The following is a 112,926-nucleotide window of genomic DNA, read 5'->3' as shown; positions in this document are numbered from 1 at the left end:
CGGCTGGCCGGCCAGGTCCGGCGCCAACGAACCGTAATGGCCGTGCGGCCCGGGCCGCGCTTCGCGCAACGTCTCGCGGCACGCATACAGCAGCACTGTCCCCATGCCCAGCGCCAGCGCGATTTTCAGGTAACCCTGGCCGGCGCTGCGCAGCCACGGCACGCCGGCGCCGACGCAGTAGGCAGCCGCCAGCGCGACGCACAGGAAGGCCGGCGCCACGAAACGGTTCGGCTGCGCCTGGTCCAGCCCGGGAATGGCGGCGCCGAATGCGGCGAACGCCAGCAGGAGCAAGCCGCTCAGCAGCAAGGGCAGCATGCACCGCCGCTGCGCGGCGGGCAGGAAGCAAGCGCCGGCGGCGCAGGCCAGCAACAGCAGCGGATTGAGCGGCATGCCCTGGGAATCGGCGCCCCATATGCCGAGCGCGGGCTTCAGCGCGAACAACAGGCCCACCACTTTCTGGTAGGGGTGCAGCGCCAGCACGTTGGCCGAGATGTCGTGCCGGCCGTGCAGCACCGCCAGCCAGGGTAAGTTGACCAGCAATGCGACAACGGCCACGGCCACACCGCGCACCAGCAGGCGGGGCAGCGCGGGGCGCTCGCCCGAGCCTAGCGCGTAGCCGATGAAAACCAGGCCCGCGATTACCGGGAACAGCGGATGCAGCCAGATGCCCACCCCGCCCAGCAGGCCTGCCGCCGCCAGGCCGACAGTGAGGCGCCTGCGCACCATCGGCGCGCTGCACAGCTGCCATACCCAGGCCGCGTACGGCACACCCGCATAGCAGCAGAACACGAAGCTCGCCATGCCCGCCGAGTGATACCAGCGCAGCGCGCCCACCCACCAGTACACCAGCCCCAGCATCGAGGCCAGCGCGGCGATGCGCGCGGGCCAGCGCAGCAGGCCGGCCAGCAACACCACCGCCAGCGGCCCGCACAGTGAGCAGACCAGCACGTATAGCGTATAGACCAATCCGGCCGGCAGCGAGGAAGGCAGCACTGCCGCCAGCATCACGGCGCCGCGCGCGCTGAGGTTTTCATTGGCGCCACCCAGATGGCCCGCGCCCAGCGAGGTGTCGTAGCCGGTCAGCCGCCCCTGCTTGAGCAGTTCGCGGCCCATCTCCAACTGGTACACATGGTACGGATGATCGATGTAATAGCTGTGCTCGCCGCTCAGCACTTTGCTGAGCGGCATGCTCAACGCCAGCAAGGCAAGCTGTGCCGCCAGTACGCAGGCGGCGATCAAGATGAGCGCGGAGCGGCGCGCGGGCACGTCGTTTTGCAAGATCATGGAAAGAATGGCGAAGGCGCCTTGCTGGCAAAATGACAATGCTACAGGATGCGGGCTCAGCTACCGTAGAATTTTTTGCCCGATGCCGCCATGGAGCGCAACAAAGCCGGCGGCGCAAAGCGCTCGCCATGCGCAGCAGCCAGCCGTTCGCAGCGCGCCAGGAAAACGGCCACGCCGTCCCGGTCCACCACGCTCAGCGGCCCGCCCCGGAAAGCCGGGAAGCCCCAGCCGAGGATGGCGCCTACGTCCGCGTCGCGCGCCGTGGTCAGCACGCCCTCCTCCATGCAGCGCACGGTTTCCACCGCCTGCACCGCAATCAGGCGTTCCACCAATGCCGCCACGTCCGGCTGCGCGGCCGCGCGCGGGAAGTGCCCGGCCAGGCCCGGCCACAGGCGCTTCCTGCCGCCCTCCGGATAATCGTAATAACCCTGCCCGGCCTTCTTGCCGATGCGGCCCAGCTCCACCATGCGCGCCGCCACCTGGTGGCCCGGACGGCCCCGGTAAGCCTGGCCCAGGTCGAGCCGGGTCTGGCGGTCGATCTTGACGATCAGCTCGCTGGACACTTCATCCGTCAGCGCCAGCGGCCCCACCGGCATGCCGGCCTGCAAGCCCGCGTTCTCGATCAGCGCCGGCGCCACGCCTTCGGCCAGCATGGCCAGCCCTTCCAGCACATAGGTGGAGAACACGCGGCTCGTGTAGAAGCCGCGCGCGTCGTTGACGACGATGGGCGTCATGCCCAGCGCTTTGACCAGGTCCAGCGCGCGCGCCAGCGTGGCGTCGCTGGTCTGCTTGCCGACGATGACCTCCACCAGCGGCATCTTGTCCACCGGCGAGAAGAAATGCAGGCCGATGAAATTGGCCGGGCGCGCGCTCGCCTCGGCCAGGCCGCTGATCGGCAGGGTGGACGTGTTGGACGCGAAGATGGCGTCCGGCGCCAGCAGCGCTTCCGCCTGCGCCGTCACCGAGGCCTTCAGCGCGCGGTCCTCGAACACCGCCTCGATGACGATGTCGCAGCCGGCCAGCTGCGCGTAGCCGGTGGTGGCGCTGATGCGCGCCAGCAGCGTCTCCGCCTGCTCCGGCGTAGCCTGCCCGCGCGCCGCCTGCTTCTCCAGCAACGCCCGCGAATACGCCTTGCCCTTGTCGGCGTCGGCCTGCGAGCGGTCGACCAGCACCACCTGCAAGCCCGCCTTCGCGGCCACATAGGCGATGCCGGCGCCCATCATGCCCGCGCCCAGCACGCCGACCCTGGCGTACTTCTGCTGCGGTACGCCGGCCGGCCGCGCGGCCAGCTTGTTCGCCTCGCCCATGCTGAAGAACAGGGTGCGTATCATGGCTTTCGCTTCGGGCGACAGCACGGTCTGCGCGAAGTAGCGCGCCTCGGTCATCAGGCCGGTGTCGATGTCGGTGATCAGCCCTTCGTAGACGCAGGACAGGATGTTGCGCGGCGCCGGGTAATTGCCCCAGGTTTTGGCGTGCACCATGGCGTTGGCCGCCATGATGGCCTGCTGCACCGCCGGCGAGGCCACCGCGCCGCCCGGCACCTTGTAGCCCTTGACGTCCCACGGCTGCTGCGCGCGCCCGGACGGCGCGGCCAGCACGGCCTCCTGCAGCCACGCGCGCGCGGCCTGCTGCTCGCTGCCCGGCGCCACCACCGCGTGCAGGATGCCGGCCTTCAGCGCGTCCGCCGCCTTCAGGCGCTTGCCCTCCAGCAGCAGCGGCAGCGCCTTCTGGATGCCGATCAGGCGCGGCAGGCGCTGCGTGCCGCCGCCGCCCGGCAGCAGTCCCAGCGTCACTTCCGGCAGGCCGAAGCGCGCCTTCGGATGGTCCGCCGCCACGCGGTAGTGGCCGGCCAGCGCCACTTCCAGCCCGCCGCCCAGCGCGGAACCCGGCAGCGCCATGGCCACCGGCTTGCCGCAGGTCTCCAGCTTGCGCAGCGCGCGGTGCAAGCGCATCACGCGCTCGAACAGCACGCCCGCGTCGTCCGTGTCCAGCAGCCATTCCAGGTCGCCGCCGGCGATGAAGTCCTGCTTGGCGGACGTCATCAGCACCGCTTTCACGGCCGCGTCTTCCACTGCCTCGTCGATCAGGTCGCACAGCATCTGGCAGCTGGCCGCGTCCAGCACGTTCTGGCTGCGGCCGGCCATGTCCCAGCTCAGCGTGGCGATGCCGGCCGCGTCGATATTCACGTTAATCATGCGCTGCTCCTCAAATGCGTTCAATGACGGTGGCCGTGCCCATGCCCGCGCCCACGCACAGCGTGGCCAGGCCGGTGGACACGCCACGGCGTTCCATTTCGTCCAGCAGCGTGCCCAGGATCATGGCGCCGGTGGCGCCCAGCGGATGGCCCATGGCGATGGCGCCGCCGTTCACGTTGATCCTGTCATGCGGCACGGACAGCACGTCCATGAAGCGCAGCACCACCGAGGCGAAGGCTTCGTTCAGTTCCCACAGGTCGATGTCGGCCGCGCTCATGCCGGCGCGCCTGAGCGCCTTCTCGGCTGCGTAGCTGGGGCCGGTGAGCATGATGGACGGCTCGGAGCCGATGGAGGCGAACGAACGGATGCGCGCGCGCGGCTTCAGGCCGGCGCGCTCGCCCGCCGCGCGGTTGCCGATCAACACCGCCGCCGCGCCATCCACGATGCCGGAACTGTTGCCGGCGTGGTGGATGTGCTGCATCTGCTCGATTTCCGGGTAGCGCATGCGGATCACCGCGTCGAAGCCGAACTGCTCGCCCATGTCGGCGAAGGCCGGCTTGAGCGCGGCCAGCGAGGCCGCCGTGGTGGACGGCTTGATGAATTCGTCGCGCGCCAGGATGGTCAGGCCGTTGCGGTCCAGCACCGGCACCACGCTGCCGTCGAACCAGCCCTGCTGCTGCGCGTGGTGCGCGCGGCGCTGGCTCTCGGCCGCGTAGGCGTCCGCGTCGGCGCGGCTGTAGCCGTGCAGCGTGGCGATGGCGTCGGCCGATATCCCTTGCGGCACGAAGTGGGTCTTGAACGCCACCTGCGGGTCCACCGGCCACGCCCAGCCGCTGGCGCCCATGGGCACGCGCGACATGGCTTCCACGCCGCCGCCGATGGCCATGTCGGACTGCCCGGCCATCACCTGCGCGGCCGCCATGTTCACCGCTTCCAGGCCGGAGGCGCAGAAGCGGTTGATCTGCACGCCGGCCACGCTCTCGGCGTAGTCCGCCGCCAGCACGGCGATGCGGCCGATGCAGGCGCCCTGCTCGCCCACCGGTTCCACGCAGCCCAGCACCACGTCGTCCACCTGCGCGGTGTCGAGCGCGTTGCGCGCGGCGATGGCGCGCAGCGCCGTTTCGGCCAGGCGGATCGGCGTTACGCCGTGCAGCGAGCCGTCCTTCTTGCCCTTGCCGCGCGGGGTGCGCACGGCGTCGTAGATGTATGCTTCCATGTGTTGGCTCCGGTTTAAAGGCTGCGGCTGATAAGTTCTTTCATGATCTCGCTGGTGCCGCCGTAGACGCGCTGCACGCGGGCGTCGGCCCAGGCGCGCGTGATCGGGTATTCCCACATATAGCCGTAGCCGCCGTGCAGCTGCACGCAGCGGTCCAGCACCTTGAACTGCATCTCGGTGGCGGCCAGCTTGGCCATGGACGCGGTGGCCGCGTCCAGTTTCTTCTCCAGCAGCAGCTCGATGCAGCGGTCCACGAACACGCGCATGCAGGTGATCTCGGTCTTGATCTCGGCCAGCGTGTGCGCCACGGTCTGGAACTCCGCCAGTGCGCGCTTGAAGGCCTTGCGTTCGCGCGTGTATTCCAGGGTCCAGTCCAGGCCCGCCTGGGCCGACGTCACCGCCATGATGGCGATCTGCAGGCGCTCCCACGGCAGCTCCTGCATCAGGTAGGAAAAGCCGCGCCCTTCCTCGCCCAGCAGGTTGGCGGCCGGCACGCGCACGTTGTCGAAGAACAGTTCGGAGGTGTCCTGCGCCTTCATGCCGGCCTTCTTCAGGCGCTTGCCTTTCGAGAAGCCGGCCATGGCGGTATCGACCACGAACAGGCTGATGCCCTTGGCGCCGGCCGCCGGGTCGGTCTTGGCCACCACGATCACGACGTCGGCATGCCAGCCGTTGGTGATGAAGGTCTTGGAGCCGTTCAGCAGGTAATGCTCGCCATCCCGGATCGCCGTGGCCTGCACGCCCTGCAGATCCGAGCCGGTGCCCGGCTCCGTCATGGCGATGGCGCCCACCATCTCGCCGGTGGCCAGCCTGGGCAGGTAGTGCGACTTCAGGTACGCGCTGCCGTAGTGCAGGATGTAGGGCGCCACGATTTCCGAATGCAGGCCGAAGCCCAGGCCGGTGGCGTTGACGCGCGCCTGTTCCTCGATCAGCACCACGCTGTACAGCTGGTCCGCGCCGGCGCCGCCGTACTGCTCCGGCATGCTGGCGCACAGGAAGCCGGCCGCGCCGGCCTTGCGCCAGACCTCGCGGTCCACATAGCCCTGCTCTTCCCAGCGCTCGTGGTGCGGCAGCACTTCGGTCTCCATGAAGCGGCGCGCCGATGCGCGCAGCATGTCGTGTTCTTCCGTGAACAAAGTGCGGGGAATCATCTCAGTCTCCTTGTGTTTTTCGGTCACATGACCTATATTTTCTAGGTATGTTGACCTATTTTGAGGATGAAAGCAATCTCCATGACGACGCAGCGCAAGGAATCCCACACCACATCCAAGGGCCAGGAACGGGCCGGCGCCATCCTGGCGATCGCCCGCGAACTGCTCGGCACCGAGGGCTACGCGGCGCTGTCCATGCGCAGCGTGGCGCAGCGGCTGGGCAGCAGCCTGTCCACCGTGCAGCACTACTACCCCAGCCGCGAAGCATTGCTGGAGGCGCTGCTGAACCAGACGTTTGACGGCTACCAGGCCGCCGTGGACGAGCGCCTGTTGCAGCAAGGCGACAAATCCGGCATGGCCGTGTTCCAGTCCATTATCGACTACTTCCTGGACGACCTGCGCGACCAGATTTCCAGCGGCCTGTTCTTCGAAATCGCCGCGCTGGCCAACCGCCATCCCTACGCGTCGGACATGTTCGACGGCATGCTGACGCGCGCGCGCCGCACCACGCGCAACCTGATCCGCGACATCGCGCCGCACATGACGCCGGCCCAGTGCGAAATCCGCGGCGCGCTGATCGTGTCGCAAATCATCGGCCTGATGATCTTCCTGTCGGACACCCGCCCCAAGCATGAGGAACTGGCCGAACTGCAGCAGGAAGCCACCGCCGCCATCATGCGCATCGCCTTCAATTGAGGAAGCATCCCATGCAAACTGCCCCGCGCCGCAAACTCAGCGACTTGTTCAACCGCGACGAAATCGCCCTGCTCACCGAGCGCTCGGACTGGGCCGGCTGGCGCGCCGTCCTGTTCACCTGGGGCGTGATCGCCCTGTGCTTCGTGCTGCTGGCCTGGCAGCCGCACCCGCTGATGTGGCTGGCGGTGCTGGCCGTGCTGGGAGGCCGCCAGCTCAGCCTGGCCATCCTGATGCACGACGCCGCCCACGGCACGCTGTTCAAGCGCCGCTGGCTCAACGAGGTACTGGCCGACTATGTATGCGGCAGCCCCATCAACGTGGACATCAAGCGCTACAAGCGCCACCACCTGATCCACCACAGCAAGACCGGCACCGGGGAGGACACCGACCTCAGCCTGGCCGCACCCTTCCCCACCACGCGCGCCTCGCTGGCCCGCAAATTCCTGCGCGACCTGTGCGGCATCTCCGGCCTGAAGCGCGAATACGGCCTGCTGCTGATGCACCTCGGCCTGCTGCGCTGGACCGTGGCGAACGACATCGAACGCCTGCCGCAGCAAGGCCGCCGCTGGCATGACTATGCGCGCGACGCGGCGCGCAATATGTGGAAATACCTGGCCTTCCACGCCGTGCTGCTGGGCGTGCTGGCCGCCGCCGGCCACGCCTGGCTGTACCTGGCCTGGGTGGGCGCCTACCTCACCACGTACGGCCTGTACATGCGCATCCGTTCCATGGCCGAACACGCGTGCACCGAGCAAAGCACCGACATGCTGCGCAACACCCGCACCACGCGCGCCGGCCTGCTGGCGCGCGCCACGGTGGCGCCGCTGCGCGTGAACTTCCACATCGAACACCACCTGATGCCCGCCGTGCCCTACCACCGCCTGCCGGCCATGCACGCCATGCTGCGCGCGCGCGCGGCGCGGTGCAAGCGCCGCCCGGTTATCTGGACGTTTTGCGCCTGGTATGCAAGCGGGAAGAAAAAATAGCCACATAGCCCGCTGCGTATAGTACGGGCCAAAGCCTCCTTTTAGATTCTGTTCCGGCATATACCTCTGCCGAAATAATTTCTATACGGAGACTTTTATGAAGATAGCAGTCGCAGTCCTGGCCGCCGCGCTCGCGCCGGCCTTACCGGCAACCGCACAGAACCAGAATCAGTACGAGTACCAGAGCACGGCCTATCGCGGCTCCGTGCTGCACTTCACTGCGGACCCGGCCACCAGCGCACACCCTTACGAGTACTACGAGGACGGCGTGCTGCTGGTGGGCGCGGACGGCAAGGTGAAAGCCGTCGGCCCCGCGTCGCAAATACTGAGCAACTACCAGCAGGTGAACGTGGTGGACTATTCCGGCAAGCTGATCATGCCGGGCTTCATCGACAGCCACGTGCACTATCCGCAATCGGAAATGATAGGCTCCTTCGGACAGCAGCTGCTGCAATGGCTGGAGACCTACACCTTCCCCACCGAGCGGCAGTTCGCCGACAAGGTGTACGCGAAAAGCGTGGCCAAGGTGTTCCTGAACGAGCTGGCGCGCAACGGCACCACCACCGCGCTGGTGTTCGGGACCGTGCATCCGCAGTCGGTGGATGCGCTGTTCGAGGAAGCGCAAACGCGCAATATGCGTATCATCGCGGGCAAGGTGATGATGGACCGAAACGCGCCGTCCTGGCTGCTCGACACGCCCGCCGCTTCCTACGCCGACAGCAAGGCGCTGATCCAGCGCTGGCACAACAAGGGCCGCGCCCTGTACGCGGTGACGCCGCGCTTTGCGCCCACCTCCACGCCGGAGCAGCTGACCGAAGCGGGCCGCCTGCTGCAGGAATTCCCGGACGTCTACATGCACACCCATCTGTCCGAGAACAAGGGCGAAGTGGCGTGGGTGCAGGAACTGTTCCCTGAATCGAGCGGCTACCTGGACGTGTACAACCGCTATGGCCTGTCGCGCAAGCGTTCGGTGTTCGCGCACGGCGTGCACTTGCGCGACGATGAATTTGCGTCGCTGGCGCAAACGCAGTCCGCCGTCGCCTTCTGCCCCACGTCCAACCTGTTCCTGGGCAGCGGCCTGTTCGACCTGCAGAAGGCCGAGGCCTACGGCGTGAACGTGGGCCTGGGGACGGACGTGGGGGCCGGCACCAGCTTCTCGGCGCTGCAGACCATGAACGAAGCCTACAAGGCGATCCAGCTGCACAAGGCCTTCAGCGACACGCCGGACCAGCAGCGCCCGCTGACCGCGCTGAAAGCGTATTACCTGGCCACGCTGGGCGCCGCCAGGGCGCTGGACCTGGACAACAAGATCGGCAGCTTCAAGAGCGGCAACGAGGCCGACTTCATCGTGCTCAATCCGAACGCCACCGACCTGCTGCGCTTCCGCATGCAGCGCGCCGGCAGCATCGAGGACAAGCTGTTCGTGCTGCAGACGCTGGGCGACGACCGCGCCGTGGAGAGGACGTATTTGATGGGCAAGCGCGTGACCGTCACCGACGGCAGCGGCGGGGGCTACGAGTACGGCAACAATTAGCGGGCCGGCGGGTTACGCCCGATGGGCTAACCCGCCCTACGGGCCTAGGCTCCAATGGGAAATGGGCGCGGGCTCGCGTTCGCCCAGGGGCGTAGGGCGGGTTAGCACGCGCCCGGCGCGTGCGTAACCCGCCGCAGCCGCAGCAGGCAAACAATCGCCAGCAGCGCGCAGGCAGCGCCGCTCAGGATGGTGAGCCGGTAGTCATGCCCGGACCAGTCGAGGATGGGTCCCTGCGCGCTGCTCACCAGGATGTTGCCGAACACGACCATCAAATCCTTGGTGGAGTTGTACTGCACGAAGCGGGCGCGCGGGAACAGCGCCATCGGCATGGACGAGGCCGCAGTGAAGTAAGCACCCGAAATAATGATGTGCGCCATGTAGAACACCCGGAAGCTGCCTTCATCGCGCACCGTCAGGTAGCCGATGGCGGCAGCCGCGCAGTACATGCCCATGAACACGGTGGACACGCGCAGCGCGCCGTAGCGGTCCGCCAGCCAGCCCACGCCGAAGGCGGACGCGATCGAGAACATATAGCCATGGGCCGTCATGCTGCCCAGCGCGGCCTTGGAGATGCCCATCATCTGCGCATAGTACTGGCAGAAGGTGTTGAAAGGACTGAAGGTGACGCAGGCGAACATGAAGGCCGCCACGATCCACAGATAGGGCCGGTAGCGGAAGCATTCGAGGATGTGGGCGCGCGGCACCAGCAGCGTGCAGCGCCCGCGCGGGGCCGGCGCCGGCTCCGCGCCGGGCGGGCAGACTTCCTTGACGGTGGCGCACATGACCAGGATGGCCAGCGCGAATACCACGCCGATGGCGGCCAGGATCTCGGCCAGGTAATGGTCGGTCAGCGCGAACACCCAGCTGTTGAAGACGATGCCCAGGCTCAGGCCGACGATGCGGAAGCCGGCGAAGAAACGCCCCAGCAGCCCTTGCGGCACCACGTCATTGACCAGGCCGGTGAACAGCGAAGCGGCGCTGATGGCGGCGCATTCGAACAGGGTCCAGAACAGGCAGAACCAGCCCAGGTTGCAAATGCGCGCGCCGGGCGAGCGGGCGCCCAGCATGGTGTCGGTCCAGGCACCCAGCACCGGCGACAGCGCCAGCCCCAGCATGGCCGCGCAGCCGATCGGCGCGATCACCAGCAAGAAGGGCCGGCGCCGGCCCCAGGCGCTGCGGAAGCGGTCCGAGTGGTAGCCGATGAAGGGCACCAGCAGCACGCTCAGCACGGCCGGCACGGTGGCCAGCAGCAGTGAGGTGGTGGTGTCGGAAGCGGCGTTGCGGCGCAGCAGTTCCAGCCCGCTGGGCAAGGCCACGCGCTCGCGCATGGCAATGCCCAGGTCGCCCAGCATCAGCCAGCAGCCGATGGCGAACAGGCCGGCCGCGCTCAGCGGCAGCACGGCGCCCGGGCTGCGCCCGGGCGGTGCGGCTGGCAGCGCTGCGCCGTCGGCGGACATCAGGCCGCCACGGCAGGCGCAGGGCCGGTGGAATTGCGCACCACCAGCGCCATCGGGAAGGCGATCTTTTTCGAGGCCGGCGGCGCGCCTTCTATCATCTGCACCACTTCGCCCACGGCGCGCGCGGCCATCTCCGGTAGCGGCTGGCGCATGGTGCTCAGCGTGGGAAACACGCCGGCGGCGGTAGGGATGTCGTCGAAGCCCATCACGGAAATGTCGCCCGGCACCTTCAGGCCCTTGCTATGGATGGCGTCGATGGCGCCGAAGGCCATTTCATCGTTGGCCGCGAAAATGGCGGTGGGGCGCTGCGCCAGCGCCAGCAGCTTCTCCGTGGCCGCGTAGCCGCCAGCCTGCACGAAAGCGCCCTCCACCATCAGTTCCGGCAGCACCGGCAAGCCGGCCGCCGCCAGCGCTTCGGTATAGCCGACCTGGCGCTGCGCGCTCTGGCCGGTGCCGCTGGAGCCGGCAATGAAGGCGATGCGGCGGTGGCCCAGCCCGATCAGGTGATCCACCGCGCTGCGCGCGGCCTGGCGGTTTTCCACCGCCACCACGGGCACGTTCACGTCGCGCGCGTCGAAGCTGAAGAAGACGGCGGGAATGCGCTGCCGCTCGATCACGTCCAGGTAGCCGTCGTCGCCCTTGGGCAGCAGCAGCAGCAGGCCGTCGCACAGCTTGCTGAGCATGTCGCAGGTGGGCGCGCGGCCGGGGCCGTCGAAGCGCTCGGCGTTGAAGATCAGGATGTCGTAGCCGATGCGGCGCGCCTCCTGGCTGATGGCCTTGGTGATCTCGTGCAGCACCAGCGAGCCGTAGTTGTTGACGAAGACGCCGATCAGCTTGCTCTTGTCGCCGCGCATGCGGCGCGCCAGCATGTCCGGCGTGTAGTTGAGCTGGGCCGCCGCCGCCATCACGCGCGTGCGCGCCGCTTCGGACACGTAGCCGTTGCCCCGTATCGCGCGCGACGCCGTAATCGGCGACACGCCGGCGATCTTGGCCACTTCGCTCAGTTTGCTGGTTTTCCCCATGTTGTCTCACCGCTGGTATGCAATGTGGTCACGATACCACATGCGATATCTTCGTTCCAATAAAAAATTCATTATAAAAATCAATCGTTTAACACATTGATCAAAAAGTTGAGCAAAACACTGGTCGCATCGCGCCCAGGTAGGTGGTAACGTGACCATACGGTACTGACAACAAAATCAAAAGTACCCGGGAGATGGTCTGTCTGTCGTTCACTTGGAGGAGCACATGAATAAGAAAATATTGGCCGCGCTGCTGCCAGCCGCCCTGGCCGCCGCGTACGGGGGCACTGCGATGGCGCAACAGAGCGGGGAAACGGCGCCGGAAGCCGTACCGGAAGTCAATACCGTGGTGGTGACCGGTTTCCGTTCCAGCCTGCAAAAAGCACTGAATCTGAAGATGCAGGCCATCGGCGTGCGCGATTCCATCGTGGCGGAAGACATCGGCAAATTCCCCGAGGCCAATGTGGCGGAATCGCTACAACGCGTGCCCGGCGTGATCCTGAACCGCGACGAAAGCTCGGCCGAAGGCCAGCGCATTTCCATCCGCGGCCTGCCCACCGAGTATTCGGTGACCACGCTGAACGGCGCGCCCGTCAACACCACCTCGACCAGCACCATCGGCTCGGCCGCGCGCGGCTTCAACTATGACGTGTTCGCCTCCGAGCTGTTCGGCCGCGTGGACTTCTACAAGTCGCCGCTGGCCGAGCTGACCGAAGGCGGCCTGGGCGGCATCGTCGACCTGCAGACGCCGCGCCCCTTCGACAATCCGAAGCGCACCGTGCGCTACGCGCTGTCCGAGTCCTACAACACCATGTCGAAGAAGGCCGACCCGAGCGGCTTCGCGCTGTACTCGAACACCTGGAACGACATCGGCTTCCTGATCGGCGCGGCGCACTCGTCCAGCGTGAACAACCGCTCCGGCTTCGAAGCCACCGGCGGCTACAACAGCTCGGCGCGCGGCAGCATGAATCCGGTCAAGGGCAACTTCGCCGTCACGCTGGACTACAACGATCCGCGCGTAAACCTGGGCGGCCTGACGCGCGACCAGGTGGACAACGCCCTGCTGCCCCGCATCTACCGCTTCTACGGTTCGGCCAACGACCGCACGCGCGACGGCCTGGTGTCGTCGCTGCAATACAAGAGCGGCGGCCTGAACCTGAGCCTGGACACGCTGTACTCCAAGCTGAAAAACACGCGCGACGAAATGTACTTCGGTTTGCTGGTGCGCAACAGCAAGACCACCAACCCGGCCGCGCCCGCCGGCCAGGCCGGCCACAACGGCTTCGTGCCGATGGGCGTGAAGGTGGACCCGGAAACCAACCTGCTGACCGGCACCTTCGGCAACACATCCTACAGCAGCGGCGTCACCTACAGCGAAGACGAGACCAAGTTCGGCTACGCCTCGCTGAACGGTCGCTGGACCGTCAGCGACACGCTGGTGCTGAGCGGCCAGCTGAGCAGCAACAACAGCAAGGCGCTGAGCTACCAGGACACCCTGTCCGGCCAGATTTTCGGCGTGACCTCGACCATCGACTACGGCAGCGACCATGTCTATCCGTCCATGTCCTCGACCGCCAGCTACACCGACCTGAACAACTACCAGGGCTTCGACATCGGCACCGGCTGGACCCGCGAGACCGACAAGGCCAAGCAGGGCCGCCTGATCGCCGACTGGGACTACCAGCTGCCGGGCGAGTGGAAGGGCCACCTGAAGGCCGGCGTCAGCTATGTGGATACCACCAAGGGCATCAACAAGCGCAACGGCACTTCGGCCGCCAAGGCCAAGATGAACCAGCTGGGCACGGCCGGCATCCGCAGCGGCATGACCACGCAGCTGCCGATCGGCAATCTGGACATGGGCGCCGGCTGGCCGAGTTCCTGGGGCACCTTCACGCGCGACTACGCCTACTCCACCTTCGATCCGCTGGCCTACAACGTGGAATCGGCCTTCACGCCGGCGCAAAGCTTCACGGCGGGCGAGAAAGTGACCACCGGCTTCGTGCAGTCCGACTTCATCGGCAAGGTGATGGAGCACGAGCTGCGCTTCAATGCCGGCGTGCGCTACTCGCGCACCGAGACCGACATCGACAACTTCAAGCAGCAGGGCGCCAGCCTGACCTATGCGCCGAACAGCGAGTCGGGTTCCTACCACAACCTGCTGCCGGCCTTCAGCGCCGCCTTCGACGTGACGGACAACCTGATGTGGCGCGCCTCGTGGGGCAAGACCATCAGCCGCGCCTCGCTGTCCATCATTGCCGCGCAGACCGTGATCCCGAATCCCTTCGACAACACGGCCACGGCCGGCAATCCCGGCCTGCGTCCGCAGCAGTCGAAGAATATGGACACCAGCCTGGAGTGGTACTTCCAGCCGGGCAGCCTGCTGTCGGCGGCCTACTTCAAGAAGGACCTGACCGACGCCACCGTGGCCAACACCACCAACACCACCTTCGGCGCGCTCGGCTTGCCGGACACGGCGCTGGGCGCGATCTTCCAGAACGCGCAGGGCAAGGTGGACCCCAACCTGCCGATGACGCTGCGCAGCTACACCAACGCCGGCCAGCAGACGCTGAAGGGCTACGAGCTGGCTTACCAGCAGGCCTTCACCTTCCTGCCCGAGCCGTTCAAGGGCTTCGGCGCGCTGGCCAGCTACACCCACATCGATCCGTTCAACAGCGCCAAATGGATCACCAATGCGGGCAAGGAAATCCAGGTCAACTCGGTGCCCAAGTACGCCTACAGCACCACCGCCTACTACGAGAACGGTCCGCTGGCGGTGCGCCTGTCGTACAACTACAAGGGCCGCTCGCTGCATGGCGACAACCCGCGCAACCTGGGCGACGACCTGATACGCTGGCGCGCGGCGCGCGGCTACCTGGACGGCAACATCAGCTACAAGATCAATGACATGCTGGAACTGCGCATTGATGCGATGAACCTGTCCAACACGCTGAGCTACGACTACTTCGAAGACGCCACCGGCCAGTACGGCAGCGGCAAGAAGACGCGCATGGACTACGCCAAGTACGACGGCCGCACCATCAAGATCGGCATCCGCGGCAAGCTGTAAGAACGGAGACCAGCGATGACAGTTACCGCCTGCCTGGCGCGCCGCGGCGCCGCCGCCCGCCTCGCCGCCGCAGCAGCTGCAGCTACAGCAGCTGCAACGGCCGCATGCCTGGCGTGCGCCCCCGCGCGCGCCGCTGCGGAGAACGGGGTGCGCGTTCTCGACGTGGCGCCGGGCTGGGCCGGTAACTCGGTCAACGCGGTGGTGTTCCGTAAAAACTCCCTCGTCACGCACGGCGACACGCAGTACATCGCCTTCTACGACAAGGACGGCTACGTGGTGCTGGGCAAGCGCAAGCTGGGCGGCGCCGCGTGGCAGCTGCAGCGCAGCCAGTACCAGGGCAATGTGCGCGACGCCCACAACAGCATCAGCCTGATGGTGGACGGCGCCGGCTTCCTGCACCTGGCCTGGGACTTGCACAACAAGCCGCTGCGCTATGCGCGCAGCGTGCGTCCCGGCGCGCTCGCGCTGACGGACACGATGCCGATGACGGGCGGGCAGGAACGCTCCGTCTCCTATCCCGAGTTCTACCGCCAGCCGGACGGCAAGCTGCTGTTCCTGTACCGCGACGGCGGCTCCGGCCGCGGCGACCTGGTGATGAACCGCTACGATCCCGCCAGCGGCCGCTGGACCCGGCTGCACAGCAAGCTGATCAGCGGCGAAGGCCAGCGCAGCGCGTACACGCAAGCCTTCCTAGATCACCTGGGCACGCTGCACCTGTCCTGGGTATGGCGCGAAACGCCTGACGTGGCCAGCAACCACGACATGGCTTACGCCCGCTCGCGCGACGGCGGCCTGACGTGGGAAAAGTCCACCGGCGAGCGCTACACGCTGCCGATTACGGCAGCCACCGCCGAGTATGCGGCACGCATCCCGCAAAACAGCGAGCTGATCAACCAAACCTCGATGTCCGCCGACCGCCAGGGCCATCCCTACATCGCCACCTACTGGCGCGACGCCGGCTCGGCCGTGCCGCAATACCGCGTGATCTATCTGGACGGCGGCGCCTGGCAGCGGCTGGACCTCGGCTTCCGCACGCGGCCGTTCTCGCTGAGCGGCATGGGCACCAAGGCCATCCCCATCGCGCGGCCGCAGATCATGGTGAACATCCAGCGCGAGCGGCCGTCCGGCCTGCTGATCTTCCGCGACGCCGAGCGCGGCAGCAAGGTCTCCGCCGTGCGCATCGACGATTTCGGCAAGGCGCGCTGGAGCGTGCGCGACCTGACCGGCAGTGCCGTCGGCGCCTGGGAGCCCAGCTTCGACACCGAGCTGTGGCAGCGCAGCGGCGAACTGAATCTGTATCTGCAAACCGTGCAGCAAGTGGACGGCGAAGGCGTGGCGGATGCCGCCCCCTCCCCGGTGCGCGTGCTGCAATGGACACCCGACTTCTGACCCACGCAAGGATCACGAACATGATGAGAAGACGACTGTATCTGAAGGCGGCGCTGGCCGGCGTGGCCGCCATCACGGCCGGCTGCACGCTGGGCGGCGTGGCGGGCAGCCCCGCCGCCGGCACGGCTGCGGGCGCCGCCGGCACCGTCGCCAGGGCCGACGTGCTGGCCGCGCTGCGCCTGGCCAACGACTACTGGCAGCGCAACAACAGCCCCGCGCTGTGGCCGTTCTGGGACGTGGCCGCCTACCACACCGGCAATATGGAAGCCTATTTCCTCACCGGCGACGAACGCTACCGCCAGTACTCGACCGCCTGGGCCGAGCACAACCAGTGGACCTCCGCGCGCTCGGGTGTGAAGGCAGCCTGGAAATACACCTACGGCGAGACCGCCGAGCATGTGCTGTTCGGCGACTGGCAAGTGTGCTTCCAGACCTATATCGACCTGTACAACCTGGACCCGGCCAGGGACCCGCACAAGATCGCGCGCGCAAAGGAAGTGTTGGAATACCAGATCGGCACGCCCAACAACGATTACTGGTGGTGGGCCGACGGCCTGTACATGGTGATGCCGGTGATGGCCAAGCTGTACAAGGTGACGGGCGACCGGCGCTACCTGGACAAGCTGCACGAGTACTTCCTGTTCGCCGACAAGCTGATGTACGACGCCGACGCCGGCCTGTACTACCGCGACGCGAAGTACATCTACCCCAAGCACAAGAGCAGCAATGGCGGCAAGGACTTCTGGGCGCGCGGCGACGGCTGGGTGTTCGCCGGCCTGGCCAAGACGCTGGCCGACATCCCCGCCAGCCATCCTGCGCACGCGCTGTTCGTGGAACGCTTCCAGCGCATGGCCAAGGCCCTGAAACCGGCGCAGCAGCCGGCAGGCTACTGGACCCGCAGCCTGCTCGACCCGGCGCACGCGCCCGGCCCGGAAACCAGCGGCACCGCCTTCTTCACCTACGCCTACCTGTGGGGCATGAACCACGGCCTGCTGGACCGGGCCGAGTACACGCCCGTGGTGCGGCGCGCCTGGCACTACCTGAGCAAGACCGCGCTGCAGCCGGACGGCAAGCTGGGCTATGTGCAGCCGATCGGCGAGCGCGCCATCCCGGGCCAGGTGGTGGACCAGAACGCCACCGCGTCCTTCGGCGTGGGCGCCTTCCTGCTGGCGGCGGCCGAACTGGCGCGCTTCCTCGACAAGCATACTTTGGACTAATTCATGACGATCAAGTTCTCTCGCCGGCGTCACCTGCAAGGTGCGGCGGTTGCAGCAGCCAGTGCGCTGCTGCCTTTTTCTGCCAGCGCCCAGGCCGGGGCGTCCCCCGCTGCCGCGCGCTTCGCCATCGGCCAGGACGACTTCCTGCTCGACGGCAAACCCTTCCAGATCCGCTGCGGCGAAATGCATTTCGCCCGCGTGCCGCGCGAATACTGGCGCCATCGCCTGCAAGCCATCAAGGCCATGGGCCTGAACACGGTGTGCGCCTATCTGTTCTGGAACTACCACGAATGGCGCGAAAGCAAATACGACTGGAGCGGCCAGCGCGACGCGGCCGAGTTCTGCCGCCTGGCGCAGCAGGCCGGGCTGTGGGTGATCCTGCGCCCCGGCCCGTACGCCTGCGCCGAATGGGAAATGGGCGGCCTGCCGTGGTGGCTGCTCAAGCAGCCCGGCGACGCTTTCCTGCGCACGCGCGCCGACGCCTACGTGCAGCCGGCGCGGCGCTGGCTGCGCGAAGTGGGCCGCGTGCTGGCGCCGATGCAGGCGACGCAGGGCGGCCCCATCCTGATGGTGCAGGTGGAAAACGAATACGGCTTCTTCGGCGAGGACCTGGACTATATGCGCATGATGCGCCAGGCCTTGCTGGACGCGCGCTTCGACGTGCCGCTGTTCCAGTGCAACCCGACCAACGCGGTGGTGAAGTCGCACATCCCCGAGCTGTTCTCGGTGGCCAACTTCGGCAGCGATCCGGCCACCGGCTTCAAGGAACTGGCCAAGGTGCAGCGCGGCCCGCTGATGTGCGGCGAATACTATTCCGGCTGGTTCGACACCTGGGGCGCACCGCACCGGCGCGGCTCGGCCGACAAGGCCGTGGCCGACATCCAGGCCATGCTGAAGGCGAACGGCTCGTTCAGCCTGTACATGGCGCACGGCGGCACCACCTTCGGCCTGTGGGGCGGCTGCGACCGCCCCTTCCGTCCGGACACCACCAGCTACGACTACGACGCCCCCATCGGCGAGGCGGGCTGGATCGGCGACAAGTTCAACGCCTACCGCGACGGCATCAAGCCGCTGCTGCCGGCCGGCGAAACACTGCCGGAGGCGCCGGCGCGCATGCCGGTCATCACCATCCCGGCGTTCGCCTTGCAGGAAAGCGCCGCCGTGATGGCCAACCTGCCGGCGCGCGCCATCAGCGACGTGTCGCCCAAGCCCATCGAGCAGTACGACATCAGCCGCGGCCTGGTGGCCTACCGCGTGACCCTGCCGGCCGGCCCGGCGGGTGTGCTGGCGGCCGCGAAGGTGCGCGACCTGGCGTGGGTGTTCGTGGACGGCAAGCAGGTGGGCACGATGGACACGCGCCACCGCCGCTTCAAGGTGGCGTTGCCCGCGCGCAGCAAGCCGGTGACGGTGGACGTCCTGCTGTACACGATAGCGCGCGTCAATTTCGGCGTGGAGATCCACGACCGCAAGGGCTTGCACGGCCCGGTGACCTTCACGCCGCAGGACGGCGCCCCGCAGCCGGTGGAAAACTGGGCCATCCGCGCCATCGACTTCGACGCCGACGGCGCGCTGCCGCCGCTGGACTGGAAGCGCGGCCGCGCGCAGGGACCGGCGTTCTGGCGCGGCAGCTTCAACGCCGCGGCCACCGGCGACACCTTCCTCGACATGTCCAGCTGGGGCCAGGGCATCGTGTGGATCAACGGCCGCTGCCTGGGCCGCTACTGGAGCATCGGTCCGACGCAGACCATGTATTTGCCCGGCCCGTGGCTCAAGCGCGGCCGCAACGAGGTGGTGGTGCTGGACCTGACCGGCCCGCGCACGGCGCGCATCGCCGGCCTGGCCATGCCGGTGCTGGACCAGCTGCATCCCGAACTCGACCTGGCGCGCCCGCCCAGCACGGCCAAGCTGCAGCTGGACGGCGTGGCGCCGGTGCACGCGGCCGAATTCGCGCCCGGCTCCGCCACGCAGACCGTGATGTTCGCCGCGCCTGCAACGGGGCGCCAGTTCTGCCTGGAATCGCTGAGCGCCTTCGACGGCAAGAGCTACGCGGCGGTGGCCGAGATCGCGCTGCTGGACAAGGCAGGCAAGCCGCTCAACCAGTCCAGCTGGACCATCGCCTACGCCAGCAGCGAGGAAGCGCGCAAGGAGGACGGCTCGGCGCTGAACGCCATCAACGGCCAGAACACCGACTACTGGCACACTGCCTACAGCGGCGCGGCCGCCAGCGCGCCGCATCCGCACCGTATCATTATCGACCTGGGCAAGGCGGCGGAAGTGGCGGGCTTGCGCTACGTGCCGCGCCAGGGCACGGACGACGTGACCGGCCGCATCAAGCAATACCGCGTTTATATCGGCGACCAGCTCGTCACAGGCAACTAGGAGAACACATGGAACGACGCAACTTCATGCGCACGCTGGCAGCCGGCACCGCCGGTTCGGCAATGGGCGGCCTGGTCGGCGCCGGCGGCGCGCTGGCCACTGGCAGCGCCACCGCAGCAGCAGCGGCGCCCGGCAGCGACCGCGCCTACCTGCTCGGCCTGCTGCAAAAAATGTCCGACCCCGTGCTGTCGGCCATGTCGCAAGGCCAGCTGCACAAGAAATTCGCACTGGAACTCAGCCCCACCTGGGACGGGCGCGATCCCGGCGTGGCCTACCTGGAATGCTTCGGCCGCCTGATCGCCGGCGTGGCGCCGTGGCTGGCCCTGCCCGCCGACGGCACGCCGGAAGGCCGCTACCGCCAGCGCATGCAGCAGATGGCGCTGCAAAGCTATGTGCACTCGGTCGATCCGGCCAGCCCGGACTGCCTGCTGTGGAAAGGCCCGGGCCAGACGCTGGTCGACTCGGCCTACTACACCAACGCCCTGATGCGCGCGCCCAAGACCTTGTGGGAGCCGCTCGACAGCACCACCAAGCAGCGCATCATCGCCGCCATCAAGGGCTTGCGCCGCATCGAGCCGCCCTACATCAACTGGATGCTGTTCGCGGCCATGAACGAAGCCTGGCTGATGTCCATCGGCGAGGAATACGACCCGATGCGCATGAACGTGGCCATCCGCAAGATCAACGAATGGTATGTGGGCGACGGCTGGATCAAGGACGGCGAAGCCTTCCACTTCGACTACTACAATTCCTACGTGATGTACCCGATGCTGGTGGAGATCCTGGACGTGCTGGCCAAGTTCAAAGGCCCGTTCTGGAACGGCAAGCCGGAGGAACTGCAGGCGCAGGCCGTGAAGCGCATGCAGCGCTACAGCGAGCACCTGGAGCGCTTTATCGGCACCGACGGCAGCTATCCGCCCATCGGCCGCTCGCTCACCTACCGCACTGCGGCGTTCCAGCCGCTGGCCCTGCTCGCGTGGCGCAAGCAGTTGCCGCCGTCGCTGCCGGAAGGCCAGGTGCGCGCCGCGCTGCACGCGGTGCACAAGGCGGTGTGGACCGAGCCGAGCAACTTCACCAAGGACGGCTACCTGACGATAGGCTTCGTCGGCCACCAGCCTGAGCTGGGCGACTGGTACTCCAACAACGGCAGCATGTACATCGCTTCCGCGACGCTGCTGCCGCTGGGCCTGCCGGACAGCGATTCCTACTGGACTGCGCCGGCGCAGGACTGGACGCAGAAGAAGGCCTTCGCCGGGCGCAAGTTCCCCAAGGACTACCACGTCAGCTACTAGGTCAGCTACTAGGTCAGCTACCAGGTCAGCTATTGAAGCAGCCTAAGAGCAGCCTTAGTACTGCTCCTTGTTGATGACGAAGTACATGCGGAAGGCGGTGTCCAGCACCGTCTTCGCGGCCGCCGCCGCCTGCTCCGCCGGCATGCGCAGCTGGCGCGCATAGTGCTGCGCCAGCGCGCGTTCGGCCGGCGCGTATTGCGCCTGGATCGCCGCGTACAGCTTCCTGTTGGTCTTGTCCTGCTGCGACCATGCCAGCAGATTCTCATCCACTTCCGCGCGCGTGTTGTAGGGATTGTCCGCCACCCAGGGGCGTAGCGCCGCGTTGGCCCAGGCCTGCTGCACGCTGGCGCGCACGCGCGCGGTCGGCTGCCAGAAGCTTTCCTCCTTGCCCTTGCCCAGCGTGCGCTCCAGCAGCGCGGCCAGTTGCCGCACCGGCTGCGGCAGCAGCTGCACCGCCTGCGTCACCTGCGGCCGGAACTGGATCTCGCACGCCAGCTTGGGCACGCCCGCGACCGGCACGTACACCTTCCAGTTGCCGGAGAAGCCGCCCGGTTCGGCGATATACATGAGCCACAGCGCGCTGTCGCCGTTTTTCCTGAAGATGAAAGGCAGGCGCCAGCCGTCGCTGAACGGCGCACCCAGCCGGGCATTGCGCTCGTCGGCGTCGGTGCCGAGGTATTCTTTGGCGGTCATGGCCTGGTCCACCACGCGCACCTTGTGCATGTCGCCGCGCCAGCCCAGCGGCACTTCCTCCACCACCAGCCGCTTGCCGTCGACAGCCTCGGTCTGCCAGTAGATGCTGCGCGGCTTGTATTCGGGGAGGGGAACTTGCGTGAACACTTCCGGTTCGAATTCCGGCACGTCGCCGCCGGTCAGGCTGGTGCTCTTGGGGCCGAGCACCAGATCGCTGCTGAAATCGTCGGGAATCGCGTCGGGATGCGTCCATGGCAGGACGCTGGCGGATTTGTGGCCCAGCACAGCCAGTTGCAGGGCGGCCTTGCACTCGGCCACGTCCTTTCCGCCCGCCAGCCGCGGCCATTCCTGCGCCACGGCGTGGGTCGATACAAGGGCAAGCGCGGCCAGCGCGCCGCAAGACAGTTTATGCAGATTCATGGCATTCCATTGAGTCGATCGCGCGGCACTCGCCGCGCGATTAACTATTTTACAATGGAAATTTAGGTAGCTGCGTCCGGGAAAGCATTCGTCGTGCGCGCCCCCCACAACGCGTAGAACAGCACGTACAGTTCGCACGCGGCGGTGAGCAGGAAGGACAGCTGCAGGCCGTAGATGTCGGCCAGCCAGCCCTGCACCACCACCAGCGCGCCGCCGGCGATGGCCATGATCAGCAGGCCGGCGCCTTCTTCGGTCAGCGGACCCAGGCCCCTGATGCCCAGCGTGAAAATGGTGGGGAACATGATCGAATGGAACAGGCCCACGGAAATCAGCGCCCACATGGCGGTCGGGCCGGTGCTGAAGGTGGCCACCAGCATGACGATGCAGGCGCCCACGCTGGCGGCGGCCAGCACGTGCTCGGCGGAGATGGAGCGCATCAGCATGCTGCCGACGAAGCGGCCCACCATCATGCCGCCCCACAGCAGGAACAGGTAGTGCGAGGCTTGCTCGTGGCTGACGTTGCCGATCTGCGGCTGCGACACGAAGTTGATGAACAGGTTGGCCACGCCGATCTCGGCAATCAGGTAAATGAAGATGGCCGGAATGCCGAACACCAGGTTGCGGTGGCGCCACAGCGAATGCGAGGCGCGCTCGGCTTTCGAGACGCGGCTGGTGGCCGCGCCCATCTCCGGCAGCGGGAAGCGCGCGATGATGATGGCCAGCACCACCAGCACGGCCGCCACGATCAGGTAAGGCAGCTGCACCGCCTGCGCATCCGCCAGGCGCTCGGCCTGGGTCAGTACATGCTCGGCGCCGGCCGTGCCGGAATTGGAGCGGCCCAGGATCAGGTAGCCGCCGAACAGCGGCGCGAACATGGTGCCCAGCGAGTTGAAGGCCTGCACCAGGTTCAGGCGCGCCGACGCGGTTTGCGGCGTGCCGACCACGGCTACGTAGGGATTGGCCGCCACCTGCAGCAGCGTGATACCGCAGGCAATGACAAACAGCGCCACCAGCGTGACGATGTAGGACGGCAGGCGCGCCGCCGGGATCATCATCAGCGCGCCCAGCGCCATGATGCCGAGGCCGACCACCAGCGATTTCTTGTAGCCGATGCGCTCAATCAGGCGGGCCGCCGGGATCGACGCGACGAAGTAAGCGATGAACCAGACCGATTCGATCAGCGTGGTCTGCGTGTAGTTCAGCTCGAACACGCTGCGCAGGTGCGGCAGCAGCGTGTTGTTGATGACGGTGATGAAACCCCAGGTGAAGAACAAGCTGGCCAGCAGCGACATGGCCGACTTGTAGCTTGCGGTTGCGGGCGCGTGCCCAATGGAAGATGTACTAGCAGAAACAATTGGCGCAGCCACGGAACGTCCCCTGAAAATCGTATTTTGGAACCGCCCATGCTAGAGCTTTACGCTATTCAATACCAATAACTAAATTGCACTGAGCTATATCGAATTTGATATCGCGGCGCACCGGCGGCATACCGTGTGGGCCCCCGGAACAGCGGCCTTACAGGCCCGCGACGCAGGAGATTTTCGGTGGGGGAAACTGGTGCGGCTGGCGGGGGATCGAACCCACAACCCTTGGCTTCGGAGGCCAATACTCTATCCATTGAGCTACAGCCGCGTAGGAGGGAACTTCGGAGGTGACAGAAGGATACCGGGTTTCGTCTTGTGCGTCCATGAAAAGTGTCGCTTTTGCACCGTTCTGCATCCACAGGCAATCTTTTGAGACTATAATCGCCCGTTTGGCGAGCAAATGCGCTTCTTCACCTGCATGCAAAACCGATAACGTAACGCCGACGCAAGTTTCGAAATTTGTTATTAAGGAAATCATGAGCGACGCACACAACCACGAATCCGCCATCAGAACGCCCAAGCAGCTCGCAGCAGCAGTGATCGGCTTCTTCCTCATCACCGTGCTGGGCATCGCCCTGCTGGTGCAGTTCGTTACCGCCACTAAACTCACCGGCGCCGGCACCGAAAGCCAGTCTGCCGAAGCCATCGGCAAGCGCTTGCAGCCTGTGGCCGATGTGGGCTTTACGCTGAAGGATGCGAACGCGCCTAAAGTACTGCAGACGGGCGAAGCCATCTATACCTCCACCTGCGCGGCCTGCCACGGCGCCGGCGTAGCGGGTGCACCCAAGGTTGGCGACAGCGGCGCCTGGGGTCCGCGCCTGGCGCAGGGCCAGGATACGGTGGTGAAGCACGCGATCGAAGGCCTGCGCGCGATGCCGGCCAAGGGCGGCAACCCGGATCTGGATGACGTGGAAGTGGCGCGCGCCGTGGTGTTCATGGCGAACAAGTCGGGCGGCAAGCTGAAGGAGCCTGAGGTACCGGCGGCTCCGGCGGCAGCGGCTCCGGCGGCGGCTGCGCCGGCTGAGGCGCCTAAGGGCTGAGATTGGCGGGTTACGGGTAGCTAACCCGCCCTACGGTTCAACCGGACTCATAAAAAAAACCGCTCCATCGAGCGGTTTTTTTTCGTCCCTGCTTACCAGATGATGACGCGTTCTTTCGGCGCCAGGTACATCTTGTCGCCCTGCTTGACCTTGAAGGCTTCGTAGAAGCCCGGCTGGTTGCGCATGGTGCCGTTGGCGCGGAACTGGCCCGGCGAGTGCGGGTCGGTCTTGATGCGGCTGATCATTTCGGGATCGCGCATCTTGCTGCGCCATACTTGCGCGAAGCCCATGAAGAAGCGCTGGTCGCCCGTCAGGCCGTCGATCACCGGCGCCGGCTTGCCCTTCAGCGACAGCTTGTAGGCCTTGTAGGCGATCGCCACGCCGGAGTTGTCGGCGATGTTCTCGCCCAGGGTCAGTTCGCCGTTCACGTTGTAGCCAGGCAGCGGGCTGAAGGCGTTGTATTGCGCCACCAGCGCCTTGGTCTTGGCTTCGAAGTTCTTGTGGTCGGCGGCGGTCCACCAGTCGCGCAAGTTGCCGTCGCCGTCGTACTGGGCGCCCTGGTCGTCGAAGCCGTGGCTGATCTCGTGGCCGATGACGGCGCCGATGCCGCCGTAGTTCACGGCGTCGTCCGCATTGGCGTCAAAGAACGGCGGCTGCAGGATGGCGGCCGGGAACACGATCTCGTTCATTTCCGGGTTGTAGTAGGCGTTCACGGTCTGCGGCGTCATGCCCCATTCGTCGCGGTCGATCGGCTTGCCCAGCTTGTTGATTTCCTTGTCGTAGTCGGCCTGGTGCGAACGCTGCACATTGCCCACCAGGTCGTCGCGCGTGACCACCAGCGCCGAGTAGTCGCGCCACTTGTTCGGGTAGCCGATCTTGGTGGTGAACTTGGCCAGCTTGGCTTGCGCCTGCTTCTTGGTGGCCGGGCTCATCCAGTCCAGCTTGTCGATGCTTTGCTTGTAGGCCACCAGCAGGTTCTTCACCAGCGCTTCCATGCGCGCCTTGCGCTCGGCCGGGAAGTGCTGCTCGACGTAGACCTTGCCCACCGATTCGCCCAGCGCGCCTTCCACTGCGCTCACGCCGCGCTTCCAGCGCGGACGCATTTCCTTGGCGCCGCTCAGCACCGTGCCGTAGAAGGCGAAGTTTTCGTCGACGAAGGCTTTCGACAGGTAGGCCGCGTTGGCGCGCACGGCATGCCACTGGAAGTAGGCTTTCCAGGTGTCCAGCGGGGTCGCCGCCAGCAGTTCGCTGAAGCCTTTCAGGTAGGTCGGCTGGCTGACGATGACGTAGTTCACCTTGCCGCTGATCTTCAGGGCGTCCAGGTAGGCGTTCCAGTCGTAGCCCGGGGTCAGCTCGCCCAGCTTGGCGATCTCGATCTTGTTGTAGGCCTTGATCGGGTCGCGCAGTTCCACCTTGCTCCACTGGATCTTGGCCAGTTCGGTTTCCAGCGCCACGATGGCCTTGGCCTTGGCGGCGCCGTCCTTGTCGCCGGCCAGCGTCAGCATCCTGGCGATGTGCTGCTCATACTTGGCCAGCGTGTCGGCCAGCTTGGCGTCGTCTTTTTTCAGGTAGTAGTCGCGGTCCGGCAGGCCGAGGCCGCTTTGCACGAAGTCCACCACGTATTTGGTGGAATCCTTGTTGTCCTGGTGGATGCCCAGGTCGATCGGCGCGGCAATGCCGACCTGGTTGTTGCGCGCGATCAGCGCGGGCAGCTGCTTCTTGTCGCTCAGCGCGGCGATGCGGGCCAGTTCGGCGTTCAGCGGCGCGGCGCCCAGCTGTTCCAGCCTGGCTTCGTCCATGTAGGAGGCGTAGAAAGCGCCGATGCGCTGCTCGTCCGCGCCCGCGTTCTGCTTGGCGGCGGCGTTCTCGATGATGGCGCGCAGCTGCGGCTGGATGTCGTCGTGCAGCTTGGCGAAGCTGCCCCAGTTGGACTTGTCGGCCGGGATTTCGGTGGTGGCCAGCCATTTGCCGCTCAGGTGGGTGAAGAAGTCGTCCTGCGCGCGCACGGCAGGATCGATGTATTCCACGGCGATGCCGGACGTGAGCTTGCCGCCGGTCGGGCTCTTGGCGGCGTCGGCGGCGACGGCCTGGCCGGTTGCGGCCAGCACGGCCAGGGTCATTGCACTCAACAGATGTCGTTTCACAGGATGCTTCCCTCTCGTTGTAGGTCTACGTTTATGTCCGGCTCGTGGCCGGTTTTTCACTCTAGCACAGCGCCGTGGCACTGATAGCAAAAAGACCACTTATCGGGGCCTTTTTGTACTTTCCAGTTACCAGATGATCACGCGCTGTTCCGGCGCGAGATACATCGGGTCGCCCTCTTTCACGCCGAAGGCGTCGTAGAAGCCGGGCTGGTTCTTCATGGTGCCGTTGGCGCGGAACTGGCCGGGCGAGTGCGGGTCGGTCTTGACCTGCTTGATCTGCGCCTCTTCGCGCATCTTGCTGCGCCATACCTGGCCGAAGCCCATGTAGAAGCGCTGCTCGCCGGTGAGCTGGTCGATCACCGGCGCCGGCTTGCCGCCCAGCGACAGCTTGTAGGCCTTGTAGGCCACGGCCACGCCGGAGTTGTCGGCAATGTTCTCGCCCAGGGTCAGCGCGCCGTTCACGTAATAGCCGGGCAGCGGGCTGTAGCCGTCGTACTGCTTGGTCAGCGCGTCGGCCTTGGCCTTGAAGTTGGCGCGGTCGGCGGCGGTCCACCAGTCGCGCAGGTTGCCGTCGCCGTCGGACTGGCTGCCCTTGTCGTCGAAGCCGTGGCTGATCTCATGGCCGATGACGGCGCCGATGCCGCCGTAGTTCACCGCGTCGTCGGCGCGCGCGTCGAAGAACGGCGGCTGCAGGATGGCGGCCGGGAATACGATCTCGTTGGTGGTGGAGCGGTAGTAGGCGTTCACGGTCTGCGGCGTCATGCCCCATTCCTCGCGGTCCACCGGCGCGCCCAGCTTGGCCAGGTTGCGCTTGTAGCTGAACTCGGCGGCGCGGCGCATATTGCCGGCCAGGTCGCCCGACACGATGTTCAGGCTGCTGTAGTCGCGCCACTTGTTCGGGTAGCCGATCTTGGTGGTGAACTTGGCCAGCTTGGCTTGCGCTTCACGCTTGGTCTCCGGGCTCATCCAGTCCAGGTTGTCGATGCTGTCCTTGTAGGCGGCCATCAGGTTCTTCACCAGCGCTTCCATGCGCGCCTTGCGGTCGGCCGGGAAGTACTGGGCCACGTACAGCTTGCCCAGGCCTTCGCCGATGGCGCCTTCCACCACGCGCACGCCGCTCTTCCAGCGCGGTTCCTGCACCGTCACGCCGTTGATGACGCCGCTGTAGAACGCGAAGTCGGCGTCGGCAAAGGCCTTGTTCAGATAAGGCGACGCGTCGCGCAGCACCTGCCACTCGAAGTAGGCTTTCCAGGTGTTCAGGTCGGTCGCCTCGACAATCCTGGCGAAGCCGGTCAGGTAGCTCGGCTGGTTGACGATGACGGTGTCGGTCTTGGTGGCGATGCCGGCCTTGCCCATGGCGTCTTTCCAGTCATAGCCCGGAGCCAGTTCGGCCAGCTTGGCGATCTCGGTCTTGTTGTAGCGCTTGACCGGGTCGCGGTTGTCCACCTTGGTCCACTGCACTTCGGCCAGCGCGGTTTCCAGCGCCATGATGGCTTTCGCGTCCTCGGCGGCGTTCTTGTGGCCGGCCATGGTGAGCGTGTTGGCGATATGGGCCACGTATTTGTCGCGCACGGCGGCCAGGCGGGTGTCGTCCTTCTTCAGGTAGTAGTCGCGGTCCGGCAGGCCCAGGCCACTTTGCGCGATGCTGGCGGCGTGCTGGGTGGAGTTGCGCGCGTCCTGGCTCACGTAGACGCCGTACGGCACGCTGACGCCGATGCGGGTCAGGTGCGCGATCATGCCCGGCAGGGCTTTCTTGTCCTTCAGGCCGCGAATGGCGCTCAGCTCGCCGGCCAGCGGCTTGGTGCCCAGCTTTTCCAGCGCCGCTTCGTTCATATAGCTGGTGTACAGGTCGGCGATCTTCTGCGCCTCGCTGCCCTGCTTCTGTTTGGTCTTCTGGGTCTCTTCGATCAGGCCGCGCAGCTGCGGCAGGGTGTCGTCGCGCAGCTTGGCGAACGAGCCCCAGCTCGACTTGTCGTCGGGGATCTTGGTGGCTTTCAGCCAGCCGCCGTTCAGGTGGGTGAAGAAGTCGTCCTGCGCACGCACGCTGGTGTCGATGTACTGGGTGTCGATGCCCGAGATCGGGGCGGACGTCGGCGCAGGGTGGTCGCCCTCATGCGCGCAGGCTTGGGTTGCCATCAGGCCGATGACCAGGGTGCTCAGTAAAGTACGTTTCAACTGCTCTCTCCTCGTTAGAATTTTGTTTCCAGGCGCGCGGTCCACACTCGGTAAGTGGGGTTGAGCGTCGTGGAACGTTGTGACAGTCCATTAGTGTAGACCAGGTTGCTGCCGGTGGCGTCGTCGGCCAGCATGTTCGCCACCGCCATGCGCAGCTGCGTGAGCGGCGTCATTTTCCACAGCACGTGCCCGTCCACCACCCGCTTGCGGCTGGCTTCCACCGTCTGGCTCAGGCTGGTTTGCACGCGGATCGCCGGGGTCCAGTTGTAGCTGGCGCCCATGGATAGCGGCCAGTCCTTCATGCGGTAGTCCAGGCCCAGGTTGGCGGTCTGCCTGGGCTGCTGGTCGAGGCGGTTGTCGGGGCCGGGGATGCCGTCCACGCGCGACCAGAAGCGGCTGTAGTTGCTGCGGAAATCGATGGCGGGCGCGTCGTCCATCAGCTCGGCCAGCTGGAATTTCGCTTCCAGCTCGATGCCCTTGGTGCGCGCGTGCGCGACGTTGCCCGGCGTGGACACCCAGCGCGGGCCGGCGGCGCTTTGCTGCAGGGTGAGCTCGCGCCGGATCAGGTTGTCGATGTCGCGGATGAAGCCGCTTGCGCTGAGGATGCCGCTGCGGCCCAGGTAGTGCTCGAACGCCATGTCCAGGCCGGTGGCCAGCTCGGGCTTCAGGTTGGGATTGCCGGTGCGGTCCGGGCGCGTGGCGCTGTTCAGGCGCGACAGCACGGGCAGGGCGATCAGGTCCTGCACATTGGGCGACTTGTAGCTCTTGGTCAGGCTCATGCGCACCTGGTCCTTGGCGGTGCCGGGGATGCGGTAGACGCCGTGCAGCAGCGGGCTGAATACGCTGCTGGTGTTGCTGACGTTGCTGACGTTGCCAACGTTGCCGACGCCGCCGGCCGCAGCTGCGGCGCGGTCGCTCGTGGTGCGGATGCCTTCCCAGCGCGCACCCATGTACACGCCCCACTGCGGCGTGATGTCCCACTCGTCCTGCGCGAACACGGCCACGCGGCGCGTGTCGGCGCTGAGGTTGTCGCCGGAATCGTCGAACTGGGCGTTGCCGTTTTTGTCGGTGCCGACCTTGGTCTGCTCGCGGCGGCTGGTTTCCAGGTCCCAGCCGGCGGCCAGCAGGTGGCCGGCGCCCAGCGGCGCGCTGTATTTGCCGCCGGTGTTCAGGCTGCGGTCGCGCGTGCTGTCGGTGTCGTGGAAGCGGTCCAGCAGCGTGCCGGCGCTGTCGAACTGGTTGCGCACCGCGTCGCTGTCGCGCTTTGCCAGGCCGAGGCCGAACTTCACGTCCAGCTTGGCGGCGCCCTGCAGCTTGTGCAGCCAGTTGCCGAAGCCGCGCATCATGGTGGAGCTGGCATGGGTACGCGTGAGCGCCAGGTTGTATTCGGGCGGCACGGCGCCGGCCAGCTGTGCCAGGTCGCTGCGCGCGTCGGTGTCGCCGCGGTTGGCCATGATGAAGGGCTGGAAGTTCAGCGTGTCGCCGTTGTCGAATTTATAGGACAGGCGCGGCGTCAGGTGCAGGTTCTCGCTGCTGCCGCTGCTGTGCTCTTCCACGTTCTGCAACTTGGCGATGTCGCCATCGTCCTCGGTGTCGCTGATGACGGATTGGCCGACGTCCTTCTGGCGGTGCTTGCCCAGCGTGGCGGACAGCGTGTAGGTCAGGCGGCCCGCCTTGCCCGGCACCGTCAGCGATACGTTGGGCGAATGCAGGCTGCGCTCATAGCTGTCGGCGAGCTTGAGCTGGATGTCGCGCTGCTGGTAGCCGTCGCGCAGGATCACGTTGATGGTGCCGGCGATGGCGCGGGTGCTGTTTTCCGCCACCGGGCCGCGCATTACTTCCACGCGCTCCACCTGGTCCGGCGACAGCGATTCGAGCGAGAAACCGGCCGGCGCGCGTTCGCCGTTGAGCAGGATCTGCGTGTAGCCGCTGCCCAGGCCGCGCATGCGCACGTCGCCGCCGCGGCCGGGACGACCGCCGCCTATGGTGACGCCGGGCAGGCGCTTGAGCACGTCGCCCAGCGTGGTGTCGCCGTTGCGGTCCAGTTCTTCGCGGCCGTAGACCTGCTTGCCGGCGGTGGAATTGCGGCGCTCGGCCATGTCGTCTTGGCGGCCGCCGCTGATGGTGACTTTCTGGAGGGGCTTGCCGTCTTCCTTCGCTGGCTGGACTGTTTCCTGGGCGCTGGCGTGCAGATTGGCGCCTATTAATGCCAGGCAGGCAAGGGGAATCAGTTTGCTCATGCCAACATTTTAAGCGGCGGGGACAGCGGCCGTCCCGGCCGGCGGCCGCTTTTTACTTTTCGATACATGCCGCTACAACAGGGCAACCGCCCCTGCGTCAGCCGCCCCGGCCGCCGCCCATGCTGCCGCCCATGCCGCCCTTGCCGCCCTTGTGCTCGCCACGCCCGGAGCCGCCGCCCTCTTTCGGACGCTCGCCGCGCTCCCCGCGCTCGGCGCCTTCCACGCGCTGCATCTGCTCGGCGAGGAACACCGCCACCTGCTTGCGCTGCGTTTCATCCAGCGCGTCGTTGACATCCAGCCACCATGCGCGCAGCTGCTTTTCCTCCGCCGCCGACGCGGCCGCTTCGGCCTCCACGCCGCCGGCCAGCTCGCGCAGTTCCACGTCCTTGCCGTCCAGCGCCGGGCGCAGCGCGGCCTGCATGCGCTCGCGGCGCGACTTGCGCTCGCGCAGCAGCGTGCGCGTGCGGCTCTCGGTCTGCTGCCACAGCGTGCTCTGGTTGGCGTTCAGGTTCAGTTCCTTGCGGAATTCGGCCGCCATGGCCAGCAGGTCTTCGGCGCGCATCTCCATCACCGGCACGGCCAAGGCCGGGGCGGAAGGCAGCGAAAACGCCAGCGCGGTAGTGATCAGCAGGCTGCGCGCGTACTTGGAAATCAGGTTGCTTGTCATCGGGTCTCCGGGCAAAAAAAAGCCTGCGCCGGGAGCGCAGGCTGAAAAACCACTACAGGGTAGAGAAGAACTACAGACCCAGTGTAGGACGCGGATTTGGCGTCTTCCCGGACTCTTACAATTCCTTACGGTCGTGAACGCAGCCTTTACAGAAGGGACAAAAGCGCAATATTGGCGCCCTATCATGCTGTGGTGTAAAACGCCGTAAAGGCGAGATAAATTACGGACGAGCTACGCAGCTTGCCGGAAATCAGGTTTATACTGAATTCGCGCGCAGTAGAGTGACTGCGGCAGCTTGACACAGGTGAAACATGGGCAAGAAACTCAAGAATACCGGGCTGGTTGGCCTGGGTGTTATAGCCGGCGTTGCCGTCTCCCTGCAGTTCTCCGCAATGGCCCAGCGCCCCGCCGACCCGGCGCTGCCGCTGGAGGAATTGCGCCAGCTGGCCGACGTGTTCGGCCTCATCAAATCCGACTACGTGGAAGCGGTGGAGGACAAGAAGCTGCTGACCGAGGCCATCTCCGGCATGGTCGCCTCGCTCGACCCGCATTCCGCCTACCTCGACAAGAAAGCCTACGCCGAGCTGCGCGAAGGCTCGCAGGGCAAATTCGTTGGTCTGGGCATCGAGATCGGCCAGAGCGAGGACGGCTACATCAAGATCGTGGCGCCGATCGAGGATTCGCCGGCCTGGCGCGCCGGCATCAAGGCGGGCGACCTGATCACCCGCCTCGACTCCACCCCGGGTCAAGGGCCTGAGCCTGGACGACTCGGTCAAGCGCATGCGCGGCGAGCCGCACAGCAAGGTGTCGCTGACGGTGCTGCGCAAGGACGAGCCGGAACCGCTGGTGTTCAACATCACGCGCGAAGAGATCGTGCAGAAAAGCGTGAAGGCGAAAATCGTCGAACCGGGCTACGCCTGGCTGCGCGTGGCGCAGTTCCAGGAACCCACGGTGGACGACCTGGCCGCCAAGATCACCGAACTGTACAAGCAGGACCCCAATATCAAGGGCCTGGTGCTGGACTTGCGCAACGACCCGGGCGGCGTGCTGCAAGGCGCCATCGGCGTGGCGGCGGCCTTCCTGCCCAAGGATGCGGCCATCGTGTCCACCAACGGCCAGCTGCCCGATTCGCGCCAGACCTTCTACGGCCGCGCCGAATACTACGCGCTGCGCAGCGAGGGCGACGCGCTGGCCAAGCTGCCGGCGGCGGTGAAGAAGGTGCCGATGGCGGTGCTGGTGAACACCGGTTCGGCGTCGGCGTCGGAAATCGTGGCCGGCGCGCTGCAGGACTACAAGCGCGCCACCATTATCGGCAGCCAGACCTTCGGCAAGGGCTCGGTGCAAACCATCCGCCAGCTGACCGCCGACACGGCCGTGAAGCTGACCACGGCGCGCTACTACACGCCGAACGGCCGCTCGATCCAGGCCAAGGGCATCACGCCCGAGCTGCTGGTGGACGAAAACGCCGACGGCGACGGCCTGAACGCGCTGCGCATGCGCGAGGCAGACCTGGTCAAGCACCTGTCCAACGACCGCGAGGCGGAAGCGGCCAAGAGCAAGCGCGACGAAGCCGAAGAGCAGCTGCGCATCCTGGCTGCCGAGCGCAAGCGCAAGCCGCTGGAATACGGCAGCGGCGACGACTTCCAGCTGCAGCAGGCGCTGAACCACCTGAAGGGTCTGCCGGTGCAGCTGGCCAAGCAGGAATCGAAACTGGTGCAGGTGGACACGGCCGCCAAGGATGCACTGCCAAAATAAAGTCCTTTTCACGACAGTCCGGCTGTTCGCGGCGCCCTGGTGGCGCCGTTCTTCATTTTTAGTACGAGCGTTCGTGTAGAATTTCTCCCATAAAAAGGCGACAGCCCTATCCACAAGAGAAAGATTGAAGAATATGAAACAAGTCGTCATCAGCGGCACCGGCCTCTTCACGCCAGCGCAAGCCATCAGCAACGAAGAGCTGGTGGCTTGTTTTAACACCTACGTCGAGCAGTTCAACGCCGACAACGCAGCCGCCATCGAGGCGGGCACGGTCAAGGCGCTGGAGCCGTCCAGCGTGGGCTTCATCGAGAAGGCGTCCGGCATCAAGTCGCGCTACGTGATGGAAAAGGAAGGCATCCTCGACCCCAAGCGCATGGTGTCGCGCATTGCCGAGCGCGCCGACGACGAACTGTCGCTGCAAGCTGAAATCTGCGTGGCTGCCGCGCAGCAGGCGCTGGGGCGCGCCGGCCGCACTGCCGCCGACATCGACATGGTGCTGGTGGCCTGCTCCAATATGCAGCGCGCCTACCCGGCCATGGCGGTGGAAGTGCAGCAGGCGCTGGGCATCGACGGCTACGGCTTCGACATGAACGTGGCCTGCTCCTCGGCCACCTTCGGCATCCAGCAGGCGGTGGCGGCGGTGCAAAGCGGCCAGGCGCGCGCGGTGCTGGTGCTCAACCCCGAGATCACCAGCGGCCACCTGGACTGGCGCGACCGCGACAGCCACTTCATCTTCGGCGACGCCTGCACCGCCATCGTGGTGGAAGCGAAGGACGCGGCGGTATCCGGGCACCAGTGGGAAATCCTGGACACCAAGCTCAAGACCAGCTTCTCCAACAACATCCGCAACAACTTCGGCTTCCTGAACCGCTTCGACGAGCACGGCGTGGGCCAGCCGGACAAGCTGTTCAAGCAGCAGGGCCGCAAGGTGTTCAAGGACGTGTGCCCGATGGCCGCCGACATGATCAAGGAAAGCATCGCGCGCGCCGGGCTGGAAGTGCCGCAGGTGAGCCGCTACTGGCTGCACCAGGCCAACCTGAACATGAACCTGCTGATCAGCCGCCTGATCCTGGGCCGCGACGCCGAGCCGGGCGAAGCACCGGTGATCCTGGATACCTACGCCAACACCTCGTCGGCCGGCTCCATCATCGCATTCCACAAGCACAACGACGACCTCCCGCCGGGCGCGCTGGGCGTGATCTGCTCCTTCGGCGCCGGCTACTCCATCGGCGCGGTGGTGGTGCGCAAGCTGTAATCCCCTCCCCCCGCAGCGGCGCCTGCCGCGCCGCTGCCGCCGCATGTGCTACCCTTGGGCTGATCATTCACCCCACAGGAGCCCCGTACGCATGCCCCATGACATCCCGCTGATCACCACCATCGCCGCCGCCCTCGGATTCGGGCTGGTATTCGGCTTCATCGCCACCCGTTTGAAATTGCCCGCACTGGTGGGCTATCTGGCTGCCGGCATCCTGATCGGACCGGCTACGCCGGGCTTTGCGGCCGATACCGTGTTGGCCGGACAGCTGGCGGAGATCGGCGTGATGCTGATGATGTTCGGCGTGGGCCTGCATTTTTCGCTGGACGACCTGTGGGAAGTGCGGCGCATCGCATTGCCGGGCGCGATTTTGCAGATCGCCGCGGCGACCGGCATGGGCATGGCGCTGGCGCACTGGTGGGGCTGGAGCCTGGGCGGCGGCCTGGTGTTCGGCCTGGCGCTGTCGGTGGCCAGCACCGTGGTGCTGCTGCGCGCGCTGGAAGAGCGCGGCATCCTCGACTCGTTCAACGGCCGCATCGCGGTCGGCTGGCTGGTGGTGGAAGACCTGGTGACCGTGCTGGTGCTGGTGCTGCTGCCGCCGCTGGCATCCTCGCTGGGCGGCGCCGCGCCGGATGACGGCCATGCCGTGGCCGATGCCGCTGCGGCAACGCCACTGTGGCAGACGCTGGCCATCACCTTCGGCAAGGTGGGCGGCTTCATCGCCTTCATGATGCTGATCGGGCGCAAGCTGTTCCCCTGGCTGCTGTGGCAGGTGGCGCGCACCGGTTCGCGCGAACTGTTCACGCTGTGCGTGATCGCGGCGGCGGTGGGCATCGCCTACGGCGCCACCAAGCTGTTCGGCATTTCGTTCGCGCTGGGCGCTTTCTTCGCCGGCATGGTGCTGCGCGAATCGGAGCTGAGCCACCGCGCGGCCGAAGAGTCGTTGCCGCTGCGCGACGCATTCGCCGTGCTGTTCTTCGTGTCGGTGGGCATGCTGTTCGAGCCGTCCATCGTGACGGAGCAGCCGCTCAAGCTGCTGGCGGTGGTGGCCATCATCGTGTTCGGCAAATCGATCGCTGCCTATGTACTGGTGATCGTGCTGCGCTACCCGCTGCGCACGGCGCTGACCGTCTCGGCCAGCCTGGCGCAGATCGGCGAGTTCTCCTTCATCCTGGCGGCGCTGGGCATTTCGCTCAAGCTGATGCCGCACGAGGGGCAGAGCCTGATCCTGGCCGGGGCCATCATCTCGATCGCGCTCAATCCGCTGGTGTTCGCGGCCGTCAAGCCGCTGGAGCGCTGGTTCGGCCGCAACGAGGGCCTGGCGGCGAAATTCGACCGCAGTGCCGACCCGCTGGCCGAGCTGCCGATGACGGTGCCGCAGGAGCATCTGCACGACCAGGTGGTGCTGGTGGGCTACGGCCGCGTGGGACGGCGCATTGCCGCCGCGCTGACTGCGCAGCGCATCCCCTTCGTGGTGGCTGAGCAGAACCGCGAGCTGGTGGACCAGCTGCGCCGCGACGGCATCCCTGCGGTGGCGGGCAACGCGGGCGAGCCGGCGGTGCTGATCCAGGCGCACATCGCGCGCGCGCGCATGCTGGTGATCGCCACGCCGGACACCTTCCATGTGCGCAGCATGGTGGAAACGGCGCGCGCGCTCAACCCCAACATCAAGACGGTGGTGCGCACCCACAGCGAAGAAGAGGCCGAGCTGCTGCGCAACGAGCGCGCAGGGAAGATCTTTATCGGCGAGCACGAGCTGGCCAACGGCATGGCCGAGTACGTGTCCGAAGAGTTTGCGCACGCGCAGAAAGGCGCGGCGCACTGACGCTAGGGGCGGCGCCGCGGCGGGTTACGCGTTCCGCTAACCCGCCCTACCATTCCATGTAGGGGTCAGGTCCGGCATTACGCCATTGCACGTCGGAATCCACGTTGGGGTCAGGTCCGGCATCGCGCCATATGGCGCGATGCCGGACCTGACCCCAAAATTACAGGCGGGCGGCGAGTTCGGCGCCTTCTTTGATGGCGCGCTTGGCGTCGAGCTCGGAGGCTAGGGCGGCGCCGCCGATTTTGTGGAAGCGGGTGGCGCCCGCGACCGCTGGCGCGGCGTCGGCGGGCGGCATGAGCTCGGCCAGGCTGTCCTGGCCGGCGCAGATGATGACGTTGTCCACCGCCAGCAGGCGCTCGCCGCCGTCCACCGTGATGTGCAGGCCGTGGTCATCGATCTTGTTGTATTGGACGCCCGCCAGCATCACCACGCCGTTGCGCGCCAGTACCGCGCGATGCACCCAGCCGGAGGTCTTGCCCAGGCCGGCGCCCAGCTTGGTGGTCTTGCGCTGCAGCAGGTACAGCTGGCGCACCGGCTCTTCGGCATGCGGCGGCACCAGGCCGCCGCCGGTGGTGGCTTTCAGGTCCACGCCCCATTCCTTGGTCCAGGTGTCTACCGCCAGCGGCAACGCGTGGCGCGGGTCGTGCAGCAGGTATTCGCCAACGTCGAAGCCGATGCCGCCGGCGCCGATAATCGCCACACGCTTGCCGACCGGCTTTTTGTGCGCCAGCACGTCCAGGTAGGACAGCACTTTGGGGTGCTCGATGCCTTCGATCGGGGGCTTGCGCACCTTGATCCCGGTGGCGACGATCACGTCGTCGTAGCCGCCGGCCAGCAACTCGTCGCGCGTGACGCGCCGGCCCAGCTGCAGCTTCACGCCAGTGAGCTCGACCTTGCGCTTGAAGTAGCGGATGGTTTCGGCGAATTCTTCCTTGCCGGGGATTTGCATGGCGACCTTGAACTGGCCGCCGACGCTGTCGCTGGAATCGAACAGGGTGACGTCGTGGCCGCATTCGGCGGCCACCGTGGCGGCGGACAGCCCAGCCGGGCCGGCGCCCACGACAGCCACCTTGCGCCGCTTGGCGGCCGGTTTGTAGACCAGCTCCGTCTCGTGGCAGGCGCGCGGGTTGACCAGGCAGCTGGCGCGCTTGTTGGAGAAGGTGTGGTCCAAGCAGGCCTGGTTGCAGCCGATGCAGGTGTTGATTTCGTCCACGCGCCCGGCGGCGGCCTTGGCGACGAACTCGGGATCGGCCAGGAAGGGGCGCGCCATCGACACCATGTCGGCGTCGCCGCGCGCGATGATGGCCTCCGCCTCGCCCGGCATGTTGATGCGGTTCGAGGCCACCACGGGGATGGTCACTTCGCGCCGCAGCCGCCCGGCCACGCTGGCGAAGGCGGCGCGCGGCACCGAGGTGACGATGGTGGGCACGCGCGCCTCATGCCAGCCGATGCCGGTGTTGAGGATGGTGACGCCGGCGTGCTGCAGTTCCTTGGCTACGGCCAGCACGTCTTCCCAGGTGTTGCCGCCTTCGACCAGGTCGAGCAGCGAGTGGCGGTACATGATGATGAAGTCCGGCCCGACGGCGGCGCGGATGCGCTTGACGATTTCCACCGGCAGGCGCATGCGGTTTTCGATGCTGCCGCCCCAGCGGTCGGTGCGCAGGTTGGTGCGCGCGCACAGGAACTGGTTCAGCAGGTAGCCTTCGCTGCCCATCACTTCCACGCCGTCGTAGCCGGCCTTCTTGGCCAGCTTGGCGCAGCGCGCGTAGTCGCGGATGGTGGCCTGGATGCCGGCTTCGCCCAGCGCGCGCGGCTTGAACGGCGAGATCGGCGATTTGCGGTCGGAGGCCGAGACCACGAAGGGCTGGTAGCCGTAGCGGCCCGCGTGCAGGATCTGCATCAGGATCTTGCCGCCTTCTTCGTGCACGGCGCTGGTGACCTTGCGGTGGTTGGGCACGTCGCCCAGGAAGTTCAGGGTGCCGCCGAAGGGCAGCAGCCAGCCGGAACGGTTGGGCGAGATGCCGCCGGTGACGATCAGGCCGACGCCGCCCCTGGCGCGTTCCTTGTAGAACGCGGCCAGCTTGCCGTAGTTGTAGAAGCGGTCTTCCAGGCCGGTGTGCATCGATCCCATGATGACGCGGTTGCGCAGCGTGGTGAAGCCGAGATCGAGCGGAGCCAGCAGATGGGGGTAGCTTGGAGTGGTCATTTTTATGAGAGTTGGTAAAGACGGCGCCGATCCCGCATTAAAGCCGTTTTCTTTAGACCAATGTTACTAAAATGCTCCAAGCTCTTATTTTGTAAGCGTATTGTGCCGTACTTGTATTCTGACAGTTATTCCCTTACGCTGAACAAATGAAGCATTTTTTTGCCATTTTGTTATTTAGCATTTCTGCGCCGCTACTTGCGCAGGCGCCCAAGCTTGAGCTGCCGAAACTGGAAGTTGCGGTGACGCGGGTGACGCAGGATGCGCTGCACCTGTACGAAGTGGACGCCAGCGGCACCGTGCAGGCGCCCCTGGCCACCGTGTGGAAGACGCTCACCACTTATGAACGCATGAACGAGTTCGTGCCGGACATGGCGTCCTGCCGGGTGCTGTCGCGCAATGGCAATGAGGTCATCATCGAACAGTTCGGCACGGCGCGCTTCCTGTTCATGTCCAAATCCATCCACCTGATCGTGCGCGCGACGGAAACGCCGATGCAAAGCATCGATATCGCGCTGATTTCGGGCGATATGAAGCACTATGAGTCGCGCTGGGAACTGTTCCCGCTGCCCGAAGGCGGGACCAAGGTGGTCTACACCGGCAGGCTGGTGCCGAATTTCTACGTGCCCGGGCTGCTGGGCACGAACATCATCCGCGGCGACATCGAGCGCATGATGGGCGCCGTGCTGGCGCGCATGGACCGCCCGGACGGCACGGCCGCCAGGAACTAGCTTACTGCGCGGCGTATTCCGGGCCGCGCAGTTCGGCGAACTGCTCAATGCTGCCGATCTTGATCATTACCGAATTCAGGCTGAGGTTGGCCTGCATGGCGCGCCAGGCGAACTGCCATTCGCGTTCCTGCTTTTCAGCGGCGGTCTTGGTGAAGGCGGCGCCCAGGGCGGCGCGGTGGCCGTATTCGACGGCGCCGTCGATGCCGGCCCAGCTGGGCAGCGCGCGCTGCACGGCGCGGTGGATGCGCTCGCCGAATTCTTCGGTGTTGTGGATGACCAGGCAGGCGTCGGCCGTAAACAGGTCGAACAGCTTGCGGTCCCAGGCCTTGGAGAAGCTCAGCGTCAGGCAGCTGGAGGCCGGATGCAGGATGAACTGCCCCTGCGTCAGGGCCAGTTCAAGGTCGCTGCGCTCGCCGTAGCGGTACAGGGTCGGGGGGCGTTGATAATCGTGCATGATGCTCTATTTCTGTATGGGATGGCGCACGTGGCGGTGCGCGCGCATGGCGGCGGAGGCGATGAAGATCTCCCGCAGCAGGTAAACGAAGCTGGTGATCAGGCCCAGCATGGCCAGCACGAACAGGCCGGCGATGTATTTGTCCAGCGTGACGTTGGTGGTGTCGCCCACGAACAGCATGGCAATCACCAGGCAAATCAGCAGGCCGCAGCCGGTCGAGGAGCCGATCGATACGTTGATCAGGTGCGAACGCCGGTACAGCACGTCCAGTTCATTGAGATAGTTGTCGTTGTAGCCGACATCGAGCCGGTCTTCCAGCACGCGCGAGCGGTCTATGATGCGCGCCAGGCGGTTGGTCAGCACCATCAGGTTGGTGCAGACGCCTGTAAGCAGGAATACCGGCGCAATCGCCAGTTGAATGATGTGTCCTATATCGCCGACTTGTATATTCATTGCGTGTTCTTGGGCATGCGGGGGTCCAGACCGTAGTGTAACAGGCCGCCGGGCCTTATTCGAAGCGGCGCAGGCGCTTGAACTGTTCGGTGGCCGCCACCAGCGCCGCCGAAATGCCGCGCTCCATGGCGCCGTGGCCGGCGTCCGGGATCATTTTCATCACCGAGCCGGGCCAGGCCTTGTGCAGCTTCCAGGCCGACACCGGCGGGCAGATCACGTCGTAGCGGCCCTGCACGATCACGGCCGGCAGATGGGCGATCTTGTCCACGTTGCGCAGCAGCTGTTCGTCCTCGAAGAAGCCCAGGTTGGCCATGTAGTGCGATTCGAGGCGGCCCACGCCCAGGTCCATGGCGTCGGACGGCGCTTCCTCGGGCTGCGGCAGCAGGAACACGCGGCGGCCTTCGAACCGGCTCCAGGCGCGCGCCGCCGGCCAGTACACGGCCGGGTCGTCGCTCATGATGCGCTTGACGTAGGCTTGCAGCAGGTTGCCGCGTTCTTCCTGCGGGATGGGGGCGACGAATTCGTCGTACACGTCCGGGTGGAACCAGCGCGCCCCTTCGAGGAAGAAATCGATCTCGGGCTGGGTGCACAGGAAGATCCCGCGCAGCACGAAGCCCAGGCAGCGCTCGGGGTGCGCCTGGCCGTAGGCCAGCGCCAGCGTGGAGCCCCAGGAACCGCCGAACACCAGCCATTGCCCGATGCCGAACATGGCGCGCAGGCGCTCAATGTCCTCGATCAGCAGCTGGGTGGTGTTGTTGCGGCATTCGCCCACCGGGGTGGACTTGCCGGCGCCGCGCTGGTCGAACAGGATCACGCGGTATTGCTGCGGATCGAAGAAGCGGCGGTGCGCGGGCGACAGGCCGGCGCCCGGGCCGCCGTGCAGAAACAGCACAGGGATGCCGTTCGGATTGCCGACCTCCTCCCAGTAAATCGTGTGCAACGCGTCGACTTCCAGCATGCCGTGGCGCAGCGGCGCGATGGCGGGGAACAGGGACTGGTTCGAATCTGGCATGAATGTCTTTCAGAAGAAGGTATTGACGGCGTAGCGCACAGTATAGGCATCGTCGGCCACCAGCAGCAGCGGCCACTTGTCGAACGTGGTGCAGGGGTGCGAGATGCCGCAGCCCACCAGGTCGCCCACTTTCAGCTCCTTGCACAGCGCGTCGCCTTCGGGCAGGCGCAGGTAGGCATGCTGGTCGTTCATCTTTTCGATACGGCAGCCGGGCGGCAGGTCGGTCGGCTCCGGTCCTGCGCCGTCCTGCGGCGCCGGGCGGTGCGTGTAGAGCGCGATCGGCAGCTCCTGGTCGTAGGACGCGTCGCGCTTGCCCATGCTGAGGATGGCCAGCGTCGGTTCGGGGCGCGAGGTGACCATGCTCCACACTTCCAGCGCCGGGCGCAGGCCGTCGGCCGCGTGCTCGCGCGCCGCGATGTCGTGCGTCAGGTCCTGGTAGGAGCCGTGGTCGTTGGTCAGGTAGCAGCCGCTGCGCAGCACCGGCAGCACGGGGCGCGACAGGCCCACCAGGCCGGCGAAGCCGTGCGCCACCAGGTCGAAATAGGCGGAGCCGCCGGCCGACAGCAGGATCTGCTCGCCGCCGAACAGCTTCTTGCCGTCCGCCTGGCGCACCAGCGCGGCCAGCTGCGCCACGAAGGCGCGCACCGCTTCCACGCTGGCGGCGCGGTCGTGGCCCTGCAGCAGGCCTTCGTAACCTTCGATGCCGGCCAGCTGCAGGCCGGGCGCCCTGGCCACTTTCTGCGCCACCGACATCACTTCGGCCGGCGTGCGGCAGCCGGCGCGCTTGCCGGGCAGGCCCAGCTCCACCAGCAGCGGCAAGGGCCGCTCCAGCTTCGCTTCCGCCACCGCGCGCGCCAGGCGCTGCACGCCCTCGTCGGAATCGACCAGCGCGTAGAACTCGAAGGCGGGGTCGTCCTTCATCAGCGCCAGCATGGCGCGGATGTCGGCCGGCGCCACCAGCTGGTTGGCCAGCAGCACGCGGCGCACGCCGAAGCGGTAGGCCACCTGTACCTGCGCGGCGGTAGCCAGGGTCATGCCCCAGGCGCCGTTGGCCAGCTGCGCGCCGAACAGCTGCGGACTCATGGTGGTCTTGCCGTGCGGCGCCAGCACCGCGCCGTAGCGGGCGCAGAAGCGCTTCATCCAGTCCAGGTTGTGCAGCAGCGCCGATTCCTTCAGCACCGCCACCGGGTAGCTGGTGTCGCCGCGCAGCACGTTCCAGCGCTGCACGGGAATGGCGCCCTGGCGCATCGGTTCAGTCAGCGGCAGGCCTTTTACGCCGGGCTGCAGCATCTGTTCGGCCAGGCTGTCGAGCGCCAGGCCGCCTTCGGGCAAATGTCTGTCCATGATGTTTCTCCTCTGCCGCATTGTCCTACGCCGCAGGGCAAAAAAAAAGCACCGCGTGCGCGGTGCTTTCCGGTACGGCTCAGACCTGTCTTAGGACATGTGCTGGCCGCCGTTGATGGCGATGTTGGCGCCGGTGACGAAGGCTGCTTCCTCGGAGGCCAGGTAGGCCACCAGGCCGGCTACTTCTTCCGGCTTGCCCAGGCGGGCCATCGGAATCTGCGGCAGAATCTTCGAGTCGAGCACTTCCTGCGGGATCTCGGTCACCATCTTGGTGCCGATGTAGCCCGGCGAGATGGTGTTGACGGTGACCCCCTTGCGCGCCACTTCCAGCGCCAGCGCCTTGGTGAAACCGTGTACGCCGGCCTTGGCGGCCGAGTAGTTGGTCTGGCCGAAGGCGCCCTTCTGGCCGTTCACGGACGAGATGTTGATGATGCGGCCCCAGCCACGGTCCACCATGCCATCCGCTACCGGCTTGGTCATGTTGAACACGGAGTCCAGGTTGGTGCTCATCACCGCATCCCAGTTCAGCTTGTCCATCTTCTTGAAGGTCATGTCGCGCGTGATGCCGGCGTTGTTGACCAGCACATCGATCGGGCCGATGTCCTTCACGATGGCGGCGACGCAGGCTTGCGCCGAGTCGTAATCCGCCACGTCGCACGGGTAAGCCTTGAAATCAAAGCCCATGTCGCGCGTTGTGGCCAGCCATTCGTCGACCTTCTTGTTGCTCGGGGAATATGTGGTCACAACCTTATAGCCCAGCGCGGCCAGCTTGATGCACACCGCTTCGCCCAGACCACCCATACCACCTGTTACCAATGCAATTCTTGCCATTTGTCATCCCCTCTTATTGTTTCGAACACTAAAAGAACTGAACTGCTACTACGTTACTGCTGGGCGTTACGCGCGCTCGACTGCCAGCGCCACGCCCATGCCGCCGCCGATGCACAGCGATGCCAGGCCCTTCTTGGCGTCGCGGCGCACCATTTCGTGCAGCAAGGTCACCAGGATACGGGCGCCGGATGCACCGATCGGGTGGCCGATCGCAATCGCGCCGCCGTTCACGTTGATCTTGCTCGTATCCCAGCCCATTTCCTTGTTCACGGCCAGCGCCTGCGCGGCGAAGGCTTCATTGATTTCCATCAGGTCCAGGTCGTCCGGGGTCCAGCCGGCTTTTTTCAGGCACAGCTTGGCGGCCGAGACCGGACCCATGCCCATGTAGGCCGGGTCGATGCCGGACGAGGCGTAGGCTTTCACCTTGGCCAGGGGGGTCAGACCCAGTTCGCGCGCCTGGCTGGCGGACATCATGATGACGGCGGCGGCGCCGTCGTTCAGGCCGGACGCGTTGCCGGCAGTGACGCTGCCTTCCTTGTTGAAGGCGGGACGCAGGCCGGCCAGCGCTTCCAGCGTGGAACCGGGCTTGATGTATTCGTCCGCGTCGAACACGACGGTGCCCTTCTTCTGCGCGATTTCCAGCGGAATGATCTCGTCCTTGAACTTGCCTTCCTTCTGCGCCGCTTCGGCTTTCAGCTGCGACTGCAGCGCGAACTCATCCTGCGCGGCGCGCGAGATGTCGTATTTCTTCGCCACGTTCTCTGCGGTCACGCCCATGTGATACTGGTTGTACACGTCCCACAGGCCGTCCACGATCATGGTGTCGGTCAGCTTGGCGTCGCCCATGCGGAAGCCGTCGCGCGAGCCGTTCAGCACGTGCGGCGCGGCGCTCATGTTTTCCTGACCGCCGGCGATGATGATGTTGGCGTCGCCGCACTTGATGGCCTGGGCCGCCAGGTGGGTGGCTTTCAGGCCCGAGCCGCACACCTTGTTGATGGTGTAGGCCGGAATGCTGGTCGGCAAGCCGGCCTTGATGACGGCCTGGCGTGCCGGGTTCTGGCCCACGCCGGCGGTCAGTACCTGGCCGAGAATGGCTTCGTTGATCAGGTTGGCATCCAGGCCGGTCTTGGCCAGCAGCCCCTTGATGACATGGGCACCCAGTTCAGCCGCCGGTATCTTGGCCAGGCTGCCGCCGAATTTGCCTACTGCAGTGCGGCCAGCCGCTACGATAACTACATCATCCATTTGATTCTCCAGAAGATTCCAACCGAGTGGTCAGGTGATTAAGATTAACGGTGTCTTCATTCTAACGATTTGTTGGGCGTCTGGTGGAATAACCCTTGTATTTGCTCGGATGCTTCAGCGAACAGCACGCCCGTGCCATTTAAAGCGTTGTATATCTGGCGGGAAATAACGATGGAGTGGGCGAGCGTCGCTTTAACAAAATCCTGCTGGAAATCGGCCAGCTCGGAGAAGTTGCGGAGTTGAACTTCTATCAGGGAATGCGTGTGCGAATACTGTTCGAGGCTAAACATGGAGTCCTTGTGGGTACGGGGTTTCCGCAGCAAACACCCATCCTAGCGGCTCTACAACATGTGGGCTTTGATATTGATCAAACCCGAGCAGCAATTGTCACGGCAATTTATGATAGTAACTTGATTCCATCTAGCGACGCTGCGCACTGTTCCCGTATCACATTAACGAAATCCAGTACATACGCTTTATTGCGTAATGGTTCCGGTACGGAAACAAATAAGTCGCTCCATAAACCTTGCTCTCCGACAGGACGGGCACTGACATAATCATAATCGACATAGTTTTTAATTGCCCAGTTTGGCAAAGCCGCCAATCCACGGCGGCTGGCGACTAGCTGCAAAATAGCCACGGTCAATTCTGCGGTGCGGCGGTCGAAGGCGATGCCGGCCGGGCGCAGCACTTCGCGGATCAGGTCGATGCGCGACTCGGGCACCGGGTAGGTGATCAGCGTTTCGCCTTCGAAGTCGGCCGCGCTCAGGCGGCGCTGCGACTGCAGCCGGTGTTTTTGCGCCATCACCACCAGGATTTCAAAGCGGAACAGCGGGAAGGTGGCGAAATCGGCGCTGTAGTCGGAGCCGATGACGAGGTCGGCATTGCCGGCGCGCAGCAAGTCGGCCGGCTCGCTGTGGAAGCCGGACACCAGGTCGATTTCCACTTCCGGCCAGCGCTTGCGAAACTCGTCCATCACCGGCATCAGCCAGTCGAAGCAGGTATGGCACTCCAGCGCCACGCGCAGCTGGCCCTGGTCGCCTTGCGACAGGCGCGCCACGTCGCGCTCGGCCTGCTCGATTTCCGGCAGCAACGTATCGGCCAGGCGCAGCAGCCGCGCGCCCGTGGCCGTAAAGCCGATCGGCACCGATTTACGCTCAAACAGCGGACTCCCGTAGCGATCTTCCAGCAATTTGATCTGGTGGGACAGAGCCGACTGGGTCAGGTTCAGCAGTTGGGCAGCGCGCACCAGGCTGCCTGCGGAGCGGAGGGCGCTAAGGGTGCGGAGGTGGCGGATTTCCAGCATGGTGGGCCTCGTATTAATAATTTTCAAGTTGAAGCGCAAAATCTTTCGTTTTGATTATAAACGCCTTTGCCGCACACTTTACCCCACCAATATTTAATGCGGATGACAACTTTCATGAAACCAATTCAGACACACATTCCCGGCTTTCCACGCATCGGCGCGGCGCGCGAACTGAAGTTTGCACTGGAAAAGCACTGGCGCGGCGAGACCGGTGAAGCCGAGCTGGAAGCGGCCGGCGCGGCCCTGCGCGCGCGCCACTGGGCGCAACAGCGCGACGCCGGCCTGGACCTGGTGTCGGTGGGCGACTTCGCCTTCTACGACCAGGTGGCCAACCATATCCAGCTGCTGGGCTGCGAGCCGGCGCGCTTCCAGTTCGGGGCGCAGCAGAGCCAGCTGGCGCGCTATTTCGCCATGGCGCGCGGCGTGTCGCACGCCGGGCATGAGCACCATGACCAGCAAGAAGGCTGCACCCATCACCACCACGATGCGCACGCGCTGGAAATGACCAAGTGGTTCGACACCAACTACCACTACCTGGTGCCGGAATTCTCGCCGGAGACGGAATTTTCGCTGGCCAGCGAGCGGCTGTTCGCGGAAGTGGCGGATGCGCAGGCGTTGGGCCACTCCGTGAAAGCGGTACTGATCGGGCCGCTGACTTTCCTGTGGCTGGGCAAGGAGCGCGCGGCCGGCTTCGACCGCCTGGCCCTGCTGGAAAAGCTGCTGCCGGTGTATGGCGCGGTGCTGGACCGCCTGAAGCAGCAAGGCGTGAGCTGGGTGCAGATCGACGAGCCCATCCTCGGCCTGGACTTGCCGCCGGCATGGCGCAGCGCGTTTGAAAACACGTACTGGCAGCTGAACCAGGTGGGCGTGCCGCTGCTACTGGCCACCTACTTCTCGCCGCTGGAAGAGAACGTGAGCCTGGCGTGCCGCCTGCCGGTGGCGGGCCTGCACGTGGACGGCGTGCGCGCCGCGCATGAACTGACCAGCGTGGCGGACTGGCTGCCGGTGCACAAGGTGCTGTCGGTGGGCATCGTGGACGGCCGCAGTATCTGGCGCACCGACCTGGACCTGGCGCTGGCGCAGCTGGCGCCCATCGCGGCCAAGCGCGGCGGCAAGCTGTGGCTGTCCACCTCGTGCTCGCTGCTGCACACGCCGTTCAGCCTGGAGAACGAAACGGCGCTGGACCCGGAAATCAAGAGCTGGCTGGCGTTCGCCGGCGAGAAACTGGACGAGCTGGAGCTGCTGAAGACGGCGCTGCTGCGGGCCGGCGCGGTGCCGGCCCCGGCGCCGTCTTTCGGCAACGCCGCCGACAGCGCCGCGTTCGACGCCGCCTGGGCCGCCTCGCGCGCCGCATGCGCCAGCCGCCGCGCCAGTCCGCGCGTGCACAACCCGGCCGTGGCGGCGCGCATCGCCGCGCTGCCGGCCGACGCCGACCGCCGCGCCTCGCCCTTCCCTGCCCGCCAGGCGGTGCAGCGCGCGCGCTTCCGGCTGCCGTCCTTCCCCACCACCACCATCGGCTCCTTCCCGCAAACCCCGGCCATCCGCTCGGCGCGCGCCGGCTTCAAGCGCGGCGACATCGGCGCGGCCGCCTACGAGCACAGCATGCGCGAGGAAATCGCCTACGCCATCGCGCGCCAGGAAGAACTGGGCCTGGACGTGCTGGTGCACGGCGAAGCCGAGCGCAACGACATGGTGGAATACTTCGGCGAACAGCTGGACGGCTTTACCTTCACACAGCTGGGCTGGGTGCAATCCTACGGTTCGCGCTGCGTGAAGCCGCCGGTGATCTACGGCGACGTGGCCCGCCCGCAGGCCATGACCGTGAACTGGACCGTCCACGCCCAATCGCTGACGGACAAACCGGTCAAGGGCATGCTCACCGGCCCGGTGACCATCCTGCAATGGTCCTTCGTGCGCGACGACCAGCCGCGCGCGCAGACCACGCTGCAGATCGCCTTGGCCATCCGCGACGAGGTGGCGGACCTGGAACAGGCCGGCATCGGCATCATCCAGATCGACGAGCCGGCCGTGCGCGAAGGCTTGCCGCTGCGCCGCAGCCGCTGGGGCGAGTACCTGGACTGGGCCACGCGCGCCTTCCGCGTGTCGGCCAGCGTGGCGCAAGACGCAACGCAGATCCACACCCATATGTGCTACGCGGAGTTCAACGACATCCTGCCGCAGATTGCCGCCATGGACGCGGACGTGATCACGATTGAAACCAGCCGCTCGGCCATGGAGCTGCTGGCCGGCTTCGGCGCCTTCCGCTACCCGAACGAGATCGGCCCCGGCGTGTACGACATCCACTCGCCGCGCGTGCCGGACACGGCGGAGATGGTGCAGCTGCTGAAAAAGGCCAGCGCCGTGATCCCGGCGGCGCAGCTGTGGGTGAATCCGGACTGCGGCCTGAAAACGCGCGGCTGGCCCGAGACCGAAAGCGCGCTGCGCAATATGGTGGCCGCCGCGCGCGAGCTGCGCGCCGCATAAGGCGCTGGCGCCCCGCCTCCCTGCCCCGGCCGTTCCCCCTGCGGGAACGGCCAACGCCGCATGCCGCCTGCCTTCCCGGCCGTTTTCCTGATGAAAACGGCACTCCCATTTCCGCCGCAACCACAGTAAAATGCTTGAGCCTTTGGCAAATCCCGGCCGATGGGCCGCCAAGCCGACTCCTTTACTGATCGTTTTATGTCCAAAAGCTCGTTCCAAAAGCCCATCGAAATCAAGATTTCCACTGTAGTCGCTGTTTCCGCCATCCTGTACACCTCGGACGGCCTTGCACTCGACGCCGCGCTGAACGAAATGACCGGCGGCGTGCCCGACTTCTTTGAAGGCGACCTGGCCGTGATTGACGTCGGCTCGCTGGCGCCCAATTGCGAACGTATCGACTGGGCAAAAATCATTGCCCTGCTGAAAAAATACCGCTTGAATCCGGTGGCCGTGCGCAACGCCGCGCCGGACATGATGGACGACATCGTGGCCCATGGCCTGTCGCTCGACAGCGGCAAGCGCGACGAGGAACCGGCGCCCAAGCCGCGGCCGCCGGCCAAGGCGGAAGCGCCGGTGCCGACGCCGACCGCCGCATCGGGCACCGCCGCGCCCACCATGGCGCCCGTCAGCGCCCCCGCCGGCACCATGATCATCGATACCCCGGTGCGCGCCGGCCAGCGCATCTACGCGCGCGGCGGCGACCTGATCGTGACGGCCGTGGTCAACAACGGCGCCGAGATCATCGCCGACGGCAGCATCCATGTTTACAACACCCTCAACGGCCGCGCGCTGGCGGGAGCGTCCGGCAATGCCGAGGCGCGCATCTTCGCTATGTCGATGTCGCCGGAATTGGTGTCGATTGCGGGTGTTTTACAGCACATTTGAAGACGGTTTCCCTGCCGAGCACGCACGCAAACCCACACAAATCAGCCTGGTTGGCGACCGAATCGATATACTATCTGTCAATTCGCCTACTCGCGCTTAATCTGAAAAGGACTCTTTCGTGGCAAGAATTATCGTTGTAACGTCCGGTAAGGGCGGTGTCGGCAAGACCACTTCCAGCGCCAGCTTCTCCTCCGGCCTGGCCATGCGTGGACACAAAACCGTGGTGATCGACTTCGACGTCGGCCTGCGTAATCTGGACCTGATCATGGGCTGCGAACGCCGCGTGGTGTACGACCTGATCAACGTCATCAATAAAGAAGCGTCGCTGACCCAGGCGCTGATCAAGGACAAGCACTGCGACAACCTGTTCATCCTGCCCGCTTCGCAGACGCGCGACAAGGACGCGCTGTCGGAAGAAGGCGTGGAAGCGGTGCTGCACGAGCTGATCAACATGGGCTTCGAATACATCATCTGCGATTCGCCGGCCGGCATCGAGCACGGCGCGCTGATGGCGCTGACCTTCGCCGACGAGGCACTGGTGGTGACCAATCCGGAAGTATCGTCGGTGCGCGACTCGGACCGCATCCTGGGCATCATCCAGGCCAAATCGCGCCGCGCGCAATCGGGCGGCGAACCGGTCAAGGAGCACCTGCTGATCACCCGCTACTCGCCGAAGCGCGTGGAAGCGGACGAGATGCTGTCGTACCAGGACGTGCAGGAAATCCTGCGCATTCCGCTGATCGGCATCATTCCGGAATCGGAATCGGTGCTGCACGCATCGAACCAGGGCAATCCCGCCATCCACTTCAAGGGCACCGACGTGGCCGACGCCTACGAAGATGTGGTGTCGCGCTTCCTGGGCCAGGACCTGCCGCTGCGCTTCACGACCTACGAAAAGCCGGGCCTGCTGCAGCGTATTTTCGGAGGGAAGTGATATGGCCCTGCTGTCATTCCTGTTCCCGTCCAAGCCGAAGACGGCCACCGCCGCCAAGGAACGCTTGCAGATCATCATCGCGCGCGAACGCAATGGCCGCGCCGGTCCGGACTTCCTGCCTGCCCTGCACAAGGAACTGATCGAGGTGATCTCCAAGTACACCAAGGTGAACGCGGACGACATCAAGATTTCGCTGGACCGCCAGGGCAACCTGGAGGTGCTGGACGTCAACGTGGTGCTGCCGGACGCCTGATTGTCAGACAGGCGCAGCTTTCTGCTGCGCCAGCATCACTTCCTGCGCCACCCTGGCGCAGGCTTCCACGTGCTGGTAGCCGATCTGGCGGAAGGCGAAAAAGCCGATCGCCGCCGCCGTGGCCTGGCCGGCCAGCGGCACAAAACGGGTAGCCTGCCTGGCGACCATGCCGGCGCCGGCCCGCTGCAGCAGTTTGAGCACCACTTCCTTCGTCACGTATTTCCCCACCATGGTGCCGCCCGCATTGACGGCGGCCTGATAGGCCAGCAGCCGGAACCGCGGCTGCAAGCGCCCCACCTGTTCCGGCGTGAGGCCGAACTCGCGGTTCACATCCTCGATCAGCTCGGAAAACAGGCGCAAGTCCGACACCACGTCCAGTCCCGGGATCGGCACCGCCGAAATGCCGGCCGACACCGCCGCGCGGCGCTGCACCAGGCGCCGGCAACGCGCGCGCACCTCTTCCAGCTCCTTGTCGGAGGCCGGAATCAATGTCCATTTGGCATCTTTCTTTGTAAACATAGTGACTTTTTGTGTTACGCAATTGTACCAAAGGCCATTGAAAAGGCCCTTCCATGCGTGTACCGTGTGATCATACGGCGAGTTTGCATAAGAACATTAGTAATTCCTACAGGAAAAATTCCATTCCTGAAGTAATTAACACTCTGTCGGCCGTGTATGACTATAATTCAACAATAACGGCAGTCCCACTGCCGGCTTTTGATCCGCCTATCATCATGAGAATCGTAGTTCTAGACAATGACCGCAGCCAAGCCGATGTGATATGCCAGGTGCTGACCTCGGCGGGTCACATTTGCCACGGCTTCCAGACCGGCAAGGACCTGCTCGGCCACTTGCGCAAAGACAGCTATGACATGCTGATCCTGGATTGGCAAGTGGCCGACATGAGCGGCGCCGAAGTGGTGCGGCGCGCGCGCGAAAAAATGCCCGAACAGGCGCCGGTGCTGTTCCTCACCACCGCCTCCGGCGAGGACGACATCGTGGCCGGCCTGGCTGCCGGCAGCGACGATTACATGATCAAGCCGCTGCGCCGCAGCGAGCTGGTGGCGCGCGTGCAAGCCCTCCTGCGGCGCGCCTATCCTACCCAGAACGGCGCCGAACAGCTGCAATTCGGCCAGTACGTCTTCGAAACGCGCCCAGGCCGTTTGTTGATGGACGGCAATGTACTGGACGTGACGCACAAGGAGTTTTACCTGGCGCTGCTGTTTTTCCGCAACATCGGCCGCCCGCTGTCGCGCGCCTACATCCATGAAGCCGTGTGGATACGCGAAACCGCCGTGCCTTCGCGCACCATGGACACCCACGTCTCGCGCGTGCGCAACAAGCTGCAGCTGAAGCCGGAAAACGGCTTCCGCCTGGTGCCGGTGTACAGCTACGGCTACCGCCTGGAAAAGCTCGGCGCCTGATCCGCCGGATCAGTATAGGGGCTATCGGCCCCGCCTGCCGGTGAGGCCGGACGCATCACGGTATAATGGCCGGTAACGTTCCTATCCCGTCCGCACACTGTCTAAAATGCAACTGCTTGCCGTCGGCCTCAACCACACCACCGCCCCAGTGTCGCTGCGCGAACAGCTGGCGTTCGCCCCTGAGCAATTGGGCCAGGCGGTGTCGGCGGCGCGCGCGTGGTTCGAGCGCATCGACCCGGTGGGCAGCGACGAGGCGGCCATCCTGTCGACCTGCAACCGTACCGAGCTGTACGCAGCCAGCCACGTCGCCAATCCGCTCGACGCGGGCGGCCACTTCCTGGCCGATTTCCACAAGCTCAACTACGGCGAACTGCGGCCGCACCTGTACATGCTGCCGCAGCACGAGGCCGTGCGCCACACCTTCCGCGTCGCCTCCGGGCTGGACTCGATGGTGCTGGGCGAAACCCAGATCCTGGGCCAGATCAAGGACGCCATCCGCACCGCCGAGGAAGCGGGCGGCCTGGGCACTTATCTGCACCAGCTGTTCCAGCGCAGCTTCTCGGTGGCCAAGGAAGTGCGCAGCACCACCGAAATCGGCGCGCACAGCGTGTCCATGGCGGCCGCCGCCGTGCGCCTGTCGCAGCGCATCTTCGACAAGGTCTCCGAGCAGAACGTGCTGTTCATCGGCGCCGGCGAGATGATCGAACTGTGCGCCACGCACTTCGCGGCGCAGAATCCGAAAAGCCTCACCATCGCCAACCGCACCATGGAGCGCGGCGAGCTGCTGGCGCACCGCTTCGGCGCCCGGGCCATCCGCCTGGCCGACCTGCAGGACCGCCTGCAGCACTACGACATCGTCATTTCCTGCACCGCCTCGTCGCTGCCGCTGATCGGGCTGGGCATGGTGGAGCGCGCCATCAAGGCACGCCGCCACAAGCCCATGTTCATGGTGGACCTGGCCGTGCCGCGCGACATCGAACCGGAAGTGGGCCGCCTGAACGACGTGTTCCTGTACACCGTGGACGACCTCGGCAAAGTGGTGCAGACCGGCATGGAGAACCGCCAGGCGGCGGTGGCCCAGGCCGAAGCCATTATTGAAACCCGCGTGCAGTCCTTCATGCATTGGGTGGACGACCGCGCCGTGGTGCCGGTGATCCAGACCTTGCAGGAAAGCGGCGAAGCCATGCGCCAGGCGGAGCTGGAACGCGCCCGCAAGATGCTGGCCAAGGGCGAGGATATCGACGCCGTGCTGGAAGCCCTGTCCAAGGGGCTGACGGCCAAGTTCATGCACGGCCCGCAGCAGGCGCTGCACCGAGCCCAGGGCGACGAGCGTGCCCAACTCGCCACGCTGCTGCCCCAGATGTTCCGCGGCCGCCGTTAGCGCAGCCCGCCTCCCCGGCGCGCGCGCCGCAGCAGTACCGCCTGACCTTCCAACGTATTCCATAGAGCACCCATGAAACCATCAATGCTGGCCAAGCTGGACCAATTGGCAAACCGACTCGACGAACTGGACGAACTGCTGATGTCCGAAGGCGCCACGTCCAATATGGACAGCTACCGCAAGATGACGCGCGAGCACGCCGAACTGGGGCCGCTGGTGGCGCTGTACAAGGATTACCAGGGCGCGCTGGGCGACATCGCCGAGGCGCAGGCCATGCTGGCCGACCCGGAAATGAAGGAATTCGCGCAGGAGGAAATCGAGGCGGGCAAGGAGCGCCTGGCCGGGCTGGAACTGGAGCTGCAGAAGATGCTGCTGCCCAAGGACGCCAACGACGAGCGCAACATCTTCCTTGAGATCCGCGCCGGCACCGGCGGCGACGAGTCGGCCCTGTTCGCCGGCGACCTGCTGCGCATGTACACCCGCTTCGCCGAGCGCAACCGCTGGCAGGTGGAGATGGTGTCCGAGTCGCCGTCCGACCTGGGCGGCTACCGCGAGGTGATCGTGCGCCTGGTGGGCAACGGCGTGTACTCGAAGCTGAAATTCGAGTCCGGCGGCCACCGCGTGCAGCGCGTGCCGGCCACCGAGACCCAGGGCCGCATCCACACCTCGGCCTGCACGGTGGCGGTGATGCCGGAAGCGGACGAGGTGGAGGACGTGCACATCAACCCGGCCGACCTGCGCATCGACACCTTCCGCGCCTCCGGCGCCGGCGGCCAGCACATCAACAAGACCGACTCGGCCGTGCGCCTGACCCACTTGCCCACCGGCATCGTGGTGGAGTGCCAGGACGACCGCTCGCAGCACAAGAACAAGGCGCAGGCCATGAAGGTGCTGGCGGCGCGCATCAAGGACGTGCAGCTGCGCGAGCAGCAGTCGAAGGAAGCGGCCACCCGCAAGAGCCTGATCGGCTCGGGCGACCGCAGCGAGCGCATCCGCACCTACAACTACCCGCAGGGGCGCATGACGGACCACCGCATCAACCTCACCTTGTACAAGCTGGACTTCATCATGGACGGCGACCTGACCGAGCTGACCAACGCGCTGGCCGCCGAGCACCAGGCCGAGCTGCTGGCGGCGCTGGGCGATTGAGTCAACTGCGATTAATTGAGGCTTAAGGCGCGCCCCTGCCGCTTTGTGCGAGAATTGGCCCGCCTATAATCTTTTCAATGCCATGATGAATCCACGTTCCCTGCTCCTGTCCATCGCCCTCGCCTGCTTCGGCCTGATCGGCGTCGCCCTGTATCTGCAGCACGTGGTGGATCTGCTGCCGTGCCCGCTGTGCGTGATCCAGCGCTACCTGTTCCTGCTGATCGGCATCGCCTGCCTGGCGGGCTACTTCATGAAGAACACGCTGATCGGCACCGGCGTCGGCCTGCTGGGCGCGCTCGGCGGGCTGGGCGTGGCCGGCAAGCACCTGTATGTGCTGGCACACCCCGGCTTGTCCTGCGGTATCGATCCTATGGAAACCATGCTGAACAAGATCCCGACCGCCACCTACCTGCCCTTCCTGTTCCAGGCCGACGGCCTGTGCGAGAACGCCACCGAGGGCCTGCTCGGCATGTCGATCCCGCAGTGGGCCTTCGTGTGGTTCGGCCTGTTTGCCGTGGCGCTGGGCTGGTCCCTGCTGCGCCGCCGCGCACGATGATCGCAGCCGGCGCCACCGTCGCCGCACTGCAGGCGCAAACGCACTACGCGCAGCGCCTGGACCCGCTCGATAACCGCATCCTGATCTGCCACGCGCTGGGCCTGACGCGCGTGGGCCTGATCACCCAGTCCGAACGCACCCTCACGCAAGACGAAGCGGTCCGCCTGGGCGCGCTGCTGCAGCGCCGCCTGGACGGCGAACCGATCGCCTACATCGTCGGCCAGCGCGAGTTCTTCGGGCTGCCGTTCAACGTCAGCCCGGCCGTGCTGATCCCGCGCCCGGACACCGAGCTGCTGGTGGAGCTGGCCATCGAGCGGCTGCCGCCGTCCGGCCGCGTGCTGGACATGGGCACCGGCAGCGGCGCCATCGCCGTGGCGCTGGCCCACAGCCGGCGCGACGCCGCCGTGACCGCGCTGGACGTGAGCCCCGCCGCGCTGGAGGTGGCGCGCGGCAATGCCGCGCTGAACCAGGTGGCCGTGCGCTTCCTGGAAAGCGACTGGTACGGCGCCGCCGCCGGCCAGCGCTACGAGCTGATCGTCTCCAATCCCCCCTACATCGCCGACGGCGACCGCCACCTGTCCGAAGGCGACCTGCGCTTCGAACCGGGCGGCGCGCTGACCGACTACGCGGACGGCCTGAACGCCCTGCGCACCATCATCGCCGGCGCGCCGGCCCACCTGGAAGCCGGCTGCTGGCTGCTGATGGAGCACGGCTACGACCAGGCCGAACCGGTGCGCGCGCTGCTGGCGGCGCAGGGGTACACTGAGGTGCAAAGCTGGCGCGACCTGGCCGGCATCGAGCGCGTCACCGGCGGCCGCCGCCCCTGAACCGCGCCGCCGCACGGTTTCACGCGGGCTCCGCGCAGTTTGTTAATATAGCAATCCGAGCTTTTTGGGCCGTCTCCGACGCGCTTGTCCGTTTTCGGTTAATCTCGCACCAATCTTAAATTGCTGCACCAGAAAGGAAGCTCAAATTGTCCAACCTATTGACGCGCCGCCTGGCCATTCTGGCCGATGAAAAGCACCGCGCGGTGCTGGGCGGCGGCTTGCGCGGCATTGAACGAGAAACCCTGCGCGTGGACCCCAGCGGCCACCTGGCGACGACCCCGCACCCGGTAGCGCTGGGTTCCGCGCTCACGCATCCTGAGATCACCACCGATTACGCAGAAACCTTGCTGGAGTTCATCACTCCGGCCGAGCACGACATCGCCATCACGCTGGACAAGCTGGACGCCATCCACCGCTTCAGCTACAGCAAGCTGGGCAATGAGATGCTGTGGAGCCAGTCCATGCCCTGCCAGCTGCCGGCCGAGGAAGACATCGAGATCGCCTGGTACGGCAAATCCAATATGGGCATGCTCAAGCATGTGTACCGGCGCGGCCTGGCGCTGCGCTACGGCAAGGCCATGCAGTGCATCGCCGGCATCCATTACAACTACTCGCTGGACGAGCAGCTGTGGCGCCTGCTGGACGAGAACGAGCCGTCCGAGCGCAAGCTGTCGGCCAAGGCTTACCAGTCGGAAAGCTACTTCGCCACCATCCGCAATTTCCGCCGCTACAGCTGGCTGCTGATGTACTTGTTCGGCGCCTCGCCGGCGCTGTCGTCCAGCTTCCTGCGCGGCCGCCCGCACAAGCTGGAGCACCTGTCGGAGGACACGCTCTACCTGCCCCACGCCACCAGCTTGCGCATGAGCGACCTGGGCTACCAGAACGACGCCCAGTCCGGCCTGAGCCCGCACGAGAACTGCCTGGACAGCTACGTGGCCACGCTGACCAAGGCGGTGAACCAGCCCTACGCGCCGTACGCCGAAATCGGCACCAAGAAGGACGGCGAGTGGGTGCAGCTGTCGACCAATGTGATCCAGATCGAGAACGAGTACTACTCGACCATCCGGCCCAAGCGCGTGATCCGCAGCGGCGAGCGCCCGATCCAGGCGCTGTGCTCGCGCGGCGTGCAGTACATCGAAGTGCGCTGCATGGACGTGGACCCGTTCGAACCGATCGGCATCAGCCTGGAAACGGGCCGCTTCCTGGACGCCTTCCTGCTGTTCTGCGCGCTGGAGGAAAGCCCGGTCATTTCGGAAGAACAGGGCCGCATCTACACCGAGAACTTCGCGCGCACCGTGAAGGAGGGCCGCCGTCCGGGCCTGACGCTGCGGAAGAACGGCGCCGAAGTGGAGCTGGCCGCCTGGGGCCGCGAGCTACTGGAGCGCATCCGCCCGGTGGCCGAGCTGCTGGACCGCGTGCGCGGCGACAGCGTGCACGCCGATTCCATGGCGCTGCAGGCGGCCAAGCTGGACGACCCGGACCGCACGCCGTCGGCGCGCGTGCTGCGCGAATTGCGCGCCAACGGCGGCTCGTTCAGCGCCTTCGGCCTGCAGCAGAGCGAGCGCCACGCGGCCTACTTCCGCAGCCATCCGCCTACCGCCGGGGAAGCCGCCTATTTCGAAGCGGAAGCGGCCACGTCGCTGGCCGAGCAGGCCGCCATGGAAGCGGCCAACACCGGCAGCTTCGACGATTTCGTGGCGGCCTACCGCAACAGTAATCTGTGCAAAAACGTTGGCTAAGCCACCGTGCTGACCTTCTATAACGAGCAGCACGGCCAGCACCACGGCCGCTGCGAAATCTTCCGCGGCGAGATGGTGCCCTGCTTCGAAAAGCCGGAGCGGGCCGACGCCGTGCTGGCCGAACTGGGCCGGCGCGGCCTGGGCCAGATCGTCACGCCGCACGGCGTGCCGTTGATGACCCTGGAGCGCGTGCACACGCCGCGCTACCTGCAGTTCCTGCGCGGCGCCTGGAATGAATGGCTGGCGCTCGACCCGGCCAACGCCGGCAAGGACGCCTTCCCCGCCGTGTGGCCGGTGCGCTCGCTGCGCTCGGACATCGAACCGGACAATTTCTGCGCCAAGCTGGGCCTGTATTCGATGGACAGCGGCACGCCCATCACGGCCGGCACCTGGACCGCCGCCAAGACCGGCGCCGACTGCGCCGTGAACGCGGCGCACGCGCTGCGCCTGGGCGAGCGCAGCACCTTTGCGCTGACGCGCCCGCCCGGCCACCACGCCGGCGCGGATTTCTACGGCGGCTACTGCTTCCTGAACAACGCCGCGCTGGCGGCCCAGCACCTGCTGGACGACGGCGCGCGCAAGGTCGCCATCCTGGACATCGACTACCACCACGGCAACGGCACGCAGAGCATCTTCTACGAACGCAACGACGTGCTGTTCGTGTCCATCCACGCGGACCCGCGCCAGGAATATCCGTTCTACCTCGGCCACGCGGACGAAACCGGCGCCGGTGCGGGCCTGGGCTTCAACGTCAACCTGCCGCTGGCGCACGGCAGCAGCCCGCAAGCCTGGTTCGCCGCGCTGGAGACAGCCTGTTTGCGCCTGCAGATGTACGCGCCGGAAGCGCTGGTGGTGTCGCTGGGCGTGGACACCTTCGCGGGCGATCCGCTGTCGCACTTCGCGCTGCAAAGCGCGGACTACCTGCGCATCGGCGAACGCCTGGCCTGGCTCGGCCTGCCGACCGCCTTTGTGTTCGAGGGCGGCTACGCGGTGAAAGAGCTGGGCGTGAACGTGGTCAATGTGCTGGAAGGCTACGAGACCGCGCTGTAGCGCTTGCACGCCTCACTGCACGCCCTCGCGGCGGCGCAGCTCTTCCATGTAGTTGTAGATCGTGAAGCGCGACACCTGCAGCGCCGCCGCAGCGCGCTGCACGCCCCCCTTCACGATGAACAGGCCGCGCCGCTGCATCTCGCGCACGGCCTGGATTTTTTCTTCCTTGCTCATCTTCGCCAGCGGCACCGCGTCGCCGATAATTTCCTGCATCAGCGCGTCCATCTGCGGGGCCGCCGCAATGGCGGGCGCCGCCGCCTGCGCCTGGGCCTGGCGGAAGGGCTGCAGCATCTGCTCCAGCCAGGCATGCGTGGCCTGGAACACCGATACGTCCGCATTCAGGCACAGCGTGGCGAAGGGCACGCCGCTGGCGTCGCGGAAAATCGCGGAGGCGGATTTCAGCGTGCGGCCGCCGGCCGTCACCGTGGTGTAGCCGTCGACCACGCTGTGCACCGCGCCCTTGGTGGAGATCACGCGCGTGGCGGCGGCGAAGCCCTTGTCGCCGTGCGGCCCCTCCAGCACCGAACTGCCGACCACGCGGCCGGAGATGTGGCCGTTGGCGATGGCCACCACGGAATGATGCGGGCGGCTCACATCGTGCAGCACCACTTCCAGGTGCGTGCCGGCCATGGCGGCCAGCATGGGCACCACGGGGCGCAGGGCGTTGATGACGGCGTCGCGTTCGGCCTGGATGGCGGGGGATGGTTTGATCATCATGAAATCTCAACAAATTGTTGAAGCATTCTAACCGAATGGCCATTTTCAACAGAATGTTTACCGAACGGGCCAACTCCTGCCTATAATTTTCCGCATGAAACGCAGACACTACAAAAAGCTGGCGACTGCCATGGCGCTCGCCGTTCCGGGCCTTGCATGCAGCGCGCCGCAACTGGACTACCACAACGAAGGCAATCCCGCGTCGCGGCCCTTCACGCTGGCGGTGCGCGCCGGCGACTACATCCACCTGTCCGGCCAGATGGGCACCGACGCCAACGGCCTGGTGCCGGGCGGCTTCGAGGCCCAGTCGCGCAAGGCCATGGACAATATCCAGGACATCCTCAAGGGCATGAACCTGAGCATGGAGCACATCGTCAAATGTACGGTGATGATTGCCGACATGGGCAAGTGGGGCGACTTCAACAAGATCTATACCGGCTACTTCAAGCCCGGCCGCCTGCCCGCGCGCAGCGCCTTCGGCGTGAACGCCCTGGCGCTGGGCGGAGAGATCGAGATCGAGTGCCTGGCGTATGCGCCCCTGGCACCGGCAGCCAGGCCCGCTGTGCCCCCGCGCGCCAGGCGGGACGCGCAATGAGCGCCAGCCGCCGCGCCTTCCTGCAGCAGGCCGCCGTCCTCGGCTTAGGCGCCACGCTGCCCGTGCTGGCCGAGGCGGCCCATGCGAGCGAGGCGACCGCCCTGCGCGCGCGCCGCCCCATCATCATCGACGCGCTGGGCGGCATCGACAACCCGAACCGCCCGCAGGCGGAACAGGATGACCCGAACGCCATCGGCATCGACGCGCGCTCCTTCGCGGACGCCAGGGCGGCAGGCCTGAGCGCCTTCAACATGACCATCGGTTTCGTGTTCGGCAAGGATGATCCCTACGAGCAGAGCCTGCGCGAAGTGGCCGCATGGGACGCCTTCATCCGCCGCAACGACAAGCTGGTAAAAGTCCACGGGGCCGCCGACATCCGCCGCGCGCACGAACAGGGCCGCACCGGCATCATCCTCGGCTTCCAGAACGCCGCCATGATGGGCAAGGACGCGCGCCGCGTGGAGACCTTTGCCAGGCAGGGCGTGCGTGTCATCCAGCTCACCTACAATGGTTCCAACCAGCTCGGCGACGGCGCCATGGTGCCGGACAACCGCGGCCTCACGCCTTTCGGCCGCGAGGTGGTGCAGGCGCTGAACCAGCACCGCGTGCTGGTGGACCTGAGCCACAGCGGCGAACGCACATGCCTGGACGCGGTCGCCGCCTCCCGCCAGCCTATCGCCATCACGCACACCGGCTGCCGCGCCGTGGCTGACCTGCCGCGCAACAAGACAGATCGCGAACTGCGCATCGTGGCCGACAAGGGCGGCTTCGTCGGCATCTACTTCATGCCCTTCCTCGCCATCGGCAGGCAGCCCATGGCGGCGGACCTGGTGGCGCACATCGAGCACGCCATCCATGTGTGCGGCGAAGACCATGTGGGCATCGGCACCGACGGCAACGTAAGTGCCATCGACGACATGCCGGCCTATATGCGCGCGCTGGAACAGGAAGTGGCGCAGCGGCGCGCCAGCGGCATAGGCGCCACCGGCGAACGCGCCGACATCGTGCCCTTCCTGCCCGACCTGCAAGGGCCGGACAAATTCTGGAAACTGGCCGAGCTGCTGGCCCGGCGCGGCCACAGCGAAAACCGCATCGACAAAATCCTGGGCCTCAATTTCCTGCGCACCGCCGGCGGCGTGTGGGGCTGATCCACTCTGAGCAAAGACCTTATGTCCTTCAATATCCGCAAGCCCATCGCGGCCGCCATCGCCCTGCTGTGCGCCGGCGCCGTGCACGCAGCCGCCACGCAAACCATATACCGCGGTGCCACGCTGATCGACGGCACCGCCGCCGCGCCGCGCACCGGCATGGCCATCATCGTCGAGGGCGAGCGCATCAAGGCCATCGTACCGGACGCGCAACTGGCCGCCGGCGCCGATGCCAGCGTCTACGATGCGCAGGGCCTGTACGTGGTGCCCGGCCTGATCGACTCGCACGTGCACTACGCCACCAACCCGGACCGGCCCTACGCCGAAGCGGAACTGAAGCGCAACCTGTACGGCGGCGTGACCGGCGTGCGCGACATGGCGGGCGACGCGCGCGAACTGGCTTCGCTGTCGCGCGAGGCGCTGCTGAACCGCATCCCCTCGCCGGACATCTACTACGCCGCACTGGTGGCCGGCCCGAGCTTCTTCAAGGACCCGCGCACCGTCGCCGCCGCGCAAGGCATGGTGCCCGGACAAGTGCCCTGGCTCTACTCCGTGGACGGCAAGACCGACATCGCACTGGCGATCGCGCAGGCGCGCGGCACCGGTGCCACCGGCCTGAAAATCTACGCCAACCTGCCCGGCCCGCTGGTAGCGAAACTGATCAAGGAAGGCAAGCGCCAGGGCTTCCCGGTGTGGACGCACCAGCAGGTCTACCCTTCCACGCCGTACGACACGCTGGGCGCCACGACGGTGTCGCACGCGTGCATGGTGGCGCGCTATGTGCGCGAGGCCGGCAAGGCGGCGTATGGCCACGGCGGCGAGCCTTCCTACGCCGGTCTGACGGCGGCCGATCCCGGCATCCGGAAATACATCGCGGCGCTGGCCAAATCCGGCTCGCTGCTGGACGCCACGCTGAGCGTGTACGCCCCCAAGGACACGCCGCGCTGCCGGATTGAACTGGCGGGCGACATCACGCGCGCCGCGCACCGGGCAGGCGTGAAGATCATCGCCGGCACCGACTCGGACGGTCTGGGCGACGACCCCTACCCTATCCTGGACCGCGAACTGGAACGCCTGGTGCAGTATGCCGGCTTCACGCCGAACGAAGCCATCATCGCCGCCACCGCCAACGCCGCCATCGCACTGGGCAAGCAGCACGACCTCGGCACGCTGGAAGCGGGCAAGCTGGCCAACATGGTGTTCCTGAAAAAAGATCCGCTGCAGGATATCGCCAACGTGCGTTCGGTGGTGCTGACCGTCAAACGTGGCCAGCAGTTCGCACGCGACGACTACAAGTTCATGCCGATACCGGAACACAAGGACTAAGCTGCAGTAGCCCTGCTAGACTAGGCGCACCCATTCAAAAAAGGAGACGCCATGAAGTTCAGCAGCAAGCTCGCAGCAGCCCTCTTCGCCAGCAGCGTGGCCACCGGCATGGCCGCCGCGGCGCCGGTGACGTACGACGTCGATCCGCACCACACTTTCCCCAGCTTCGAGGCCGACCACATGGGCATCTCCTTCTGGCGCGGGAAGATCAACAAGAACAGCGGCAAGATCGTACTGGACCGGGAGGCCAAACAGGGCACGGTCGATATCGCCATCGACCTGTCCAGCATCGACTTCGGCGAAGACCTGCTCAACAAATGGGCGACCGGGAAGGACTTCTTCAACGTGGAGAAGCATGGCAGCACGGCGCGCTACACCGGCAAGCTCAATTTCGCCAACGGCGACCCTACCGAAGTGCAGGGCCAGCTGACGCTGATGGGCGTGACCAAGCCGCTCACGCTCAAGCTGAACCGCTTCAAATGCATCCAGCACCCCATGCTGAAGCGCGAGCTGTGCGGCGCGGACGCCGCCGCCACCTTCAACCGTGAGGACTTCGGCCTCACGGCAGGCAAGGACTACGGCTTCTCGATGGACGTGGGCTTGCGCATCCAGGTGGAAGCGGTGGCGGCCAAGTAAGTTCCGATCAGCGATGCAGCTCGCCGGCCCGCTCGGGCTGGTACAGCACGTCCAGCACGGTGAGGTTGAAGGAGGCGCCGTCCGGGCGCGTCCAGTCTATGCTGTCGCCGCTGGCCAGGCCCAGCAAGGCGTTGCCGACCGGCGTGAGCACGGAAATGCGCTCGTCGCCGGGCTGCATGTCCTTGGGGTAGGCCAGGGTCAGCGTGAATTCCTCGGCCGGCTGGTCCAGCGCGAAACGCACGCGCGAATTCATGGTGACGACGTCCGGCGGCATGTCCGCCGGTTCCGCCAGTTCGGCGCGCGCCAGCTCTTCCAGCAGCGCATGCTTGACGGCCGATTGCGCCGATGGCAGCGAATCGAGCAGCGTCTCAAGGCGTTCCATGTCGATCGACGACACGACGATATTGGGTCTCATGATGTAACTCCACAAATGTCAGGGAAAAGGCAAGGCAGATGGAGAGCGGCCCGGTGGGAAGGAAGACGGCGTCTTCCTGGAGTTCCCGCCGGGCCTCAGGAGAGGCGGGCGAGAGCGCGCGCGCGCAGCGGCGCGCACGTCGGACGGTTATTCGGCAGGAGAATCAGAGCGGTTCTGTTCATGGTGAGCCGAGTATAACCGTTTTGCACGGATCAGATCTGCGCGGCGCCGCCGTCGACGAACAGTTCGATGCCGTTGATGAAGCTGCTGTCGTCGGACGCCAGGAAGGTGACGGCTTTTGCGATCTCGGCGGGCTGCCCGAGGCGGCCGATCGGCACCAGCGTGGCCAGGTGTCCGAGCAGGCCGGCCTGGTGTTCTTCCGGCACCAGCCCAGCCAGGCCAGGCGTGTGCACGGGGCCGGGGCTGACCGCGTTGACGCGGATGTTGCGCGGTTTCAGGTCCAGCAGCCAGTTGCGGGCAAAGTTGCGCACGGCGGCCTTGCTGGCGCTGTAGACGCTGAAGTTCTCCGTTCCCTGCACCGAGGTGGTGGACGCGGTGAGGATGACCGAACTGCCGTCCTTCAGCAGGCGCAGCGCCTTCTGCACGGTGAACAGCGTGCCTTTCACGTTGGTGTCGAAGATGCGGTCGAAGTGCTCTTCGGTGATGTCGGCCAGCGGCATCATGTCGCCGCCGCCGGCATTGGCGAACAGGACGTCCAGGTGGCCGGAGCGCGCTTCGATGGCGGCGTAGATGCGGTCCAAGTCCTCGGGCCGCGACACGTCGCCCTGGATGCCATAGGCGGCAGCGCCGGTGGCGGTGATGGTGGCCACCGCCGCTTCCAGCTCCGCCTGGCGGCGGCCGGTGAGGTAGACCACGGCGCCCTGCGCTGCGAAGTCCTGCGCCGTGGCCAGGCCGATGCCGGTGGTGCCGCCGGTGACCAGTGCCACTTTGCCTGCGAGTTTTTGTGCGTTGTTCATTTCAGTGCTCCTTTAAGAGGGGGATATGTGTGACGACGGAGTTCACTTTACGCCCGGCTCATTATTGAATAAAGTATCTATAACGGAATGCTTTATTCCCATCCATGAATAATGAGGAAAGCCGATGGACCAATTGCACGCGATCCGCGCATTCGCCCGCGTGGTGGAAGCTGGCAGCTTTACCAGGGCGGCCGATACGCTGGGCATGCCGAACGCCACGCTGACCAAGTCGGTGCAGGCGCTGGAGGCGCATCTGCGCGTGAAGCTGCTGCAGCGAACCACGCGGCGCGTGTCCGTCACGCCCGAGGGGGCGCAGTATTACGAGAAAACGCAACGGCTGCTGAAGGAACTGGACGATGTGGACGCCAGCTTCAGCGCTGCGCAATCCCGGCCGCGCGGCCATCTGCGCGTGGACGTGGGCAGCTCCGTGGCCAGCCTGGTGCTGTTGCCGGCGCTGCCGGAATTTTTGGCGCGCTATCCGGACATCCGCGTTGACCTGGGCGTATCGGACAGGCATGTGAACCTGATCGGGGATAGGGTGGACTGCGTGATACGCGGCGGCGAGCTGACCGACCTGTCCCTGATCGGACGGCAGATCGGCAGCGCTTCCTGGGTCACCTGCGCGACACCGGACTATTTGCGCAAGCACGGCACGCCGCGGCACCCATCGGAGCTAGAGCAGGGTCACGTACTGGCGCATTACCTGTCCACGCGGACCGGACGCGGTTTGCCGCTGAATTTCGCGCGCGGCGCCGAGACGTATGCCATCCAGGGCACGCGCACGGTGGGCGTCAACGAGAGCAACGCCCATGTGGCGGCGGGCCTGGCGGGGCTGGGCGTGATGCAGACCTTTACCTACGCGGCCGCCTCGCACATCGCCAGCGGTGCGCTGGTGCCGCTGCTCGAAGAATGGCAGCCGCCACCTTACCCGTTCTACGTGGTCTATCCTTCGAACCGGCATGTGAGCAGCCGGTTGCGGGTGTTTATCGACTGGGCTGCGGCCTTGTTCGCGGAGCTGGCCTAGGCCGCCCTACTTTTTCGCTGCCGGCTCGATCAGTACCAGCTTGCCGGTCTTGGGGTCGCGGAAGACTTCGCCGACGCGGTCGTAGCCGCTGCCGCTCTGGCTCACGCCTTCTGCGGGGCGTTCGATCTGGCGCCCCTTCTCGACCGGCTGGGGTGTCTTCAGCGCACCCTGCGAACCGGCGATGGCGGCGATCAGGCCGCAGGCGAAGACCAGCATCACGTCGACCAGGTTGACCAGGCTGGCGCGCGGGTCTTCGTCGCTGTCGTCGAAGCGGGCGTCGAGGCGGGAGTAGAGGCGCATGCGCTGGCGCGAGGGCTGGGTGCTCATGCCGCGCGCTCCATCGATTGCTGCATCGATTGTTCCATTGATCGTTCGATTGATTGTTCCATGGCCTCCAGCGTTTCTTCGTACCAGCGGCGGCGCAGTTTGCCGATCACCAGGCCGCCGATGCCGGCCACCAGGCCGAGTACCGTGGCGTCGAAGGCTACCGTGACGGCGCTGGCCAGCTGGGCCGGGTCGCCCTGTCCGAGCGCGGCCAGGCCGGGTCCGAGCGGGATGATGGTGGCCATCAGGCCCAGCATCGGCGGGATGCGCGCGAGCAGGTCGGCGCGCTCCAGGCGGTGGCGGGCGATGGCCTGGACTTGCGCCAGGTTGCCGCCGGAGGCCAGCTTGGCGAGGCCGTGGAAGCGCTCGCCGACGGCGATGCCGGCTTCGATCACGGCAATGGCGCAGCCGATCAGCAGCGCGCCCAGCGCCGGCGCGAGCAGCCAGCGGACTGCGTCGTGCAGCCAGGCGTAGGACAGGGTTTCGATCATGGGAACTCCTTACAGGTTGACGGGTTGAGGTGTATAACGGCCGCGCCACAGGCCCAGCGCGAACAGCGCAAGCACGGCGGCCAGCACGCCGAGCAGCTTGGCCACGCGCACGGCGGCGGGCTCCTGCGGCTCGGTCTTCTGGTGCAGCTCATAGACGCGCGGCGCGGCATTCGCGGCCGGAGCGGCGTTGGCGGGCGGCGCGGCGCTGTCGGCGGCTGCGGCGGCTGCAGCGGCGTCGGCGCGGGTTGGCCGGCTGGGCGTGCGGGCCGCCGTGGCATTGGCTGCACTGGCTGCATTGGCTGCATAGCCGGCATCTGCCGGCTCGGCGGGCAGCATGTCGCCGCGCGCCTTGGCCAGCGTCACGCCTAGCGCGGCCGCGTCGGCGCCATCGAGTTGCGGCGCCAGCCAGTCCCACATCGGATGATTGGGCGCGGTGTGGCCGCTGCCGGGCAAGCCGTTCTTGGCCACCAGCTGCGCCAGCTCGCCGCCCATGCGCTTGATGGTGGCAGGATCGGTTTTCCAGTAGCCCTTCTCGGCCGCCACCATGAAGATGGCCAGCATGTGCGCCTTCACGTGCGCGTTGTGCTGCTGGCCGAGGAACTGCGGCAGGCCCAGTTTGTGCGAGTCGTCGAAGTACACCGACTTGACCTCGTCCCAGGCCCAGTTCTTCACCAGGTCCGGACGCGTCACCTGCCAGCCCCACAGGTTCTCCAGGAATTCCTGCCCCATGGTGCGCGCGCCCGCGTAGCCGTGGCCCATCAGCGGCTTGAGCCAGGCCGGATTCAGGAAGCGGCCGCGCAGCTCGCCCAGCAGGGCCGAGGCCAGCGGTTCCACGTCCGCGCGGCCCGGCTGCGCGTGCTGCAGGATCATCGCTTCCGGCACCCGGCCGGTACGGCCCTCGATGGCCAGCGACAGGCCGCCCAGGTAATCGAAGGCGTCGTTGTTGTCGAGCAGGCCGTACAGATTGCTGGCGCGGCCATGGTAGGTGCGCTCGATGCCGTCCAGAGCCACATCGAAGGCGGCGTGGGTGGCCTCGCCGCTGGCGTCCAGCCCGTAAGCGTGGCCCATGCGGTTGCGGTAGGCGCGACCGATCTCGTCGCGTTCGCGCCAGGCGCCGGAGCGCTCGGTGAGGCTGTTCACGCCCGCACCGTAGGCGCCGGGCGCATCGCCAAACACGCGCTGCGCGGCCGCGCGGCCGGCTTCCACCGCCGGCATGCCGGTAGCGGCCAGCGCGCGCTGGCGCACCAGCCATTCGCGCGCCACGCGGTTCTGCGCCGGCTCCTCGCTGCCCCAGGCCACGCCCGGCAATGGCGCCAGCGCCGCCTGCAAGGCTTCCTTCAGCGCCGGATCGCGCTCGGCCAGCGTGCCGGCCGACGCGGCCAGCGCCATGCGTCCCGCGCGGTCGATCAGGCGTATCAGGTTGGGATACAGGTCGCGGAACAGGCCGGACGTCGTCACCAGCGCGTCGCGCCGCATCGCGCCCGGCTTGAGCTTCACGTCCGTGACGATGCCGCGCGCGTTCCACACCGGCTCGGCGCCCATCATGGCCAGCGCAAACGCCACCATCACGCCTTCGTCGCGCACCGCGTCCGAGGCCCACAGGATGATGCCTTCGCTGCCTTTGCCGGCCGAGCTGCCCGACGCATTGCGCGCGTCCGCCTTGGCCGCCATGCGCTCGCCGAGCTGGTAGCCCAGGCGTGTCGGCAGGATGTCGCCGTCCACCGCGTGGAAGTTGCGGCCGGTGGGCAGCGCTTCCGGCGAGCGCAGCGGGTCGTTGCCCTTGCCCGGTTCGATGTATTCGCCATCCAGTCCGGCCAGCAGCGCCAGCATTTCGCGGCGCGGCGAATCGGCCAGCTTGGCGGCAACGTCCGCGCCTTCGATACCACCCTTCTTCATCGATTCGAGCATCAGGTCGATGGATTCCTGCTTCCACGGGCGGCCGAAAATGTGCAGGCCGTGCGGCATGAACTTTTCCTGCAGCTTGGTCAGGTAGTGGCCCACTTCGTGCGCCAGCAGGTCGTCGTCCGCCGCGTCGAAGCCGATGCCGCGCACGGCCAGCACGTCGGCCATGGACGCTTCCAGTTCGGCTTTCAGGTTCAGCGCGTTGACGCGCTCGCGCATCAGCGCGGCGGCTTGCGACTTGAGCGATTCCGAATTGGCCGCTTCGAAACTCTCCACCACCTGGCGCAGGGCCAGCAGTTCGTCGTACAGCGGCGTGGTGGCCAGCGGCGGCGTCAGGTGATCCACGATGACGGCCAGGCCGCGCCGCTTGGCCTGCGTGCCTTCGCCCACGCCGTCCACGATGTAGGGGTAGATGCCGGGCAGGTCGCCCGCGATCAGGCTGGGATAGTCGTCCGAGCTCAGGCCGACGGCTTTACCGGGCAAGAACTCGTAGGTGGAGTGGCGGCCTACGTGCACCAGCGCGTCGGCCTTGAAGCGGTCGCGCAGCCAGTGGTAGAAGCCGAGGTACTGGTGGGGCGGCGTGATGCTGGTGTTCGCGTGCAGCAGTTCCTCGTCCACTTCCCAGCCGCGCGGCGGCTGCGGTCCGATGAACACATTGCCGAACACCAGGCCGGGCACCAGCAGCTTGCCGCTGTCGACCATGATCCTGCCGGGCGCCGGTCCCCAGCCTTTCAGGCCTTCGATGCCGTAGCCGGACAGGCGCTTGCTGAGCGGCGCCAGCGCGGCGCAGCCGGCCTTGGGCGTTCCCTTGGTCCGCGCCGTACGGCCCGGCGCGGCGATGGCGCTCGGGTCCAGGCAGGCGTGATAGCCGTCCGCCAGCGCAGCCAGGTCGCGGATCGCCGCTTCGCGCTGCGGATGGTCCGCCCCTTCCACCAGGTGCTGCAGTTCCTTGATGATGACGTCGGCCTGCTTGCGGCCCAGCGCGGGCTCGCCGCTGGCTTCCGCTTCCAGCACGTCGGAATGCAGGCGGCCCAGCAGGCCGCTGGTCATCTCGCCCTGCACGCGCGGCGGCAGGGTGCCAAACCAGCGCGCGTAATCGGCCGCGCTGACGCTGTTCACGGTGCCGCTCAATTCGCGCAGCGCGGCGCGGTCTTCCGGCAGGTTCACGCCGTGCGCCATGATCATGTCCAGCAGCGCTTCCGGCGACGCGGGCAGCGTGCCCACCGTGTAACCCGCCTGCTTCATCGCGTGCAGCATGTCGAACAGCGAGGCCGGCACGTCCAGGTTGTCTGCGCCGATGTTCTGCCGGCCGGGCGGGTGGTTGTAGTAGATCAGCGCCACCTTCTTGTCGCGGTTGGCCTTGCTGCGCAGCGCCAGCCAGCGGCTCACGCGCGCGGACAAGCGGTCCGCCTCCTCGCCCAGCACCACCGGCGGGCGGTTCTCGATGCCGGTCTGGCGGTCCTGCTGCGCCTGGCCCAGCGCGGCCACCACGATGGGCTGGCCTATGCCTTGCAACTCCGGCAGCGCCACGCGGTACTGCACCGAATCCGGCGGCAGGCCGTCGGGCGACAAGCGCCACTGCACGGCGCTGCGGTCGGATAGGCGAATGGCCTTGAACACCGGCACGTTGAGGCGCTTGAACGCTTCCGTGACGGCTTCGCGTCCCTCTGCAGCGCCCACCACGAAGTCCTGCAGCACCACCAGCGCCGCCGGCTGTGCGGGCGCGATCAGCTCCGGCAAACGCTCCAGCGCTTCGCGCGAGGCGCCGCCCCAGCGCGTGAGCACTTGCACGCATGCCTGGCCGCGCTGCTCGACGCGCTGGCACACGGCGGCGGGCACCGCGCTATCCATATTGGACAGGTCCAGCACCACCACGGTGGGCTGGGCTTTCAGGCCTAGTTGCGCCGCCTTGCCCCAGGCTGCTGCGTCCACCAGCTCGCGCTGGCCCGCCCGCAGGCGCAGCGTGGGCTCGGGCTGCGCATCGGCCAGCGGCACGGAAGGCTTGAGCAGATGCGCGAACAGCGCAGCTGTGTTGTCGGCGCCGCCGGCCTGCCATACGCGGCGCGCGGCCAGCCAGCGGGACGCCGCCGCATCGGCCTGCGCCGCCTTCAGGGCGGCAGGCGGCGGCGCTTCCGACGACAGCTCGCGCAGCGTGTCCGGTGAAAAGCCTTGCAGGCTGGCGCGCGGGTCGCGGCTCATCAGGCTGAGGCTCGCTTCACCATTGAAAGCCAGCACCGGCGTCTGCGCCCGGGCGTAGCGCGGCAGCAGTTCCTTCAGGCGGCGCGCGGGATCGCCGAACAGGGAAACGGCCAGCACGCTGTCGGCCTGCCTGAGCCACAGCCCGGCGTCACGCTCGCTGGCGGCCATCCACTGCGCCGGGGTGCGCAGCACGATGCGGTCCTGCGGATGGCTGGCCAGGTGGCGGTGCGCGGCCTCGATGGCGGCCGGCGCCGCGCGCTCGGTGACGATGGCGAACAGGTTGGCGGCCGGTGCGTGCGCGCAGGCGCAAACGCACAACAGCGCTGCGGCCAGCCGCAGGAGTATGGAAGTGCTCAATTTGAACTTTAACCAGTAGCTGCGCGCCAGGCGCGCAGGAAAACAGGCAACGCCACACCCCGGGCTTTGCGCATCTTCGTAACTGGCCGGTCTTCTGGCTGGCCTTCATCCTTCCTCGACCCTGCCTTCCCGTGCAATGCACAGTGGCGTTCGGTCAAAGTCGTCAGGCATACAGCAGCGGGGGCTGCGCCGGACTGGCGCGAGATGAAAATCGCGCGCGTCACCGGCTTCCCGTTTCACCCTCCAGCCGACAAGCGGAAGGGCACCAATCACGTTAATGCCGCGATTCTACCGTATTGAGCCCTGTCATGAAATCCTACATGCCTTCTGCCCGGGCGCCTACACCCTGCACTGTTAGGTCATCTTAAGATGGTCTGGCTTTCGCATCAGATCAGCATATCCGGCGCCGCAACGCGGCGCTTAACGCCCAACCAAGGAGCCCCCATGAAAGCCAGTGACAAGGCCGAGGCAGCCATGCCTCAAAAAATTCCCACCGCGCCGGGTGAAATCGACGCGATTTCCTTGCTGACGCAGGACCACGCGGAAGTGAGAGCAATGTTTGAGCAATACGAAGAACTGGGCGACCGCGCCCTCGCGTCGAAGAAGAAGCTGGCGCACAAAATCTGCCTGGAGCTGACCAAGCACGCCACGGCCGAGGAGGAGATTTTCTATCCCGCCGTGCGCCAGGCCAGCGGCGCGAACGAGGACTTGGTCGACGAGGCGACCGTGGAGCATGCCTCCGCCAAGGAACTGATCGCGCAGATCCTTTCCATGGAACCCAGCGACGACCTGTACGACGCGAAGTTGAAAGTCCTGTCCGAGCAGATCGAGCATCACGTCAAGGAAGAAGAAGGGGAAATGTTCCCCAAGGCGCGCAAGGCGAAGCTGGACCTGGTCGCACTGGGCGATGCGATCGAAGCCCGGAAGGCGGAGATCGAGGCTCCCGCGCTGCCCCAGTGACGATCAAGGCCGGGCGCGCCAAGCAAGCCCGCAAGCATTGAAGGCCGCAATCCGCCGGCCCGCTTGGTGCGGGCCGGCGCGGACGGCGGCAAAATATTTTCCGGAAACTGAAAAATATAGCTTGCTATTACATAGCGCACGATATAAAGTACACACATCGGCGCTGCAAACACAGCGCGAGGTAGCAAGAAGTAGGGCGCGATTCAATAGATAGCAATCTAATTTACTCACAGCAAAGGAAATCATCATGTCGATCAAACAAGTTCTGTACCGCGCAAACGCTAAAGCAACCGGTGGCCGCGAAGGCCGTGCTGTCTCCTCGGACGGCGTGCTGGACGTGAAACTGACCACCCCCAAGGAACTGGGCGGCGCCGGTGCGGTCGGCACCAATCCTGAGCAGCTGTTCGCTGCCGGCTACTCGGCCTGCTTCCTGGGCGCCATGAAATTCGTCGGCGGCCGCGACAAGATCGCCGTGCCGGCCGACGTGTCGGTGGAAGGCACCGTGGGCATCGGCGCGATCGAAACCGGCTTCGGCATCGAAGTGGAACTGAAAATCTCGCTGCCGGGCCTGGACCGCGACACCGCCGAAAAGCTGGTCGCCGCAGCCCACATCGTCTGCCCTTACTCGAACGCCACCCGCGGCAACATCGACGTAACGCTGACCATCGTATAAAGCCGGTTTTGCCGCTACCGCAAAACCGGTGGCGGCAGCCTGAAAGTCCAGCCAATAAGTAGTGCACGATTAAATAGTGCAATTAATCTAGGAGAAATATCATGAAAGCATCCATCCTGTCCGTCGCCGCCGCCGTCATCGCCCTGACCTCGAGCGCCTACGCCGCCGAACCCGTCAACAGCGGCGAAGGCTACCAGGGCAACGTGGTCAATACCGTGTCGATCCGCACCCGCGCCGAAGTGAAAGCCGAAACCATCGCCGCGCTGCGCGCCGGACAGATCCTCAACGGCGAAGCCTACCCCGCCAGCGTGACCGCAGCCGCGCCAGGCAAAACCCGCCAGGAAGTGCGCGCCGAACTGGCCCAGGCAGTCAAAGCCGGCACCCTGTCACACTATGAATAAAGCCCCTTACAATGGCTGCTTCGATCCCATGCGAGGCAACCATGATTGAGTGGCAGTGGCAAGAGTTTGAAGAGATTCCACGCGAAGACCTGTATGAAGTGCTGCGCCAGCGGCAGGAGGTCTTCGTGCTGGAACAGAAGTGCCTGTATCCCGACCTCGACGGCTACGACCAGGCGGCGCGTCATTTGATGGCCTGGCATACGGTCGACGGCCAACGCCAGCTGGCAGCCTACCTGCGCTGCATCGCGCCGGGCGTGAAATTCCCTGAAATGTCATTGGGCCGCGTTTTGACGGCAGCGTCCGCGCGCGGCAGCGGCATCGGCCGCCTGCTGCTGGAGCAAGGCCTGCGCCGCGCGGAAGCACTGCATCCCGGCCACCGCTGCCGCATCGGCGCCCAGCTCTACCTCGAAAAATTCTACGCCAGCTTCGGCTTCACGCGCGTGAGCGAACCGTATGACGAAGACGGCATCATGCACATCGATATGCTGCGCTAAAACGTAATGATGAAACGCGCGCCGGCGCCCACCGGTTTGGCGTAGCGCACCATGCCGCCATTGGCGTGCACCAGGTGGCGCACCATGGCCAGGCCGATTCCGCGTCCCTGTTTTTTGGTGGAGAAGAATGGCGTGAAGATGTGCGCGGCGAGGTCTTGCGGCACGCCGGGGCCGTTGTCGGCCACTTCGATGCGCAGCCGCCCTCCCCGGCTCAGGCGCGCGCTCACTTGCAGCTGCGGCTGGGGCGCGGACGCGGTGGCTTCGGCGGCGTTCTTCAGCAGATTGATCAGGGCCTGCTCCAGCTGGCCGGGGTCCACCATCACGTCCAGCGACGCGGGTTCGACGGAGAACTCGGCGCGGCCGCCGCGCGCCTGCCATTGCGGCGCCATCAGCATGGACAGGCGGGCGAACAGTTCGCCCACGTGCACCCGCTCGGGCTGGGCCTGCGGCACGCTGGACAGGCTGCGGTAGCTGGCCACGAATTCCACCAGGCTGGCGGCGCGGCGCGCGATGGCGTCCAGCGCGGTGCCCAGGTCGCCGCTGACGTCGGGCGCCAGGTCGGCCTTGGCTTCGTCCAGCAAGTCGCACGCGGTGCGCGACAGCGAAGCGACCGGCGTGAGGGAGTTCATGATTTCGTGCGTGAGCACTTGCACCAGCTGGCGCCAGGCATTCATGGCTTCGGCTTCCAGTTCGCTTTCCACCGGCATCAGCGCGGCAAGGCGCTGGCCGGCGCCCTGCACGGTCAGCGCGGCGACCGAGGCCAGTGCGCGCTCGGTGCCACGCTCGGTTTCGAAGCTCACCAATTGGCGGCGTTCCGCCGTTTGCGCTGCCAACAGGTCCGCCAGTTGCACGGGATCGCTGGCGCGGCCGGGCGCGAGCAGGCGGCGTGCGCTGGCGTTGAGCGGTGTCAGCGCACCCGGACCGCTCAGGTGTTCGATCGAGAACAGCGCGATCGGGGCATGTTCCAGTCGCGCTTCGAGGGCTTGCGCGGCGTCCAGCAGGGCGCGGCGGTCCGGCGTGAGGTTCCATGGCAGGTCGCTTGCGGCGGCGACTGGTGCAGCATCCTGTGCAGTACTGCGCCTGCCTGCCAGGGGGCGCGACAGGCGCCGGTGCAGCAGCCAGGCTGGCAGGATGGCGCCAATGGCGCACAGCACCTGCAGGCGCGGCGAGCCGGCGTAATAGGCCGCGGCATAGCTAAGCGCCATCAGCGCAGCCACGCTGGCGTAGGCGGCGGACTTGCCGGCAGCGGCGGGCTTGCGGGACGCGGCGGCGTCGCCGGCAAGCGTGTGTTCAGATGCCATGCTTGCCCAGCTTGCGGTACAGCGCGGCGCGGCTCACGCCCAGCATGCGGGCGGTGTGGCTGATGTTGCCCTTGGCGGCGGCCAGCGCGGCGGCGATGGCGTCGCGTTCGAGGGCACTCAGGGTCAGGTCGTCGCTGGCCGCGCCAGCACCGGGGCGGGCGGCTGCGTCGACGTGGACGGCCACAGAGCCGACAGCGGCAGCGGCCATCGCACTCGCGCCGGCAGCAACGCTCATGCGCGCAGCAATGGCGGCGCCAGATACGCCCGGCGCGGCGGTGGCCGGCATGGCGAGGCCGAAATCGTCAGGCTGGTACTCGGCGTCGCGGCCGAGGATGACGGCACGTTCGCAGGCATGCCGCAGCGCGCGTACATTGCCGGGCCAGGGGTGGGCTTGCAGCCAGGCCAGCGCTGCGGCCGACATGGCGCGCGCAGGGCGCTGGTACTGGCGCTCGTAGGCGTTCAGGTAGTGGCGCAGCAGGCCGGGGATGTCTTCACGCCGCTCGCGCAGCGGCGGCACGCGGATGACGATGGTGTTGAGCCGGAACAGCAAGTCGGGCCGGAACTCGGCGGGATCGAACAGGCGCACTTCATCCAGATTGGTGGCGCTGATGATGCGCACGTCGATGGGCTCCGGCTTGTCGGCGCCGATGGGCGTCACCTCGCGGCGCTCCAGCACCGTCAGCAGCTTGGCCTGCGCGGCCAGCGGCATGTTGCCGATTTCGTCGAGGAACAGCGAGCCGCCGCGCGCGGCCTGGAAGCGGCCGGCGCGGTCGGCCTTGGCGTCGGTGAAGGAACCTTTGCGGTGGCCGAACAATTCGCTCTCGAAGGTCGACTCGGGCAAGGCGCCCATGTCCACGGCGAGGAAGGTGCCTGCCGCGCGCTGCGAGGCCAAGTGGATGGCGCGCGCCACCAGCTCTTTGCCGACGCCGTTCTCGCCCAGCACCATGACGTTGGCGCCGGTGGGGCCGACGCTGGCGATCATGGCTTTCACACTGCGCATGGCGGGCGAATCGCCCATCAGCGCCGCGGTGGCCTCAGTGGCATCCGTGGCGTCCGTGGCAGCAGTGACAGCAGTGGCAGCGCTGACGGCCGGCAGCAGCCGCGCGGGCGCTTCCGCAGCGCGGCGCGCCAGCGCGGCGTCGACCGCCGCCACCAGGCGCGCGTTGTCCCACGGCTTGGTGATGAAGTCGCAAGCGCCGCGCTTGAGCGCCTCCACCGCCAGCGGCACATCCGCATACGCGGTCAGCGCGATCACCGCCGGCAGGCGGCCTCTGCCGCATTCGGGGTCTGACCCCGAATGCGGCTCAGCTCGGCAGAGGGAGGCAGGCGGGGAACGCAGCAGCTCGAGCAGGGCGAGGCCTTCGGCGCCGTCGATGCGGCCGGGGGTGAAGTTGAAGTCGAGCAGCACCACGTCGGGCATGCTGCGCGCCAGGTAGGCGGGCAGTTGCGCGGGGTCGTTCAGGGTGGCGACGGTGCCGTGGCGGCGCCGCAGCAGCAACTGCGCGGCGCAGGCCACGTCGGTGTCGTCGTCGAGGATCAGGATGTGTGCTGTGGTGTCGGCCATGTGGCGCATTCTAGCAGCAGGAAACCCCTTGCGGCATGCGGGTTTGCGGCGTTTCTTGGCACTGTCCGATATCGAACACCTGCCACTGTCCGCATGCGGACAAGCTGCGCGCGGGAGCCCCCGGAAACGGCGCAGGACGGCGTCCCGGAGGCCCTGGCACAGGGCTTGCAATGAGATTGCTCATCGCTCACTGCAAGCCAACATCATGAACACTCCTCAGCCTAAACTGGTTACCGGCGCCGCCATGGACACCGTCGTGCCGAAACGGCGCGGCAAGGCCATCGCGCTGGGCGTCGCCGGCGCTTTGGCGCTGGCGGCCTTCGTCTTCGCGCTGTGGCATTGGATGCCGCGTGGCCTGCGGGTGGCACCGGGCGAGCTGCGCATCGCAGCCGTGGAACGCGGCGTGTTCCGCGACGATATCGTGGTGCGCGCCACCGCGCAGCCGCTGCAGTCGGTGATGCTGGACTCGGTGGAGTCGGGCCGCATCGAGGAAGTCTATGCGCGCGACGGCGACCTGGTGAAACAGGGGCAGCTGCTGTTCCGCATCTCGAACCCGCAGCGCAACCTGGAGCTGCTGGCGCGCCAGGCGGAGCATGCGCAGCAGATCTCGAACCTGTCCAATCTGCGCGTGGCGCAGGAGGCCAGCCGCAGCGAGCACCGGCGCCGCCTGGACGATCTGAACTTCGCCATGGAGCAGGCGCAGAAGCGCTATGCGCGCGACGAGAAGCTGGCCGCACAGGGCTTCCTGTCGGCAGTGGCGCTGGAGGAGTCGGCGGACCGCGTGGCGCAGCAGTGGCGCGTGCTGGCGCAAGCCCAGGCCAGCGACGATACCGACCAGCGCGTGCGCGGCACCGCGCTGGCGCAACTGGACAAGGCACTGGACGGGCTGCAGTCCGGCCTGAAGCTGGTCAGCGCCACCGTGGAGGCACTGGCGGTGCGCGCGCCCAGCGCGGGCCGGCTGACCGACTTCCGCCTGCAGGTGGGCGAGTCCATCACCACCGGCAAGCACGTGGGCCGCATCGACGATCCGGCGCGCTTCAAGCTGTCCGCCGAAGTGGACGAGTACTACCTGAAGCGCGTGGCCGTCGGCCGCCACGGCAGCGTGCAGATGGATGGCCGCAGCTATGCGGTGGACGTGTCCACCATCTACCCGCAGATCAAGGAGGGCCGCTTCACCGTGGAGCTGACCTTCAGCGCCGTGCAGCCGGAGGCGCTCAGTCCCGGCCAGAGCGTGGACGCGACCATCACGCTGGGCGAACCGGCGCCCGCGCTGCTGCTGCCGAACGGCGCCTTCCTCAACGACAGCGGCGGCACCTGGGTGTTTGTCGTGACGCAGGACGGTGGCGTGGCCGAACGGCGCGCCATCCGCGCCGGCCGGCGCAACAACGCGCAGCTGGAGGTGCTGTCCGGCCTGGCCGTGGGCGAGCGCGTGATCGTTTCCGGCTATACGGCCTTCGGCGACGCCCCCAGGCTGCAAATTTCCAAGTAAGCTCACCATCAACAAAAAAGGAGTCACTATGCTCAAACTTACGGGCGTCAGCAAAACCCACCTGGCAGGCGAAATCCAGACCACGGCCCTCGACCGCATCGACCTGCAGATCGACGCCGGCGAGTACGTGGCCATCACCGGTCCGTCCGGCTGCGGCAAGTCCACCCTGCTCAGCCTTCTGGGCCTGCTCGATGTGCCCAGCAGCGGCGAGTACTGGTTCGAGGGCCGAAACGTGGCTGGATGGAGCGAGGCGAAGCTGAATGAACTGCGGCGCGGCCGCATCGGTTTCATCTTCCAGAGCTTTAACCTGATCGAAGAACTGAGCGTGTTCGAGAACGTGGAACTGGCGCTGGAGTACACCGGCATGGCGAAAAGCGAGCGCAAGGCCAAGGTGACGGCCATGCTGAACAAACTGGGCGTGCTGCACCGCGCCGGGCACCGCCCTTCGCAGCTGTCCGGCGGCCAGCAGCAGCGCGTGGCGATTGCGCGCGCGCTGGTGTCCGGCCCGGCCCTGCTGCTGGCCGATGAACCGACCGGCAACCTGGACACCGCGCACGGCGACGAGGTGATGCGCCTGCTGCGTACCATCAACGCCGAGGGCACCACCGTGGTGATGGTGACGCACTCGCCGTCGCACGCGGCGCAGGCGTCGCGCACGCTGAACCTGCTGGACGGCCGCATCATGGTTGACGCACTGCGCGCAGCATGAAACCGTCCGACTTCCGCATCGGCTGGCGCCTGCTGCTGCAGGAGCGCGGCTATTCCGCCGTCACTATCCTCGGCCTGGCGCTGGGCTTCGCGGCTTGCTTCCTGCTGATGGCGTACGTGCATTTCAGCTTCAGCTACGACAGCCATGTGCCGCAGGCGGAGCGCGTGTATGTGGCGAAAAACCGCCTCAATATCCTCGAACAGGGCGGCTGGTTCGACAACACGCCGATCAACCTGCTGGCCGTGGCCGAAGGCAGCCCGCTGGTGGAGGCGGCCGCCGTGGCCTTGCCCGGTGCGGCCGCGCTGCGCCAGGACGGCGTGCTGCGCACCCTGGACTTCGTGGTGATGGGGCCGGCGATGCCCAAGGTGCTTGGCCTGCGCGCATTGGAGGGGGACCTGGATGCCGCGCTGCAGCGGCCGGACGCCATCGCCCTCACCGAGAACACGGCGCGCCAGCTGCTCGGCGCAGCGCGCGGGGTGCTGGGCAAAACGCTCACCATCGAGAACATGCAGTACAAGGTGGCCGCCGTCCTGGCCGATCCGCCCGCCGCCACCACCCTGCCCTACGCGGCGCTGATGGGCACCGGCAGCCAGATGCTGCCGGAGGCGATGCAGAAGCGGCTGGACAAGCACAAGGCGTCCAACTGGGGCGGCATCATCTCGCGGCTATACATACGCCTGGCGCCAGGCGCGACGCCGCAGGCGCTGCAGCGGGAGATGCAGGCGGCCTCCGAGCACTCGCCGTTTGCCGCCACGCTGTCGCCGGACATGCTGCAGCGCCTGAATGGCCGTCCGCCGTCCGACATCGGCCTGACCTCGCTGCGCGACTGGTATTTCGACCACGACCTGGCCGGCAACAGCAGCACAAGACACGGCGACACCAAACTGGTGCTGGGCGTGGCTGCCGTCGGCGCGCTGATCCTGCTGCTGGCCGCCATCAACTACGTCAACCTGGCCACCGTGCGGGTGATGCGCCGGCGCGCCGAAATCGCGATACGCAAGGTGCTGGGCGCCAGCCATGCGCGGGTGGCGGCCATGCTGATGGCCGAGTCGCTGCTGGCCAGCGTGCTGGCGGCGGCGGTGGGCCTGGTGCTGGCGTGGCTGCTGCTGCCCGCCTGCGCGCAACTGCTCAACCGGCCGCTGGCCACCCTCATCGGACCGGGCGCCGTGTTCGCCGCGCTGGGCGTGGGCCTGCTTACCGGCTTGCTGGCCGGCCTGCACCCTGCCTGGCTGGCGCTGCGCGTGCGGCCTGCGCAGGCGCTGGCGGCGCGCGGCGGCCAGGAGACCTATGGCACCACCTGGCTGCGGCGCGCCGTGACGGTGTTCCAGATGACCTGCGCCATGGGCCTGGTGGCCATCACGCTGGCGGTGGCCTGGCAGACGCGCTTTGCCAGCAACGCCCATCCCGGCTTCGATCCGCACCCGCTGCTGGTGCTGGAATTGCCGTCGCTGATGTGGGAAGGCCAGGCGCCGCGCCAGCTCAGCGAGGCCTTGCTCAGGGTGCCCGGCGTGGAAGGCGTGACCTACTCCCCTTCGCCGGCGGGCCGCTACTACCTGGGCATCAACAACCCGGTGCGCACTGCCGACGGAAAATCCGCCACCTTGCAGCAGCGCGCGGTGTCGCCGGCCTTCTTCCAGGTGTACGGCGTGACGCCGCTGGCCGGCCGCGCGTTCGATCCGCAGCGCGAGCAGGAGCAGAACGACGACGCGGTAGTGCTCAACGCCGCCGCCGTGAAAGCACTGGGTTTCGCCTCGCCGCAAGCTGCGGTGGGCCAGAGCGTGGCGCTGGAAGGACGCAAGGGCGACCTGCGGCCGGTGGTGGTGGGCGTGGTGCCGGACCTGCGCTACCAGTCGCTGCGCGAGACGCCGGCGCCGGTGATATACCGTAACAACCGCAACGCGTCCGTTCTGACGGTACGCTACAAGGGCAATATGGCGGACCTGGAGCGCGCCACCGACGCCTTGTGGCGCCAGTACTTCCCGGACGCGATCCCTGACATGCACCGCGCCGCCAGCTATTTCTCCGACAACTACGAGGACGATGCGCGCCTGGCGGCCATGCTGGGGGCGGGCAGCGCCATGGCCCTGCTGCTGTCGGCCTTCGGCATCTACGTGCTGGCCGCCTACAACGTGCAGCGGCGCGCGCGCGAGATCGTGCTGCGCAAGCTGTACGGCGCGCAGCGCGGCGCCGTGGCGCGCCTGCTGGGCAAGGAGTTTGCCTGGATGGTGGGCTGTGCCGCGCTGGTGGGCCTGCCGCTGGCCGCGCTGGCGATCCAGCGCTATCTGTCCGAGTTCGCCGAGCAGGCGCCCATCGGCGCCTGGACACTGCTGGCGGCGCTGGTGAGCGTGCTGGCCGTGTCGCTGGGCGCCACCATACGCCATACCCTGGCCGCGCTGCGCATCTCGCCGGCGCTGGCCCTGCGCACCTGAGCCTGAGGACAAGCATGCAACTACAAGACTTCCGTATCGGCTGGCGCCTGCTGCTGCAGGAGCGCGCCTATTCCGCCGTGTCCGTGGTCGGCCTGGCGGTCGGCTTCGCGGCCTGCTTCCTGCTGCTCGGCTTCGTGCACTACTGCCTGAGCTACAACAGCCATGTGCCGGACGCGCAGCGCGTGTACTCGGTGAAGCAGCGCATCAACGTGTTCCCGCGCCCGGACTGGGGCGAATACGCCTTCCTGCCGATCCAGGCCGCCGCCGACGCCAGCGGCATGGTGGAGGCTTCTTCCATCGCCAAGCAACTGGACCTGCCGCTCTGGAACGGCGCGGTGCGGCACAAGGCAGAACTGCGCGTGGTGGACCCGGCGTTCGGCGCCATGTTCGGCCTGCGTGCGCTGGAAGGCGACGTGCAGGCGGCGCTGGCGCGGCCGGACGGCATCGCGCTGACGGCCAGCACCGCGCGCAGGATATTCGGCGACGCCTCCGCGCTGAACCGCCACCTGCGCGTACGCAAGGAAACGCTGCAGGTGCTGGCGGTGCTGGCCGATCCGCCGGCCAACGCCACCTTGCGCTTCGAGGCGCTGCTCGGCAGCGCCAGCGCGGCCTGGGCCGAACCCGAGCGCGGCGACCACCGCAGCAACTTCCAGCGGCGCGGCGGAATTTACCTGAAGCTCAAGCCCGGTGCGGACGCGGCGCAACTGGCGGTGCTGCTGCAGAACGCCGTCAACGCCAATCCGCGCGACGCGGCCTGGCGCAACGGCCCGATGGGCAAGAAGCTGAACGGCCGCAACGTGACCGACGTGGCCATCGTGGCGATGCCGGACGTGTACTTCGACGAGGGCCTCGCTTCTGGCCGCAACAGTGAAGACTACGGCCAGCGCGGCAGCGTGTTCGCGCTGGCCGGCATCGCGCTGCTGATCCTGGCACTGGCGGCCAGCAACTACGTCAACCTGGCCACGGTGCGCACCCTGCGCCGCCAGCGCGAGATCGGCATGCGCAAGCTGCTGGGCGCCAGCCATGCGCGGCTGGCGGCGCAATTTCTGACCGAGTCCTCGGTGGTGGCGTTGCTGGCCACCGTGCTGGGACTGGGGCTGGCCTGGCTCTGCCTGCCCATGTTCAGCGGCCTGGTGGCGCGCCAGCTGGACAGCCTGTTCTCGCCCGCCAGCTGCGCGCTGGCCTTGCTGGGCGGGCTGCTGGCCGGCTTGTGCGCCGGCGTCTATCCGGCCATGCTGGCGGTGCGCGTGCGGCCGGCGGCGGCGCTGGCCGGGCGCGGCGATCATGAAACGGCGGCCGGCCTGTGGCTGCGGCGCGTGCTGACGGTGCTGCAGTTCGCCACCGCCATGGCGCTCAGCGGCGCCACCCTGGCCATCGCCTGGCAGGCCGACTACGCCGCCAAGGCCGACCGCGGCTTCAACCCAACCGGCATGCTGGTGCTGGACCTGCCGCAGGAAACCGGCAAGCCGGCCGCAGACAACTTCATGCAAGCACTGGCGCGCCTTCCCGGCGTGCGCGGCGTGGCCGCCATGTCGGAGGCGGCGGGCCGCGACGGCAACAAGATGGTGGCCACCCTGCCAGGGCGCACCGGGGAGATGGTGAGCCTGGAATACCGCACGGTGAGTCCGGAATTCTTCCAGGTGTATGGCCTGAAGGCGCTGCACGGCCGGCTGTTCGACCCGGCCCTCGACCAGTCCGCGTCGCAGGCGCGCGTGATCAACGCCGCGGCGGCGCTGGCTCTGGGCTTTGCCACGCCGGAGGCGGCCGTGGGCCAGTTCCTCACCTCCGGCGACCGCACCGTGCAGATCGTCGGCATCGCGCCCGAGGTGCGTTACCAGAGCCTGAAGCAGACCGCGCAGCCGCTGGCCTACCGCATCGCCCCGGCCCAGGTGCTGGCCATCCGCACCAGCGACGATGCGGCAGCAGCCCATGCCAGCATCGCGCCGCTGTTCAGGCAGTACTTCCCGGACAGCGTGCTGGAACTGCAATCGGCCTCCAGCCTGTTCGGCCTGGCCTACGCGGACGACGTGCGCCTGGCGCGCATGCTGGCTTCGTCCAGCCTGATCGCCGTGGTGCTGGCGGCGTGCGGCATCTATGTGCTGTCGGCCTACAGCGTGCAGCGCAGCCGCAAGGAGATCGTGCTGCGCAAGCTGCACGGCGCCGGCCGCGCCGCCATCGCGCGCCTGGTGGGGCGCGAGTTCGCGGCGCTGATCGCGGCCGGCGCGGTGCTGGGCCTGCCGCTGGCGGCGCTGGCCGTCCAGCGCTACCTGGCCGCTTACGTGGAGCATGCGCCGATGGGCGCCTGGCCGCTGCTGGCGGCACTGCTGCTGGCGGGCCTGGTGGCGCTGCTGGCCACGGCGCGCCACACGCTGGCCGCACTGCGCATCTCGCCGGCGCTGGCCTTGCGGGGATAAAAAAGGGCGGCCAACTGGCCGCCCTTTTTAGTGTGCACAAAGCTTACTTGATGCTCAGCAATTCAATATCGAAGATCAGCGTGGAGCCGGCCGGGATATTGGTCTGCGCGGTGAAGCCGTAGCCCAGTTCGGGCGGGATGATCAGGGTGCGCTTGCCGCCCACTTTCATGCCGACCACGCCGCGTTTCCAGCCTTCGATGACGCTGCTGCTCAGCGTGAACTCGAATGGCGTGCCCTTGTCGACCGAGCTGTCGAACTTAGTGCCGTGCTGGTCGGCGGCGGTCTTGTCGTAGACCCAGCCGGTGTAGTGCACGACCAGGGTCTTGGTGGCCGATACCTCTGCGCCGGTGCCGATGGTCTTGTCGATGATGGTGACTTGCGCCGAGGGCGACGGCTTGCTGATGCCCAGTACCGTAATTTCCATCACGACCGGGGTGTTGGCCGCCACGCCGGTGGTGAAAGCCGGGTTTTTGTACGTGTACACGCCGTAGGCCAGGTTGGACGGCAGCACCAGCTGCACGGTGCCGCCCTTGCGCATGCCGATCACGCCCTGGTCCGCACCCGGCAGCCAGCGGCCGGTGCCGATGGCGTAGATCGCCGACGGCGAGCCGTCCACCTGGGCGCCGCGCGAATTGGGCTTGGTGGAGTCGTACAGGAAGGTCGAATAGGTCACCTGCACCAGGTCGTTGGCGACGACCTGGTCGCCGCTGCCGGCGGCCAGCTCGGTTTTCAGGTAGGCCGGCTGCGGCGGCAGGTCTTCAGCTTTGTTGGTGCTGGCAGGCGCGCCGCAGGCGGTCAGCGCCGCGACGCAAGCGAGCGACGCGATCAGTTGGAACATCGATTTCATGATTACCTTTGTATTGTTGGACATGTAACTGGCCCTGCGGGCGCTGTCGGAGCAGAAGTGTAGCAGACTGCCGCAGCGCCCTTTCAGGCAGAACATTCAGTTACAAATTCTGTGTCTCAAATTTCCACCTGCGTACCCAGTTCGATTACCCGGTTGGGCGGAATCTGGTAATAATCCGCGGCCGCGCGCGCGTTGCGCGACATGGTGACGAACAGGTGCTCGCGCCAGGACGCCATGCCGGCGCCCGGGGTGGAAATGACGGTCTGGCGGGCGATGAAGAAGGAGGTTTCCATCATCTCGAACTCCAGGCCGTGCTTGCCGCACAGCGACAGCACGTTCGGGATGTCCGGTTCGTCCTTGAAGCCGTAGTGCACATTGACCTGGTAGCACTGGTGGCCCAGGTCCACGATCTTGACCTGCTCCTCGGGCGCCACCCATGGTTCCTCCACGATATGCACGGTGATGAACACCACGCGCTCGTGCAGCACCTTGTTGTGCGACAGGTTGTGCAGCAGCGCGTGCGGCACGCCGTCGCTCTCGCCGCGCAGGAAGATGGCGGTGCCGAACACGCGCGCCGGCGGCGCCATGAACAGCGAGGACAGGAAGGCTTCCAGCGGGATGGCGTGCTTTTCCAGGTTCTTGAACACCAGGTCGCGGCCTTCGCGCCAGGTCAGCATGATGGTCAGCAGCACGGTGCCCAGCAGCAGCGGGAACCAGCCGCCGTGCAGCAGTTTCAGCGTGGAGGCCGAGAACAGCATGATGTCGATGGCGATGAAGAAGCCGGTGGCGGCGAAGCACAGCGCCAGCGGCAGGTGCCAGCGGTAGCGGATGACGAAGAAGGTCAGCACCGTGGTGCACAGCATGGTGGCCGTGACGGCGATGCCGTAGGCGCCGGCCAGCTTGTCGGACGAACCGAAGCCCACCACGGCGATCAGCACCACCACCAGCTGCAGCCAGTTCACGGCCGGGATGTAGATCTGGCCGATTTCGCTCTCGGAGGTGTGCATCACGCGCATGCGCGGCAGCAGCCCCAGGGCGATGGCCTGCTTGGTCATGGAAAAGGTGCCGGAAATGGTGGCCTGGGAGGCGATCACCGCCGCCATGGTGGACAGCACCACCAGCGGGTACACGCTCCAGCTGCCCAGCTGCTGGAAGAAAGGGTTGGAGATGGCGTCCGGGCGGGCGATCAGCAGCGCGCCCTGGCCCAGGTAGTTCAGCGCCAGCGCCGGGAAGGTGATCAGGAACCAGGCCGCGCGGATCGGCTTCTTGCCGAAGTGGCCCATGTCGGCATACAGCGCCTCGGCGCCGGTGAAGGCCAGCACCACGGCGCCCAGCGCCACGAAGCCGCTGTATTTATTCTCCAGCATGAAGCGGAAGGCGTGCAGCGGATTGAGCGCGGCCAGGATCTGCGGCGCCTGCACGATGTTGATCACGCCCATGACGGCCAGCGTGGCGAACCACACCACCATCACGGGGCCGAACCAGCGGCCGATGCCGGCGGTGCCGTGGCGCTGCACCGCGTACAGCGACACCAGCACGATGATGGTCAGCGGCACCACGTACTGCTCCAGTGCGGGCGCGGCCACTTCCAGGCCTTCGATGGCGCCCAGCACCGAAATGGCGGGGGTGACCACGCTGTCGCCATAGAACATGGTGGCGCCGAACACGCCCAGCAGCAGCAGCGGACCGTGCCAGCCGGAGCGCTTGCTGACCGAGTTGAGCGCCAGCGCCATCAGCGCCATGATGCCGCCCTCGCCGCGGTTGTCCGCGCGCAGCACCAGGCTGACATATTTGAGCGACACGATCATGGTCAGCCCCCAGAAGATCAGGGAGATGATGCCGAGCAGGTTGGGGGTGTTCAGTGCGAGCCCGTGCTCCGGGTCGAAGATGGTTTTGAGTGTGTACAGGGGGCTGGTGCCGATATCGCCATAGACGATGCCGACGGCAGCTAGCGTCAGTGCGACGAGGCTGCTTTTCTTATGTTCCGACGTCAAGATTGCACCTGAGTTTGTTCTGGTGCGTTGCACAATAGGCCAACTATGGTCAATTTGCAAGTGCATTCTGGCATGGCCCGGCTCCGCTGTTTTGGCCGTCCATTCTACCGCCGTCAGCGGAACACAGCGTTTTCCAGGATAATGGCAGACCCGCCGCTGATTTCCCTCCGACACCATGAACACAGGCATTCTGTACGCCGTCCTGGCCTTTTTCTGCTGGGGCTTGTTCCCGCTGTATTTCCACGCCATCGGCGAGGTGCCGCCGATCGAAATCCTGGCGCACCGCATGCTGTGGTCGCTGCTGTTCCTGGCCCTGGTGCTGACCGCGCGCGGCCAGTGGCGCTGGCTGCCCGAGGTGCTGCGCAAGCCGCGCGTGGTGGCCAGTTTTGTTGCAAGTGCAATATTGCTGACGGCTAACTGGTTCGTCTATATCTGGGCGGTCAACAACGGCCACGTGATCGACGCCAGCCTGGGCTATTTCATCAATCCCCTGGTCAATGTGCTGCTGGGGCTGCTCGTGCTGAAGGAAAAGATGCGGCGCGGCCAATGGATCGCGATCGGCATCGCGGCCTGCGGCGTGGCCTGGCTGACCTGGCAGGCGGGCCAGCCGCCCTACATCGCGCTCATCCTCGGCATCACCTTCGGCGGCTACGGCCTGCTGCGCAAGACGGCGGCGCTGGCCGCGCTGGAAGGGCTGTCGTTCGAGACCATCATCCTGTTCCCGCTGGCGCTGGCCTATGTGGTGTGGCTGTCCGTGCACGGCCAGAACACCTTCATCAATTCGCCGCACGACAGCACGCGCTGGCTGCTGGCGGCGGCCGGCCCCATCACCGCGATACCGCTGCTCATGTTCGCCGCCGGCGCGCGCCGCATTCCGATGGCGGTGCTGGGCATGCTGCAATATCTGTCGCCCACCATGCAGATGCTGCTGGGCGTGTGGCTGTTCCATGAATCGTTTTCGCCGGAGCGGCTGGCCGGCTTCATCGTGATCTGGAGCGCGCTGGGGCTGTACATGGCCGAAGGCTTGTGGACCACGCGCCGCACCGCTGCCGCTGCCGCTGCCGCTGCGCGCACCATATAATGTGCGTCCAGCCGTTCACGCACAGGAGCACAGCCAGAACATGAGCACCACACCGCCGTTTGATCCGCCGTACAAGATGAGCACCGTCCTCGAGGACGGCAGCGTGAAATGGATGGAAGTCCGCGCCGACGGCTCCATGGTGGAGGCCAGCGCGCCCGCCGTTGTGCTGCCGGCGGCGGATGCGCCGGCGCCGCGCGCCGGGCAGTCCGGCCAGTCCGGGCGGGCGGTGACGGTGCTGAACGTGCCATTCGCGGAGAAGGACGAGGCCAAGCAGCTGGGTGCGCGCTGGGACCCGAAACGCCGCAAATGGTACGTGCCCGCCGGCGTGGACGCCGCGCCGTTTTCCCGCTGGACCGCCTGACGCCTGACGGCTGACGCCTTCCCAAGCCAGCCGAAACTAGCTGGAATCAGGCGTTTGGCGTATCCTTGTTGACCTTCGTAACATATCGAGAATTTCCTAATGGCAAACTACGTCTATACCATGAACCGCGTGGGCAAAATCGTCCCGCCCAAGCGCCAGATCCTCAAAGATATTTCGCTGTCCTTCTTCCCGGGCGCGAAGATCGGCGTGCTGGGCCTGAACGGCTCCGGTAAATCGACCTTGCTGAAAATTATGGCCGGCATCGACACCGACATCCAGGGCGAAGCGCGCCCGATGCCGGGCCTGAACATCGGCTACCTGCCGCAGGAACCGCAGCTGGACCCTGAAAAAACCGTGCGCCAGGAAGTGGAATCCGGCCTGGGCGAAGCGTTCGAGGCGCAAGCCAAGCTGGACGCCGTGTACGCCGCCTACGCCGAGGAAGACGCGGACTTCGACGCGCTGGCCGCCGAACAGGCGCGCCTGGAAGCGATCATCTCGTCGTCCGACGGCGGTAACCTGAACCTGCAGCTGGAAATGGCGGCCGACGCGCTGCGCCTGCCGCCATGGGACCAGCAGATTAGCGTGCTGTCCGGCGGTGAAAAGCGCCGCGTGGCGCTGTGCAAGCTGCTGCTGTCCAAGCCGGACATGCTGCTGCTCGACGAACCAACCAACCACCTGGACGCGGAATCGGTGGAATGGCTGGAGCAGTTCCTGGTGCGCTTCCCCGGCACCGTGGTCGGCATCACCCACGATCGCTACTTCCTGGACAACGCCGCCGAATGGATCTTGGAACTGGACCGCGGCAGCGGCATCCCATGGAAAGGCAACTACAGCTCCTGGCTGGACCAGAAGCAGGCCCGCCTGAAGCAGGAAGAAGCGACCGAATCGGCACGCCAGAAGGCGCTGCAGAAGGAACTGGAATGGTCGCGCCAGAATCCGAAGGCGCGTCAGGCCAAGTCCAAGGCCCGCATGGCCCGCTTCAACGAGTTGAGCGAACACGAATACCAGAAGCGCAACGAGACGCAGGAGATCTTCATTCCCGTGGCCGAGCGCCTGGGCAATGAGGTGATCGAGTTCAAGAACGTCTCCAAGTCCTTCGGCGACCGCATGCTGATCGACAACCTGAGCTTCACCATCCCTGCCGGCGCCATCGTCGGCATTATCGGCCCCAACGGTGCCGGTAAATCGACCTTGTTCAAGATGATCACCGGCAAAGAAACGCCGGACAGCGGCGAAGTCGTCATCGGCAAGACCGCCAAGGTGTCCATTGTCGATCAGCACCGCGACGCGCTGTCCGATTCGAAGACCGTGTTCGAAGACGTGACCGGCGGCGCCGACATGCTGAGCGTGGGCCGCTTTGAAATGCCGTCGCGCGCCTACCTGGGCCGCTTCAACTTCAAGGGCGGCGACCAGCAAAAGATCGTCGGCAACCTGTCCGGCGGTGAGCGCGGGCGCCTGCACCTGGCGAAGACCCTGCTGATGGGCGGCAACGTCCTGCTGCTGGACGAACCGTCCAACGACCTGGACGTGGAAACCCTGCGCGCGCTGGAAGACGCACTGCTGGAATTCGCCGGCTCGGTGATGGTGATCTCGCACGATCGCTGGTTCCTGGACCGTATCGCGACCCACATCCTGGCCTTTGAGGGCAATTCGCAAGTGACCTTCTTCGACGGCAACTACCAGGAATATGAAGCCGACAAGAAGAAGCGCCTGGGTGAAGAAGGCGCCAAGCCGAAGCGCATCCGCTACAAGCCTCTGACCACGTAACACTGCAAAAGGCACGGTATCGACCGTGCCTTTTTTATTTCAGGGAGACAAAAATGAAAAGAGCAATCGCCGCAGCAGCAACCCTGATCGCCGGCAGCGCCGGCGCCGCGCCGCTCAATGCGGACGCCATCGGCCAGCTGGGCTGGCTGGCCGGCTGCTGGGCCGCCGCCGGCGCCGAAGCTGGCTCAAGCGAACAGTGGATGGCGCCGGCCGGCGGCACGCTGCTGGGCATGAGCCGCACGGTCAAGAACGGCAAGACCACGGCCTGGGAATTCCTGCAGATCCGCGAAGTGGATGGCCAGCTGGCCTACGTGGCCAAGCCCAACGGCCAACCGGAAGCGTCGTTCAAGCTGGCCAGCCTGGAAGGCAGTAGCGCGGTATTCGAGAACCCCCAGCATGACTTCCCCCAGCGCATCATCTACAAGCGCGACGGCGACAAGCTGCAAGCCCGCATCGAGGGCAATATGAACGGCAAGGCGAGAGGAAAAGATTTCCCCATGCAGCGCGTAAGCTGCGAGGGGAAATAAAAAAGGGGAGGAGAAAACAGGTTTGAAGCAGGTTGAAGCAATTTAAAACTTGGGAGGCGGGCACAAGGACATAAGCATCGCAAGGATGCGGCTGTCGCGCCCGGCCTCGATCGGCAACTAAGCCAGACTCAGCTTAAAGATTCAGCTTAGAAGTTGTAGCGCGCGCCCAGGGTGACTGCGCCTTTCTTGCGGCCCTGGTCGATATCGTTCTTGCCGTAGTGCTCGTACTCGAGCGACAGCGACACTTTCTGGTTGATCGCATACTCGGCGCCCACAGACGCGTACAGATTGGTGCGGTTGCTGTCGCCAATGGCGTACGGCGCGGCCAGGCCGGTGCCGTGCACGTCATTCTTGTTGTAGGCCACGCCCAGTTTGCCGAAGGCGGAGAACTGGTCGTTGATCGGGATGCTGCCCTTGCCTGCTACGTAGAAGGAATGCGATTTGCTGTCGATGGCGCCATTGTTGGTGCCGACCGAGTACGTGTAGTTGGAGCTGCCGAAGTCGGTGTAACCCGCTTCAACCGCCCAGGTCTTGTCGATCTGGTAGCCGCCGTAGATTTTGCCGGACCATTCATCGCTCTTGCGGTCGCCGTTGCTGGTGTCGTTGGACAGGTTGTACTTGTGCTGGCTAGCCACAACACCTGCGCCGACGTAGCCGGTGCCCGGTTCAGCAGCCTGGGCTGCAGAGATGCCGCCGAGGGCGGTAGCGGAAGTAATGAGTGCGAACAGAATTTTTTTCATGTTAGTGATCTTTCAGCAAAAAGTTGGACTTGCTTTGGGATCGCAATTTCTTTTGAATCGCGATGTAGTAACGATAGCATTGGCAAACCCGCTACGGGTTACCGGATTCCGTAAGAATTGTGAGAAGATGTAATCACCCTTGAAACGACGAAGATCGCCTCAAAATGGCCGAACTTAGCTTAAGAAGACCTTAAGGAAGTGCTTAAGGCAGGATTTTGCGGAAGGTGAGGTTGACACGCGGGCCGGCCGCGGATTTTTCCTTGTTGATGCCGTGCCGCCAGTGGTGTTGCAATGCGCCAGCCATCACCAGCAGGCTGCCGTTGCCCAGCGCCAGCTTGACGGTTTTCGGCAAGCGCTTGTGCTTGAGGATGAAGGTGCGCGGCGCGCCGAAGCTGACCGAGGCGATGACCGGGTTGCGGCCCAGCTCTTTCTCGTCGTCGCTATGGAAGCCCATGCTGTCCTGGCCGTCGCGGTAATAGTTGAGCAGCACGCTGTTGAAGCGCTGCCCGCTGGCCTGCTCCACGGCCTGCTTGATTTCCAGCTGCAGCGGCGTGAACGGCTGCGGCTCCAGGGTCATGCCGGAATAGGTGTAGCGCGCCTCGCCGTGCCACGCCGTCAGGCGCGGCTGCTGCATCTGCTTGCCCCACAGGGTGATGGATTCGGCGCGCCAGTCCGTTTCCGCCAGCAGCTGCGCCAGCACGGCCGCGCTGTCCTGCCGCAAGGGCAGGCAGCGCATGAAATACAGCTCGCCGTCTTCGATGGGGATGGCGTCCAGCACGCCGGAATGCTCGGAAAAAAGGTCCATACCCGTTATCATACCCGCATGAAAAAACGACTCTTTCTCGGCACGCTGGCCGCAGCGGCCACGCTGCCCGCCGTCACACCCGCCCACGCCGCCGCCGCGCGCGGCCCCGCCCTGCTGACCGTGACCGGCGCCATTTCCAAGCCCAACCGCGGCCCTTTCGAGCCAGTGCGCGACCAGATGATGCACAAGCAGAAGCTGAGCTTCGACAAGGCGCATGCCTTCGACTTCGCCGAGCTGTCCGCGCTGCCGGCCATCGCCATCAAGCCCACGCTGGAGTACGACGGCAAGGTGCACGCGCTGCGCGGCCCGCTGCTGCTGGACGTGCTGAAAGCGGCCGGCGCCACGCTGGCGGACAGCAGCAGGATCGTGCTGCGCGCGGTGGACGGCTACGCGGCCACGGTCACCGTGGCGCAGGCGCGCGCGCAGCGCTATATCGTGGCGACGCAGATGGACGGCGCGCCGATGGCGCTGGGCGGCCTGGGTCCGCTGTGGGCGGTGTATGACGCGGACAAGGTGCCTGAAATGGCAAGCAGGCCCGTGCAGGAACGTTTCGGTTCCTGCCCATGGGCCTTGTACCACATTGAAGTGCAGCCTGGCGTTTAAGCGTAGGCTTCGGCCAGCGACATGACGCGCGGTGCGACGGTGATGCCGACGTCGGCGAAGATCTTGCTTATCTGGGCCATGTTGGCTTCGTTCTCTTCCGGCTTCCAGCCTTTGAACAGGTCGGTGCCGTCTTTCTGGAAATGCAGGTCCAGCACTTTGCCGCGGTCTTTGTGGGTGTAGCCGGAGCTGTGGGTATTCTGGAAGCCGGCTGCGGCCAGTGCGGCCAGCACTTCTGCCGGCGGATTGTCCGGGTCCGTGGCCAGATAGACGCCGTAGGTCTTGCCTGGCGGTTTGGCGGCGATATCCACTTCGTAGATGCCTGGCGCCTTCGTTACGGACGTGCTTTTCAGAAATAACATGGTCTTGCCCCTATCGCTTTGGCCGCCGCGCCATTCGGCCGGCATGCTCTTGTTTTCCAGTAATTAAGCTTATTGCTTCTGCCGATGTTTTACAAGGAAATCGGAAGTGTAGAGGAGCAACTCTCGTTATTTGTTGTGCTTTCGGCGCGCCAGGCTCACGGTGGGCGCCACCAGGGCCTGATAGAGTTCGCCCGTGGGCGCGTCCCATTGCGTAACGGCCTGCTGCTGGCGCGCCACCGTGGCCATGTCGCCGCGCGCGATCGGGCCGCTTAAAGCGGGCGCCGCGCCGAGGCGGAATACATTGGCCACGGTTTCCGTCACCAGCGGCCGGGCCAGTTCGCGCGCGGTCGCTTCGGGGATGCCCGCGGCCTGGTAGGCGCGCAAGGCGGCGTCCAGCACGGTGGTCAGGTAGTTGCTCGCAAAGACGGCGGCGGCGTGGTAGACGGTCTTGGCGGCAGCATCGATGGCGACCGGGCGCGCGCCGATGGCCAGCAGCGCTGGCTCCAGCACGGCCAGCGCTGGCGGGTCGCCCTCGATGCCGCAGAATGTGCCCGCAAAAGCGGCAGCCACCGCTTCGGGGTCGGCAAAGCTGCGGATGGGGTGGACGCTGGCGACATAAGCGCCCGCGTCGCGCGCGGCTTGCAGGCGGTCCGAGGCGAGCGCGCCGCTGCAGTGGAAGACGATGGCGCCTTGCAGCGGCACGGCGGCCGCCAGCGCGGCGCAGGCGGGCACGATCTGGTCATCGCCCACCGCGAGCATGTAGACATCGGCCGGGCGCAGCGCCGCGTAGCCAGCGGCCGGCGTGCCGGCGCCGATGAAGTCCACCGCGCGCTGCGCCGACGCCAGCGAGCGCGCCAGCACGCTGCGCAATTCAAACGGCGCGGCTGCGGATGCGCGGCCCGGCGCGCCGGCTTGCGCGAACAGCCGCCCCAGCGCGCGGCCCACGTGGCCGCCGCCGATCACGCTCAGGCTGTGCATCAGAAGCCCGATCCCGGCTGCTTCAGGAATTCTGTCTCCTCCGCCGTCGATGCGCGGCCGAGGATGGCGTTGCGGTGCGGAAAACGGCCAAAGCGGCGGATGATGTCGTAATGGCGCCTGGCGTAGTCGAACGTGCTCTCAAAGCCCGTAGCGGAGGCGCGCAGCATGTCGAACAGATCGACGGAACGCAGCTGCATCGACAGGTTCTCGGCGTGCTCGAACGGCAAGTAGGCGAACATGCGCTGCACCGGCGGCAAGGTCTGGTTGGCGCCGGAATCGTCCAGCGCCTGCGCCGCCTCCAGCGCCAGGGCGTCGCCGGCGAAAGCCTGGGCCGTGCCGCGGTGGATGTTGCGGGTGAACTGGTCCAGCACCACGATGCGCGCCAGCGTGCCTTGGGTACCCTCGTCGTCCCACTGGCGCAAGCCACCCTGCAAGGCCTGCTCCACCAGTTCGCCGAACTGCGCGCGGATCTGCGCGTCGAAGACGTCGTCCTTGCGGAACCACTCCGGGCGCTGCGTGTTGTGGCCCTTTGCCCCTATCGGCAGGAACCAGAAATCGAGTACATCCTGTGCTGTCGCTGACACCATTTATTCACCTCAGTTACGCGCGTGGGAAACCTGGAAGCCTTCCAGGCCGTCGAATTGCGCCATTTCCGCCGCCAGTTCCGACATCGAGGCGCCGGAGCGCTTGCTCAATGCGATGGCGACGAAACGCCATTCCTGCCGGCCCTTGTCGCTGGCGATCATCATCGACCCGCCGGCGATTTCATAGCCGCGCTTGAGGGCGATTTCCCTCAGCGCGGCCTCGTTGGGCACATAGCCCTGGTTAAACCGCATGGTCAGCGCCACCGCGTGGCGCGACGGCAGCCACGCTTCCACCTTGGACAGGTAGATCATCGACATCGAGCACAGGAAAGCCAGCCCCATGGCGCCAAGATAGAAGCCCAGGCCTATCATCACGCCGATGGCCGATGAGGCCCAGATCGACGCGGCGGTGGTCAGCCCGCTGATGTTGAAACCTTCGCGCATGATGACGCCCGCGCCCAGGAAGCCGATGCCGGTGACGATGCCCTGCACCACGCGCGTGGGGTCGGCGCCGAGCGCGCCGCCCAGGTGCGCCACGTGGCCGCCGTACCAGAACGCGGGATATCCGGACACCACGGTCAGCGCGCACGAGGCCATGCACACCAGCCCGTATGTGCGCATGCCCGCCGCGCGGCCGTGATAGGAACGCTCATAGCCGACCAGCAGGCCGAGCAGCAAAGCCCCGATGATGTTGAGCAGGATGAGGCCGTTGGTCGCCAGTTCGCTGGCGGACCAGTAGGCATCGAGTAATGCGTTGGAAGGCATGGCCGTCCCCAGGTTATTTTTCGGGTGTTTTCTTAGTCAGCTGCTTTTCAAACGCAACATCCAGCTTGCTCACGCGCCGCACTTGCTGCGGCCCCTGCGCGTTGACGAAGGCAACAAATTCGTCCAGTTCCATCGGCGGGCACAGCGGCGGCTGGCCGGGGCCGGCGGTGAGGAAGAAATGGCCGCTGCCGGTGCGGGACATGGTGTACAGCTTGTTGCCGCTGCGCTCTTTCAAACGGTCGAGCGCGTTGCTGGCACGGGTGGAACGGGCCGAACTCATACTGCCTCCGTGCGGGTATGCAGCCAGTCCAGCGCGTCGCCGGACAGGTGCGGGGCCAGGCGCTGGCGCACCGTGGCGTGATAGTCGTTGAGCCAGGCGCGCTCGTCCTCGCGCAGCAGCGCGTGGTCCAGGCAGCGCGTGTCGATGGGGCACAGCGTCAGGGTTTCAAAGCGCAGGAACTCGCCGAACTCCGTGCTGGCCGCCGGCTGGTTCAGCACCAGGTTCTCGATGCGGATGCCCCACCGGCCGGGCCGGTAAATGCCCGGTTCGATGGAAGTGATCATGCCCGCTTCCATGGCCGTGTGCGGCTCTGGCATGGCCGACGGCGAAATCGATTGCGGCCCTTCGTGCACATTCAGGAAGAAGCCCACGCCGTGGCCGGTACCGTGGCCGAAATCGATGCCCGCCTGCCAGATCGGCGCGCGCGCAATGGCGTCCAGCATGGGCGACCTGGTGCCTTTGGGGAAAGTGGTGGCGGACAGCGCGATCATGCCTTTCAGCACCAGCGTGAAGTCGCGCCTGTGCTCGGCGGTGATGGCGCCCACCGGCACCACGCGCGTGATGTCGGTGGTGCCGCCCAGGTACTGGCCGCCGGAATCGATCAGCAGCAGGCCGTCGCCCTCGATCACCGCGTGGTTGGCCTCGGTGGCGCGGTAGTGCATGATGGCGCCGTTGGACTTGAAGCCGGCGATGGTGCCGAAACTGGGGCTGACAAAGTTCGGGCGGCGCGCGCGCGCGGCCGTGATGTGCGTGTTGATGGCCAGCTCGGTGAGCGGCGCGCGCTGAGGGTTGGCCAGGGTCTGCTCGAGCCAGCAGAAAAATTCGCACAGCGCGGCGCCGTCCTGCTCCATGGTGGCGCGCACGTGCGCCGCTTCGGCGTCGTTTTTTCTGGACTTGGCCAGCGTGGTCGGATTGACCGCTTCGACCACTGCCACGCCTGCCGGCAGCGCCCGGCGCGTGCCGTAGGTGACGCGGCGCGGGTCCAGCAGCACCGCGCCGTCCGGCGCCAGTGCGGCCAGGGTGGAAGCGAACTCGCCATACGGCGCAAGGAGAACGCCCTGCTTCCTGAGCGTGGCCTGCAGCGCGGGCGGCAGCTTGCCGTCGGCGACAAATAATGTGGCGCCTACCGGATCGATGAGGGCGTGCGCCAGGAAAACGGGGTTGTAGTTGACGTCCGCGCCGCGCAGGTTGAACAGCCAGGCGATATCGTCCAGCGTGGAAATGACGTGGCGGCTGGCGCCGTGTGCGGCCATCGCTGCGCGCAGCTCGGCCAGCTTGTCCGTGCGGCTCCTGGTGGCGTAGGGCGGCAGCAGTTCGTAGACTTCGGCCGTGGGCAGGCCGGGGCGATCCTGCCAGACCTCGTTAAGCAGGTCGAGGTCCGTGCGCAGGGTGACGTTGCCTGCCGCCAGCGCCTGCTCCAGCAAGCGCGCCACGGCCAGGCCCAGCACCGCGCCGTCGACCGCGACGGTCTGGCCACGCTGCATATGCCCGGCCAGCCAGTCCACATACTGCACGCTGGCGCCGGATGGGATTTTCATCAGCTGCACGGTGCTGCCGGCCAGCTCCGCTTCGGCCTGGGTCCAGTAGCGTGCATCGGTCCACACGCCCGCGAAATCGCTGGTGATGATGAAGGTGCCGACCGAGCCCGTGAAGCCCGACAGCCACTCGCGGCCCTGCCAGCGCTGCGGCAAATACTCGGACAGATGCGGATCGGCGGACGGCACCATGCAGGCGTCGATGCCGTGGGCGCGCATGGCCGCGCGCACAGCGGCAAGGCGGCCAGCGACGGAAGAAAAATCTGAATTAGGCATGAGCAAAGTGATGCAGTCGACTTGGCTCTATCATACCCCGCAGCAAGCTTTGATGTGTCCCTCAATGCAAGGTGCGGCGCTCTCCCGGATAGGTTACCCCGGCCTCCAGTTCCGGGGCGCGGCGGCGGTCTTCGCCGGGCCAGCCGCCGGACGCCGTGCGGCCAGCCATGTCCGGCGCGGGGAGCAGCCGGGTCTGGTCGTCTTTCTTGTGCGTGAGCAGATAATAGCCCGCCAGCGCCAAGCCGGCCACGCCAACGACGCGCATCACCCCCCATCGTGCCACGGCCGCCGCAGCGCCGCGCAACACCAACATTTCGCCGAGCCGGCGTCCCAGGGTATCCATGCTATTCCCTCCTGCAACAGGTGAGTGATACCCCACAGCTTATACCAACTGCTTGCGACGCAGTGTTATGCCACTAACACACCCAGCGGCGCGCAGCGCGCAAACCTTGCTGTTGTCAACTGACAATGCGGGCCAGCGCGGGCGGCCGCCCTGGTGCTAATCTTCGCTTGTCTCGAAGCGGCGCAGGCCGTCCAGGTCGAGGATGCGGATGCCGCCGTAGTCCAGGCGCAGCAGGCCTTGCTTCTCCAGCACCTGCAGAGCCTGGTTGGCGCGCTGGCGCGAGGCGCCCGACAGCAGGCCGATTTCTTCCTGCGAAATCTGCACCAGCTTCTCGATCCCCGGATACAGCAGCGAATTGAACAGCCCCGCCAGGCAGCGCGCCACGCGCGTGTCGATGTCCAGCAAGCGGTCGTTTTCCACCATGCCGATGAACTGCCCCAGCCGCTCATTGAGCTGCATCAATAAAAAGCGTGTAAACGGTAGACTCGTTTCCAACAACCAGTTAAAAGTATCGGCCGGCATGCGCGCGATGCGGCTGTCGCGCAGCGCCATGGCGTCGTATTTGCGCGGCTCCTTCTTCAGCAATGAACCTTCGCCGAACCAGCCGCCGGGCGGCACGCCGGTGAAGGTGACGCTTTTGCCCGAAGGAGAGAAATTATTCATCTTCACCATGCCGGCGATGATGCCCACCCAGTTGTCGACTTCCTCGCCTTTACGGCACACGAAGCCCCCTTTCGGCACGAACGTCTCGTAAGTGTCGGCTTCTACCCGGGCCATTTGCTCGGGCGTGAGCGCCTGCGCCCAGATGGCGGACCGCAGCGCTTCCTTGAGGGTCGGTTGGTTGTTTGTCATTGTTGCATAGCAACGTCAAAATATGAGTGAATTGTCACCGAAAAGACAACGCGCTGGCAAAACGCGAGCTACTATCATCACACAAAAAAGGCACTGAACCAGACAATAGTATACCCCTCGCTCTCACGAGCCACGAAGGAGACAACGGTGCAGACAGATCTGGAGACATTCCCCCGCCGGCTGATAGAGCATGGGAAAGTGAGAGCGCACAAGCCCGCGTTCCGCGAAAAGTATTTGGGCATCTGGCAGACCTGGACCTGGAGCCAGGTGAACGAGGAGGTGCGCGCCCTCGCCTGCGGCCTGGCCTCGCTCGGCTTCGAGCGCGGCATGAACCTGGCCATCATCGGCGACAACCGCCCGCGCCTGTACTGGTCCATGCTGGCCGCGCAATGCCTGGGCGGCGTGCCGGTGCCGCTCTACCAGGACGCGCCGGCCGCCGACATGGCCTACGTGCTGGAGAACGCTGAAATCCGCTACGCCATCGTGGAAGACCAGGAGCAGGTCGACAAGCTGCACGAGCTGGCTGAACTCTATCCCCACATCGAGCATATCGCGTACGACGACGAACGCGGCATGCGCCACTACACGCACAAGGAGCTGATCTCCTTCGCCAAGCTGCAGGAACTGGGCCGCGCCTACGACAAGGCCAACCCCGGCTTCTTCGACGCGGCCGTGCAGGCCGGCAAAGCCAGCGACACCGCCATCATCCTGTACACCTCCGGCACCACCGGCCGCCCGAAAGGCGTGTGCCAGACGCACGCGGCCTTTATCGAGGCCGGCGTAGGCGGCGTGACCTTCGAGAAGCTCACCGACGACGAAAACGTGCTGTCCTACCTGCCCATGGCCTGGGTGGGCGACTGCCTGTTCTCGGTGGCGCAGGCGATGGTGGCCGGCTTCACCGTGAACTGCCCGGAATCGGGCGATACGGTGATGACGGACATGCGCGAAATCGGCCCCACCTTCTACTTCGCCCCGCCGCGCGTGTTCGAGAACATGCTGACCACGGTGATGATACGCATGGAAGACGCGGGCGCCTTCAAGCAGCGCATGTTCCACTACTTTATGGACGTGGCGCGCCGCAGCGGCGCCGATATCCTGGACGGCAAGCCCGTGCCCATGGGCGACCGCATCAAGTACGCGCTGGGCCGCCTGTTCGTGTACGGTCCGCTGAAAAACGTGCTGGGCATGTCGCGCGTGCGCGTGGCCTACACGGCGGGCGCCGCCATCGGCCCGGACCTGTTCCGCTTTTACCGCTCCATCGGCGTGAACCTGAAGCAGTTCTACGGCTCCACCGAAACCTGCGCCTACATCTGTTTGCAGCCGGACCGCAACATCAAGTTCGACAGCGTGGGCCTGCCCGCTCCCGGCGTGGAAGTGAAGCTGGCCTCCAACGGCGAGGTGCTGGTGAAGTCCGCCTCCACCATGCACTGCTATTACAAGCGCCCCGACGCCACCGCCGAAGCGCTGGACGAGGAAGGCTATTTCCATACCGGCGACGCCGGCGTGTTCGACAGCGAAGGCCACCTGAAGATCATCGACCGCGCGGCCGACGTGGGCAAGATGAAGTGCGGCACCATCTTCGCGCCGAACTACATCGAGAACAAGCTGAAGTTCTTCCCCTTCATCAAGGAGGCGGTGGCTTTCGGCCACGAGCGCGACGACGTGTGCGCCTTCATCAACATCGACATGGAAGCGGTGGGCAACTGGGCCGAGCGGCGCGGCATCGCCTACTCGGGCTACACCGACCTGGCCGGCCTGCCGCAGACCTACGAACTGGTGCAGGAGTGCATCGAGAAGGTCAACGCCGACCTGGCCACCGAAGCGCTGATGGGCAATACGCAGATCACGCGCTTCCTGGTGCTGCACAAGGAGCTGGACCCGGACGACGATGAGCTGACCCGCACCCGCAAGGTGCGCCGCAAGTTCGTGGCCGAGAAGTACGCGGTGCTGATCGATGCGCTGTACAGCGGCAAGCCTTCGCAGTACATCGAGACGCAAGTGAAATTCGAGGACGGCCGCGTGGGCACGGCGGCTGCCGACCTGCGCATACAGGACAGCAAAACCTATCCCGTGATCGGGAAAGCCGCGTGATCGAGGAGACAGCCATGCAAATGAACGAACCCGACGCGCTGCTGCGCGCCACGCGGCGCATCGGCCCCGTGATCCTGGACCTGCAGAATATTTCGCTGTCCTTCGGCGGCGTGAAGGCGCTCACCAATATCTCCTTCGACGTGCGCCAGCATGAAATCCGCGCCATCATCGGTCCCAACGGCGCGGGCAAGAGCTCGATGCTGAACGTGATCAACGGCGTGTACCGCCCGCAGCAAGGCGCCATCATCCACAAGGGCCAGCAGCGCAAGGGCATGGACTGCTACGCGGCCGCCAAGTCCGGCATTGCGCGCACCTTCCAGAACATCGCGCTGTTCAAGGGCATGACGGTGCTGGACAACATCATGACCGGCCGCAACCTGAAGATGAAGTCCAACTTCCTGATGCAGGCCCTGTACTGGGGACCGGCGCGGCGCGAAGAAATCGCGCACCGCGTGAAGGCCGAGGAAATCATCGACTTCCTGGAGATCCAGGCCATCCGCAAGACGCCGGTGGGCCGCCTGCCCTACGGCCTGCAAAAGCGCGTGGAGCTGGGCCGGGCGCTGGCCGCCGAGCCAGAAATCCTGCTGCTGGACGAACCCATGGCCGGCATGAACGTGGAGGAAAAGCAGGACATGTGCCGCTTCATCCTCGACGTGAACGACCAGTTCGGCACCACCATCGTGCTGATCGAGCACGACATGGGCGTGGTGATGGATATCTCGGACCGCGTGGTGGTGCTGGACTACGGCAAGAAGATCGGCGACGGCACGCCGGACGAGGTGCGCAGCAACCAGGACGTGATCAACGCTTATCTCGGCACGCATTAAGGGGCGCACCATGAACATCAGTTTTTTCTTTGAAGTGCTGATCGGCGGCCTGCTCTCCGGCGTGATGTACGCGCTGGTGGCAATCGGCTTCGTGCTGATCTACAAGGCTTCCGGCGTATTCAACTTCGCCCAGGGCGCCATGGTGTTCTTCGCCGCGCTCACCTGCGTGGGCCTGATGGACAAGTTCGGCTTCTCGCTGTGGCTGGCGATACCGGCCACGGTGGTGGCCATGATCATCCTCGGCCTGCTGATCGAACGCGTGGTGCTGCGGCCGCTGGTGAACCAGCCGGAGATCACGCTGTTCATGGCCACCATCGGCCTGGCCTTCTTCATCGAAGGGCTGGCGCAGCTGATGTGGGGTTCGCAGGTGCACCGGCTGGAACTGCCGATCGAGGACGTGCCGCTGCAGTTCCTGATGGATAAGTTCAACATCATCGTCTCGCAGTTCGACGTGACGGCGGCCATGGTGTGCGGCGTGATGGTGCTGATCCTGTCGCTGGTGTTCTCCAGGACCAAGGTGGGCCGCGCGCTGCGCGCCGTGGCGGACGACCACCAGGCCGCGCTGGCGGTGGGCATACCGCTGCAGCGCATCTGGGGCATCCTGTGGGCGGTGGCGGGCATGGTGGCGCTGGTTGCGGGCCTGCTGTGGGGTGCGCGCAATGGCGTGCAGTTCGCGCTCACCTTCATCGCGCTGAAAGCCCTGCCGGTGCTGATCCTGGGCGGCTTCACCTCGGTGCCGGGCGCGATTGTCGGCGGCCTGATTATCGGCGCCTCCGAGAAGCTGGCGGAGGTCTACATCGGCCCCATGGTGGGCGGCGGTATCGAGGGCTGGTTCCCTTACGTGCTGGCCCTGCTGTTCCTGCTGGTACGGCCCGAGGGCCTGTTCGGCGAAAAAATCATCCGCAGGATTTGAGAGGACTCCACCATGTTCTATCGTGAAGCAGGACAATTCAAGACCAGCTACGTCACCGACGGGCAGATCTTCCCCATCCGCCAGGACCGCATCGCCGTCATCACCACCATGGCGGTGGCCGTGCTGGCCTTGCCGCTGCTGGCTTCGCCCTACATGCTGTCGGCCATACTGATTCCCTTCCTGATCTTCGCGCTGGCCGCGCTGGGGCTGAACATCCTCACCGGCTACGCGGGCCAGCTGTCGCTGGGCACCGCCGCCTTCATGGCGGTGGGCGCTTTCGCCTCCTACAACTTCATCCTGCGCATTCCCGGCATACCGGTGCTGCTGGCCTTCGTGCTGGGCGGCCTGTGCGCGGCCATGGTGGGCATCGCCTTCGGCCTGCCGTCGCTGCGCATCCGCGGCTTTTACCTGGCCGCCTCCACGCTGGCCACGCAGTTTTTCGTGGTGTGGTGCCTCACCAAGATAGGCTGGCTGACGAATTACAGCTCGTCCGGCGTGATCACCGCACAGAAAATGGAAATCCTCGGCTACGCCTTCGACACGCCGGCCCGCAAATACCTGCTGGTGCTGCTGGTGGTGTCCGTGATGGCGCTGCTGGCCAAGAACATGGTGCGCTCCAACGTGGGCCGCTCCTGGATGGCGATCCGCGACATGGACGTGGCGGCCGAAGTGATCGGCTTCCGCCCGCTGCGCACCAAGCTGATGGCTTTCGCGGTCAGCTCCTTCTACTGCGGCGTGGCCGGGGCGCTGTACGCCTTCGCCTACCTCGGCACGGTGGAGCCGGAAGCGTACAACCTGGACCTGTCGTTCCGCATCCTGTTCATGATCATCATCGGCGGCGTGGGCTCCATCCTGGGCTCCTTCCTCGGCGCGGCCTTTATCGTGCTGTTGCCGGTGTTCCTGAACATCCTGGCGCACGGCCTGGGACTGCCGACCAGCGTGGCATCGAATCTCGAGTTGATGGTGTTTGGCGCCCTCATCATCTTTTTCCTGATCGTGGAACCTCACGGTCTGGCGCGTTTGTGGCAAATCGGTAAAGAGAAACTGCGCCTGTGGCCTTTCCCGCACTGAGCGCAACCTAAAACATTGAAGGAGACAAAAATGAAATCGATTAAATCCCTGGTGATAGGCGCGACGCTGCTGGCATCCGTGGGTGGCGCTTACGCTCAATCCGAACAGTTCATCGCACTGCCTTCCTACCGCGTCGGCCCTTACGCTGCTGGCGGCTCCGGCTTCTACGGCGGCATCATCGACTACTTCAACCTGGTGAACGCCAACGGCGGCATCAACGGCACCAAGATCTCGTGGGAAGAATGCGAGACCGAATACAACCCGTCGCGCGGCATCGAATGCTACGAGCGCCTGAAAACCAAGGATGGCGGCGCCACCCTGGTGGAGCCGCTGTCGACCGGCATCGCCTACGGCATCCTGGACCGCGTGGCCAAGGACAAAGTGCCGATGACCACCCTGGGCTACGGCCGCTCGGACGCCGCCAACGGCAAGGTCTTCCCCTATGTGTTCCCGCTGATTACCAGCTACTGGAACCAGGCCGCCGCCATGATCAAATACCTGGGCGACAAGAACGGCGGCATGGCCAAGCTGAAGGGCAAGAAGATCGTGCACCTGTACCACGACTCGGCCTTCGGCAAGGAACCCTTGCCGGTGCTGGAGGAACTGGCCAAGCAGCACGGCTTTGAGCTGATCAAGATCGCCGTGGCGCCACCGGGCAGCGAGCAGCAGTCGCAGTGGCTGCAGATCCGCCAGGCCAATCCGGACCATGTGATCCTGTGGGGCTGGGGCGTGATGAATTCGGTCGCCATCAAGACGGCGCAGCGCAACGGCTTCCCGCGCGAGAAGATGCTGGGCGTGTGGTGGGCCGGTTCGGAGGAAGACACCGTCGCTTCCGGCGACGCCGCCAAAGGCTACACCTCGATGACCTTCAACACGCCGGGCAACTACCCGCTGCTAGACGACCTGCGCAAGAAGGTCTACGCCGCCGGCAAGGGCAACCTGGCCGACCAGAGCCGCATCGGTTCCGTGTACCACATGCGCGGCGTGACGGCCGGCGTGCTGTACGGCGAAGCGATCCGCACCGCGCAGGAGAAGTTCGGCAAGGGCAAGGTGATGACCGGCGACCAGATCCGCTGGGGCCTGGAGAACCTGAACGTGGACGAGGCACGCCAGAAGGCGCTGGGCGCGCTGGGCATGTTCCCGCCGGTGAAAACCAGCTGCGATGACCACGAGGGTTCGGGCGCGGTGAAGGTGCAGCAGTGGGATGGCAAGAAGTGGGTGGCCATCACGCCGAACTGGGTGGTGGGCGACAAGGCGCTGACCCGCAAGCTGGTGGAGGAGTCGTCCGCCAAGTACGCGGCGGAGAAGGGCATTACACCGGCTTGCGCGAAGTAAGCGGCACGCTGGCGTTGGCGGGTTACGCACTGGCGTGCTAACCCGCCCTACGAAACTTGATCGAGAACGCATATGAACACTACTGCCATCGCTCCGCCGCCCTACCTTTCGGTGAACAATATCGAGGTCATTTATGACCACGTGATCCTGGTGCTGAAAGGCGTTTCGCTGCAAGTCCCGCAGGGGAAAATCGTGGCGCTGCTGGGGGCCAACGGCGCGGGCAAATCGACCACGCTGAAGACGGTGTCCACGCTGCTGCGCGGCGAACGGGGCGACGTGACCAAGGGCGAAGTCCAGTTCAAGGGCGAGCGCGTGGACCAGCTCACGCCGAACGAACTGGTGAAGCGCGGCCTGTCGCAGGTGATGGAGGGCCGCCACTGCTTCGGCCACCTGACCATCGAGGAAAACCTGCTGACCGGCGCCTACACGCGCAGCCTGAGCCGCGCGGAACTGAAGGAATCGCTGGACAAGGTGTACCACTATTTCCCGCGCCTGAAGGAGCGCCGCGCCAGCCAGGCCGGCTACACCTCGGGCGGCGAGCAGCAGATGTGCGCGATAGGCCGTGCACTGATGGCCAAGCCTTCCATGATTTTGCTCGATGAACCGTCGATGGGCATCGCACCGCAGATAGTCGATGAAATCTTCGGCATCGTGAAGGACTTGAACCACAAGGAAAACGTGTCCTTCCTGCTGGCCGAGCAGAACACCAACGTGGCCCTGCGCTACGCGGACTTCGGCTACATCCTCGAAAACGGCCGCGTGGTGATGGAAGGCGAAGCCACCGAGCTGGCCAACAACGAGGACGTGAAGGAGTTCTACCTTGGCATGTCCGGCGCCGGCCGCAAGAGCTTCCGCGACATGAAGTTTTACCGCCGCCGCAAACGCTGGCTGGCTTGAGGCAAGCATGAACCTGGAAAAAGCCAAGGCCGTGTGCCGCGCCCTGCCCGGCGCAACGGAAGACATCAAGTGGGGCGAGGACCTGGTGTTCTCGGTGGGCGAGAAAATGTTCGCCGTCACCGGCAACTGCGCGGACGCCGAAGGCATCAGCTTCAAGGTGGACGACGAGCGCTTCCTGGAACTGACCGATCGCCCCGGCATCATCGCCGCGCCCTACCTGGCGCGCGCCAAGTGGGTGAAGATCGTCGACCCGAAGGCGGTGAGCGACGCCGAAGCGGCCGCACTGCTGAAGCGTTCCTACGAAATCATCTTCGGCAAACTGACCAAGAAACTGCAGCGCGAAATCGGAGAACAATGATGAGCGACACTCTGGACAGCCTGGAAACCCGCCCGCCCGAGCAGCGCGAACGCGAGCTGCTGGCGCGCCTGCCCGGCCTGATCGCGCGCGCGCAAAGCGCGCCGGGCTGGAGCCGCATCCTGGCCGGCGTGGACGCCAACGCCGTCAGCAGCCGCGCCGCCCTGGCCGCGCTGCCGGTCACGCGCAAGTCCGAACTGAAAAGCCTGCAGCAGCAGCTCAAGCCTTTCGGCGGCCTGAACGCCACGGCGCTGAACCAGCTGGGGCGCGTGTTCATGTCGCCCGGCCCCATCTTCGATCCCGAAGGGCGCGGCGCCGACTGGTGGCGCTTTTCGCGGCCCATGTACGCGGCCGGCGTGCGCGCCGGCGGCCTGCTGCAGAACTGCTTCGCCTACCACTTCACGCCGGCCGCCTTCATGGTGGAAGGCGGCGCCGCCCGCATCGGCTGCGCGGTGATCCCGGCCGGCAGCGGGCAGACCGAGATGCAGGTGCAGGCCATGGAATCGCTCAAGCCGGACACCTACATCGGCACGCCCTCCTTCCTCAAGATCATCATCGAGAAGGCGCGCGAAATGGGCGCCGACATCAGCAGCGTAAAGCAGGCCATGATGGGCGCTGAAGCCCTGCCCGAATCGCTGCGGCGCTGGTTTGCCGAGAACGGCGTGCCGCACGTGCTGCAAACCTATGCGTCGGCCGACATCGGCAGCATCGCCTACGAAACCCGCAGCGGCGACACGGTCCATCCCGGCATGGTGCTGGACGAGGACGTGCTGCTGGAAATCGTGCGCCCCGGCAGCGGCGAGCCGGTGCCGCCCGGCGAGGTGGGCGAAGTGCTGGTGACGCTGTTCAACCCGGACTATCCGCTGATCCGCTTCGCCACCGGCGACCTGTCGGCCATCCTGACCGATGCACCGCCCTCGCCCTGCGGCCGCACCAACGTCCGCATCCGCGGCTGGATGGGGCGCGCCGACCAGACTACCAAGGTGCGCGCCATGTTCGTGCATCCGTCGCAGGTGAACGAAATCGCGCGCCGCCACCCGGAAATCCTGAAAGCACGGCTGGTGGTGTCCGGCAAAATGGCCAACGATGTGATGACCTTGCATTGCGAAGTCGACAATCCGGGCGCTGTACAGGCTAGTTCCATCATAGAAACTATTCGCGACCTGACCAAGCTGCGCGGCGAAGTGGAGTTTGCGGTTCGGGGCAGTTTGCCGAACGATGGCAAGGTGATCGACGACGTACGCGACTATTCCTGACATCTGTAGCGCGAATCCAACGCCGGAGCGGCCTCGCGGGATATGGCGGATAATAAAGACCATTCCTACAGCTGTCAGATTAAGACGAAAATCATGCAAGACTTTCACCACAACCGCGCCCGTGACCTGCTGAAAAACGCAGAAGAAATCTTCGACCAGGACGCCGTGCAGACTGCCGTCGCCCGCATGGCGGGCGAGCTGAACGAACGCTTCGACCATCCCGAGAACCAGGAATTCCCGCTGGTGCTGGGCGTGATGGGCGGCGCCGTGGTCTTCACCGGCAACCTGCTGCCGCAGCTGACCTTCCCGCTCGAATTCGACTACATCCACGTGAGCCGCTACGGCGACGAGGACAAGGGCGGCGCCGTGGTGTGGAAAGTGATCCCGCGCTCCAACGTGGTGGGCCGTACCGTGATCGTGCTGGACGATATCCTGGACGAGGGCGAAACCCTGGCGCACGTGAAGCAGCGCCTGCTGGACATGGGCGCCTCCGAGGTGATCCTGGCTGTGTTCTGCGACAAGGCCATAGGCAAGGCCAAGCCGGTGACGGCGGACATCGTCGGCATCACCATCCCCAACCGCTTCGTGGTGGGCTACGGCATGGACGCGTACGGCTACTGGCGCAACCTGCCGGGCTTGTGGGCCATCAACACCGACGACCTGAACGCCTGAACGCCTGAACGCCTAGCTGCGCTTCTGGACGTTCACGCTGTGGCGAACTAAGATACCCAATATGGGTATCTTCGCCGACGTACTATTCACCAAGACGCAGCAGCGCGTGCTGGCCGTGCTCTATGGCCAGCCCAACCGTTCCTTCTACGCCAACGAGATTATCGCGCTGGCCGCCTGCGGCTCGGGCGCGGTGCAGCGCGAGCTGGCCAGCCTGGAGGAATCGGGCCTGGTGCACAGCTGGCGCGCCGGCAACCAGAAGCACTACCAGGTGGACCGCGACGCCGCCATCTTCGAGGAACTGCACAGCATCGTCGTGAAAACCTTCGGCGCCGGCGACCTGATCCGCGCCGCGCTGCAAGCCCAGCTGCCCGAGCTGGAAGCCGTTTTCATCCACGGCGACGCCGTGACAGGCACCGTACACGCCAGCAGCGGCATCGACCTGATCGCCATCGTGGCCGCGCCAGCCGCAGGGCTGCCGGCACTGCGCCAGGCGCTGTCCGAACTGACCGGCGCACTGGGACGCGAAGTGCGCCCCGTCTTCCACACTGCCGACCAGTTCGGCCACCTCTGGCGCACCGGCGACGCCGCCCTGCGCGCCATCCTGGAACAACCCAAAATTTTCATCAAGGGTTCCGAGGCCGACCTGATCAAGCTGGCCCAGCTTCCCTGACCACCTCAGCGCACAGCGATCCCGGGCGCGTCGTACCAAACGCCGAGCTTGTCGCCCTGCCATATCAGCAACTCCTCAAACCGAGCAGGCAAATCCTGCTGGCGGCCTTTCGAGGCGAAAAGCGGATTACAGGCTCAGGCGGGCGCGGGCGGCGGCGTATTCGGACTTCAGGCGTTCCATCATCTCGGCCACGGTCGGCACGTCGTCCATCAGGCCGACGCCCTGGCCGGCGCCCCAGATGTCGCGCCAGGCTTTGGCGCTGCCGGAGCCGAAGCTCATCTTGCTCTTGTCCGATTCAGGCAGCGCGTCCGGGTCCAGGCCGGCGTTGACGATGGATTTCTTCAGGTAGTTGCCGTGCACGCCGGTGAACAGGTTGGTGTAGACGATGTCCGCCGCCGCCGATTGCACGATGGCGTCGCGGTACTCGTCCGTCACGTTCGATTCCTGCGTGGCCAGCCAGCGCGAGCCGATGTAGGCGAAGTCGGCGCCCATCGCTTGCGCGGCCAGGATGGCGTCGCCGGTGGCGATGGAGCCGGACAGGGCGATCGGCCCTTTGAAGAACTTGCGCACTTCGCCCACCAGCGCGAACGGGGACAGGGTGCCCGCGTGGCCGCCGGCGCCGCTGGCGACCAGGATCAGGCCGTCCACGCCCGCTTCCAGCGCTTTCTGCGCATGGCGGATCGACACCACGTCGTGCAGCACGATGCCGCCATAGCTGTGGATGGCGTCCATCATCTCTTTCGGCGGCGCGCGCAGCGACGAAATGATGATGGGCACCTGGTGCTTCACGCACACTTCCACGTCATGCGCCAGGCGGTCGTTCGACTGGTGCACGATCTGGTTGACGGCAATGGGGCCGACGCGCTTGCCCGGATTGGCAGCCTGGAATTCGGCCAGCTCGGCTTGCAGCTCGGTCAGCCAGGTGTCCAGCAGCTCGGCCGGGCGCGCGTTCAGCGCCGGGAAGGAGCCGACGATGCCGGCCTTGCACTGCGCCGCCACCAGCTTCGGGCCGCTGGCGATAAACATCGGCGACGCGATGACGGGAAGGGTCAGGTTTTGCAGCACGGTAGGCAGGGCCATGTGGAACTCCGAATGAATGGTTGAAAGCGGTCAAACCATTATAAATCGAAAATAGTACGATCGTGCTTCAAATTTCAACCGTCGTTGAGTAAGTACCCACTCTCAATGCGGGCGCTGCAGGCACGCACCAGTTGCTTGATGGTCCACTCGGCGGTTTCTTCCGGCGTCTTGTCCAGGTAGCGTTGGGAAGCGGCCACGATGATGGGCAGCCTGGCAAACATGGCCGGTACCTCGTCCAGCGCCATGCGCTGGCGCTCCAGCAGCAGGAACTTGAGCAGCACCTTTACCGCGTACTCGGCGTTGCGCACGGGGTTGCCGGACAGGAAATCGAGCCGGGTGCGGGCACGTTTCAGTGCGGCCGCCACGTCGGTGAACACGGCGCCGTGGCCGGGAATGACGGTGCGCACGTCCAGCGTGGCGATCAGGTCCAGCGTGGCGCGTTCCTCGATGAAACCGGACTCGCCGTCCAGCTCGGGGAAGATCACGCCGAAGCCGTTCTGCCACAGCGCGTCGGCCGAGATCAGGATACCTTCCTGCGCGCAGTACAGCATCAGCGAATGGGCGTCGTGGCCGGGCGCGCCCAGCACTTGCCATTCCAGGTCGGCCATGGTGAGCCGGTCGCCGGGGGCGAGCGCGCCGTCCGCGCTGAAGCGCTGGCATTGCTGGCCGGTGGCTTTGAAGCTGAGCTTGTCCTCGTCCCAGTGGCGCACGTTCTCCAGTTCGGACACCGGCACCAGCGTTTCGCTGCCGTAGTGGGCCTGCAGCACCGCGTTGCCGCCGCAGTGGTCCGAGTGCATATGGGTGTTAACGATGCGGTCCAGGCGGCGGCCCTTGAGGGCGTGGCGCACCAGGTCCAGCGTTTGCGGCGCGTGCACCAGGTAGCCGCTGTCGACCAGCGTGGCCTCGTGGCGGCCCAGCATCAGCACATTGTTGGACGAGAGCCAGCCACGCTCAAAGACGTGGACATTATCGGGTAAAGCTTTCATTGGTACGTCTATTCAAAATCGATCAGCTGCTCGCGGCGGCGGATTTCGGCCCACACATGGCGCTTGAAGTCGTCGTCGGCGCGCGACCACTGCACGATTTCGTCGATGGTGCGCATGCAGCCTTCGCAATAACCGGTGTCCCGGTTCATCTTGCACAGGCTGACACAGGGGGATGGCACCGGCGAGGCCAGTTCGGGCGTGCCGGTGGGATTTTCAGTGCTCATGGCGCAGTTTCAGGGGAAGAATGCGCGCATTTTACCGCGCCAGGCGCTGCACCAGCTCAATCCGGTTGCCGAAGGGGTCGAAGATGGTGGCGCGCAGGGCGCCCGGCACCGGCTCGTCAAAGCCGCCGTCCAGGCCGTGCTGCTTCAATTGCGCCAGGTAGCCGGCCAGGTCGTCGACCAGCAGCGCCGGGTGGGCTTTCCTGGCCGGCAGGAAGTTGCTTTCGCCGCCGATGTGGATTTGCTGGTTGCCGGAGGCGAACCAGCACCCGCCGCGCACGGCCAGGTTGGCCGGCTTTTGCAGCTCCTGCATGCCGAGAACATTGCCATAAAACTCACGCGCCGCGTCTTCCGCGCCGACCGGGATAGCCACTTGCACGTGGTCGAGTCCAATTATTTTTGCCATGGTTTTACCTATGTGAACACCCCTCAACCATACTCCAACCCGCAAATCCGCGCTTGCAATTAGAGGGTTCGCCCCTATACTACCATCCATGTGGATGGCGCTTAGATGCCAATTGGAAGGAATAGAAAGGAAGTGGAGACGATGGCAATGCAAGAACTGAGACTGAAAACAAGCGATTCGGAAAAGATCACGATCAACCTGGGGCCGATCGACCTCGGGCAGATCGATTTGCTGGTGCAGGAAGGCTTTTACGCCAACCGCACCGATCTGATCCGCACTGCGATCCGCAACCAGCTGGCCCAGCACGCCGACGTGGTGAAACAGACCGTGGCGCGCAAGAGCCTGGTCCTGGGGATGCAGCACTACAGCCGGCAAGACCTGGAGCAGCTGCAGGCGGCCGGCGAGCGCTTGCGCATCCACGTGCTGGGGCTGGCGAGCATTGCCAACGACGTGTCGGTGGAGTTAGCGCTGGCAACCATAGAATCAATATTCGTACTGGGTGCACTGCACGCCAGCGCTGTATTGAAAACCGCGCTTGCAGGGCGCATTCATTAGCGTCCGCATGGGCGCTTGAAGGGGCAGGACATGAAATTGAACCATCAGCTATTCAGCCAGCTACGAGCGGCGACGCAGCAACTCTTCGGCAAGGGCGCGGGCAAGGGGCCGGCAGCGGCCACGGAGGCGATCCAACGGGCGCTCGCGGGGCTGAATCTGGGCGGCGCGCGGCAAGCGCAGCCCGCACCGGGCATGGCGCCGGAGGCGCCGCCGATGCGCGACATCAATCCGCCGCCGGGCGGAACGGCACGCGCCGGCGCCGCGCCGCAGGACGATGCGGCAAGCCACACGGCGTCGCGGGCAGGCACGGCACGGAGCGTCCAGCCGCAGCCCGACGCGGGGGCAGCTTCCGGGGAGCAGGCGCCGGCCCACGGCTGGACGCCGCCGCCCATGCCGCACATGCCGCCCAATGCGCAAGCCTTCGTCGAAGACTTGCTGGGCCAGCTGGGCGTGAACGGCGGCAAGCTGCCGTCCGGGCTGGACCTGGGCAATTTCGAGATGCCGAACTTCGACCTGCCCGGCATGAAGGGCGGCAAGGGGACGCCCGTGCCGGTGCCGGAAGGCGCGCAGTTCATCAGCGGCAGCTATACGAACCACGCCGGCACCCGCAGCTACAAGCTGTACATCCCCAGCACCTATCACGGCCAGGCCATGCCGCTGCTGGTGATGCTGCACGGCTGCACGCAGGACCCGGACGATTTCGCGGCAGGCACGCAGATGAACGCGGTGGCCGAGGAGAAGCAGTGCTTCGTGGTCTATCCCGCGCAATCGCAGCAGGCCAATAACCACAAGTGCTGGAACTGGTTCAATGCGCTCGACCAGCAGCGCGGCCAGGGCGAGCCTTCCATCATCGCGGGCATTGCGCAGCAGGTGATCGCCGGGTATCCGGTGGACGAACGCCAAGTGTACGTGGCGGGCCTGTCGGCGGGCGGTGCGATGGCCGTCATCGTCGGCACGCTGTATCCGGACTTGTTCGCGGCGGTGGGGGTGCATTCGGGCTTGCCGTATGCGTCGGCGCAGGATCTGCCGTCGGCGCTGAGCGCGATGAAGCGCGGTGCGCCGGGCAATGTAGCCAAGGCTGCGCATACGGAAGGCGCCAGCCTGCCTATCATCGTGTTCCACGGCGACCAGGACCGCACGGTCCACCCGCGCAACGGCGAGCAGGTGATCGAGCAGAAACTGCGCGCGCACGGCGTGGCGCAGGCCACGGCGGAAGCCGATGGGGGCAGCGTGCCGAACGGACACCGCTATACCGTTACCACGCACCGCCATGAGGATGGCACGCCGCTGGGCGAGCATTGGGTGGTGCATGGCGCCGGCCATGCCTGGTCGGGGGGCAGCGCGGCGGGCAGCTATACCGATGGGAAGGGGCCGGATGCGAGCAGGGAGATGATGCGGTTCTTCCGCACCGTGGCGGGATAGGCAGGCGTTGGCGGCGGCGCTTGGCGGATTACGCTGCGCTAATCCGCCCTACGCTGTAGCTCCGTAGTGGCCTGGCGCTGGGCGATGTGGTCTTTGAGGCAGGCGGGGCACCAGCAGGTTAAGTCGGTGGCGGGGCCGGGGACCGGTACGGCGGGGGGCATGGCGGTGCACCAGCACGGGCCGCCGTCGCCGCCGTCCGCCATGGC

Annotated in this window: 99 protein-coding genes, 1 tRNA gene, 2 pseudogenes and 1 riboswitch (2 of these 103 cut by a window edge); of the genes and pseudogenes, 54 read left to right on the top strand and 48 right to left on the bottom strand. The window is 66.0% G+C overall.

The genetic code is table 11. The features are described 5' to 3' along the window. The 4 genes in view from ACFJI2_RS27855 to ACFJI2_RS27840 are tightly spaced (at most 56 nt apart) and all read right to left on the bottom strand, a layout consistent with a single transcriptional unit that may run on beyond the window. Window positions 1-1,284, bottom strand: partial view of a hypothetical protein gene (locus ACFJI2_RS27855; protein WP_377702760.1) — the 5' portion only. The gene continues 603 nt to the left of window position 1, outside the view; the window shows 1,284 of its 1,887 coding nt (coding positions 1-1,284); the start codon lies at window positions 1,282-1,284; its stop codon lies off the left edge, out of view. Window positions 1,285-1,340: 56 nt separating this feature from the next. Beyond that, a complete protein-coding gene (locus ACFJI2_RS27850) occupies window positions 1,341-3,479 on the bottom strand; it encodes a 3-hydroxyacyl-CoA dehydrogenase NAD-binding domain-containing protein (protein WP_377702759.1) in 2,139 nt (712 codons plus the stop codon). Window positions 3,480-3,489: 10 nt separating this feature from the next. After that, window positions 3,490-4,695 carry an acetyl-CoA C-acetyltransferase gene (locus ACFJI2_RS27845; protein ID WP_377702758.1) on the bottom strand — a complete coding sequence of 402 codons (1,206 nt, stop codon included), beginning with the start codon at window positions 4,693-4,695 and terminating at the stop codon, window positions 3,490-3,492. A 14-nt stretch (window positions 4,696-4,709) separates the two neighbouring features. After that, window positions 4,710-5,846: an acyl-CoA dehydrogenase family protein gene (locus tag ACFJI2_RS27840; protein WP_377702757.1), complete on the bottom strand. Its 1,137-nt coding sequence runs from the start codon at window positions 5,844-5,846 to the stop codon at window positions 4,710-4,712. 81 nt (window positions 5,847-5,927) lie between these two features. Here ACFJI2_RS27840 and ACFJI2_RS27835 point away from each other — a divergent pair, with 81 nt between their 5' ends. The 3 genes from ACFJI2_RS27835 (at window position 5,928) to guaD (ending at window position 9,062) form a co-directional block, all read left to right on the top strand. Beyond that, window positions 5,928-6,542 carry a TetR/AcrR family transcriptional regulator gene (locus ACFJI2_RS27835; protein WP_377702756.1) on the top strand — a complete coding sequence of 205 codons (615 nt, stop codon included), beginning with the start codon at window positions 5,928-5,930 and terminating at the stop codon, window positions 6,540-6,542. Between the two features lie 11 nt (window positions 6,543-6,553). Beyond that, window positions 6,554-7,528 (top strand): fatty acid desaturase family protein, encoded by a 975-nt coding sequence (locus ACFJI2_RS27830; protein WP_377702755.1) that lies wholly within the window; start codon window positions 6,554-6,556, stop codon window positions 7,526-7,528. Between the two features lie 97 nt (window positions 7,529-7,625). After that, the gene (guaD, locus tag ACFJI2_RS27825) at window positions 7,626-9,062 is read left to right on the top strand and encodes a guanine deaminase (RefSeq protein WP_377702754.1); all 1,437 of its coding nucleotides are present in this window, start codon (window positions 7,626-7,628) and stop codon (window positions 9,060-9,062) included. Window positions 9,063-9,163: 101 nt separating this feature from the next. Here the strand turns inward: guaD and ACFJI2_RS27820 are convergent, their stop codons facing one another. Continuing rightward, window positions 9,164-10,519, bottom strand: coding sequence for an MFS transporter (locus tag ACFJI2_RS27820; protein WP_377702753.1), 1,356 nt, complete (start codon window positions 10,517-10,519; stop codon window positions 9,164-9,166). Next, on the bottom strand, window positions 10,519-11,541 hold the full coding sequence (locus tag ACFJI2_RS27815) for a LacI family DNA-binding transcriptional regulator (RefSeq protein ID WP_377702752.1): 1,023 nt from the start codon (window positions 11,539-11,541) through the stop codon (window positions 10,519-10,521). The genes ACFJI2_RS27820 and ACFJI2_RS27815 overlap by 1 nt, the downstream gene beginning before the upstream one ends. Before the next feature lie 226 nt (window positions 11,542-11,767). Here ACFJI2_RS27815 and ACFJI2_RS27810 point away from each other — a divergent pair, with 226 nt between their 5' ends. From ACFJI2_RS27810 to ACFJI2_RS27790, 5 genes are read left to right on the top strand one after another with little or no spacing between them, the layout of a single operon-like run. Next, window positions 11,768-14,608, top strand: a complete 2,841-nt coding sequence (locus ACFJI2_RS27810) for a TonB-dependent receptor (RefSeq protein WP_377702751.1) — start codon at window positions 11,768-11,770, stop codon at window positions 14,606-14,608. Window positions 14,609-14,623: 15 nt separating this feature from the next. Beyond that, entirely contained in the window at window positions 14,624-15,997 is a 1,374-nt protein-coding gene (locus ACFJI2_RS27805; protein ID WP_377702750.1) for a BNR repeat-containing protein, read from the top strand. 20 nt (window positions 15,998-16,017) lie between these two features. Then, window positions 16,018-17,214, top strand: coding sequence for a glycoside hydrolase family 88 protein (locus tag ACFJI2_RS27800; RefSeq protein ID WP_377702749.1), 1,197 nt, complete (start codon window positions 16,018-16,020; stop codon window positions 17,212-17,214). A 3-nt stretch (window positions 17,215-17,217) separates the two neighbouring features. After that, complete coding sequence (locus tag ACFJI2_RS27795; RefSeq protein ID WP_377702748.1) at window positions 17,218-19,593, top strand: beta-galactosidase; 2,376 nt, start codon at window positions 17,218-17,220, stop codon at window positions 19,591-19,593. Window positions 19,594-19,601: 8 nt separating this feature from the next. Further along, complete coding sequence (locus ACFJI2_RS27790) at window positions 19,602-20,885, top strand: DUF2264 domain-containing protein (protein ID WP_377702747.1); 1,284 nt, start codon at window positions 19,602-19,604, stop codon at window positions 20,883-20,885. A gap of 54 nt (window positions 20,886-20,939) precedes the next feature. Here the strand turns inward: ACFJI2_RS27790 and ACFJI2_RS27785 are convergent, their stop codons facing one another. The 3 genes from ACFJI2_RS27785 to ACFJI2_RS27775 form a co-directional block, all read right to left on the bottom strand. Continuing rightward, the gene (locus ACFJI2_RS27785) at window positions 20,940-21,998 is read right to left on the bottom strand and encodes a hypothetical protein (protein ID WP_107869734.1); all 1,059 of its coding nucleotides are present in this window, start codon (window positions 21,996-21,998) and stop codon (window positions 20,940-20,942) included. Between the two features lie 62 nt (window positions 21,999-22,060). Next, window positions 22,061-23,290: a sugar MFS transporter gene (locus ACFJI2_RS27780; protein ID WP_377702746.1), complete on the bottom strand. Its 1,230-nt coding sequence runs from the start codon at window positions 23,288-23,290 to the stop codon at window positions 22,061-22,063. A gap of 263 nt (window positions 23,291-23,553) precedes the next feature. Beyond that, window positions 23,554-23,630 (bottom strand) — tRNA-Arg (locus ACFJI2_RS27775). Between the two features lie 208 nt (window positions 23,631-23,838). On the opposite strand from ACFJI2_RS27775, the gene ACFJI2_RS27770 reads away from it, so the two are divergent. Beyond that, the gene (locus tag ACFJI2_RS27770) at window positions 23,839-24,402 is read left to right on the top strand and encodes a c-type cytochrome (protein ID WP_107869731.1); all 564 of its coding nucleotides are present in this window, start codon (window positions 23,839-23,841) and stop codon (window positions 24,400-24,402) included. 92 nt (window positions 24,403-24,494) lie between these two features. On the opposite strand, the gene ACFJI2_RS27765 is transcribed toward ACFJI2_RS27770, so the two are convergent. From ACFJI2_RS27765 to ACFJI2_RS27750, 4 genes are all read right to left on the bottom strand, one after another. Beyond that, window positions 24,495-26,522, bottom strand: coding sequence for a M13 family metallopeptidase (locus ACFJI2_RS27765; RefSeq protein ID WP_377705922.1), 2,028 nt, complete (start codon window positions 26,520-26,522; stop codon window positions 24,495-24,497). A gap of 150 nt (window positions 26,523-26,672) precedes the next feature. Beyond that, window positions 26,673-28,721 (bottom strand): M13 family metallopeptidase, encoded by a 2,049-nt coding sequence (locus ACFJI2_RS27760; protein ID WP_377702745.1) that lies wholly within the window; start codon window positions 28,719-28,721, stop codon window positions 26,673-26,675. A gap of 14 nt (window positions 28,722-28,735) precedes the next feature. Continuing rightward, entirely contained in the window at window positions 28,736-30,961 is a 2,226-nt protein-coding gene (locus ACFJI2_RS27755) for a TonB-dependent receptor plug domain-containing protein (protein WP_377702744.1), read from the bottom strand. 97 nt (window positions 30,962-31,058) lie between these two features. Then, entirely contained in the window at window positions 31,059-31,628 is a 570-nt protein-coding gene (locus ACFJI2_RS27750) for a hypothetical protein (RefSeq protein WP_377702743.1), read from the bottom strand. A 311-nt stretch (window positions 31,629-31,939) separates the two neighbouring features. On the opposite strand from ACFJI2_RS27750, the pseudogene ACFJI2_RS27745 reads away from it, so the two are divergent. The 3 genes and pseudogenes from ACFJI2_RS27745 (at window position 31,940) to ybaL (ending at window position 36,463) form a co-directional block, all read left to right on the top strand. Continuing rightward, window positions 31,940-33,383 (top strand): annotated as a pseudogene (locus tag ACFJI2_RS27745) (S41 family peptidase). Window positions 33,384-33,516: 133 nt separating this feature from the next. Beyond that, window positions 33,517-34,638, top strand: coding sequence for a beta-ketoacyl-ACP synthase III (locus ACFJI2_RS27740; RefSeq protein WP_377702742.1), 1,122 nt, complete (start codon window positions 33,517-33,519; stop codon window positions 34,636-34,638). 91 nt (window positions 34,639-34,729) lie between these two features. Beyond that, on the top strand, window positions 34,730-36,463 hold the full coding sequence (gene ybaL, locus ACFJI2_RS27735) for a YbaL family putative K(+) efflux transporter (RefSeq protein WP_377702741.1): 1,734 nt from the start codon (window positions 34,730-34,732) through the stop codon (window positions 36,461-36,463). Between the two features lie 160 nt (window positions 36,464-36,623). On the opposite strand, the gene ACFJI2_RS27730 is transcribed toward ybaL, so the two are convergent. Next, window positions 36,624-38,669, bottom strand: coding sequence for an FAD-dependent oxidoreductase (locus ACFJI2_RS27730; RefSeq protein WP_377702740.1), 2,046 nt, complete (start codon window positions 38,667-38,669; stop codon window positions 36,624-36,626). A 146-nt stretch (window positions 38,670-38,815) separates the two neighbouring features. On the opposite strand from ACFJI2_RS27730, the gene ACFJI2_RS27725 reads away from it, so the two are divergent. Next, entirely contained in the window at window positions 38,816-39,397 is a 582-nt protein-coding gene (locus tag ACFJI2_RS27725; protein ID WP_377702739.1) for an SRPBCC family protein, read from the top strand. Between the two features lies 1 nt (window position 39,398). On the opposite strand, the gene ACFJI2_RS27720 is transcribed toward ACFJI2_RS27725, so the two are convergent. The 8 genes from ACFJI2_RS27720 to ACFJI2_RS27685 form a co-directional block, all read right to left on the bottom strand. Next, entirely contained in the window at window positions 39,399-39,851 is a 453-nt protein-coding gene (locus tag ACFJI2_RS27720; RefSeq protein ID WP_107869722.1) for a hypothetical protein, read from the bottom strand. A 6-nt stretch (window positions 39,852-39,857) separates the two neighbouring features. Further along, window positions 39,858-40,304 (bottom strand): DUF2721 domain-containing protein, encoded by a 447-nt coding sequence (locus tag ACFJI2_RS27715; RefSeq protein ID WP_377702738.1) that lies wholly within the window; start codon window positions 40,302-40,304, stop codon window positions 39,858-39,860. A gap of 55 nt (window positions 40,305-40,359) precedes the next feature. Continuing rightward, complete coding sequence (gene pip / locus ACFJI2_RS27710) at window positions 40,360-41,316, bottom strand: prolyl aminopeptidase (RefSeq protein WP_377702737.1); 957 nt, start codon at window positions 41,314-41,316, stop codon at window positions 40,360-40,362. Between the two features lie 9 nt (window positions 41,317-41,325). Beyond that, window positions 41,326-42,660: an amino acid deaminase gene (locus ACFJI2_RS27705; protein ID WP_377702735.1), complete on the bottom strand. Its 1,335-nt coding sequence runs from the start codon at window positions 42,658-42,660 to the stop codon at window positions 41,326-41,328. Window positions 42,661-42,750: 90 nt separating this feature from the next. Next, window positions 42,751-43,491, bottom strand: coding sequence for an acetoacetyl-CoA reductase (gene phbB, locus ACFJI2_RS27700; RefSeq protein WP_056400845.1), 741 nt, complete (start codon window positions 43,489-43,491; stop codon window positions 42,751-42,753). A gap of 66 nt (window positions 43,492-43,557) precedes the next feature. Then, a complete protein-coding gene (locus ACFJI2_RS27695) occupies window positions 43,558-44,736 on the bottom strand; it encodes an acetyl-CoA C-acetyltransferase (protein WP_377702734.1) in 1,179 nt (392 codons plus the stop codon). A 56-nt stretch (window positions 44,737-44,792) separates the two neighbouring features. Continuing rightward, entirely contained in the window at window positions 44,793-45,026 is a 234-nt protein-coding gene (locus ACFJI2_RS27690) for a hypothetical protein (protein ID WP_377702733.1), read from the bottom strand. 107 nt (window positions 45,027-45,133) lie between these two features. Beyond that, the gene (locus ACFJI2_RS27685) at window positions 45,134-46,042 is read right to left on the bottom strand and encodes a LysR family transcriptional regulator (RefSeq protein WP_107869715.1); all 909 of its coding nucleotides are present in this window, start codon (window positions 46,040-46,042) and stop codon (window positions 45,134-45,136) included. 114 nt (window positions 46,043-46,156) lie between these two features. Between ACFJI2_RS27685 and metE the strand changes: the two genes are divergently transcribed. The 4 genes and pseudogenes from metE to minE all read left to right on the top strand — a co-directional run bounded on the left by metE (window position 46,157) and on the right by minE (window position 50,595). Next, window positions 46,157-48,526, top strand: a complete 2,370-nt coding sequence (gene metE / locus ACFJI2_RS27680) for a 5-methyltetrahydropteroyltriglutamate--homocysteine S-methyltransferase (protein ID WP_377702732.1) — start codon at window positions 46,157-46,159, stop codon at window positions 48,524-48,526. Between the two features lie 195 nt (window positions 48,527-48,721). After that, window positions 48,722-49,508 (top strand): annotated as a pseudogene (gene minC, locus ACFJI2_RS27675) (septum site-determining protein MinC). 18 nt (window positions 49,509-49,526) lie between these two features. Beyond that, window positions 49,527-50,342 carry a septum site-determining protein MinD gene (minD, locus tag ACFJI2_RS27670; RefSeq protein ID WP_377702731.1) on the top strand — a complete coding sequence of 272 codons (816 nt, stop codon included), beginning with the start codon at window positions 49,527-49,529 and terminating at the stop codon, window positions 50,340-50,342. 1 nt (window position 50,343) lies between these two features. Further along, entirely contained in the window at window positions 50,344-50,595 is a 252-nt protein-coding gene (gene minE, locus ACFJI2_RS27665; protein WP_056400827.1) for a cell division topological specificity factor MinE, read from the top strand. Window positions 50,596-50,598: 3 nt separating this feature from the next. Here minE and ACFJI2_RS27660 read toward each other — a convergent pair whose 3' ends face one another. Then, the gene (locus ACFJI2_RS27660; protein ID WP_377702730.1) at window positions 50,599-51,114 is read right to left on the bottom strand and encodes a hypothetical protein; all 516 of its coding nucleotides are present in this window, start codon (window positions 51,112-51,114) and stop codon (window positions 50,599-50,601) included. A gap of 215 nt (window positions 51,115-51,329) precedes the next feature. Here ACFJI2_RS27660 and ACFJI2_RS27655 point away from each other — a divergent pair, with 215 nt between their 5' ends. The 7 genes from ACFJI2_RS27655 (at window position 51,330) to ACFJI2_RS27625 (ending at window position 58,721) form a co-directional block, all read left to right on the top strand. After that, window positions 51,330-52,019, top strand: a complete 690-nt coding sequence (locus ACFJI2_RS27655; protein WP_107869710.1) for a response regulator transcription factor — start codon at window positions 51,330-51,332, stop codon at window positions 52,017-52,019. Window positions 52,020-52,125: 106 nt separating this feature from the next. Continuing rightward, on the top strand, window positions 52,126-53,400 hold the full coding sequence (gene hemA, locus ACFJI2_RS27650) for a glutamyl-tRNA reductase (RefSeq protein WP_377702729.1): 1,275 nt from the start codon (window positions 52,126-52,128) through the stop codon (window positions 53,398-53,400). A gap of 72 nt (window positions 53,401-53,472) precedes the next feature. After that, complete coding sequence (prfA, locus tag ACFJI2_RS27645; protein ID WP_132133861.1) at window positions 53,473-54,549, top strand: peptide chain release factor 1; 1,077 nt, start codon at window positions 53,473-53,475, stop codon at window positions 54,547-54,549. An 82-nt stretch (window positions 54,550-54,631) separates the two neighbouring features. After that, complete coding sequence (locus tag ACFJI2_RS27640) at window positions 54,632-55,105, top strand: disulfide bond formation protein B (RefSeq protein WP_377702728.1); 474 nt, start codon at window positions 54,632-54,634, stop codon at window positions 55,103-55,105. Further along, window positions 55,102-55,932 carry a peptide chain release factor N(5)-glutamine methyltransferase gene (prmC, locus tag ACFJI2_RS27635; RefSeq protein WP_377702727.1) on the top strand — a complete coding sequence of 277 codons (831 nt, stop codon included), beginning with the start codon at window positions 55,102-55,104 and terminating at the stop codon, window positions 55,930-55,932. Before ACFJI2_RS27640 ends, prmC begins: the two co-directional genes overlap by 4 nt. Window positions 55,933-56,078: 146 nt before the next feature. Next, window positions 56,079-57,671 (top strand): glutamate--cysteine ligase, encoded by a 1,593-nt coding sequence (gshA, locus tag ACFJI2_RS27630; RefSeq protein ID WP_377702726.1) that lies wholly within the window; start codon window positions 56,079-56,081, stop codon window positions 57,669-57,671. A gap of 6 nt (window positions 57,672-57,677) precedes the next feature. After that, complete coding sequence (locus ACFJI2_RS27625; RefSeq protein WP_377702725.1) at window positions 57,678-58,721, top strand: histone deacetylase family protein; 1,044 nt, start codon at window positions 57,678-57,680, stop codon at window positions 58,719-58,721. A gap of 12 nt (window positions 58,722-58,733) precedes the next feature. Here the strand turns inward: ACFJI2_RS27625 and ACFJI2_RS27620 are convergent, their stop codons facing one another. Beyond that, window positions 58,734-59,438 carry a transcriptional regulator gene (locus ACFJI2_RS27620; protein WP_377702724.1) on the bottom strand — a complete coding sequence of 235 codons (705 nt, stop codon included), beginning with the start codon at window positions 59,436-59,438 and terminating at the stop codon, window positions 58,734-58,736. Window positions 59,439-59,568: 130 nt separating this feature from the next. On the opposite strand from ACFJI2_RS27620, the gene ACFJI2_RS27615 reads away from it, so the two are divergent. The 4 genes from ACFJI2_RS27615 to ACFJI2_RS27600 are packed head-to-tail and all read left to right on the top strand — an operon-like array spanning window position 59,569 to window position 63,143. Beyond that, window positions 59,569-60,033: a RidA family protein gene (locus ACFJI2_RS27615; protein ID WP_377702723.1), complete on the top strand. Its 465-nt coding sequence runs from the start codon at window positions 59,569-59,571 to the stop codon at window positions 60,031-60,033. After that, window positions 60,030-61,181, top strand: a complete 1,152-nt coding sequence (locus ACFJI2_RS27610) for a dipeptidase (protein WP_377702722.1) — start codon at window positions 60,030-60,032, stop codon at window positions 61,179-61,181. Before ACFJI2_RS27615 ends, ACFJI2_RS27610 begins: the two co-directional genes overlap by 4 nt. Window positions 61,182-61,202: 21 nt before the next feature. After that, window positions 61,203-62,507, top strand: coding sequence for an amidohydrolase family protein (locus ACFJI2_RS27605; RefSeq protein ID WP_377702721.1), 1,305 nt, complete (start codon window positions 61,203-61,205; stop codon window positions 62,505-62,507). 51 nt (window positions 62,508-62,558) lie between these two features. Then, on the top strand, window positions 62,559-63,143 hold the full coding sequence (locus ACFJI2_RS27600) for a YceI family protein (protein WP_107869700.1): 585 nt from the start codon (window positions 62,559-62,561) through the stop codon (window positions 63,141-63,143). Window positions 63,144-63,150: 7 nt separating this feature from the next. On the opposite strand, the gene rnk is transcribed toward ACFJI2_RS27600, so the two are convergent. Further along, window positions 63,151-63,558 (bottom strand): nucleoside diphosphate kinase regulator, encoded by a 408-nt coding sequence (gene rnk / locus ACFJI2_RS27595; protein ID WP_207910026.1) that lies wholly within the window; start codon window positions 63,556-63,558, stop codon window positions 63,151-63,153. 212 nt (window positions 63,559-63,770) lie between these two features. Next, entirely contained in the window at window positions 63,771-64,535 is a 765-nt protein-coding gene (locus tag ACFJI2_RS27590; RefSeq protein WP_377702720.1) for an SDR family NAD(P)-dependent oxidoreductase, read from the bottom strand. 124 nt (window positions 64,536-64,659) lie between these two features. On the opposite strand from ACFJI2_RS27590, the gene ACFJI2_RS27585 reads away from it, so the two are divergent. Next, window positions 64,660-65,559, top strand: a complete 900-nt coding sequence (locus ACFJI2_RS27585; RefSeq protein WP_377702719.1) for a LysR family transcriptional regulator — start codon at window positions 64,660-64,662, stop codon at window positions 65,557-65,559. Window positions 65,560-65,565: 6 nt separating this feature from the next. Here ACFJI2_RS27585 and ACFJI2_RS27580 read toward each other — a convergent pair whose 3' ends face one another. Genes ACFJI2_RS27580 through ACFJI2_RS27570 form a run of 3 tightly spaced genes read right to left on the bottom strand, consistent with a single transcriptional unit; the run spans window position 65,566 to window position 70,832 of the window. After that, a complete protein-coding gene (locus tag ACFJI2_RS27580; protein WP_377702718.1) occupies window positions 65,566-65,886 on the bottom strand; it encodes a hypothetical protein in 321 nt (106 codons plus the stop codon). After that, entirely contained in the window at window positions 65,883-66,374 is a 492-nt protein-coding gene (locus tag ACFJI2_RS27575; RefSeq protein ID WP_377702717.1) for a MotA/TolQ/ExbB proton channel family protein, read from the bottom strand. The genes ACFJI2_RS27580 and ACFJI2_RS27575 overlap by 4 nt, the downstream gene beginning before the upstream one ends. Window positions 66,375-66,383: 9 nt before the next feature. Continuing rightward, the gene (locus ACFJI2_RS27570; protein WP_377702716.1) at window positions 66,384-70,832 is read right to left on the bottom strand and encodes a cobaltochelatase subunit CobN; all 4,449 of its coding nucleotides are present in this window, start codon (window positions 70,830-70,832) and stop codon (window positions 66,384-66,386) included. 66 nt (window positions 70,833-70,898) lie between these two features. Continuing rightward, a riboswitch (cobalamin riboswitch) is annotated at window positions 70,899-71,117 on the bottom strand. A gap of 159 nt (window positions 71,118-71,276) precedes the next feature. Here ACFJI2_RS27570 and ACFJI2_RS27565 point away from each other — a divergent pair. The 4 genes from ACFJI2_RS27565 to ACFJI2_RS27550 all read left to right on the top strand — a co-directional run bounded on the left by ACFJI2_RS27565 (window position 71,277) and on the right by ACFJI2_RS27550 (window position 73,360). Continuing rightward, the gene (locus tag ACFJI2_RS27565) at window positions 71,277-71,792 is read left to right on the top strand and encodes a hemerythrin domain-containing protein (protein WP_377702715.1); all 516 of its coding nucleotides are present in this window, start codon (window positions 71,277-71,279) and stop codon (window positions 71,790-71,792) included. A 247-nt stretch (window positions 71,793-72,039) separates the two neighbouring features. After that, a complete protein-coding gene (locus ACFJI2_RS27560; protein WP_107869696.1) occupies window positions 72,040-72,465 on the top strand; it encodes an organic hydroperoxide resistance protein in 426 nt (141 codons plus the stop codon). A 101-nt stretch (window positions 72,466-72,566) separates the two neighbouring features. After that, complete coding sequence (locus ACFJI2_RS27555) at window positions 72,567-72,866, top strand: DUF4148 domain-containing protein (protein ID WP_377702714.1); 300 nt, start codon at window positions 72,567-72,569, stop codon at window positions 72,864-72,866. A 41-nt stretch (window positions 72,867-72,907) separates the two neighbouring features. Beyond that, complete coding sequence (locus ACFJI2_RS27550; RefSeq protein ID WP_377702713.1) at window positions 72,908-73,360, top strand: GNAT family N-acetyltransferase; 453 nt, start codon at window positions 72,908-72,910, stop codon at window positions 73,358-73,360. Here ACFJI2_RS27550 and ACFJI2_RS27545 read toward each other — a convergent pair. Next, a complete protein-coding gene (locus ACFJI2_RS27545; protein WP_377702712.1) occupies window positions 73,357-74,661 on the bottom strand; it encodes a sensor histidine kinase in 1,305 nt (434 codons plus the stop codon). The two genes, ACFJI2_RS27550 and ACFJI2_RS27545, sit on opposite strands and share 4 nt — an antisense overlap. Further along, window positions 74,651-76,225 (bottom strand): sigma-54-dependent transcriptional regulator, encoded by a 1,575-nt coding sequence (locus ACFJI2_RS27540; protein ID WP_377702711.1) that lies wholly within the window; start codon window positions 76,223-76,225, stop codon window positions 74,651-74,653. Before ACFJI2_RS27540 ends, ACFJI2_RS27545 begins: the two co-directional genes overlap by 11 nt. 205 nt (window positions 76,226-76,430) lie before the next feature. Between ACFJI2_RS27540 and ACFJI2_RS27535 the strand changes: the two genes are divergently transcribed. The 4 genes from ACFJI2_RS27535 to ACFJI2_RS27520 are packed head-to-tail and all read left to right on the top strand — an operon-like array spanning window position 76,431 to window position 83,266. Then, a complete protein-coding gene (locus ACFJI2_RS27535; protein ID WP_377702710.1) occupies window positions 76,431-77,714 on the top strand; it encodes an efflux RND transporter periplasmic adaptor subunit in 1,284 nt (427 codons plus the stop codon). A 28-nt stretch (window positions 77,715-77,742) separates the two neighbouring features. Next, window positions 77,743-78,423, top strand: a complete 681-nt coding sequence (locus tag ACFJI2_RS27530; RefSeq protein ID WP_377702709.1) for an ABC transporter ATP-binding protein — start codon at window positions 77,743-77,745, stop codon at window positions 78,421-78,423. Then, window positions 78,420-80,852 (top strand): ABC transporter permease, encoded by a 2,433-nt coding sequence (locus tag ACFJI2_RS27525; protein WP_377702708.1) that lies wholly within the window; start codon window positions 78,420-78,422, stop codon window positions 80,850-80,852. The genes ACFJI2_RS27530 and ACFJI2_RS27525 overlap by 4 nt, the downstream gene beginning before the upstream one ends. Window positions 80,853-80,866: 14 nt before the next feature. Beyond that, on the top strand, window positions 80,867-83,266 hold the full coding sequence (locus tag ACFJI2_RS27520; RefSeq protein ID WP_377702707.1) for an ABC transporter permease: 2,400 nt from the start codon (window positions 80,867-80,869) through the stop codon (window positions 83,264-83,266). A 43-nt stretch (window positions 83,267-83,309) separates the two neighbouring features. On the opposite strand, the gene ACFJI2_RS27515 is transcribed toward ACFJI2_RS27520, so the two are convergent. Then, entirely contained in the window at window positions 83,310-84,113 is an 804-nt protein-coding gene (locus ACFJI2_RS27515; protein WP_377702706.1) for an FKBP-type peptidyl-prolyl cis-trans isomerase, read from the bottom strand. A gap of 116 nt (window positions 84,114-84,229) precedes the next feature. Continuing rightward, entirely contained in the window at window positions 84,230-86,107 is a 1,878-nt protein-coding gene (locus ACFJI2_RS27510; protein ID WP_377702705.1) for a potassium transporter Kup, read from the bottom strand. A gap of 175 nt (window positions 86,108-86,282) precedes the next feature. Here ACFJI2_RS27510 and rarD point away from each other — a divergent pair, with 175 nt between their 5' ends. From rarD to ACFJI2_RS27490, 4 genes are all read left to right on the top strand, one after another. Next, complete coding sequence (gene rarD / locus ACFJI2_RS27505) at window positions 86,283-87,188, top strand: EamA family transporter RarD (protein ID WP_377702704.1); 906 nt, start codon at window positions 86,283-86,285, stop codon at window positions 87,186-87,188. A gap of 40 nt (window positions 87,189-87,228) precedes the next feature. Beyond that, window positions 87,229-87,549 carry a DUF5710 domain-containing protein gene (locus ACFJI2_RS27500; RefSeq protein WP_377702703.1) on the top strand — a complete coding sequence of 107 codons (321 nt, stop codon included), beginning with the start codon at window positions 87,229-87,231 and terminating at the stop codon, window positions 87,547-87,549. A 99-nt stretch (window positions 87,550-87,648) separates the two neighbouring features. Then, on the top strand, window positions 87,649-89,316 hold the full coding sequence (gene ettA / locus ACFJI2_RS27495; RefSeq protein ID WP_132133919.1) for an energy-dependent translational throttle protein EttA: 1,668 nt from the start codon (window positions 87,649-87,651) through the stop codon (window positions 89,314-89,316). A 53-nt stretch (window positions 89,317-89,369) separates the two neighbouring features. After that, complete coding sequence (locus ACFJI2_RS27490) at window positions 89,370-89,843, top strand: DUF6265 family protein (RefSeq protein WP_377702702.1); 474 nt, start codon at window positions 89,370-89,372, stop codon at window positions 89,841-89,843. 146 nt (window positions 89,844-89,989) lie between these two features. Here ACFJI2_RS27490 and ACFJI2_RS27485 read toward each other — a convergent pair whose 3' ends face one another. Together ACFJI2_RS27485 and ACFJI2_RS27480 are read right to left on the bottom strand one after the other, a co-directional pair. Beyond that, window positions 89,990-90,583, bottom strand: coding sequence for an outer membrane beta-barrel protein (locus tag ACFJI2_RS27485; protein WP_107869683.1), 594 nt, complete (start codon window positions 90,581-90,583; stop codon window positions 89,990-89,992). A gap of 202 nt (window positions 90,584-90,785) precedes the next feature. Then, entirely contained in the window at window positions 90,786-91,388 is a 603-nt protein-coding gene (locus ACFJI2_RS27480) for an alpha-ketoglutarate-dependent dioxygenase AlkB family protein (protein ID WP_377702701.1), read from the bottom strand. Window positions 91,389-91,406: 18 nt separating this feature from the next. On the opposite strand from ACFJI2_RS27480, the gene ACFJI2_RS27475 reads away from it, so the two are divergent. Next, window positions 91,407-91,991, top strand: coding sequence for a molybdopterin-dependent oxidoreductase (locus ACFJI2_RS27475; protein ID WP_377702700.1), 585 nt, complete (start codon window positions 91,407-91,409; stop codon window positions 91,989-91,991). On the opposite strand, the gene ACFJI2_RS27470 is transcribed toward ACFJI2_RS27475, so the two are convergent. From ACFJI2_RS27470 to ACFJI2_RS27435, 8 genes are all read right to left on the bottom strand, one after another. Next, a complete protein-coding gene (locus tag ACFJI2_RS27470; protein WP_377702699.1) occupies window positions 91,988-92,350 on the bottom strand; it encodes a hypothetical protein in 363 nt (120 codons plus the stop codon). The genes ACFJI2_RS27475 and ACFJI2_RS27470 overlap by 4 nt on opposite strands. A gap of 126 nt (window positions 92,351-92,476) precedes the next feature. Continuing rightward, window positions 92,477-93,328 carry a Rossmann-like and DUF2520 domain-containing protein gene (locus ACFJI2_RS27465; protein WP_377702698.1) on the bottom strand — a complete coding sequence of 284 codons (852 nt, stop codon included), beginning with the start codon at window positions 93,326-93,328 and terminating at the stop codon, window positions 92,477-92,479. Continuing rightward, entirely contained in the window at window positions 93,328-93,915 is a 588-nt protein-coding gene (locus ACFJI2_RS27460) for a DUF924 family protein (protein WP_377702697.1), read from the bottom strand. The genes ACFJI2_RS27465 and ACFJI2_RS27460 overlap by 1 nt, the downstream gene beginning before the upstream one ends. Before the next feature lie 9 nt (window positions 93,916-93,924). Continuing rightward, a complete protein-coding gene (locus ACFJI2_RS27455; RefSeq protein ID WP_377702695.1) occupies window positions 93,925-94,677 on the bottom strand; it encodes an MgtC/SapB family protein in 753 nt (250 codons plus the stop codon). A gap of 13 nt (window positions 94,678-94,690) precedes the next feature. Next, on the bottom strand, window positions 94,691-94,957 hold the full coding sequence (locus tag ACFJI2_RS27450; RefSeq protein ID WP_056400700.1) for a hypothetical protein: 267 nt from the start codon (window positions 94,955-94,957) through the stop codon (window positions 94,691-94,693). Beyond that, window positions 94,954-96,768 carry an aminopeptidase P family protein gene (locus ACFJI2_RS27445; protein ID WP_377702694.1) on the bottom strand — a complete coding sequence of 605 codons (1,815 nt, stop codon included), beginning with the start codon at window positions 96,766-96,768 and terminating at the stop codon, window positions 94,954-94,956. The genes ACFJI2_RS27450 and ACFJI2_RS27445 overlap by 4 nt, the downstream gene beginning before the upstream one ends. A 61-nt stretch (window positions 96,769-96,829) precedes the next feature. Further along, a complete protein-coding gene (locus ACFJI2_RS27440) occupies window positions 96,830-97,033 on the bottom strand; it encodes a hypothetical protein (protein ID WP_377702693.1) in 204 nt (67 codons plus the stop codon). A gap of 234 nt (window positions 97,034-97,267) precedes the next feature. Continuing rightward, the gene (locus ACFJI2_RS27435) at window positions 97,268-97,963 is read right to left on the bottom strand and encodes a Crp/Fnr family transcriptional regulator (protein WP_377702692.1); all 696 of its coding nucleotides are present in this window, start codon (window positions 97,961-97,963) and stop codon (window positions 97,268-97,270) included. 147 nt (window positions 97,964-98,110) lie between these two features. Between ACFJI2_RS27435 and ACFJI2_RS27430 the strand changes: the two genes are divergently transcribed. The 10 genes from ACFJI2_RS27430 (at window position 98,111) to ACFJI2_RS27385 (ending at window position 108,050) form a co-directional block, all read left to right on the top strand. Continuing rightward, a complete protein-coding gene (locus ACFJI2_RS27430) occupies window positions 98,111-100,054 on the top strand; it encodes an AMP-binding protein (RefSeq protein ID WP_377702691.1) in 1,944 nt (647 codons plus the stop codon). A 14-nt stretch (window positions 100,055-100,068) separates the two neighbouring features. Next, window positions 100,069-100,881, top strand: a complete 813-nt coding sequence (locus tag ACFJI2_RS27425; protein WP_107869672.1) for an ABC transporter ATP-binding protein — start codon at window positions 100,069-100,071, stop codon at window positions 100,879-100,881. A 16-nt stretch (window positions 100,882-100,897) separates the two neighbouring features. Continuing rightward, a complete protein-coding gene (locus ACFJI2_RS27420; protein ID WP_181259867.1) occupies window positions 100,898-101,794 on the top strand; it encodes a branched-chain amino acid ABC transporter permease in 897 nt (298 codons plus the stop codon). A gap of 12 nt (window positions 101,795-101,806) precedes the next feature. Beyond that, complete coding sequence (locus ACFJI2_RS27415; protein ID WP_377702690.1) at window positions 101,807-102,865, top strand: branched-chain amino acid ABC transporter permease; 1,059 nt, start codon at window positions 101,807-101,809, stop codon at window positions 102,863-102,865. 30 nt (window positions 102,866-102,895) lie between these two features. Beyond that, window positions 102,896-104,200, top strand: a complete 1,305-nt coding sequence (locus ACFJI2_RS27410; RefSeq protein WP_107869669.1) for an ABC transporter substrate-binding protein — start codon at window positions 102,896-102,898, stop codon at window positions 104,198-104,200. Between the two features lie 72 nt (window positions 104,201-104,272). Beyond that, a complete protein-coding gene (locus tag ACFJI2_RS27405; protein ID WP_107869668.1) occupies window positions 104,273-105,097 on the top strand; it encodes an ABC transporter ATP-binding protein in 825 nt (274 codons plus the stop codon). 7 nt (window positions 105,098-105,104) lie between these two features. Next, window positions 105,105-105,455, top strand: coding sequence for an MmcQ/YjbR family DNA-binding protein (locus ACFJI2_RS27400; RefSeq protein ID WP_377702689.1), 351 nt, complete (start codon window positions 105,105-105,107; stop codon window positions 105,453-105,455). After that, window positions 105,455-106,708 (top strand): phenylacetate--CoA ligase family protein, encoded by a 1,254-nt coding sequence (locus ACFJI2_RS27395; protein WP_377705921.1) that lies wholly within the window; start codon window positions 105,455-105,457, stop codon window positions 106,706-106,708. The genes ACFJI2_RS27400 and ACFJI2_RS27395 overlap by 1 nt, the downstream gene beginning before the upstream one ends. Window positions 106,709-106,801: 93 nt before the next feature. After that, window positions 106,802-107,380, top strand: coding sequence for a hypoxanthine-guanine phosphoribosyltransferase (locus ACFJI2_RS27390; RefSeq protein WP_377702688.1), 579 nt, complete (start codon window positions 106,802-106,804; stop codon window positions 107,378-107,380). A 61-nt stretch (window positions 107,381-107,441) separates the two neighbouring features. Beyond that, window positions 107,442-108,050, top strand: coding sequence for a transcriptional regulator (locus ACFJI2_RS27385; protein WP_377702687.1), 609 nt, complete (start codon window positions 107,442-107,444; stop codon window positions 108,048-108,050). 126 nt (window positions 108,051-108,176) lie between these two features. Here ACFJI2_RS27385 and ACFJI2_RS27380 read toward each other — a convergent pair whose 3' ends face one another. The 4 genes from ACFJI2_RS27380 to ACFJI2_RS27365 all read right to left on the bottom strand — a co-directional run bounded on the left by ACFJI2_RS27380 (window position 108,177) and on the right by ACFJI2_RS27365 (window position 110,743). After that, window positions 108,177-109,130 (bottom strand): NAD(P)H-dependent flavin oxidoreductase, encoded by a 954-nt coding sequence (locus tag ACFJI2_RS27380; protein WP_377702686.1) that lies wholly within the window; start codon window positions 109,128-109,130, stop codon window positions 108,177-108,179. Window positions 109,131-109,204: 74 nt separating this feature from the next. Continuing rightward, the gene (locus tag ACFJI2_RS27375) at window positions 109,205-110,116 is read right to left on the bottom strand and encodes an MBL fold metallo-hydrolase (RefSeq protein WP_107979725.1); all 912 of its coding nucleotides are present in this window, start codon (window positions 110,114-110,116) and stop codon (window positions 109,205-109,207) included. A gap of 8 nt (window positions 110,117-110,124) precedes the next feature. Beyond that, on the bottom strand, window positions 110,125-110,340 hold the full coding sequence (locus tag ACFJI2_RS27370; RefSeq protein ID WP_107869661.1) for a DUF1289 domain-containing protein: 216 nt from the start codon (window positions 110,338-110,340) through the stop codon (window positions 110,125-110,127). 31 nt (window positions 110,341-110,371) lie between these two features. Further along, on the bottom strand, window positions 110,372-110,743 hold the full coding sequence (locus ACFJI2_RS27365; protein WP_377702685.1) for a VOC family protein: 372 nt from the start codon (window positions 110,741-110,743) through the stop codon (window positions 110,372-110,374). A gap of 141 nt (window positions 110,744-110,884) precedes the next feature. Between ACFJI2_RS27365 and ACFJI2_RS27360 the strand changes: the two genes are divergently transcribed. Both ACFJI2_RS27360 and ACFJI2_RS27355 read left to right on the top strand, forming a co-directional pair. Beyond that, complete coding sequence (locus tag ACFJI2_RS27360; RefSeq protein ID WP_107869659.1) at window positions 110,885-111,298, top strand: CopG family transcriptional regulator; 414 nt, start codon at window positions 110,885-110,887, stop codon at window positions 111,296-111,298. A 30-nt stretch (window positions 111,299-111,328) separates the two neighbouring features. Beyond that, on the top strand, window positions 111,329-112,720 hold the full coding sequence (locus ACFJI2_RS27355) for a PHB depolymerase family esterase (RefSeq protein WP_377702684.1): 1,392 nt from the start codon (window positions 111,329-111,331) through the stop codon (window positions 112,718-112,720). 38 nt (window positions 112,721-112,758) lie between these two features. Here the strand turns inward: ACFJI2_RS27355 and ACFJI2_RS27350 are convergent, their stop codons facing one another. Next, on the bottom strand, window positions 112,759-112,926 hold the 3' portion of the coding sequence (locus ACFJI2_RS27350; RefSeq protein ID WP_377702683.1) for a cysteine-rich CWC family protein. The gene runs 39 nt beyond the window's last position; 168 of the gene's 207 nt are visible here — the last part of the coding sequence; the start codon falls outside the window, past its right edge; the stop codon is at window positions 112,759-112,761.

The sequence above is a fragment of the Pseudoduganella sp. UC29_71 genome (genome assembly GCF_042693265.1).
Taxonomy (GTDB): Bacteria; Pseudomonadota; Gammaproteobacteria; order Burkholderiales; family Burkholderiaceae_D; genus Rugamonas.
Note: the sequence above shows the minus strand (reverse complement) of the source record. Positions and strands in the feature narration are given on the sequence as shown.

Bases quoted from the DNA above. Each gene is read 5' to 3' on its own strand.
- ACFJI2_RS27850 (WP_377702759.1), bottom strand. From the start codon at position 3,479: ATGATTAACGTGAATATCGACGCGGCCGGCATCGCCACGCTGAGCTGG.
- ACFJI2_RS27845 (WP_377702758.1), bottom strand. From the start codon at position 4,695: ATGGAAGCATACATCTACGACGCCGTGCGCACCCCGCGCGGCAAGGGC.
- ACFJI2_RS27840 (WP_377702757.1), bottom strand. From the start codon at position 5,846: ATGATTCCCCGCACTTTGTTCACGGAAGAACACGACATGCTGCGCGCA.
- ACFJI2_RS27835 (WP_377702756.1), top strand. From the start codon at position 5,928: ATGACGACGCAGCGCAAGGAATCCCACACCACATCCAAGGGCCAGGAA.
- ACFJI2_RS27830 (WP_377702755.1), top strand. From the start codon at position 6,554: ATGCAAACTGCCCCGCGCCGCAAACTCAGCGACTTGTTCAACCGCGAC.
- guaD (WP_377702754.1), top strand. From the start codon at position 7,626: ATGAAGATAGCAGTCGCAGTCCTGGCCGCCGCGCTCGCGCCGGCCTTA.
- ACFJI2_RS27820 (WP_377702753.1), bottom strand. From the start codon at position 10,519: ATGTCCGCCGACGGCGCAGCGCTGCCAGCCGCACCGCCCGGGCGCAGC.
- ACFJI2_RS27815 (WP_377702752.1), bottom strand. From the start codon at position 11,541: ATGGGGAAAACCAGCAAACTGAGCGAAGTGGCCAAGATCGCCGGCGTG.
- ACFJI2_RS27810 (WP_377702751.1), top strand. From the start codon at position 11,768: ATGAATAAGAAAATATTGGCCGCGCTGCTGCCAGCCGCCCTGGCCGCC.
- ACFJI2_RS27805 (WP_377702750.1), top strand. From the start codon at position 14,624: ATGACAGTTACCGCCTGCCTGGCGCGCCGCGGCGCCGCCGCCCGCCTC.
- ACFJI2_RS27800 (WP_377702749.1), top strand. From the start codon at position 16,018: ATGATGAGAAGACGACTGTATCTGAAGGCGGCGCTGGCCGGCGTGGCC.
- ACFJI2_RS27795 (WP_377702748.1), top strand. From the start codon at position 17,218: ATGACGATCAAGTTCTCTCGCCGGCGTCACCTGCAAGGTGCGGCGGTT.
- ACFJI2_RS27790 (WP_377702747.1), top strand. From the start codon at position 19,602: ATGGAACGACGCAACTTCATGCGCACGCTGGCAGCCGGCACCGCCGGT.
- ACFJI2_RS27785 (WP_107869734.1), bottom strand. From the start codon at position 21,998: ATGAATCTGCATAAACTGTCTTGCGGCGCGCTGGCCGCGCTTGCCCTT.
- ACFJI2_RS27780 (WP_377702746.1), bottom strand. From the start codon at position 23,290: ATGTCGCTGCTGGCCAGCTTGTTCTTCACCTGGGGTTTCATCACCGTC.
- ACFJI2_RS27770 (WP_107869731.1), top strand. From the start codon at position 23,839: ATGAGCGACGCACACAACCACGAATCCGCCATCAGAACGCCCAAGCAG.
- ACFJI2_RS27765 (WP_377705922.1), bottom strand. From the start codon at position 26,522: ATGACCCTGGCCGTGCTGGCCGCAACCGGCCAGGCCGTCGCCGCCGAC.
- ACFJI2_RS27755 (WP_377702744.1), bottom strand. From the start codon at position 30,961: ATGAGCAAACTGATTCCCCTTGCCTGCCTGGCATTAATAGGCGCCAAT.
- ACFJI2_RS27750 (WP_377702743.1), bottom strand. From the start codon at position 31,628: ATGACAAGCAACCTGATTTCCAAGTACGCGCGCAGCCTGCTGATCACT.
- ACFJI2_RS27740 (WP_377702742.1), top strand. From the start codon at position 33,517: ATGAAACAAGTCGTCATCAGCGGCACCGGCCTCTTCACGCCAGCGCAA.
- ybaL (WP_377702741.1), top strand. From the start codon at position 34,730: ATGCCCCATGACATCCCGCTGATCACCACCATCGCCGCCGCCCTCGGA.
- ACFJI2_RS27730 (WP_377702740.1), bottom strand. From the start codon at position 38,669: ATGACCACTCCAAGCTACCCCCATCTGCTGGCTCCGCTCGATCTCGGC.
- ACFJI2_RS27725 (WP_377702739.1), top strand. From the start codon at position 38,816: ATGAAGCATTTTTTTGCCATTTTGTTATTTAGCATTTCTGCGCCGCTA.
- ACFJI2_RS27720 (WP_107869722.1), bottom strand. From the start codon at position 39,851: ATGCACGATTATCAACGCCCCCCGACCCTGTACCGCTACGGCGAGCGC.
- ACFJI2_RS27715 (WP_377702738.1), bottom strand. From the start codon at position 40,304: ATGAATATACAAGTCGGCGATATAGGACACATCATTCAACTGGCGATT.
- pip (WP_377702737.1), bottom strand. From the start codon at position 41,316: ATGCCAGATTCGAACCAGTCCCTGTTCCCCGCCATCGCGCCGCTGCGC.
- ACFJI2_RS27705 (WP_377702735.1), bottom strand. From the start codon at position 42,660: ATGGACAGACATTTGCCCGAAGGCGGCCTGGCGCTCGACAGCCTGGCC.
- phbB (WP_056400845.1), bottom strand. From the start codon at position 43,491: ATGGCAAGAATTGCATTGGTAACAGGTGGTATGGGTGGTCTGGGCGAA.
- ACFJI2_RS27695 (WP_377702734.1), bottom strand. From the start codon at position 44,736: ATGGATGATGTAGTTATCGTAGCGGCTGGCCGCACTGCAGTAGGCAAA.
- ACFJI2_RS27690 (WP_377702733.1), bottom strand. From the start codon at position 45,026: ATGTTTAGCCTCGAACAGTATTCGCACACGCATTCCCTGATAGAAGTT.
- ACFJI2_RS27685 (WP_107869715.1), bottom strand. From the start codon at position 46,042: ATGCTGGAAATCCGCCACCTCCGCACCCTTAGCGCCCTCCGCTCCGCA.
- metE (WP_377702732.1), top strand. From the start codon at position 46,157: ATGAAACCAATTCAGACACACATTCCCGGCTTTCCACGCATCGGCGCG.
- minE (WP_056400827.1), top strand. From the start codon at position 50,344: ATGGCCCTGCTGTCATTCCTGTTCCCGTCCAAGCCGAAGACGGCCACC.
- ACFJI2_RS27660 (WP_377702730.1), bottom strand. From the start codon at position 51,114: ATGTTTACAAAGAAAGATGCCAAATGGACATTGATTCCGGCCTCCGAC.
- ACFJI2_RS27655 (WP_107869710.1), top strand. From the start codon at position 51,330: ATGAGAATCGTAGTTCTAGACAATGACCGCAGCCAAGCCGATGTGATA.
- hemA (WP_377702729.1), top strand. From the start codon at position 52,126: ATGCAACTGCTTGCCGTCGGCCTCAACCACACCACCGCCCCAGTGTCG.
- prfA (WP_132133861.1), top strand. From the start codon at position 53,473: ATGAAACCATCAATGCTGGCCAAGCTGGACCAATTGGCAAACCGACTC.
- ACFJI2_RS27640 (WP_377702728.1), top strand. From the start codon at position 54,632: ATGATGAATCCACGTTCCCTGCTCCTGTCCATCGCCCTCGCCTGCTTC.
- prmC (WP_377702727.1), top strand. From the start codon at position 55,102: ATGATCGCAGCCGGCGCCACCGTCGCCGCACTGCAGGCGCAAACGCAC.
- ACFJI2_RS27620 (WP_377702724.1), bottom strand. From the start codon at position 59,438: ATGATGATCAAACCATCCCCCGCCATCCAGGCCGAACGCGACGCCGTC.
- ACFJI2_RS27615 (WP_377702723.1), top strand. From the start codon at position 59,569: ATGGCGCTCGCCGTTCCGGGCCTTGCATGCAGCGCGCCGCAACTGGAC.
- ACFJI2_RS27610 (WP_377702722.1), top strand. From the start codon at position 60,030: ATGAGCGCCAGCCGCCGCGCCTTCCTGCAGCAGGCCGCCGTCCTCGGC.
- ACFJI2_RS27605 (WP_377702721.1), top strand. From the start codon at position 61,203: ATGTCCTTCAATATCCGCAAGCCCATCGCGGCCGCCATCGCCCTGCTG.
- ACFJI2_RS27600 (WP_107869700.1), top strand. From the start codon at position 62,559: ATGAAGTTCAGCAGCAAGCTCGCAGCAGCCCTCTTCGCCAGCAGCGTG.
- rnk (WP_207910026.1), bottom strand. From the start codon at position 63,558: ATGAGACCCAATATCGTCGTGTCGTCGATCGACATGGAACGCCTTGAG.
- ACFJI2_RS27590 (WP_377702720.1), bottom strand. From the start codon at position 64,535: ATGAACAACGCACAAAAACTCGCAGGCAAAGTGGCACTGGTCACCGGC.
- ACFJI2_RS27585 (WP_377702719.1), top strand. From the start codon at position 64,660: ATGGACCAATTGCACGCGATCCGCGCATTCGCCCGCGTGGTGGAAGCT.
- ACFJI2_RS27580 (WP_377702718.1), bottom strand. From the start codon at position 65,886: ATGAGCACCCAGCCCTCGCGCCAGCGCATGCGCCTCTACTCCCGCCTC.
- ACFJI2_RS27575 (WP_377702717.1), bottom strand. From the start codon at position 66,374: ATGATCGAAACCCTGTCCTACGCCTGGCTGCACGACGCAGTCCGCTGG.
- ACFJI2_RS27565 (WP_377702715.1), top strand. From the start codon at position 71,277: ATGAAAGCCAGTGACAAGGCCGAGGCAGCCATGCCTCAAAAAATTCCC.
- ACFJI2_RS27560 (WP_107869696.1), top strand. From the start codon at position 72,040: ATGTCGATCAAACAAGTTCTGTACCGCGCAAACGCTAAAGCAACCGGT.
- ACFJI2_RS27555 (WP_377702714.1), top strand. From the start codon at position 72,567: ATGAAAGCATCCATCCTGTCCGTCGCCGCCGCCGTCATCGCCCTGACC.
- ACFJI2_RS27550 (WP_377702713.1), top strand. From the start codon at position 72,908: ATGATTGAGTGGCAGTGGCAAGAGTTTGAAGAGATTCCACGCGAAGAC.
- ACFJI2_RS27545 (WP_377702712.1), bottom strand. From the start codon at position 74,661: ATGGCATCTGAACACACGCTTGCCGGCGACGCCGCCGCGTCCCGCAAG.
- ACFJI2_RS27540 (WP_377702711.1), bottom strand. From the start codon at position 76,225: ATGGCCGACACCACAGCACACATCCTGATCCTCGACGACGACACCGAC.
- ACFJI2_RS27535 (WP_377702710.1), top strand. From the start codon at position 76,431: ATGAACACTCCTCAGCCTAAACTGGTTACCGGCGCCGCCATGGACACC.
- ACFJI2_RS27530 (WP_377702709.1), top strand. From the start codon at position 77,743: ATGCTCAAACTTACGGGCGTCAGCAAAACCCACCTGGCAGGCGAAATC.
- ACFJI2_RS27525 (WP_377702708.1), top strand. From the start codon at position 78,420: ATGAAACCGTCCGACTTCCGCATCGGCTGGCGCCTGCTGCTGCAGGAG.
- ACFJI2_RS27520 (WP_377702707.1), top strand. From the start codon at position 80,867: ATGCAACTACAAGACTTCCGTATCGGCTGGCGCCTGCTGCTGCAGGAG.
- ACFJI2_RS27515 (WP_377702706.1), bottom strand. From the start codon at position 84,113: ATGAAATCGATGTTCCAACTGATCGCGTCGCTCGCTTGCGTCGCGGCG.
- rarD (WP_377702704.1), top strand. From the start codon at position 86,283: ATGAACACAGGCATTCTGTACGCCGTCCTGGCCTTTTTCTGCTGGGGC.
- ACFJI2_RS27500 (WP_377702703.1), top strand. From the start codon at position 87,229: ATGAGCACCACACCGCCGTTTGATCCGCCGTACAAGATGAGCACCGTC.
- ettA (WP_132133919.1), top strand. From the start codon at position 87,649: ATGGCAAACTACGTCTATACCATGAACCGCGTGGGCAAAATCGTCCCG.
- ACFJI2_RS27490 (WP_377702702.1), top strand. From the start codon at position 89,370: ATGAAAAGAGCAATCGCCGCAGCAGCAACCCTGATCGCCGGCAGCGCC.
- ACFJI2_RS27485 (WP_107869683.1), bottom strand. From the start codon at position 90,583: ATGAAAAAAATTCTGTTCGCACTCATTACTTCCGCTACCGCCCTCGGC.
- ACFJI2_RS27480 (WP_377702701.1), bottom strand. From the start codon at position 91,388: ATGGACCTTTTTTCCGAGCATTCCGGCGTGCTGGACGCCATCCCCATC.
- ACFJI2_RS27475 (WP_377702700.1), top strand. From the start codon at position 91,407: ATGAAAAAACGACTCTTTCTCGGCACGCTGGCCGCAGCGGCCACGCTG.
- ACFJI2_RS27470 (WP_377702699.1), bottom strand. From the start codon at position 92,350: ATGTTATTTCTGAAAAGCACGTCCGTAACGAAGGCGCCAGGCATCTAC.
- ACFJI2_RS27465 (WP_377702698.1), bottom strand. From the start codon at position 93,328: ATGCACAGCCTGAGCGTGATCGGCGGCGGCCACGTGGGCCGCGCGCTG.
- ACFJI2_RS27460 (WP_377702697.1), bottom strand. From the start codon at position 93,915: ATGGTGTCAGCGACAGCACAGGATGTACTCGATTTCTGGTTCCTGCCG.
- ACFJI2_RS27455 (WP_377702695.1), bottom strand. From the start codon at position 94,677: ATGCCTTCCAACGCATTACTCGATGCCTACTGGTCCGCCAGCGAACTG.
- ACFJI2_RS27450 (WP_056400700.1), bottom strand. From the start codon at position 94,957: ATGAGTTCGGCCCGTTCCACCCGTGCCAGCAACGCGCTCGACCGTTTG.
- ACFJI2_RS27445 (WP_377702694.1), bottom strand. From the start codon at position 96,768: ATGCCTAATTCAGATTTTTCTTCCGTCGCTGGCCGCCTTGCCGCTGTG.
- ACFJI2_RS27440 (WP_377702693.1), bottom strand. From the start codon at position 97,033: ATGCGCGTCGTTGGCGTGGCCGGCTTGGCGCTGGCGGGCTATTATCTG.
- ACFJI2_RS27435 (WP_377702692.1), bottom strand. From the start codon at position 97,963: ATGACAAACAACCAACCGACCCTCAAGGAAGCGCTGCGGTCCGCCATC.
- ACFJI2_RS27425 (WP_107869672.1), top strand. From the start codon at position 100,069: ATGCAAATGAACGAACCCGACGCGCTGCTGCGCGCCACGCGGCGCATC.
- ACFJI2_RS27415 (WP_377702690.1), top strand. From the start codon at position 101,807: ATGTTCTATCGTGAAGCAGGACAATTCAAGACCAGCTACGTCACCGAC.
- ACFJI2_RS27410 (WP_107869669.1), top strand. From the start codon at position 102,896: ATGAAATCGATTAAATCCCTGGTGATAGGCGCGACGCTGCTGGCATCC.
- ACFJI2_RS27405 (WP_107869668.1), top strand. From the start codon at position 104,273: ATGAACACTACTGCCATCGCTCCGCCGCCCTACCTTTCGGTGAACAAT.
- ACFJI2_RS27400 (WP_377702689.1), top strand. From the start codon at position 105,105: ATGAACCTGGAAAAAGCCAAGGCCGTGTGCCGCGCCCTGCCCGGCGCA.
- ACFJI2_RS27395 (WP_377705921.1), top strand. From the start codon at position 105,455: ATGAGCGACACTCTGGACAGCCTGGAAACCCGCCCGCCCGAGCAGCGC.
- ACFJI2_RS27390 (WP_377702688.1), top strand. From the start codon at position 106,802: ATGCAAGACTTTCACCACAACCGCGCCCGTGACCTGCTGAAAAACGCA.
- ACFJI2_RS27385 (WP_377702687.1), top strand. From the start codon at position 107,442: ATGGGTATCTTCGCCGACGTACTATTCACCAAGACGCAGCAGCGCGTG.
- ACFJI2_RS27380 (WP_377702686.1), bottom strand. From the start codon at position 109,130: ATGGCCCTGCCTACCGTGCTGCAAAACCTGACCCTTCCCGTCATCGCG.
- ACFJI2_RS27375 (WP_107979725.1), bottom strand. From the start codon at position 110,116: ATGAAAGCTTTACCCGATAATGTCCACGTCTTTGAGCGTGGCTGGCTC.
- ACFJI2_RS27370 (WP_107869661.1), bottom strand. From the start codon at position 110,340: ATGAGCACTGAAAATCCCACCGGCACGCCCGAACTGGCCTCGCCGGTG.
- ACFJI2_RS27365 (WP_377702685.1), bottom strand. From the start codon at position 110,743: ATGGCAAAAATAATTGGACTCGACCACGTGCAAGTGGCTATCCCGGTC.
- ACFJI2_RS27360 (WP_107869659.1), top strand. From the start codon at position 110,885: ATGGCAATGCAAGAACTGAGACTGAAAACAAGCGATTCGGAAAAGATC.
- ACFJI2_RS27355 (WP_377702684.1), top strand. From the start codon at position 111,329: ATGAAATTGAACCATCAGCTATTCAGCCAGCTACGAGCGGCGACGCAG.